Below are 93,134 nucleotides of genomic sequence, written 5' to 3'. Positions count from 1 at the left end.
AACGCTGCGGTGGCATTCTTAACGTTTTGCGGGATACCACTCCCAGACAGTTCAGTTTGTCTTAAAGACGTAGGCTAGACACTGGTTTAGTCCTGAATTTGTGAAGGTGGTGAGCCTTCCTCTTTCAAGCCCCATGCCTTTGGGCTGGGGTCAATGACGAGGTTAACCGTAACACTGACTTTTTTCCAAAAATACTATAGAACCCCCTGTAAAATTCATTTTACACGGTGCAATATTTATAATTAGGTCGTCAGTCCAACTCCCCGCCGGATTATTTTACGATTTTAAGTATGGAACCAGCAGACACTTATAAAGGTTGGATTCTTCAATCCCAGAAAGTATTCTACGTCGAAGTTTGGGATAGCTGCGGCAACCGCCACGTCGCCGTCCAAAATGCCAAAACTGAAGAGGAAGCTTTGGAATTGGCCAAAAAGTGGATTGACAACTATGAGTCTAAACCCGGAAGAATGCCGATCGACGTACCGCATCCTTTCGGGGATGCGATCGATATGCCATTTTAATTCAGTTGACAGTTGACAGTTGACAGTTGACAGTTAGGAAAATGTGTTACGAAATTCCTCGCAATTTTTTAGTATTTTCTACCAAACTCATAGCAAATTCATCGAACCTTTGAGACAGTTTTTCATCCAACAATTTACCATCAGGACTAAAAGCTTTCCAAGCTTGTCCGATCGCAATTTGTTCGGGAATTACCCAAGCGTGTACCCATCTCAGAATCGTTCGCAAATCGTTAAGGGCGTTGTTGTTGACTTGTCCTCCCAACACGCTGATTGCACCCGCAACTTTCCCGTCCAAATGCTCGAAACTCATCAAATCCAGGGCATTCTTGAGAACACCGCTAACGCTACCGTGATACTCCGGCGTTGCCAAAATTAAACCGTCGGCTTGGCGTACCGCATTCCGCAGCTTTTCCACATCCGGGTAATCGTGATAATCATTCTCGCCGTCGCAGAAGGGCAGATCGAGCGATCGCAAATCGAATATTTCAACTTCTGCGCCCAGGGCCTGCGCCCGTCCTGCTGCTACCGTCAGCGCTAACTGGCTGTAGGAGCCAGCCCGCAAACTTCCACCAATGCCGACAATCTTTACCATAGGAGTTGAAAAACAATAACTGCTTGACTAAGACGTACTCATTACGACTATGATTAGTCTAACAAGTGCGATCGGCAAATGTCAATCGATTTTAGATTTGGGATTTGACGTGGCCGAGAAACCGGGTTTTTGCCAAGATTCTTGGTGAAAGCCACAGATTTGGTAAAAAACCCGGTTTCTGAGTCGCAGAGAGTGGGAGGGGCCGAGAAACCGGGTTTTTGCCAAGATTCTTGGTGAGAGCCGACAGATTTGGTAAAAAACCCGGTTTCTGAGTCGCAGTGCGTAAATTCAGTTGACAGTTGACAGTTGACAGTTAAGAGCGACCTCTACCTGGAAGTCCGAGGATTGGAGTAATGAATAGTCGGATTTTAATTTCTCCCGCTCAAGGTTCCGGCTTTAAACGAATTCTTTCTGGTAAGTTCAGTGGAGGGACAGAGAAACCGGGTTTTTGCCAAAATTCTTGGTGAAAGCCCCTGATGCCGCGAAAAAACCCGGTTTCTGAGTCGCAGTGGGTTCAAAATCCTGCATCTTCAGGTACCTATTGAGATGTCATCGACAGATAAACCCATTGAACACCCGGCATCTTGTTAAAATAAACGAACGTAGCAAACCACAAGCGGTCAATCTTGGCAGTATTCCACCTTGGGCAAAAAGTAATATGAAAAATTCTTGGAAACACGCATGGCTGGGACATCTAGCTGAAAACAAAGACAAATCGAGCCAGCAGAATCCTAAAAAATCAATTCCAGGACGAAATCTTTGGCGCATCCTGGGTAGTTTGGTGATTTCTCAAGGAATATTGCTCTCTACCCCGGTGTTTGCCGACAGCGCGCCAAACAACACGATGAGTTACAGCCAACTCATCGACAACATAGAAAAAGGACAAGTCAGTAAAGTCGAAATAGATGAAATCCAAAGAACTGCCAAAGTTAGGCTAAAAGATCAAAAAAGCGATCAGGCGCAAATTGTTACTCTCTTCGACTACAACAACCGAGAACTCTACTCGCAAATCCGCGCCAAAAAGATCGACTTTGAAGTCAAACAAACAGCCGACAACGCGGCCGCAGTTAGTTTAGTAGTAAACTTGCTGGTAATTTTTGCAGTGTTGGCAGTGTTGATGGCTATCCTGCGCCGATCGACCCAATCGCAAGGAAATGCCATGAACTTCGGCAAATCCCGAGCCCGTTTCCAAATGGAAGCCAAAACCGGCGTGATGTTCGACGACGTAGCAGGAATCGAAGAAGCTAAAGAAGAACTGCAAGAAGTAGTCACCTTCCTCAAAAAACCAGAACGCTTCAACGCCATCGGCGCCAAAATTCCCAGAGGAGTTCTATTGATCGGGCCTCCGGGAACAGGTAAAACCATGTTGGCAAAAGCGATCGCAGGTGAAGCAGCCGTCCCATTCTTCAGCATCTCCGGTTCCGAATTTGTGGAAATGTTCGTCGGAGTCGGCGCCTCCCGCGTCCGCGACTTGTTCCGCAAAGCTAAAGAAAATGCGCCCTGCATCGTCTTCATCGATGAAATAGACGCCGTAGGAAGGCAGCGCGGTGCTGGTATTGGCGGCGGAAATGACGAACGCGAACAAACTCTCAATCAGTTGCTGACAGAGATGGACGGCTTTGAGGGTAACAGCGGCGTGATTGTGATTGCAGCTACTAACCGCCCCGACGTGCTCGATACTGCCTTGCTGCGGCCCGGTAGGTTCGATCGCCAAGTAACGGTAGATTTGCCCAGTTACAAAGGGCGTTTGGGGATTTTGGAAGTGCACGCGCGCAACAAAAAACTCGACGAGGAAGTTGCCCTAGACATGATTGCCCGTCGCACTCCAGGCTTTTCCGGCGCTGATTTGGCAAACTTGCTCAATGAAGCAGCTATTCTGACAGCGAGGCGACGCAAAGACACGATTGGTACTTTGGAAGTTAATGATGCGATCGACCGAATTACGATCGGGCTGACTCTGAATCCGCTGCTCGACAGTAAGAAAAAGTGGCTAGTAGCATACCACGAAATCGGACACGCCCTCGTATCAACTATGCTCAAAAATACCGACACCCTAGAAAAAGTAACGATCATTCCCCGTTCCGGTGGCATCGCAGGCTTTGCCAACTACGTACTCGACGAAGAAATGCTTGACAGCGAAGGTTTGAGGAGTCGGGCGTGGCTGTTAAGCCGGATTACGGTAGCTTTGGGTGGACGGGCTGCGGAGGCAGAAGTTTACGGCGATGCGGAAGTAACTCTGGGGGCCAGCAGCGATATCACAGAAGTTAGCAAGCTAGCGAGGCAGATGGTAACGCTTTACGGAATGTCGGATTTGGGGCCTGTGGCTTTGGAAAGTCCGAACAATGAGGTGTTTTTGGGCCGAGACTGGAATTCGCGATCGGATTATTCTGAAGCAATGGCGATGAAGATCGATCGGCAAGTCCGAGAAATCGCTATTCACTGCTACGAAGAAGCCCGCCGGATTATCCGCGAAAACCGCGCTTTGGTAGACAAGCTGGTCGAAGCGCTGTTGGATGAAGAAACCATCGATGGTGAGGAATTTCGCCGAATTGTCGATCGATACACCGAGTTGACAACAAAAAAAGAGTTAGCCCCAACGTGAATTAGTCAGCAGTGATTAAATGTTTGCAGTAAGGTTTGTAGGGGAGCATCTCAGTTTTGCAAGAAGCATTTTTTCTTCACAGTGCGAGCGTCCCCGCTCGCGTGCGTATACAAGCACGCGAGCGGGGACGCTCGCACTATAAATGCAAAACTGAGATGCTCCCGGTTTGTAGTGAGGACTTCAGTCCTTCTTTTTGGAAGAATTAAGACTAAAGTCCTCACTACAGTAAGGTTTGTAGTGAGGACTTCAGTCCTTCTTTTTGGAAGAATTAGGACTAAAGTCCTCACTACAAACTAAGAAGAATTAGGACTAAAGTCCTCACTACAAACCTAAAAATTACAAGTTTGTAGTGAGGACTTCAGTCCTCATTCCCAGACTAATTAAGATTGATTGGAATACATTTCGCGAAGTACCAAAGCCGGATCTACCCAGCGGCCGCCGTACTTCAATCCCCAATGCAGGTGAGGCCCACTCGTGCGCCCTGTCATCCCCACTCTGGCAATTCTCGCACCGGCCGGCACAGTTTGACCCTGCCAAATTTGCAGGCCGCCTTCACGATCGATATAATAACGCCCGCCGTTAGCGGTTTGCACCCTACCTTTGAGGTGACAGTAGATGTGATCCCAATTTCCCGATCGCACTACCATACCAGTACCGCACCTGCCATCTTCCCAAACTTCCACAACTTGACCCCCCCACCAATTGCGGATGTAGCTGCCTTCCGGGGCCGCCATGTCCAAACCGTAATGAAAATCCCCGCCGCGGGGGCCGAAGGGGGAAGTATAGGCTTCAAAACTTTCCACTGGAAAAGAAGCTTCTTGCCACAAATTACCCGTCGCTACTCTGCTTGGTAAACCTGACTGAGCTTTGACCACCTGCTGCTGCAAATAAGGGCTGATCAACACAATGCCGATCGAAAGTGCCAGCAGCAGCATCTGTCTGAAACGAAAAAAGCGTTTTACCGTCAGCGGGCCTCTAGAGTCTTGCAGGATTTTTTTCACGGCGAACAAGTTGAATGTGTGTGCGAGTGTGCGTTGAGGAGTGCCAATTCGCTGCAAGATGGCGTCTGATATCTACCCTTCCTTCGCGAATCAGTTTATCAACAACGTGTATCTTACTCCATCCAAAACCCGTGTCAAGGCTTCCGGGCATTTACGCGGGGGTAAGGCAAAAAAAAATGGCCTCAGAATTTCGGCTGCGGTTGAATTCGATCGAGCTTTTGCTTGACACTATAGTAGTTCGGGGATTTTGGATGTCGTCTGAAATCTCAAATTTATAACACACATCAAGCAATGCTTACTGAAATTTTTCCTTTTAGTTTTGCCATAGACGCAACTGCGATCGCCGGTGCGTCATTATGGTCTTTAGCCCTGTATTGGGGTCTCTCACCCATCACAGAATGGGTAATCCTGCAACTCAACCGCTGGATGAATTTTGCCGAAAGATCCCTCTACACCTCGGAAGCGGAGTTTGAGAGAACCCGCCAAGCCCGAGAAGCTCAAAATGCCTTTTATGCTTCCCTGTTGAGTATTCTGCCCTTTTTGATTGTGGGCGGATTGTGCAATTGGGGCGTCGAATTGTCGTTGGGTGCCAGTTGGGCGGTATCTATGGGGACGATCGCCTGTATTGGCGGTGGCGTGTACGAACTCGGGCGCCGAGACGGCGAGTCTTAGGCAATTTTAGATTTTGGATTTGGGACACTCCTGGACGCGCAGGTAGTCAGAAACCGGGTTTTTGCGACAATATTTCGTTGTCACCCGCAGATTCGCTAAAAAACCCGGTTTCTTTTGTTGAAGCAGGTAATTCCTGTATGATTGTCGCTCAAAAATTACGATGTAAAGCTATGAAACTAAAGTGGTTGATACCTGCAATTATCTCATCTTTTTCGATCGTTGTTATTCCTGCGAAAGCGGCTGAAACCAGGTGCGGATGGTTGATTAATCCCACGCCTGCTAATTGGTATCTCAAAGACAAATATGCTCAGTGGATTATCTCGGCGCAAGGGGGATATCAAGCCGGAGGAATGGATAATATTCCTCCTTTTAACGACGATGAATATGTCAAAACTAATGTCAATTATGGATATGGTTGTGCTTGTTTGGATGTGGTAACAGATAGAAATCGAATCAGAATTACCACGATACAAGGTGGCGAACAATTACCACTCTCGACTTGTCGCCAAGATCCGAATTTACCAAAAATTCGTTAGTTGTGGCAAAACTAGACATTTTTTTAACTCAGTAAAATGAAATACGAACCAACATCATTAAATCAAGCCCGCGCCGCCTTCAAACAAATCTGGGGATACGACGACTTTCGGCCGCCTCAAGGAGAAATCGTCAGCAGTTTGTTAGCCGGGAAAGATACAATGATAATTATGCCGACAGGTGGTGGCAAATCAATCTGCTTTCAACTGCCAGCTTTATTACAAACAGGCTTAACTTTGGTGATTTCGCCGTTAGTCGCACTGATGGAAAATCAAGTGCAAGAATTGCGCGATCGCAATTTACCCGCTGCCCTCCTCCACAGTCAATTGCCAACACAGCAGCGCCAACAAACTATGCAATCGCTGCAACAAAACAAGTTGAGATTGCTGTACCTGTCTCCCGAAACATTACTCAGCAAACCTGTTTGGGCAATTATCAGTCAGCCGCACATCCCAATCAACGGTTTAATATTAGATGAAGCTCACTGTTTAGTCCAGTGGGGCGATACTTTTCGACCAGCTTACCGCCGTTTGGGTACAGTGCGATCGGCTTTGTTAAAATCTAAGCCGGAAGGAACTAAAATTGCGATCGCAGCTTTCACCGCCACCGCCAACCCCCAAGCGCAGCAAACAATCAACAAAGTCTTGCAACTACACAAGCCGGAAGCTTTTTTGCTGAGTCCGTACCGTTCTAACCTGCACCTGCAAGTGCAAACTGTCTGGACACCCAGAGGGCGGAGACAGCAGTTATTAAATTTTATCAAAGCTCGACCAAAAGAAGCAGGTTTAGTCTACGTCCGCACTAGAAAAGATAGCGAAAACTTGGCGGATTTGTTGGAAGATGCGGGTTATAAAACGGCAGCCTATCATGCAGGTTTGAGTCCAGAATCGCGCCGAAAAATAGAAACAGCTTGGCTGAATAACGATCTGAAATTTGTTGTTTGTAGCTGCGCCTTCGGGATGGGAATTAATAAGCCGGATGTGCGCTGGGTTGTTCATTTTCAAGCACCTTTGCTATTATCGGAATACATTCAGGAAATAGGTAGAGGCGGACGCGACGGCAAATCTGCGATCGCCCTGACGTTGATTAGCGAACCGACGGGTTTGCTTTATCCCGATGACAAACAAAGAGCACAATTTTTTCAAGACAAATTGCGATCGCAATTTCGAGAAGCCCAGCAGTTGGCGAAACAACTCCCGGCTAAGGGCGATGCAGATGCTGTGGGGCGGGAATTCCCTGAAAGTGCGATCGCCCTTTCGATCTTGCACAGCAGCGGACAGTTAAGATGGGAAGATCCTTTCAATTATGCGATCGACAAATCCGCACAACAAAAAGGTGGCAAACAAAACTTTACCGCCCCCGAAGAAATGGCAAAATATCTCAAGCATCGGGAGTGCAGGTGGCAATTTTTGCTGCAAGCTTTTGGCTTTACCAAGGAAGCTACATCTATGCGCTGCGGGCACTGTGATAATTGTCGGTGAAATTGACAATTAGACTAAAAAATGTTAGAATATAAAGAGCAGACGGCGGTTGAAACCGCTGCTATACAAACGATGTCCGCCTCCGCGGACTAAGAGAGGATAACTTCAACAGTTGACAGTTGACAGTTGACAGTTTGAGAGCGACCTCTACCTAGAAGGAAGAGGATTGGAGCAATGAATAGTCTGATTTTAATTTCTCCCTCAAAGGGAGAGGCTTTCAACCAATTCTTTCTGGTAATTTTAATTGCCTTTGTCTTCAACCCGCGGAGGCGGGTTTTGTTTTTATAGACGCGGTTTCAACCGCCCTGTCTTCTTTTTACGCAATTCCTGCTTAATAAAGGCAAAAAACAGTAAAAATTAAATGATAGAAACAAACACTACGGCACAGATATATACAGTAGAAAATACAGAGGAATTTAATCAAACTAATGTCACTCAGCGATTAGATATTTGGCTGTCAAACCAGATACCAGACTTATCGAGATCGCGAATCCAAACCCTGATATCACAAGGCAACGTCAAAGTCAACGACGCAACCTGCACCTCGAAAAAAATATCAGTCAAAACGGGCGATCGCATCCACATCACTTTACCCGAAGCCCAGCCCACAAAATTAGAACCCCAAGCAATTCCCCTCGACATCCTCTACGAAGACGACAGCCTAATAATCATCAACAAACCAGCCGGATTAGTCGTCCACCCAGCCGCCGGACATCTAGACGGTACATTAGTCAACGCCCTGTTAGCCCACTGTCCCCTCGCAGAAATCGGCGGCGTTCAACGCCCCGGAATCGTCCACAGATTAGACAAAGATACAACAGGTGCGATCGCGATCGCCAAAACCGACATCGCCCACCAAAACCTGCAAGCCCAACTCAAAAGCAAAACCGCCCGCCGGGAATATTTAGGCGTAGTTTACGGAGTTCCTAACGCCGAAACAGGTACAATAGACCTACCCATCGGTCGGCATCCCACAGACCGCAAAAAAATGGCAGTAGTACCAGAAGAAAAAGGCGGCCGCCCCTCCGTTACTCACTGGACAATCAAAGAAAGAATCGGCAACTATTGCTTAATGCACTATCAATTAGAAACAGGCCGCACCCATCAAATTCGCGTCCACACAGCCGAAATTAAACATCCCATAGTCGGCGACCCGATGTACAGTTGCAACCGTTCCATCGGCGTAAATTTAACCGGACAAGCCCTCCACGCATGGCGGCTACAATTGCAGCATCCGTTAACCGGAGAGTTGATTGAGGCGATCGCGCCTTTACCCGATCAATTCAACACCCTGTTAAAAATATTGCGCCTGCGAGCTCATATTTGATAATTGGTAACTGAGTATGGGGAATTAATAATTGGGAATTGATGACTACTAATTACTGTTCGCGAGCGGGGACAGCACTACTACTGTTTGCGAGCGGGGACAGCACTACTAACCACTAACCACTAACCACTAACCACTAACCACTAACCACTAACTACTAACCACTAACCACTAACTACTAACCACTAACTACTAACTACTAACCACGGACAAAAAATTATGAGTCCTGAGTTTTGGATTCCGAGTTTAATAAAAAACTCAAACCTCAAAACTCAAGACTCAAAACTCTCTCAGCCTAAAAACTGATCGATTAAATCCATAGCCCGACACAAACAATAGTACCAAGCAGTATCAATTAGCGGCGAGGAACCATCGTGGCAATATTGATATTAGCCAGAGATACGCGCTGCGGCGGAGTAGCAGGCATGGACATATTGCGAGCCATATTCAAATAGTTCGACGGATCGCCAGCCTTCGCTTGCTGTTCTTGAGGAACAAAACGGCGAACTGTACTCTGCCAAATGATTTGCGGGAAGCCAAGCTGCGAGCGGTGGTACTCGTTGTAGCGAGGAGTCTTCAAGTTGAAAGGAGTTTCCCCTCCAACACGCTGAGGCAAAATTCGGCGTTTTTGGTAAGGAATTGTATCGTAGCCGAAGTTGTCGAGGTACTCATCGCTATTGACCAATTCGTCAATAAACCCTTGAGGCCCCTTGGTTGCAACTACGATCGACCAAGCAATCTTTTCGCGATCGCTGTAAACATCCCGGCCCAAAACGCGCTGCACGCACATTTCCACAAACCGGTAGTTGCTGTTAGTTTGGTAATTCCGTTCCAAGAAAGGCCCCGAAGTCGCCAAACCGCGAATGAAATCCCGCACAGTAATTTGGCCGAACTTGAGTTGCGACTCCAAAGACTTTTGGCGGTTGCTCTTGAGGATTTGGTGTTCGCTGTAAATCTGACGATATCCAGCCCAAATCAAATTTTCCATGTCCCCGGACGAGAGCACATTTTCAGTTGTGAAAACTCTGGGCTGCTCGTCGCCCCCTACTTCATAACCAGCAACGCGCTGGTTTTGACTCTTGGGGGCGTAGCTTAATAAAGGAAGCGCCACGTTAAAATCTCCGTTATCTCAAATTTCAGAAATAGTTGACACCGCGAGCTGCCAGCATAACGGATACAACTAACCAACATACAGATTAGGGGATTCCCGCAATCTAAATCCGATTTTCCTGAATTTTTGCAACAATCTGTAACATTTGTTGTCAGTGGGCAGTGGGCAGTGGGCAGTGGGCAGTGGGCAGTGGGCAGTGGGCAGCAAAATAAATTACCAGCCCAGAGCCGAGTAAAACTGGCTGGGAGGGGCTTGATCCTCTGCTGCTGGCTTAGCTGCATCGGAGTCTGGTTCCACTCGAACTTCCGTACAAAAAGTCGATGTGCTGAAACCGCCAAAGCGCTTTACCGCACTTGTCCGCATCCGCACGTTCGGAGTCGCAAACCAAAAACGCTCGATCGAACTCATGGTCTCGTATTCGGTAATCAGCAACAGCGCATCTTCATCATCCATCTCAAAACGGCCAGCCACCGGCACAATTTCCGCGTAGCCCCGTTCCCGCAACATCAAACCCTGCCGCGGATTTTCAGGATCGGGGACGATCGCGAATACGGTAGACCCCTTATGATTCTCATCATCCTTATCCCACGCCATAGTGCCGTGCCAAGTCACAAACGCTCCCCCAGCAGCCCGACTCGGATCGACTTCGTGCATCTGGCAAATCTCAGCCACTCGATCGTCATCCGCACCCAGCGCCGTTACTTGAATATTTGAATCTCCAATCTCCGCTTGGCGAAAAGCCAGATGGTGAGTGCTGCGCTGCGATCGCCACTCCCCAGCACTGCTCTGAAAAAACTCCATTGCATCCATACAAAATAGCTCCTTTGGCTTAGGCTTCCCGGTTTTTATCCCTGTTTTATGATAAAGCTCCCCCCACTTAGATGTACTTTTGCGACACAAATTAGTTTCAAAATGTGTACTTTGGACATATTGTCAAGCAGATGTTATGATAGTTTACAATAGAGGGAACACAACAAAGCCTGCGGAACGTCATTCCGATCTATCTCGCATCGATCTCACGTAACAAACTGGAGGAGCGATTTTATGGATATGCCTACAACCAGCCTCAGCATGGAACAGCAGTTTAAATTGCAACTGCTGCGCGAACAAGTCAAAACATTGAGTCAAGACCAAGCTCAGGAATACTTGCTAGAAGTGATGCGACAAAACATGGTCAAAGAAAACCTGTTAAAGTATTGGATGAAGAAGATGTGAGCTTTTCGAGAACTTCTTCAACAAAATCAGCTACTTGTATCTGCAAAAAGTACGATCGAGCTTTTAAACATAAAAACCAAGAATCCCGGCTCCTCCAAGAAACCGGGATTCTTCAGTTATCAAGAAATTGGGTTTAAAACCCTTTCTTCAGTGGCCGGCTTTTTCCATAATTAAGTAATGTAACATAGTATTGACTTTGGGGGCAATCAATTCTAGTCTAAAATTAGATTTTAAGGATTAAGTATCTCGCTGCAAAGCCAGGAAAAATCGTAATTAAAGTCAATCACAAACAACTAAAGATCAAGTTTTAGAAATGGTACGCGGGCCAGGACGTGAAACCAGGGATTTTAAATCCCTAAACGCTTGAGGAGCTTGTTGTAAGACAAGGATAGCAGCCCACCTTTTAAGGCAAAAGGATTGCGCCCAAGAACCCACGCTTGCGCGGGATATTAAGATCGAAATGTCTTAAGAATCCTCGTGCCTGTCTGCCGAGGAGTGTCAAGTCTGAATTGGTTCGTAGTAAGGACTTTAGTCCTGTGACGGATGAGGACTAAAGTCCTCACTACGAACCAATTTGATTGTCGTCGTTCGTGTAGGGCGATTGTTTCAACCTGTTGGAGACTCCGGCAAATCAACCAAAACGGCCGCTAACATAATCCATAGTAGACTCTTCCTTCGGATTTTGGAAAATCACCTCAGTCCTGTCACACTCCACAAGATAGCCAAACCGCTTTCCATCGTCAGAAACTTTAGCATTGAAAAAAGCAGTCAAGTCAGAAACCCGAGTAGCCTGCTGCATATTGTGAGTAACGATCACGATTGTATACTTCTCCTTGAGTTCCCGCATCAAATCCTCAATCTTAATCGTCGAAATCGGGTCAAGAGAAGCGCAAGGTTCATCCATTAATACTACATCAGGATTAATTGCGATCGCCCGAGCAATACACAAACGCTGCTGCTGGCCACCCGAAAGCGAAAAACCGCTTTGCTTCAGCTTATCCTTTACCTCATCCCACAAATAAGCTTGTTTGAGCGACTTTTCCACCAACTCATCCATATCTCCCTTATAGTTATTCACCCTCGCACCGTAAGCAATATTGTCATAAATCGACTTCGGGAAAGGATTCGGCTTTTGAAACACCATCCCAATCTTGCGGCGCACCTCCACAGCATCAATATCAGGATCGTAAAGATTTTGACCGTGATAATCAATTCGGCCTTCTAAACGAAAACCGTTAACCAAATCATTGAGGCGGTTAAAACATCGCAGAATTGTACTTTTACCGCAGCCAGACGGCCCAATTAAAGCAGTAATCTGATTTTTGGGAATCTCCATGCAAACATTTTTTACCGCGTGAAAAGCGCCGTAAAAAATATTGATATTCTCAGTACGTAAAACAGTTTCAGTCTTATTTGCCAGATTCATCATACACTTAATACTCCAATCGAATTTTACAAATGAAAATGTTATTGGTGATTGGTTATTGGTTCTTGGCCACCCCCAACGAATGACAAATAACAAATAACAAATAACAAATAACTAATGACTTCAATAAACCTTTTGGCGAGTAGCCCAACGAGACAGAATACTCGTCAGCAAAACCATCAACACCAAAATCAAAGAAGCAGCCCAAGCCAATTCTTTCTGTGCCTTAAAAGGAACCGTTGCAAAGTTGTAAACCAAAACCGAAAGACTCGGAGTTGGCTTATCAAATCCAGCCGGCCAAAAAGGCGAATTCAGCGCCGTGAAAATCAAAGGAGCAGTTTCACCAGCAGCGCGAGCAACCGCCAAAGTCACACCAGTTAAAATAGCCGGAATTGCCGCAGGTAAAACCACCTGCAACACTGTTTGATAATTAGAAGCACCCACACCAACCGACGCCCATCTGATATCCTGCGGGACAATTTGTAGAGCTTCGTCAGTAGTCCGCACAATCGTCGGTAACATCAGCACAGCCAGCGCCGCGCCTCCTGCAATTGCCGAAAAACCTCCCATATTTACCACGAACAAACCGTAGGCAAATACACCTGCAATAATCGATGGAACTCCGCTGAGGACATTAGTTGCAAAGCGCACCCAGCGAGCGACTTCGCCGCTGCTGAACTCTGACAAATAAACGGCGGCCAATACGCCAAAAGGAACAGCAATTAGAGAGGCAATTCCTACGGTCATTAATGTACCGATAATTGCGTTAGCGATACCGCCTCCCGACAGTCCAGGCGGGGGTGGCAATTTGGTAAATAAGTCTAAATTTAGGCGGTTAAAACCCTGTATGGTTACGTAGGAAAGGACTGCAAACAAAGGCAGCAGAGTGATAGCCATACAAGCTCCAGCTATTCCGGTCATCGCCAGATTTAACAGAGTTCTAGGGCTATTTTTGACCTTCTTTAAACTGCCTACTTTCTGTTCTAAAGAATTCTCGTCAGGGACGGGATTTGACATAAATAAAGCTATTAGGAAATTGTGGCAAACTTCTAGTTGTACTTGGCTCTTACTTGAGAAACAATCCACTCTGCCAAAACATTAACAATCAGCGTCATGATAAACAGAATTAGTCCCGTGTACATCAGAGCAGACACTTGCAAGCCGGAAGCTTCGGCAAATTGATTTGCCATCAAAGAAGCAATAGTATTTGCAGGAGCTAGCACTGAAGCACTTAACTGATTGGAATTGCCAATTAACAGGGTGGCTGCCATTGTTTCTCCCATCGCGCGGCCCAGGCCGAGCATGATTCCGCCGACAATCCCGGAAAAAGCTGCGGGTACTAGCACTCTAAAAATTGTTGTCCAGCGAGTTGCTCCCAAACCTAGAGATGCTTGTCGCAATTCGGGCGGGAGACTGGCTAAAGAGTCGCGGGAGATAGCAGTAATAATGGGCAAAGTCATGATTCCCAAGATTACTCCGGCAGGTAACATTCCCGGGCCAACTGGCGGAGTGCTAAAAATCGGCAGCCATCCAAAGTTACCGTTGAGAAACTTTCCGATGCTGGTAAGTATGGGAATCAATACAGCAATTCCCCACAAACCGTAGACTACGCTGGGAATGGCGGCTAAAAGTTCTACTAAAAAAACTAAAGCTGTGCGTACTGGGAGCGGCAAAAAATCTTCGCTCAGGAAGATTGCAGTCCCTACTCCTAATGGTACCGCAATTAGGAGCGCGATCGCCGAACTGACGATCGTCCCATAAATCATCGGCAGCGCGCCGTACTCTTCTTTAACCGGATTCCAGCTACTGCTAAATAGAAATCCCAAACCGTACTGTTGAATCGCAGGTAACGCTCTATAAGCAACCGTCACGGCGATTACCAGCAAGATTACACCCACTCCGATGCCCAAAATGCGCGTCAGCCAGATAAAGGCTTGGTCTAACGACTTTTCTGCTCTTGAGCGCGATCGACTCTCTAATTGAGGGCTATTATTATCTGAAACCATAAACAAAAAACCCAAATAATAGTAGTGAGAAAGATTAATTTTAAGAAAAAGCTAGCTGGAAGAAAGCAGAAAGAAAAAGAATAAAAAAATCAAAGGGGCGGGTTGATTAATCCCGTGACTTTTCAACAAATATTTCTGGTGAAGCCCGCCGCTTTGATTTTGAAAGACGTAGATTGTGATTTACCTTTGGGTGGGGGCGGGTTTACGAGATTATTGGTTTTAGGCAATTATTGTTGGTGAATCCGCCCCTACAGAAATATTTCTCTTCTTTCTTCCTTCAATCGCTATTTGGAAACTTCAATTTTGTAGTCGGCGCTGATGCCGTCGGCCGCCGCGGCTACTTTTTCTTTAACACTTGCAGGCAAAGGAACGTAGCCCAATTCAGAACTAACTTTTTGACCTTCATTTAAGCCGTATTCAACCATTGCCTCGATGGTTTTAGCTTTGTTGGGGTCAGCAACTTTTTTGGGGACGAGCATCCAAGTGTAGGTGACAATTGGATAGGATTCAGCGCCTTCTGGGTCTTCGATAAATGCTCGCAGGTTTTCCGGCAGGGGCACTGTTGCTAGAGCTTTAGAAGCTGAGTCGTCGGTAGGTGTGACAAAGGTGCCTGCTTTGTTTTGCAAAGATGCAAATTTGACGTTGTTGTTTTTGGCATAGCCGTATTCTATGTAGCCGACGCTGCCTGCGGTTTGCAGGATTTGGGCTGTGATGCCTTCGTTGCCTTTTGCACCAATAAAAGTACCTGTTTTGGGCCACTCTACTGTTTTGCCGTCACCTACTGCGGTTTTCCAGTCAGGGCTGATGGCACTCAGGTGTTTGGTGAAGACGGCTGTTGTACCGCTACCGTCGGAACGGTGGATGACGGTGATGGCTTGGTCTGGCAATTTAGCGCCTGGATTGGCTGCGGCAATTTTGGGGTCGTTCCACTTGGTAATTTTACCTTGGAAGATTTCTGTGTAAACATCCCGTGGCAGTTTGAGTTCGGGTACGTCTGGCAGGTTGTAGCCGATAACGATGCTGCCGGCTGTCATGGGCAACAAAATCACGCCTTTGTCTGCTGGAACTTTGGCGATTTCGTCGTCTTTCATGGCGGTGTCGCTAGCGCCAAAGTCTACTGTGCCTTTGGTGAATTGTTCGATTCCGGCGCCGCTACCTACTGATTGATAGTTAATTTGTACTTTGGGGTTGATTTTGTTGAAGTCTTGAAACCAACGCTGGTATAGAGGTGCGGGGAATGATGCGCCTGCTGCTGTGATTGCTACGTCTGAGGCGAGGGCGAGTTTGGTGTTGGTTGCTGCTGCAACGGGGGCAGCGCCGGGGGTTGCTGCGGTGTCGCTGCCGGGGCTGGGGCTGCTGCTGGTGGTGCTGCCACCGCCGCAAGCTGCTAAGCTGAGGGCGATCGCCATAGCAGAAATTGCTGTGGTAACACGATTCGGATTTATCAAGTTGATACGAAAAATCATAAGTATAGAAATTTGCGATCGTTATACGGGTGTCGCGCACTAGCATATCGCGCGAAAGTAAAGCTTAGGTTAAAAATCTTTACATTTTATCTTAATCTAATGTTAACCAAGATTAAATTCATTCATGAGCTTGACAAGTGTGATTTTTTTAGATATATGCCAAATAAATTAGTAGAGAAACAAGGATGCGATCGCGCGATCGCGAACAATTCCACATTAGGCGATCGGCACATCCAGACTTGAGAACCATAAAACCCTACAATGGTGGTTGTTTTGACAAGGTGCTAGTATTGAGAACTTAAATGCTGCTAGCGTTGAAGCTGGCATCTGAGGAATACCTTCTGACGAACACCGTTTGACGATCATGCCTGCTCCTATCGAATTAATCTGGGCTGTTATTGGTTTGCTCCTAACGATAGGAGGCACTTTTTTGCCTGCATCTGTGACAATGCCGATCGGGTTTTGGGACGATCGCGGACTTCAGGCGTACTCTTTAGGTGTTACCTATCAAATTGGAGCAGTATTGCTAGTAGGCTGCATGGGTGGCAAAAATGCGGCGGCTCTCTCGCAAATTGCCTATTTGGTATTAGGATTGACTTTGTGGCCAGTTTTTGCTCAAGGTGGCGGCATCGGCTACATTAAAGAAGCGAGTTTTGGGTATTTGTTGGGTTTCGTGCCTGGTGCTTGGGTGTGCGGCTGGGTCGCTTTTAAGGTTGCTTCGCGGTTGGAATCGATCGCTTTTAGTTGTTTGTGCGGTTTATTTACAGTTCACGCGATCGGCTTAATTTATCTGATTTTTAATTACTTGCTGATTCCGGGCAAAAAAACACCTTTATTGAATGAGATTCTAAAATATTCTGTTTATCCTCTACCGGGACAATTGGCTGTGGTTTGTGCGATCGCACTTCTGTCATTTACTTTGCGCCGCTTGATGTTTTATTAATTGGGGAATTGGGGCATAGGGCATAGGGCATAGGGCATAGGGCATAGGGCATTGGTAATTGTGCAAAATTGGGTTATAGTATCATTCTGCAACGGGAAAGTCATCTCGCTGCGGGTGGGAAAGATCGGCTAAACTGCTGAAACGCGAGATTTGAGTGAATTATCCCATGCCCGATGCCCTATCTTTTATTCCCTAATCCATGCGTTTTAAAAGAAATCCCTTGTTCTGGGTTGCTGCTATTATCAGTTTAGTTTTAGACCACCTGAGCAAGTTTTGGGTGGTGCAAAATTTTGACTTGACGGTTCCTCCGCAGACTCAGCCGCTGTTACCGGGGATATTTCACTTCACTTATGTTGTTAATACCGGTGCGGCTTTTAGTTTGTTTAGCAATGGTGGGGCGAGTTGGTTGCGCTGGCTGTCTTTGGGTGTGAGTGTGGGATTGATGATTTTGGCTTGGTTCGGGCCGCGAATTAACCGCTGGGAACAAGCTGGCTACGGTTTGATTTTGGGGGGCGCACTGGGTAACGGGATCGATCGATTTATTTTGGGCCACGTTGTAGATTTTATCGATTTTCGGATCATTCGGTTCCCGGTATTTAATCTGGCCGATGTGTTTATTAATGCTGGGATTATCTGTTTGTTGATTGCAACTTTTCACGGTGCACCGCCGCCGAGAAACCGAGATGATAGCGATTCTATTTCAGAGTAATAGGATTTTTCTCAACTCTTTGTACGACATAATTGTTGGCGGAGTCAAACGAATGTTGTTTGCACTCTGCTGGCGATAACACAGGTGCTTCGCTACTCGAAAAGTCGATTTTTTTGAGAGATTGTGAATGGCGACGCACCCTACGGCTTTCTCACTCATTTACCAGAAGAATTGGTTGAAAGCCTCTCCCTTTGAGGGAGAAATTAAAATCAGACTATTCATTATTCCAATCCTCGAACTTAAGGGTAGAGGTCGCTATCAAACTGTCAATTGTCAACTGTCAACTGTCAACTGTTGAAACTAACCCAACGATTCGATTTGATTTATAACCGGGAAAAACTCGATCGACCTTTTCCCCATCCAGCCGTAAATGACTCTGCAACAAAGTAGCAATTACATCTCGAAAATCCGTCGTCACGGCTAAATCGCGCTTTTGATACAACTGACTTTCATCCAATCCCGGCCACTCGCCATAAACTTTGCCGCCCTTAATATTACCACCCAAAAGCCACATCGCATTTCCGTGTCCGTGATCCGTGCCGCCGTTACCGTTTTCGCGCACAGTGCGGCCGAATTCTGAGATAACTACGATCGCACTTTCGGAGTAAACATCACCCAATCCCTGCACCAAATTCGCTAAACCCTGTCCCAGGGGGCGCAATCTTGCGGCTAATTGACCTTGGGAACTTCCTTGATTGATGTGGGTATCCCAGCCTCCGAGGGCGAGGAAAGCTAGCTGAATGCTGGAGTCTCTCGCCATCAGCCGCCCCAATTGCGTTGCGTCGCCGGGGAAACCATCGGCTAAGGGTGCGCCGTTATTGGCGGCTTTCATTTCTGCATCCAAGTTAGCCAGCAGGGTTTGGCGGGCGGCGCGACTTTCTCGATATGCTTGACCTAGTTGGTCGCTATCGCTGTAAAGTCGATCGAATGCGGTACCGATTTGGGGTTTGTCAATGGCGATCGGGCGGCTGGCATTTTTACCTAGTCTAAAGCTGGCAACTGCCATTTTTCCCGACAGGATGCGGGGTGTGGAGGTGCCACCATTCAAGGCTTGGACGGGGGAATTGGCGGATATGACTGACAGCAGGCGGTTCATCCAGCCGTCGGGGGTCTTGTTTTTGCCGGGAGTGCCACTTTCCATGTAGTCTTGCGCCTCGAAGTGCGATCGGGTGGGATCGGGAGAACCGCAAGCGTGGGCAAATGCGAGGGTTCCTTGCTGCCACAGCGGGGCGATCGCGCTGAGTGCGGGGTGGAGTCCAAAACGGCCGTCAAGGTCGATCGCACCGCCTTGCAGCCCCGGTTTTGGGATAGCTATTTTGGGTCGAGATTGATAGTAATTCGCTTCTTGGTAGGGAACAATTACGTTTAAGCCATCGACTGCGCCGCGCAAAAAGATGACAATTAATCGTTTGCTGTTCTTGGGTGCGGCGGCTTTCACGGCTAAACCGTGGAGTCCGACAGACATAATTGTCGAAGTTGAAAGCAATCCGGTTTGGATTAAAAATTGGCGTCTGTTCATGGTAATGGGTAATGGGTAATTGGTAATGGGTAATGGGTAATTGGTAATTGGTAATGGGTAATTGGTAATTGGTAATTGGTAATTGGTAATGGGTAATGGGTAATGGGTAATTGGTAATTGGTAATTGGTAATTGGGAATTGGTAATTGGTAATTGGTAATTGGTAATTGGTAATTGGTAATTGGTAATTGGAAGTTAAAGTGCTAACGCTCTTCCCTCTGGGAGCATCTCAGTTTTACAAGAAGCATTTTTATTGTAGTGCTGTCCCCGCTCGCGTGCTTATACACCCACGCGAGTTCTCGACAGCACTATAAATGCAAAACTGAGATGCTCCCTTCCTTCTTCCTTCTTCCTTCTTCCTTCTTCCTTCTTCCTTCTTCCTTCTTTTATCGGCGCATAAATTCTGGACTGCCCAAAATCAAAGCGGTGCGTAAATTAGCCGGACTGGAGGCGATCGCACTTTTGGTATTCGCCGAGAAATCATTCCCCAAAATATTAGCTAACTGCGACGGATCTATTAACTGGTTGCTATTTCTCGGGCTCATTGGCAAAGAGGAGTTAGAAGGAGTTGCGATCGCAGGTAACATCCATCCCGACTGATTGTTGTCAGCGGGAGGAGAGTTTAAATACAAGGGATTGGTGGCCAAAGCCGTGACAAAACTCAACCGACGGGCGATCGCATCTGGATTCAGCCAAGCATCTTGAGTATTCTTGTAACCGTCGGGAGTTGGGCAGCCGTAAGGTGCCATTCCTAGCTGTAGCAAAGTTGTGTACAGCGGTTGAAAATTTTCTACTGTCTTATTTGTCGATCGCACCGCCGATATAACGTATTGGTAGGGAGTTTTAAACTTAGCGCTGTAATTTTTTTTATCCCAGAATTCTCGGCTGCGGAACAAAGTATTTAAGACTTCGCGGATATCTCCATCAGTTTCGAGAAAGCGCTGGCTGAGGCGATCGACTAACGCATTTGGCGGGCTGTCAGCCACAAAATATTGAGCTAATTTATAACTGACGTGTTTGGCTGTGGCTGGGCTTTTGGCTAAAATATTTAAAGCTTGTTTTCCCTCGGTTTCGCCCGAACCTTTGATAGTTTTCCCGAGAAATACTTTATCGCTAAAATCATGGCGTTTGGCATCAAAATAAAAGCTGTAACCGTCCTTTTCAGATGGTCGCGGCCCAAATCCCCAACCTGTAAAAATGCGAGCTAATGCGATAACATCTTGTTGCGTATAACCCCCATTGACGCCTAAGGTATGCAGCTCCATTAACTCCCGCGCATAATTCTCATTTAATCCCCGAAATCCGCCTTTGGCTCCGATACTTTTTGGATCGGTATTTTGCCAATTATCTAAATAATACAACATGGCAGGATGACGGGAAGTTGCACCTAGCAAGTCCCGGAATTTACCCAGAGCGTAGGGTCTAATTGCTTCTTGTTCGTAGGCTCCTACCCAGAGTTTATTTAATCCTTTATCTGAGTAAACATTAAAGTGATTGTACCAAAAATCCACCATAACTTCTTGCAATTGGCGGGGACTTTCTGCCGATCGCAATAAACGAGCTTTAACTGCTTCTTGGAGAATTATCCGAGCCTTGATGCTGGCGGCTCTGATTGCTTCTGGCGTTGGTTTTTGACCGTTTTGCGATCGGCGGACACCGTATTCGACAAAGAGTTCTGCTGGTGTTTTTTGCAGGGTTTCTAACCTGTTGATGCGAGAGGTAAGGTTCTGAGGTTCGGGGATGGTTTCTGGGGAGAGTTGCTGTTGGATGTAATTTTCTGTGCCGTGCGATCGCACTTTTTCGATATCGCCCAATCGCGGGCCAAAACTAATGCGGTTGAGGAGATGCAGGATTTTGGAATTGTCGGGGGGACTGGCGGCGCTGCTGGAGGCGATCGGGCACAGCCACAAGTAGAGAAATAATGCCCCATGTTTGAGTTTCAGTTTCATAGTAGCTGCTGGGGGAACTATTGGTTAATTCTGTATGCCTTAGACTGGTTGGGCGGCAAAAAGGTTCAATAGTTTAGGATTTCGGCACTGGCGATGGAAAACCGGATTTTTTAACCAATACTTGCTTAAAACTCTCAATAAGAGTTAAAAAAACCCGGTTTCTTTGTGGGCGAGTGCGTAACTCCTACGGTTGTTAGTCATCAACGCCCAACATGGATACGCGGATGACACAAATTTATTATCCGTATCTCCGCAGGCGATCGCTGTCCGGCGGTCAGTCCATAGCATAAAATTAGAAAAGAAACAGATATTATTTTCCTAAAGCTAAACTTGCCAGTGACCCCTAATCCATTTGCCGAAGAACGCCTGCTATTTGCCCCAGCAACCCCCGATGCTGATGCTATTCCGACTATTTTTGCATTTCCCAACGAGTACACGGTTGGGATTACCAGTCTCGGCTATCAGATAGTGTGGGCAACTTTGGCCGTGCGATCGGATATTGAAGTCAGCCGTTTATTTACTGATATCAACGAACCACTTCCCCGACATCCAGAATTGCTGGGATTCTCGCTTTCTTGGGAACTCGATTATGTAAACATTCTCAATTTATTGGAATCTCTAGAAATTCCGATTTGGGCATCAAAAAGAACTGACAATCATCCAATAGTATTTGGTGGTGGCCCGGTTCTTACCGCGAATCCCGAACCTTTTGCAGAATTTTTTGATGTAATTTTGCTGGGAGATGGCGAACATCTCATTGATAATTTTATTGATGCTTGTAAAGAAGTTCGTAGTGCCGACAGACAAACTAAATTGCGGCATTTAGCGCAAGTTCCTGGGGTTTACGTTCCCAGTTTGTACGAAGTAACTTATTTGGATGCCACGGAGGGGATTAAATCGATTCATCCTGTGGATTCTGAAATTCCTAGTATGGTGGAAAAACAGACTTATCGCGGCAATACTTTGTCTGCTTCTACTGTAGTGACAGAAAAAGCGGCTTGGGAAAATATTTATATGGTGGAAGTGGTGCGGAGTTGCCCAGAAATGTGCCGTTTCTGTTTGGCAAGTTATCTCACTTTACCATTTAGAACTGCGAGTTTGGAGGATTCGCTAATTCCGGCGATCGATCGCGGTTTAGCTGTGACTAATCGTTTGGGTTTGTTGGGTGCTTCTGTGACTCAGCACCCAGAATTTGAAGCATTGCTGGAGCATTTAAACCATCCGAAATACGACGGAGTGCGGCTGAGTCTTTCTTCGGTACGCACGAACACGGTGACAGTTAAGTTAGCGGAAATATTGACAAACAGAGATAGCAAGTCTGTGACGATTGCGGTGGAAAGTGGTAGCGAACAAGTTCGCAAGATTGTGAATAAAAAACTCACTAACGATGAAATTATTCAAGCTGCTATTAATGCTAAGGCTGGTGGCTTAAAAGGGATTAAGCTTTACGGTATGGCGGGAATCCCCGGCGAAGAGATGGAGGATTTGGAGGAGACAGTGGCGATGATGAAGGCGATTAGAAAAGCCGCTCCGGGTTTGCGCTTGACTCTGGGATGCAGCACTTTTGTCCCGAAATCTCATACTCCTTTTCAGTGGTTTGGTGTGAATAAAGATGCAGAGAAGAGGCTGAAGTTTTTAGATAAAGAATTGCGGAAGTTGGGATTAGAATTTAGACCTGAAAGCTATAACTGGTCTGTGATTCAGGGTTTGCTATCGAAGGGCGATCGCAGATTGTCTAAGCTGTTGGAATTAGTGCGACACTACGGAGATACTTTGGGAAGTTATCGGCGGGCTTTTAAGGAGTTGCGGGGAGAGTTACCGGAAATGGATTTTTATGTTTTCCAAGAGTGGGATTTAAATCAGGTTTTGCCTTGGAGTCATTTAAAAGGGCCCTTACCAGAAGCGACTTTGAAGAAGCATTTGGCTGAGGCTATGAGTCATTCGATTTGAGATTTTGGATTTTAGATTTGGAATCAATATTTCTGGTTCTCGATATTTCAATCGATTGCATTTGTCATGGAAAAATGTAGATTTTAAGACAATAATGGTACGTAGTTGCGCTTCAGCGCTCTTTCTTATATATAAAGCAATACGGTTCACTTAAGATAATAAAGGTACGTAGTTGCGCTTCAGCGCTCTTTCTTATATATAAAGCAATACGGTTCACTCATGTACTGCTAGTCGTGAAACTCCCATGAAAAATAGATACAGTTTGCTTCGTTCCTCTCGAAAGACAATCTTAAGTAAACCGTATTAGATTTTAAAATGGAGTATTTGCAGTTTAAGAGTTAGGAAATGGCGGAATGCAAAAGAAAGTTTGACAGTTATCCTATTTTCAGGCTCTAGGGGGTTAGTTTGATTTTAGGCGATCGACTTTATTTGCGATCTGGCGAGTGCAGAGGTGCGGATCTTTGAGATTTTCGATATGCAAGTTAGGGATTCTTCGCAGGATCCACACCCTACAATTACTGTTGCTTTGATCGTCAAATTTCCCGCAGGGAAACGGCACTGCCGTGTCCGAATTTCGGGGCAATTGTCGATCGCATTTAAAACTGCTATAATTTCCACCAAAAGGTCGATCGCCCAATCAAAACTCGATCGCCAAACAGCACCTACTTTTCCATGATGACCACAAAATCCTCAATCATCACGTCAAAAGTGCGGGCCAACTTGTACACTGCGGCAAAGTCAACCATCGCCATCCCCTGAGAGCGGGCATAATTGCTAATCGTACTGTACCCCACGCCCGATCGCTGGGCAACCTCCTTCAGCGTCCATCCCTTCTCGGCCGCCAACTCTCGAACCCGCAACCTGACTAAACCTTTACTCATATAAACTATTTACAAAATTTTGGATTTAGTATAATATAGCAAAAAGCGATCGCCCAGGTCATTCGATTTTAGATTTTAGATTTTAGATTTTAGATTGACTCTAAAGATGAATCTAGAAGCTGGAACGTTGGTCTAAAATTTGGGGCCGCTTACGGGAGAAATCGGCGCTTGTATCCGTTTGGCGGCAGAGTCAACGAAACTAAAGGCGATCGCCCGTTATAATTAATGCCGAGAGATAATTACTGTCGATCGCACCTAGCAGATAGACTGAGCTACCACCACCAGATGCAACTACAATGATATTAGAGAATCAGTTAAGATCGTCGTCAGCGATCGGCGCCTCAAAAATTATTCACAAATCGTTGATGGTCAATCCGCGATCGAGATTTGTCACCGAAGAAACCGTAGCACTTTTGTTCAACATCACGCCCGACCAAATTTACCGAATCGAATGCTGTCACAACATGGTGTACGTACACGCCAAAGGCCTCAGCAGATTCGTCAGCTACGCCGATTTCCCCCCAATCTTAGAAGTAAAACCGGCCTGCACCCAAGACTATCTCGGCTGGTACAAACGCTGGAAACGCACCCAAGCACCAGAATTTTGGACTAAATTTTATACGTACAACTTCAAAGCCGCTGTTTCAGTTGACAGCTTGCACGAGTGGGGTAAATTAGTCGCTACAGTTAAATTGGTAATTTCTGCCTCAGCATTGCAACAATTGCGCGATGTTTACGCTCAAGAAAAAACCTTAATGGAAAGTTTCTAAAGGGAGCATCTCATTTTGGTAAAAAGCATTTTTTCTTTGAGTGCGAGCGGGGACAGCACTACAAATGCAAAACTGAGATGCTCCCGAAGCTTTCTTGCCCTATCTTTTTTTAGGCGATTTGTCTAGGATTGCCGGACTGTCTGATTTTCAGGCAACCTGTCACCCCGTCAGATCGATTATTCTCCTGCATCACCAACTAAGCGCGTGAGTCATTGCGCCAGCAGCAGCAACGATCGTTTCGCCTGATTCCGATCGCCCCCCTATACAAAATTAGCCGGATCTTGATCTCGCCGGTGCTTCACGGGAATAGGCTCACCTTGACCGTCACCCACGAGGGCGGCAGTTTCCTCTAAGCTTTCCCTCAGCCGTTTGGCCGCGTAAATGGACATATCGCGGGGCACATTTACCCGATCGCGCAAATACCGCAAAGCCCCATCAGAACCAACCGGCGGCGTACAACTTTCGCCAGTCACCATCAAAGTTAAAGCACAGCGCAAAGCCTCATCGAATAAGTTGTCATCAGCAGGGTTGACTTGAACGATCTTGTGGCGGTGTTTGATGACGCGCTGGAGTGCTTCAGCGCGGGAGGTTTCCGGTTCTGGATACATGACATCCGGGAGTCCGGCCCAAGGCCCATTATCTACGCGGGTTTTGTTGACTAGCATCTGCGGTTCACCGTTTTCATAGCACCCGCCCATTTGAGGTGGCAAATCGTGGACGTGCGTGTGGAAGTCGCTTTGAGTGCCGCGATAGGTGGGGCGACTTTCCATCCCTGCAAACCAGTCAGCAAAGCGCGGGTTTTCTTCCCGCATGGAATATCCCTTGTAGTAATAAAGACTGGCATTCATCCGTTCGACGTAGGGCGTAAAAATTACATCCGCAGTGCCAAACTCATCCAGAAAATATGGCCCGGGCGATCGCGCGAGTGCTGCTTCGACATCGGCGACGACGCTGATAAATTGCTTGCGGTTGTGTTGTTCTATTGCGGTTGAACTCGCCGGGTAGCACAGCCAAGAGCACCACGCTCTAAACAGCAGTCGCTCTAGGCGCCGCAGCGGAAGGACTTCGGGGTTTTTCATGCCCAAACTCAAGGGGCCGAAGACTTGTTCGAGGGCGATTAAGATATCATCGCTTTCGGTAATGATGCGGCCGTCTAGTTCGATCGCGGGTAACATTCCTGACGGCACTTTACGCTTGTACCAACTTTCTTTTGCCCCATAGCAGAACATGGTAACTTTTTCAATGCGGTAGGGAATTTGTTTTTCTTCCAACCACAGCCAGATTTTTTGGCAATAGGGACACCAGCCATGATTGTCGCGGTACAGGGTGACTCTCACATCGGATTCGGTTTTTCCGAAGAGGCGCAAGCGGGATTGAGAGTTGGTGGGGCCGTTGACTGTATCGACTTGAAAGTCGGTAAGGGCTTCTAGTTGTGTCCAGGTTAGGGGAGTGGCGATCATCGTAGTAGATGTCATAGTTCAGTTGACAGTTGACAGTTGACAGTTGACAGTTGAGCTGGGACAGCTATCTCTCCATAAAACGAAGAGGATTGGAGCAATGAATAATTTTGTTTTATTTTCCCCTAAAAGGAGGAGGCTTTAAACTTTAAACCCATTCTTCTTGGTAATACTATTTTAGACTTGGGATTTTAGATTTTAGATTTCAAATTGGAGATTGGATTAACTGATTCTAAGGATCTGCCTTGGAATCCATATCCAAGAGTACATTTTTGCTCAGGAATCATGTAAAAATAAGTTGCGTAACTTTTTAATTGGAGCCTTTAAATTAAATACAGTTTAGCAATGCACCTGATCAAGTTATTTTTACACGGCTCCTCAGCTAAAAAATGCTTTTAGGACTCTCCATCCTCACGACTAACCTAACTAGAATTCTAGTTACAATTGGGGAGATGGTGGGGCGTCTTGAATTTTGGCGAGTGCTGCTTTAATTTGGGGAGTTGCCAGGAAGTTTTGGGTGGCTGCAATCAAGCGATCGCCCCAGAGGTTGTCTTTGAGAAAAGTTACTGTGGCATAGCGTTTGTCCAATTTCAGGGCGGCTTCTCCCAGGGATAAACCTTTTTCTTTGTCGCCTTTGGTGTAAAGTGCTACTGCTAGAGCTAGCATTGGTTCTGCTGCTTTGTCGTCGATCGCGATCGCTTCTTGCCAGCGGCGGATGGCGTTATCGATATCTCCCATTTCGTATTTGACTAATCCAATATTGTTGATAGCGGGCCAGAGTTTTTTTTCTAAAGCAAAGGCTTTTTCATATTGGGCGATCGCGCGATCGAACTGCTTTAGCTTGTAAAAAGCGTTACCTAAATCAAATAATGCGCCCGGAGTGTCGGGCTTTATTTTTAACCCTGCTTGCAAGTATTCGGCTGCTTTCTCGTAGTTCGCTTTCCGAAAGTGAGCTTCTCCCAAGACAAATTTAATTGACGCATTTTCTGGCGACAGAGATTGAGCTTGCCCTAAAGCTTCAATGCCTTTGTCAAACTGCTCGATTTGAAGGTACAAGCTGCCTAACAAAGTCCAAGTTTGAGCATTCTTGGGGGCTAACTGCGTCGCGAGTTCGGCGCTGGGGACGGCGAGTTGGAACTGCTGGAGTCTCGCTAGCTGAACGGCTCGTTCTGCAAGGCTCAAGGCTGTCTGTTCGAGTCCGGCTGAGTCGATTTGCAGGGTGTAAGGCAGGAGTGCCTGACAGGCAACGGGCTTGGGCATTGTCCACAAACCGAGTGCGAGTAACAGAGATATTAGAGGAAGACGATTAGGCACGCTATCAGCCCCAGCAAAAAATATAATGGTTTCTCGATCGCCTATAATAACTCATATTTTTGACTTTTGATATTGTTTCTGGGAGCAGCTCAATTTTGATTTTATAGTGCGAGCGGGGAGGCTCGCTGGTTTATCTAACTAAGCGAGCGGGGACAGCACTCCAATAAAAAAATCCTTTTTACAAAAATCAGATGTTTTCTTGTTTCCTGACTCGCAACGCTGCGCGGTTTTCCCTAAAATAGTTTCCTGAATTTGTTTTTACTCCTAAGCAATACTTTTTATTAACTGCTTTCGAGAGCGCTGAAATTCTCACGGTAAATGGGTAATATCAAATCCGGTTGCATCGAAATTATGTAGTGCGAGCGTCACGAAGAGCGGCCTGAATCGCTCTTCGTGACGCTCGCACGCTCAACGATTCAAATATATAATTCCGATGCAACCGGAAACGATATAATTTATTCATTTTTACCAGAAAGAATTGGTTGAAAGCCCTTGCGCCCGATCGGGAGAAATTAAAATCAGACTATTCATTACTCCAATCCTCTTACTTCCAGGCAAAGGTCAATCGATTTTAGATTTTACATTTTAGATTTTAGGATTTTAGAGGCGACCCCACGGATAAATTCGGGGGAAGAGAGGATTTTCGATTTTCGATTTGGGATTGATTCCACGGATAAATCACGTGGCGGGTACCATATGCAGAAATTCGCTTGTCACTGTCAACTGTCAACTGTTAACTGTCAATTGAATGAATCGACTTTATTTAGTTAATAAAGTCTGTTGAATTTTGTCTAACAATTGTGCTGCTGACAAGGAAGAAGGCAAAATTTTGGCAGATACTTCTTGCAGCAGAAAGTCGATCGCCTCCGATTCCGAATTTACAGCAGATCGATCGTCCCAGACTAAAATTGGCAGTTTGACAGCCATTTGCCGCAGGTTCGATAGCGCTTGCAGCATCGCGGACGATTCTGAGGGAGTATCGCGCAAGCACAGCAACACTAAGTCCACACTTTGATATTGCAATTGCTGCAAAACTTCTGTCCAGCAGGGAGCGATCGCCCCTCGAAAGCCGGCCGTTTGGATGTACTGAATCAAAGCTTGAAAGTTGGGAGTAGAAAACTTGGCATGGGGTACGGGAATCTCGGCTTTGGTCGATCGATCGCCCTTTGCCAATTCTCCCGTCGGATTCACCCGAGTCGTGCAGTGCAAGTCCGGTAATGTCAAAATGTCAGCAAATAAAATGCTGGGCTTCCAACTCATGCCCGCAGCTACTTGAATCACTTGCCACAAGGCAGATGCCCCCAACCCGGTGCCTGAGGTTTCACTGCCTTCAGGACTCCCGCCTGACAAACAGGGAAATACCGACAATCCTTTGACTTGATTTGCTAGTTGCGTCGTTACGGGGTCTAAAGTCACTAAGGGCAGAGCACCCAAATTTCGAGACAGACTTAACTGTTCGATAAAAGCTAAGGGGTTTTGCAGTTGGCTGGTACTGTCCAAGACGATCGCATCGGGCCGCCAAATTCGCGCCACGAGTTCTGCTTGGCCGAGGTCGTCTGCTTCCAAAACTCGGCAGTAGTTGGGGTTGAGGAGTAAAGCAGAACCTTGAGAGGAACTGTTTTGCGGGCTGAGCCACAACACGGTTAAAGAACTCCTGACCTTGCTCGTACTGGCATCGGGGCGACCGATCGAGTCTGCCAACAGCCGCCGTAAAGCGGCTTCTTCCACCGGCAAGCTCAAAAAGCCTTCGGCGCGGTTGACAGAAGCCCGTTCTTTTTCGCCTCTGGTGGCTGTGACGATCGCCGGAATCGATCGAGTATCCGGATCGCTCTTCAGCAGCGTCAGCACGTCCCAGCCGGACAGCAGCGGCAGCAGCGGGTTGAGGAAAATCGCTTCGGGACTGAACCTGCGAGCTTTTTCCAGCGCTTCGGTGCCGGAACGGGCGACTATTACTTGGTAGCCCAAACCAGAGAGGACTTTGCTTAAATCTTCGATATATTTAGGAACTGCTTCGACTATTAACACTAAACGAGAGCGAGAATTGGCGATCGGAATCTGATATTTTGGTTTGAATAATTCTTCCTCGTTCCCTGTATGTGCTGGGAATTCTTCCCCGCTATTTCCCGGAGGATTTGGGGGCAGCAACAATGTAAATTCAGAGCCTTGGTTTTCTGAGGAAATAAACGAAACGTCTCCGCCGTGGAGACGGGCGAGCCGTTGAGTCAGTACCAGTCCCAGTCCGGTTCCTTGAAAGCGCCTGGTGAGCGGGCTTTCAAGCTGTTGAAATTTCTGAAAGATCAGGTGCTGTTTGTCAGCCGGGATGCCGATGCCGGTATCCCAAACTGTGAAGGCGAGCCAACCTTCCCAAACATTTACTTTCAATCCTATTTTGCCGCCAGCTTCGGTGAATTTTAGGGCGTTGGAAAGCAAGTTAACGAGCATTTGCCGCAGCCTTAGTTCGTCGGCAATTAAATAGCTCAGTCCCGGCTCTATTTCGAGTGTAAATTCAATTTTTACAGGTGGTTCTTCTTGAGAAGCTTCGCCCTTGGTTTGGCTGGGCTGGGAAGGTGATTTTTCTTCTTGCTGTTGCAGTTGTTTTGCTTGTTCAAAGGCTCTTTTGCAGGTGGCTGCTATTTCGACTGGTTCGGGAATTAGTTCTAGCTGCCCGGTTTCCATGCGGGTCAAGTCTAAAATGTCGTTCACTATTGTCATCAAATGCCGCCCGCTTTGATGGATTAGTTTGGCGTAGCGTGTTTGGCGATCGTTGAGTTCTCCGATCAATTTATCTTTGAGGAGGCTGGACAAACCGAGGACGGCGGTGAGAGGGGTTTTTAGTTCGTGGCTGATGCAGGACAAAAATTCGTCTTTGAGTCGGTTGAGGTGGATTAAATCTGCGTTTTTTGCTGCTAGTTCTTTGGCGACTAAATGTTCTTCGGTGACATCTTGTCCCATTACTAAAATTAGTTGATTTGAGAGAGGCTGTTTGACAAATTGCCAGATCCGTTCTTGACCTGTTTGTACGGGACAATCACAAATATATGTATCTGGTTTGCCGGCGGTGGGACACCAAGCTGGAGCGGTTAAGGTAGATGGAGAGGCGGCGGCGTACAGGGGTAGCGGACAACTGGTGGCTGCGGTTCCATCACGCGCGGCGAAGCTATCCCGCAGCCCCTCGCCCGATCGACTTGCTCCTACTAGGCTCCTGCACTCAGATGTGACGGCATCTACTTCAACGCTCTTGTATTCTGTTGCTACATGGCTTGGTTTGTGGGGCGAGTGTTTGCCCAAATTTGCTGTTGGTTCGGGAACTGGATCTGGGCCAGATCCCAGCAAAATCCGCCACGCTGCGTTTTGGCTGACTATTTGGCCGGTGGGAGTTTGCAATCTCAGGGGTAGGGGCAGTTTTTCTAGGAGTTGGACTAGGGAGTTGAGGTTTTCCGAGGGTTTCAATCCTGCTTCTAGGAAGCGCACTTGAGATCCTAGGGCTGTGGCGATGGCTGCGGAAACCGTGGTTAATTCAATTTCTTTGACTGCTGTGGCTTCGGGCCTCAGGCTGCTGTTAACTGCGGCGAATTGCAGCAGGCTCTGACACTCTAGCATTCCTAAAAATTTCCCGCTGGCATCTGTCAGGCCGATCGGGCTTTTGGAGCCACCACCGGCGCTAAGGCCAGACTCCGCAGGGGTGTTAAGTTCCTCTATTTGCAAATATTCCCAGAATTCGCTGACGCTCAGAGTCCCAGGGATTACCCGGATCGGCTCGATCGGCAGCGAACTTGCTGACAAAGGTTGCTCCCAGTCGTTTGTGCGATCGATCGCCCAGACCCAAAAGCGGCTCAGGTAAACTAATCCTAGGGGTTGTAGCTGTTCGTTGACTACTGCAATTCGATCGCAGTTGCCCTGGCTGAAAATTGACTGTAGCGATGATAGCGCCGCCGTTTGGAGGCACAGGGGCACTAACTCGATAAAATTTTTGAGACTGGGGCTGGTGGTTGACATAACAAACCTGAGAGTCTGCTATCAATAGCAGTAATATTTTTGATACCAATGTAGCTGCCGATCTTTTGTATCTTATTTAGTTTTATACCAGTTCTCGATCGAGCCCCGGATCTGCACCGAGACCTACGAATTTGATGCCTGCACCTGATTTGAGGCAACTACCAATTATTTTAAGCCTTAAGCTTAATTGCAGAAATCAGGATAGGGGTGCTTGACACATCTGCCAATAAGTACACTCTGACGATCCCGCTGCTAAAAGCCGATCGCCATATTTTGCAGTTAAGATTGGTTACAATAAATGTTTAAATGATTGTTAAAATGTTAAGTATTTTATTATATAAGGAGATATCAACTCTGAGCGATCCAGCACTTTCGGGCAACTTGGGTAGTTCACCTACAGGTTTGCTGCCCCAACTGTCGATCGGTATTTTTATCCGCTCTGAAAAAAATGCCAGCGATGCGATCGAGCTTTTGAGCGGGGAACGCTATACGTTAACGCACATTAAATCGGCGGTGGAGTTTTTGGGATTCCTCAAGCACAATTACCACCTCGATTGTTTGGTTTTTGACGTAGATGACGTAGATAGGGATTTGCAATTGCTTTTGAGCAAGCTGCAAGAACGATCGCTCTTTTTACCTGCTGTGTTTTTTTTGCCCCAGCCGGCAGGGGATGGCAGCCAAGAAGCACCACCCTCAGATGCTTTGGAGGGCGCGGCGAGTACCGCCGAGAAGAGTCAAGATCAAAAAAGTTGTGCTTTTTTTTATCACCCGGCTGAGGTGCAACTACCAATCGCGAGATCGAGCGACCTAGGTACAAGTATCGATCGGGCGATCGCACAATTTCTGAAACTTTCAACTCCGGTTCCTGTCAATGACCAATCCGCAAGGGTCGATGCCACGGCCCAATTGACTGCTCAAAGTTTACTCCAACGACAGCAGCGCCGACTTGCGGAAAAATTACGGGAGCGATTAGGATACTTAGGTGTGTATTATAAAAGAAATTCTCAGATTTTTTTACGAAATCTTTCGGGAGAAGAGAAGCAAAAGTTTTTGGAGCAACTCAAGTCAAGTTATCGCGACATCGTTTTAAATTATTTTGATGAAGATACTGCGGTCAACAATCAAATAGATGAATTTGTAAATTTAGCTTTTTTTGCCGATGTTCCCGTGACTCAAGTTGTAGAAATTCACATGGAATTGATGGACGAATTTGCTAAACAGCTAAAATTAGAAGGCCGCAGCGAGGAAATATTGCTCGATTACCGCTTGACTCTGATTGACGCGATCGCTCATCTATGCGAGATGTACAGGCGATCGATTCCCAAAGAAACATCTCAAGTTCAGTTGACAGTTGACAGTTGACAGTTGTCACGAAGGAAGAAGGAAGAAGGAAGAAGCAAGAAGGAAGAAGGAAGAGTTGACAGTTGACAGTTGACAATTAAAAATCTTCAATCCCCAATCGAAAATCCTAAATCCTAAATCGTTTGACAGTTGACAGTTGACAGCTTGCCCCCCAAGTGCAGTCGAAGGGATGAGGGCGACATCTACCTGGAAGTCCGAGGATTCGAGTAATGAATAGTCTGATTTTAATTTCTCCCTACAAGGGTTCCGGCTTTCAACCAATTCTTTCTGGTAGAAGCAAGAAGCAAAAAGCAAGAAGCAAGGAAAAATTTAACAAACTAGAAAGGAGAAGACAGTCGGCAGCGCGATCGTGACGCTGAAATTATTATAAAATAACAAAGAACAGCGGATTCAAGACCAATAACAACTACAACTAACATCTGACAACTAACACTCAACATTTAAAAAAGTTCATGAGTCCTCTGAAGAAAACCTACATTCTGAAGCTGTACGTTGCCGGGAACACTCCCAACTCAGTGCGAGCTTTGAAAACCCTAAAAGACATCCTAGAACAGGAATTTCAAGGAGTCTACGCCCTGAAAGTCATAGACGTTCTCAAAAATCCTCAGCTAGCAGAAGAGGACAAAATTCTAGCAACCCCCACCCTGGCGAAAATCCTGCCGCCGCCGGTGCGAAAAATTATCGGCGATTTGTCCGATCGCGAGAAAGTTCTGATAGGATTAGATTTGCTCTATGAAGAACTTCGCGAAGAAGACCTGAATTCATAAGATAATCAGAAGACAGTCATTGATCCGCAGTCAGCAGTCATTAGTTATTGAGCAAGAACCCAAATTACAAGCTGGGTATAAAGACTCATGGGCTGGGTTAATGAGTGAGAAATAAAGAATACTGAGAGTTGACAAAAATCGACATGAATGAAATTAGTCAAACGGTGCAACCAGAAGGATTGGTAACGGCAGGCGTTGAAAAGATTCGCACGATGATTGAGGGTTTCGATGACATCAGTCACGGCGGAATGCCGATCGGCAGAACCACCCTAGTCAGCGGCACGTCAGGAACGGGAAAAACTTTATTTGCCGTACAATTTATATATAACGGAATCATCCATTTTGACGAACCTGGAGTCCTCGTAACTTTTGAAGAATCTCCGACAGATATTATTAAAAATGCTTGCAGTTTCGGTTGGGATTTGGCACGGCTAATAGATGAAGGCAAGCTATTTATTTTAGATGCTTCCCCCGATCCAGAAGGTCAGGATATTGTGGGAAACTTTGATTTATCTGCTTTAATCGAGCGAATTCAGTACGCCATTCGCAAGTACAAAGCCAAGCGCGTTTCTATAGATTCAGTAACAGCCGTATTTCAGCAGTACGAAGCTGCATCTGTGGTGCGCCGAGAAATCTTTCGCTTAGTTGCGCGCCTCAAACAAGTAGGCGCAACTACAGTTATGACTACCGAACGGGTTGAAGAATACGGCCCGGTGGCGCGGTTTGGAGTGGAAGAGTTTGTGTCGGATAATGTCGTGATTGTTCGCAACGTCTTGGAAGGCGAACGCCGCCGCCGCACCATCGAAATTTTGAAGTTGCGCGGTACAACTCACATGAAGGGTGAATATCCTTTTACTATGACCAATGATGGTATTAATATTTTCCCCTTGGGGGCCATGCGATTAACTCAAAAGTCTTCTAACGTGCGGGTTTCTTCCGGCGATAAAACTCTCGACGAGATGTGCGGCGGCGGTTTCTTTAAAGACTCGATTATTTTGGCTACCGGTGCGACGGGAACCGGCAAAACGCTGTTGGTAAGCAAGTTCTTGCAGAATGCTTGTATGAACGGCAATCGGGCACTACTTTTTGCCTATGAAGAGTCGCGAGCTCAGTTGTTCCGCAATGCTTATTCTTGGGGCATTGATTTTGAGGAAATGGAACACAAAGGACTGCTGAAGCTGCTGTGTACTTACCCCGAATCTGCGGGCTTGGAAGACCACTTGCAGACGATTAAATCAGAAATTGCTGAGTTCAAACCTTCTCGAATTGCCATAGACTCGCTTTCAGCCCTAGCTAGGGGTGTCAGCAATAATGCTTTCAGACAATTTGTGATTGGGGTGACTGGTTTTGCGAAGCAGGAAGAAATCACCGGCTTTTTTACGAATACCAGCGACCAGTTTATGGGTTCTCATTCGATTACGGACTCCCATATTTCTACAATTACTGACACGATTATCATGCTTCAGTATGTAGAGATTCGAGGCGAAATGTCGCGGGCAATTAATGTGTTTAAGATGCGCGGTTCGTGGCACGACAAAGGAATTCGAGAATACACGATTACTGAAAGAGGCCCACAAATTAAAGATTCGTTCCGTGGCTACGAACGGATAATCAGCGGTTCTCCAACTCGGATTTCGGTTAATGAGAAGAGTGAGTTATCGCGGATTCTCCAGGGCGTGCAAGGTCAAAACGATGACGATATTTGACAATCGGCAGTCTGTTGTAGGGTGTGCGGTGCGCGCTGCTGTGTTCTGAAATCGCCCGCACAGCCAGAACTCCTTTACCAGAAATAATTGATTGAAAGCCCCAAGCCCGGGAGAAATTAAAATCAGACTATTCATTACTCCAATCCTCATCCTTCTGGGTAGAGGTCGCTCTCCAACTGTCAACTGTCAACTGTCAACTGTCAACTGTCAACTGTTGAACATTGGTCATAAAAAAGATCGATCGCGAACGATCGATCTTTTTATTAATTTCAGTGAGCACGGAGGGATTTGAACCCCCGACCCTCAGGACCGGAACCTGATGCTCTATCCACTGAGCTACGTGCCCTCAACGTTTTTTGAGTATAACACGTCTTGTCGAAAATGGCTAGTCGATCGAGCAAATTCGATCGACCCTCTCCAAACCGCTGGGCCGATGCGGGTTCTACTCGCCCGCGCGTATCGTGTATCAGGCACTTCTCGCAGCCTGAGACGGCAAATTTTGACAATTATCCTCAAAATAATAGGACAATGGGTAAAATAATATACTTTAATCTAAGCAAAGATTAGGCTCACATTCGATCGCGGTTCAGCGTCTACCACAGCTAATACAGCCCGCATCAATTTCCTCTAGCTAGTAGGTAGTAGATGGCGCTGCTGTTAAGATAAGCTCTCCAAGAACGGTTCTAGGCTAAGTTCACCAAACCTCTGAATCTTATGATTGATAAAATGTTAGATAAATTATCGCTGAGAACTGTTCTCATAGTTCCATTTGTGCTGCAAATCGTCGCAGCCGTGGGACTCGTAGGATATCTCTCCTTTAGAAACGGACAAAAAGCAGTTAATAATCTTGCCACTCAGTTAATGAGCGAGGTGAGTTTGCGTGTCGAGCAAAACCTGCAAGTTTACCTGACTACTCCCCATCAAATCAATCAAAGCAAGCTCGATACTGTCAAACTGGGCTTGTTAAACATGGAAAATTTATCAGATTGGGAGAAATATCTTTGGCGACAAGTACAATTATATCCTTATATAAATTTTACATCTATTGCTAACAACAAGGGAGACTATAGAACCGGAGAAAAACTCTCAACTGGCCCTCTCATGATTAATATGTCAGGCAAATCTACTGGCTTTGATTTTTATTCATACAATACTAACAATACAGGCGATCGCACTACCGTAGCAGCAATGGTCAAAAAATTTGACATCCGCGAACATCCTTCGTACCAAAATGCAGCTAATGTCGGCAAACCAACTTGGAGCTCAGTTTATATTTCGTTTCTTGAACCAACATTAATACTCAGCGCACTCCAACCTGTATACGATAACAACCAGCTAGAAGGAGTATTAATTGCTGCTTTGCGTCTCGACCATATTGGAATATTTTTAAACAGTCTCAAGATCGGCAAATCCGGTCAAGCATTTATTGTCGAAAGAAATGGTACGTTACTCGCAACTTCAACAGCCGAACAACCATTCCGTACCAAAGATAATAAAAAAGAACTGTTTAAAGCAGAAGAGAGTGTTGACCCCTCGACTCAAGCTACAGCTAAATATGTAGCAGCTCGTTTTCGGGAATTAAAGGAAATTAAAACTTCCTATATCTTAAATTTTGAAATAGACGGCAAGCGACAATTTGTAAAAGTCCTACCTTTCCAAGACGGCAAAGGTTTGGACTGGCTGATTGTGGTAGTTGTTCCTGAAGCAGATTTCACCGAACAAATCGATGCCAATACTCGCATGACAATTTGGCTTTGTTTGGCAGCTTTAGCCATAGCTGTAGTTATCGGCATTCAGACTTCTCGGTGGGTGACAAATCCAATTTTGCGCTTAAATACAGCAGCTAAAAATATTGCTAAAGGCGAATGGGACACCACAGTAGAAAGCGAACGTTCCGACGAATTGGGAGAATTAGCCAAGTCATTTAACAGCATGGCTCAACAACTGCAACAATCTTTTGCAACTTTAGAACACCGAGTGCAAGAGCGGACTGCCGAATTGGCTGTAGCCAAGGACAAGGCGGAAGTAGCCAATCAAGCTAAAAGTGCCTTTCTGGCTAACATGAGTCACGAATTGCGATCGCCCCTCAATGCAATTCTCGGCTTTTCCCAACTGATGACTCGCAGCCAAACCCTATCCCGAGAACACCAAGAAAATCTTAGCATAATTAGCAGCAGCGGAGAACACCTGCTCACCCTGATTAATAACGTGCTCGATTTATCTAAAATTGAATCGGGGCGCACCACCCTCAATCCCAAAAAATTCGACCTCTATCGCCTGCTACACGACTTGGACGATATGTTTCAACTCAAAGCAGACGACAAGCATTTGCAGTTAGTTTTCGATCGCAGTCCCGACTTACCGCAATACGTAGAAACTGACGAGTTAAAATTGCGGCAAATATTAATTAATTTGCTAAATAACGCTCTTAAATTCACAGAATATGGCGGTGTTTGTGTCAGAGCTAGCAAGCATTTAATCAGCCAAGACCGAGAGAAAAAATCAGTAAATAATCTTGTATCAAAAACCTACAAAAATACAGGAATTGAGGTCAGTAATAACATTAAATCTCCACATTTAACTTTGTCAGAAAATGCGAGTTATAAAAGCCACAATGACGGTTCAACTTCTGCCTCATCCTTCTTTATTCATTTTGAAGTCGAAGATACTGGCCCAGGTATTGCTGCCAATGAATTAGACAATCTTTTTGAAGCTTTCGTGCAAACCCAGACAGGCAAAGATTCCCAAGAAGGTACAGGCTTGGGATTGCCAATCAGCCGCAAATTTGTGGAATTAATGGGTGGCGAAATCAGCGTCAATTCTGCTGTTGGGAAGGGCACTAATTTTCAGTTTGATATTCAAGTTATTGCGGTGGAGGCGGCTGATATTTCTATCCCAAAACAAACTCGCAATGTGATTGCCTTGGAACCCAACCAACACCCCTATCGAATTTTGATAGTAGATGATAAACTGCTCAACCGCCAACTGTTGATTAAGCTTCTCAATCCTCTGGGTTTTGAACTGAAAGAAGCTACTAACGGTCAAGAAGCTATTGAGATTTGGGACAATTGGGAGCCGCATTTAATTTGGATGGACATGAGAATGCCCGTGATGGACGGCTACGAAGCAACACAATACATTAAAGGCACTATTAAAGGTCAAGCTACTGCTATTATTGCGCTGACTGCGAGCGTTTTGGAGGAAGAACGGGCTGTAATTTTGTCGGCGGGCTGCGATGCTTTTATGCGGAAACCTTTCCGGGAAGCCGATATTTTCGATGCTATGCACAAACATATCGGAGTACGCTATATTTATGAAGATCCGGGGCAAGCTAACTCATCGGCAGTCAAAGAGCGCGATCGCGAAATGACTGCGGCTGACTTCCTTAAATTGCCTGAGTCGCTGGTAGCTGATTTAAAGCTGGCCATACTAAAAGTGGATATGGATTTCATTGAGAGTTCGATCGACCAAATTAGATTAAAGGATACAGTAACTGCTGCTGCGATCGCCAATTGTATAGAAAATTTCGAGTACGACAAAGTTTTAAAGTTAATCTCTCAAGCAAGCTCACATGAATAATGACATTCCTAGTACCCCTCCCGGTAATATTTTAGTAGTGGACGATACCCCAGCGAATTTGCGACTGCTAGCCGGAATTTTGAATGGCAAGGGCTATAAAGTCCGCCCCGTACCGAGCGGCGAGTTAGCACTTTCGGCCGCACAAGGTATGCCTCCCGATTTGATTTTGCTGGATATTATGATGCCCGAAATGAACGGGTATGAAGTTTGCGAAAAAATCAAAGCTGATGAACGCACTCGCGACATTCCGGTGATTTTTATCAGCGCGATAAATGACGTACTAGATAAGGTTAAAGCTTTTGCTGTAGGCGGAGTAGATTATATTACCAAACCCTTTCAGATGGAAGAGGTGCTAGTTAGAGTAGAAACCCATTTAGCAATGTGCCAGTTGCAAAAAAAACTCAAACAGAAAAACGATGAACTGACAATCACTTTAGAGCAACTGCAAGCAACTCAGGAGCAATTAGTTCAATCGGAAAAAATGGCTGCCTTAGGGCAACTGATTGCAGGCATTGCTCACGAAATTAATACGCCGCTAGGGGCGATTCGATCGTCTATTGGGAATATTACCGGCTTTTTGGATAACAATCTCGACAGTTTGCCAGTTTTTTTTAAAGAACTGTCTGCCGAACGCCAGCATGATTTTTTGAGTTTAATGTACAGTTCCCGCCAACAAACTTACTCTTTATCTACGCGAGAAAAACGGGAATTTAAAAGAGGCGTGAAGCAGCAACTAGATGCGGAAGGGATTGATAATGCTGACAGCCTTGCTAGCATTTTAGTCAATATCGGATTGCAAGGAAATGTGCAAGAATTCGTGCCGTTGCTCAAAGACCCTGACAGCGAAAATATTATCAAAACCGCCTACGATTTTGCTAGTATTCAAAAAAGCGCCAGAACCATCGCTACCGCTACAGAACGCGCTGCAAAAGTCGTTTTTGCTCTCAAAAATTATGCGCGTTACGATGTGCATGGGGATAAACTAGAAGTGAATATCACTGATGGAATTGAAACTGTATTAACTCTTTATCAGAACCAGCTAAAACAAGGTGTAGAAATCGTCAGAAACTATCAAGCTCAATTGCCTCCGGTATTGTGTTATCCAGACGAACTCAATCAAGTTTGGACAAATTTAATTCACAATGCCTTACAAGCGATGGACAATCAAGGAACTTTAACAATTGACGCCTTGCAGCAAGATACCAACTTTGCCGTAAAAATTACCGACAGTGGCGCTGGAATTTCACCGGAGATTTTGCCGAAAATTTTTGAGCCGTTTTTTACGACCAAACCAGCGGGAGAAGGCAGCGGATTAGGATTGGATATTGTCAAAAAAATCATTAAAAAACATCAGGGTACAATTGATGTGGAGTCAGTGCCCGGTCAAACTGCATTTACAGTGTCTTTGCCGATTAATTTAATTGAGTAGGTAAAACACCAGACTGAAATCTGGGGCTAAAAATTTGCAGTCTAGGCGCGCGGAATGTAGAATTTGGAAAACGGCGTGCTGCCCATCCGGGTTCACCCTGCCAGACGAAAGGAGGAAACTAGCGATGTCTAAACCAGCAATTTTGTGTGTTGACGATGAAGTAGCGGTGTTGGAAAGTCTGGAAATTGAACTGCAACAGGCATTTAAGGGTAAATATCTTTGCGAATTTGCTGAAAGTGCTGCCGAAGCACTGGAGATTATTGAAGAGCTGTGTGAAGATGAGGTTAACATTCTAGTTATTGTCTCTGATTGGTTGATGCCTGGAATGAAAGGAGATGAGTTGCTGATTAAAATTCATCAAAAATATCCGCAGATTGTGACAGTTATGCTGACAGGACAAGCGGACAAAGAAGCAATTGAACGCACAAAATCTCAAGCCAATCTTCATGCTTTTATACAAAAACCTTGGCAAAATCAAGAATTAATTGAAGCGATTAAGTCTGGTCTAGCAAAGTTATGAAAAAACCTGTGATTATTTGTGTGGATGATGAGCAGACTATACTCGATAGTCTGGAAATAGACCTGCTAAAAGCCTTTGAAGATAAATATTTAATTGAAACTGCCCAAAGCGGCGAAGAAGCTTTGGAATTGCTGTCTGAACTTTTAGCAGAACAGTATGAAGTTCCTTTGATTATTTCCGATCATATCATGCCGAATATGAAAGGAGACGAGCTATTGAGAAGCGTTCATGCCATCTCGCCGAGAACTCTCAAGATTATGCTGACGGGGCAGGCTAATTTGGAGGCGGTAGCCAATGCTATTAATTATGCTAAATTGTACCGATACATACCTAAGCCTTGGCAAACCGATGATTTAAAATTAACTGTTACTGAGGCAATCTACAGATATTTTCAAGATAAACAATTAGCTGAAAAACAAATAGAACTTCAGGAAATGAATCAGGAGTTGGCAAGATTAAACCGCAAGCAGGCGATGCTGATTGCTAAACTCCACGAAAACGAAAGTCGGTTGACGCAATACCTGGAAGCGATGCCGTTGGGCGTGTGCGTGCTTGATGCGAACGGTCAATCTTTTTATGCTAATCAAAAGGCGCGGGATGTATTTGGGAAAGGCACTGTACCCCATATTAATTCGGAGCAGAAAGCAGCAATTTATCAATTCTATAAAGCCGGAACTAATCAGAGATGTCCTGTGGAAGAATTGCCAATTATGCAGGCGCTGCGGGGCGAAAGTGTGCGGACTGAGGGTGTGGAAATTCGGACTGGTAATAAGGTTATTCCGGTGGAGAGTTGGGCGACTCCTATTTATGATTCTCTCGGGGATATTTGCTACGGGATTATTGCTTTTACTGATATTACGGAACGCAAGCAAGCTGAAGCAGCGCTGGTGCAAGCTGAAGAGAAGTATCGCCGGATATTTGAAAATGCTCTCGAAGGTATTTTTCAGACTGCACCTGACGGAACTTTGATTAGCGCTAATCCTGCTCTCGCTCAAATTTACGGCTATGATTCCCCTGAAGAATTGATGGCAAGTGTTAATGAGATTCAGCGGCAATTGTACGTGCAACCGCACCGCCGTCAAGAGTTTTTTGCGTTGATGGAACAGTACGGTACTGTGTCTGAGTTTGAGTCGGAAGTTTACCGCCGAGATGGCAGTATTATCTGGATTTCTGAGGATGCACGTACTGTTTTTGATGCTAGGGGTGAACTGCTTTACTACCAGGGTTTTGCTGAGGATATTACTTTGCGAAGACTTGTAGATGCGGAACGCCTGAAGTTTACGAATGATTTGGAAAAAGCTTTGATAGCTGAAGAAAAGTTCAATGAAGCACTGTTAGAAAGCGAAAATCGGCTGACTCAATTGCTGGAAGCGGTGCCGGTGGGTATATTTGTGGTTGATGGTATTGGGAAACCTTGTTACATGAATTCTTGGGCTGAGAAAATACTTGGCAAAGGCTTGGTTTCTGATGTTATTCCTAGCACTTTGCCGGAAGTTTATCAAACTTACTGCGCCGGAACTAATGAGCTGTATCCAAGCGAGAGACAACCGATTGTGCGGGCGCTGGGGGGGGAAGTGGTGCACTCTGATGATGCAGAAATTCACCGCCCGGAGAGGATTGTGCCGATCGAGATTTGGGCGACTCCAATCTACGACGAACGGAAAAACATTGTTTACGCGATCGCAGTTTTTCAAGATATCACAGAGCGTCAAGAGGTAGAAACCGAGCGCCGCAACTTCACAGATGAGCTGCAAAAGGCTTTAGCAGCGGAAGAAAAATTAACAGATGCTTACGGGCGGTTTGTGCCGCACCAATTTCTACACTTTCTGGGATATGAAAGTATTCTGGATGTAAAATTAGGCGATCAGGTGCAGAAAGAAATGTCGGTGTTGTTTTCAGATATTCGGAATTTCACGGCTCTTTCAGAACAGATGAGTCCTGAAGAAAATTTTCAATTTATTAATGCTTATTTGTCGCGGATGGAGCCTGCAATTACTGAAAATTTTGGGTTTATTGATAAATACATTGGCGATGCAATTATGGCGCTGTTTAATGGCAGTGCGGACGATGCGGTGAAAGCTGGAATTGCCATGCTACAGCAGCTTAACGAGTATAATATGAGTCGCAGTCGGCCCGATCGCGCGCCGCTACAAATTGGCATTGGCATCAATACGGGTTCTTTGATGTTAGGCACGGTGGGGGGGCAAAATCGGATGGATAGCACGGTGATTAGCGATGCGGTTAATTTAGCTTCTCGCGTGGAAAGTTTGACGAAAGAGTATGGAGTTTCGATGTTAATTACTCACAATACTTTTGTACAGTTAAATGATGTTTATGATTTTAGGTTGATCGATCGCGTTACAGTCAAAGGCAAATCGCGCATGGTAACGGTTTATGAAATATTTACGGCCGATCCGCCCGAGTTGCGGCAGAAAAAGTTAGATACAAAGACAATGTTTGAGCAAGGTTTGGTTTTCTACAATAGTGACAAATTTCTCGAAGCTACAAGATTGTTTTCGGCGTGCTTGCAAGTCAATCCTGGGGATAAGGTAGCTCAAATTTATATGCACCGATGTGTGAAACGGGCGATCGCTCCTGCATAAGCTTTGTTTGCCCGAGAGATTGTCTGTTATGTTCGAGAGGGGGAGAGGGGAAGAATGGGGAGCATATCATTTTTATAAAAAGCATTTTTTCTTTGAGTGCGAGCACGCAAGAGTTCGCGTATTGTACAATACGCGAGCTCTTGCGTGCTCGCACTATAAATACAAAACTGAGATGCTCCCGGGAGAGGGGGAGATGGGTATTCTAGATTTAAATATGCAATTTTAATCTAGAATACCATAATTCTGGTTTACTTTTTCCCAAAATAATGTAACTTTAGGGAAGATCCCAACCCCGATTTAGTAAATCATCCCCAAGTCTAAAATCTAAAATATAAAATCTAAAATCTAAAATTGTTTAGATTGGCAGGGAAACGGAAACTATTGTTTCTTGCTGTGGCAAACTTTCTATTTTAAATTTTCCTCCGTGCAATTCTGCTAGGCGTTGAACAATGGCCAAGCCCAATCCCAAACCTGGTTGTTGGTAAAGTTTGCGATCGAACTGCCTGTAAGCTTCTAGCTGTGCAATCTGATCGGGAGTCATGCCGCGGCCTTGGTCTTTGACAGACAGAATAAAAGTCTCATTTTCCACGAAAGTGCTTAATAAAACTGGCGTTCCTTCTAAAGAAAATTTGAAGGCATTGTCCAGCAGTTCCTCAACAATTTTTGTAAGTCTCATAGAATCAATAGCTACCGACGCATCCTGCAAATTTAATTTTAAATCATCTGTTCTATTCACCTGTTTCGCTTGCTGGAGCGCTTTTTGAGTGAGCAAAGATTGTACGCAGCTAAATTGGCTACAGCGCATTTCTTTTAGCAGTTCGGGATTTGTGCCTGCTATCTCAAGTTCTGCATACAGCAAAAAGTTCTGAATCAGCCGATATAAGCGATGACCTGAAGTGTTAATTTGACCGATCATTTCTAAGATGTCTGAATCCTCGAACACCTGATATTCTGACAAAATTAACTCGGAAAAGCCCAGAATAGCATTCAAAGGAGTCCGCAATTCGTGGGGGAGCGACATACTAATATTAATGCGTAATTCGTCTAGGGTTTTTTGAGATTGCTTGCTAATTGTTTTCTGTTTATCAAGTCGAATAGCAATTGCTTTTAGCAGTTCTTGTGGCGTACAAGGTTTAGTAATGTAATCGTCTGCTCCCATTTCCATGCCAGTGCGAATGTCACTTTTATCGGCTTTGGCTGTGAGGAAAATAAACGGAATTGTGGCAGTTATGGGGTCGGAACGCAAAGCTTTGAGGACGCCGTGACCGTCAATTTCCGGCATCATCATGTCGCACAAAATTAAATCGGGGATTTGTGCGATCGCCAATTTGATACCGACTTTACCGTCGTTCGCTCCAATGCCTTCAAAATTCTCGGCTTCCAGTAACTCTAAAATGTTTTCTCTAATCGATTCTTCGTCTTCTATTACTAAAATCTTTGCCACGGTTATTGCTCCTTTTCGTTAGTAGTTGTTGCAAAAGATCTGTGTGAGGATACTTGACAAATTTGTTTGTTTGTGTTGTTAACTGAGCGTTAAGTGGCGGATGCTTATAGTTGATAATTTAGTCGTGAAGCTGGGGTGCATCTGGCGCAAGGAAGAGGGCGAAGCATGACCGCATATAAGTTATTAGTTATCATCTCATATTGACTGCGGTCATGCTTCGCCCCTACGAATATATTCGCCTTGCGCTAGATGCACCCTGAATCTGTACTGCATTTAAATTGTATAACCTTTCTCCCAAAAATGATGTATGTCTGGTAATGGCTAATGGGTAATTGGTAATCGATAGTTTCTTTCCTATAAGCTTTCGGGAGCATCTCAGTTTTGTATTTGTAGTGGTGTCGGGAGCTCGCGTGCTTTATAAAGCACGCGAGCGGGGACGCTCGCACTGTAAAAAAAATGCTTTTTCCAAAACTGAGATGCTTCCAAGCTTTCTGAGGTTAAACTCCGGTAAAGAGGCTCTGGGCGCGTGTGTGTTATCAATCCGACGATCGTAGCAGAATGTGACATACCTCGTCTTTATGAGAACCGCTATATATTTGAATGAACTATTAACATTAATCAACTCGTCTTCCCCTCTCGCACTCTCTCTCTCTGGCGCAGCAGCTTATTGGCTAGCACAAATTAAAGGTAAGGTAATAGTGAAAGTTGTGCTTTTTCCTTCTTGACTCTCGATCGCCAGTTTGCCGCCGTGAAGTTCCACGGCTCTTTTCACAATTGCTAAACCGAGACCTGTTCCTGAAATAGTGCCGACATTTGTAGCTCGGTAAAAAGTTTCTAAGATCCGCTCTATATCGGTTTGGGGAATCCCGATGCCCTGGTCTTGAACCTGGAAAACAGCTTTGCCGTTTTGACAATTTAGTCTCAAGGAAACTGAACTGCCGGCGGGGGAATATTTGATGGCATTTGAGAGGACGTTTCCCAACATTTGCCGCAGCAGTTTTTCATCCATTTGAGCGTCGCAGTTGCCGCCTTCATGTATAAAGGCGATCGGATGTTGGTTGCTATCGTTGAGCTGCTGTTCTTCTACGAGTTGACGGCAAAATTTTTCGAGGTTTAAGGAAATCGGTTGAAATGGTAAGGTGTTTGCTTCTATTTTGCCAATTACGAGGATATCTTCTAATAACTCTGTCATGCGTTTGATGGCTAGTTGAATCCGCACAAAATGAGTAGATTTTTTTTCTTCTGACCACTTAGCGCTGTAATCTTGGAGCAATCCAGCGGAAAATTGGATGGTTGTCAGGGGGGTGCGGAATTCGTGGGAAACCATGGTGACAAATTTGGCTCGCAGTTCGGAAAGTTCTTTTTCTCGTGCGAGGGCTTTGAGAATTTCAGCTTCTGCGCGTTTGCGATCGCTAATGTCGCGGGCTTCAGCAATCAGCAGCAAAACTTGTCCTGTCTCATTTTTAACAGGTTTGAGTGAGAAATCAACTGTGACAATTTGGCCGTTTTTGCCTACCAAGTCGATTTCGCTGCGGAAAAACTCGCCGCGGCTGGCTTTGGCGATCGCAAATTGCAGTTGTTCGGAAAAATTTCGGGTTTGAGGCCAAATCACCATTTGCCAAATCGGGCGGCCGACTATATCTTGCGATCGCACTCCGGCAAAATCGAGGGCTGTCTCGTTGACTTCCAGCACGACTCCTTCGGGAGTCAGCAGCTTGGTGAGTTGAAAGGAAGAGTCAAAAATCGCCCGAAAACGCCGCTCGCTTTCCCGCAGCATTTGGAATGTTTGCGATCGTTCGATCGCGTAGCGGATAGTCCGCACTAATAATGGAGTAGTAATTTGACCTTTAACAATGTAATCTTGAGCTCCCAAGCGAACTGATTCTAGGGCGATCGCCTCATCGTCCAAGCCTGTCATTACCACCATTGCTGTATCGGGAGCAACTTCTCGCAGGCGAGTTAGGGTTTCCAAACCGCGGCTGTCGGGTAAAGAAAGGTCGAGCAATACTATATCAAAGTGTTGTTTGGACAGTTGGGCGATCGCCTCATGCAGGAACTCAACAGACACGAGTTCCCACTGAACGCCCCCAGATACTTCTAAAAGTTCTGCAAGCAAATCAGCATCAGCGGGATTGTCTTCTATTAACAGAATCTTAATCCACATAGCTTAGAGGTTTTTGGCTGTAACATTTTCACGGCGTATCAATCTCAGCTTAAACTTTTTTTCTTGACCCTGCCATTTGCAACTTGAAAATTATTATTTGGTAACACTTCCAAACCACTTTATTTAGCCAAATTCAAGTCAAGCATAATGCAATCAAGACGGGGTACGCCCACTACAAACTTTCTGGCTGGAAAAAAATCCTTGCTGACCGAAGAGCGAAACGCAAGCCCCGGGCTAACGACACGGATCCAAGTCGGTAGCGGTTTCAACCGCCTTCAATATTTCTTTACATACATCAATCAATACGAAGGACAGTTTTAGATCTGATCGAGTATCTCAAACCCTTGATGGCTATAGGGCTGACTATTTTTTCAATCTTTAAGTCTAGCCCGCTCGTTTCAAAAAATCATTAAAAATGCCAGGGCTTAGTCTGTAACGCTTACAGAGTCGTTAAAAAACTGTCCGAACTATCGATCAATGAAACATATCGAAAATTGATGTTATGATTAAGAAGATTGAGTAGGAATAACCATCTACGTGTTGAAACAACCTAGTACGGTGCAATCCCGGCAACGGACATATCCGACTTGATTCGGAATAGTTAAAGGGCAAACAAAAGGCTGGTTGTTGAGCGTACCGTAACTTTTGGCTAGTGATGGACTCTGAAAGCAAAAAAAACTAAAGTATACGCAATGCTTGAAGAAATTCAAGTTGAGCGAGTAGCGGCGAATTGATAGCGCCTTTGTAGATCCGATTATGGTTTCTTCAAGAATCCCCTCGCCTTTAGGCATGGGGAGTATCAAACTCCATCTTCCACTCTTATGCCACTTGTGAAAAAAATGCTTTTTGCCAGACTTTTTCTAGCCAAGTGATACTATTTGCGATTCTGGCATGAGAAATGGCTCTGGGGTTTGCAGTTAGCCTACATTTGCATTTTTTACCGATATCAGGACTGCTGGGTGAATCCTCCTATACCGAATTTCAAAAAGTTGAAAAAATTTTCTATTGGCCATCAGCAAAGTATCTGTTGTTTAATTTAGAGGAAGTTTGACGACTGCGAGCCAGAATTCCTCAATTAACCTGACTACTTTAGTAAATTGTACGAAGTCTACAGGCTTAGTTATGTAACAGTTGGCGTGGAGCGAGTAGGACTTGGCAATATCCTCCGGAGCTGCTGAAGTGGTGAGAATCACTACAGGAATTAATTTTAAATTAGGGTCAGTTTTAATTTCTTCTAGCACTTCAACGCCACTTTTTTTGGGCAGATTCAAATCCAGCAAAATTAAATCAGGACGGGGTACGCCCAGATAGGGTGCTGTTTTGCGTAAAAACTTGATTGCTTCAACTCCATCCTCCACAAAATGTAAGTTATTCAATATTTTACCCTGACCGAAGGCTTCTATTGCCAAATCGGCGTCGCTGGGCGAATCCTCAATCAGCAGAATCTCAACGGGTCTAACAGTGCTTCGATCGCTCATAACTGGCGTATCCTTTTGATTAGAGGAAAAAAAATTGAACTTTGACCCTTCAGCTATTAATTATAGGAATAGTGAAGTAAAAAGTCGCTCCTTTTCCCTCCTGAGATTCCACCCATATCCGCCCGCCATGGCGTTCCACAATGCGCTTGCACATCGCCAAACCTATGCCAGTACCGGAATATTCGCGGCGTCCGTGCAGGCGTTGAAAAATGATAAAAATGCGATCGGCATACTCAGGAGCGATGCCAATGCCCCGATCGCGGACGCTGAACAGCCATTCGCCCTCTTGCCTTTGGGCAGCGATCTGAATGAACGGGATGTCTTCGCGGCAAAATTTGATGCCGTTGGCGATCAAATTTTGGAATAATTGCACCAGTTGAGATTCATCTGCCATCACCGTTGGCATCGCGTCGCAGGTGATGACAGCTTTTGTTTCGGCGATCGCAATTTGCAAATTGCACAAACTTTGCTTGACAGCAGCATTGCAGTCGGCTGGCTCAAACTCCTGACCCCTCGTTCCCAGTCGCGAATACGCCAACAAATCATTAATCAATTGTTGCATTCTGGTCGCGCCGTCAACAATATAATTAATATACTTATCGGCGCGATCGTCCAAATTTTCTTGATAGCGCTGGGCGAGTAATTGAGTGTAACTGGTAACGGCTCGGAGCGGTTCTTGCAAATCGTGGGAAGCCACATAAGCAAATTGTTCTAGTTCCTCGTTAGAACGCTTCAAATCTTCTGTAAGTTGCAGCATTTGCTCCTCTGCTTCTTTGCGGCCTGTAATGTTGTAAACCAACGCACAACAAGACAGCATATTCCCCAGATTGTCGAATACTGGACTGGTAGAAATATAAGTCCAAACATCTTTACCCTCCTTAGTTTTTAGTTGTACTTCACGTTTTTCACCAATAGCTTGCTGGCGCCAATCCACAGGATAGAGATTTGATGTTCTTTCCGGTTCGTCCGTGAAATCCAAAAGCGGTCTACCTAACATTTCTACTTCACTATAGCCAAGCATTCGTGCCATTGCGTGATTGACATAAGTCGTGAGGGAATTGCTGTCAATTACCCAAATACCTTCTTCTGCTAATTCAACTATTTGTCTGTACTTGAATTCGCTTTCCTGCAAGGCTCTTTCAGTTAGTTTGCGATCGGTGATATCTTTCATGAAACAGTGGTGACCGTTAAATGTCCCTTGGGCGTCGCAAGCTTTTACCAGAGTTATTTGCTTGTAAAAAAACGTTCCATTTTTCCGGACTCCTCTAGCTTCCACGTCTACTTTGCCAGAAATTAGCATCTCCTCATAAGCTGAGATTAGCATCTCAATATCATCAGGATGTACGGTGAGTATCCATTCCATACCGACCATTTCTTCGGGTTCGTAACCGCAGGTATGAGCGTAAGCTCGGTTAGCATTGACGTAGCGTCCCTCAATGTCCAGTCGCGAAATGCCTTCCACGGCATTTTGCAGGGCAATGGTGAGGTCGCGGAAATCTTTTTCAGCTTGTTTGCGATCGCTAATATCCTGACCGATACCCAAAAAACCGTTAATATTTCCGTTGTTGTCAAATAAGGCAGTCACAGACAGCAGTACCGGAAACCGCGAACCATCTTTGCGAATGTAACTCCATTCATTTTCGTCAGCTATTCCCCGACGCGCCCAGGCAACAAAAACCTCAAACTCCGGCTCTATTTTTACTCCCAATTCTTGAGAAAGAATTTCTGCTCTTTTACCGACCTCCACAGGATCGTGAATGATTGCTAGCGTAAATTTTCCCACCACTTCTTCGGAGGAATAGCCTAAAAGTTTCTGGGCTGCCAGATTAAATGTTTTAATCGTACCGTCTGGTTCGGTAGAAATAATTGTGTAGTTAGGGCTATTAAGAATTGCATTTTGCAGTTGCGTCAATTCTAACAAAGTGAACGCAATTTTTTGTCTGTAGGCGATTTCTTTTTGCAATTTGTGGTTGTAAATTTCAATTTGAGCAGTGCGAGCGACTACTCGACGCTCCAGAGTTTCATTGAGCAGTCGATTTTCTTCTTCTACCTGCTTGCGTTCTGTAATATCAGTAATAGTAGCAACATAACTTTTAACCTTCCCATTTTCTCCGACTTGACCGACAGCTTGACCGAATACCCAACTGATTTTAGTGCGATCGATGCCTTGAAAGCGGTACTCAGATTTAAACGGCAATTTCTCGGCAGCGGCGCTGTACCATTGGTCAAAAACCCGCTGGCGGTCGTCTGGATGAATGCCTTGGAACCACCCTTTACCCAAAGCTTCATCGCAGCCCATTCCCGAAATTTGACACCAGCGCTCGTTGACATACAAGCAATCTCCTATAGCGTCTGCATAAAATATTCCCACCGGCGAAGCTTCAGTTAAGGTTTGATAGCGAGCTTCTGTTTCTCGGCGTTCGATGATTTCTTGTTGCAGTATGCGATCGATCATCCCTAATTGAGTTGGACTCAGGAGAGTTAATGCTTGGGGAACTAAAGGAATTAATGCAAAAGCCGTGTAAGCAGAAATCGCGGCGGTAATCATTTTTAGACAGCCAGAAACCCAATAAACAGGATGCCAAAGCGTCCAAACTTCCATTACATGAGTAGTACCGCAGGAGATAATAAAGGCGGCAAACAGCCAAAAAATGTTGCGAAATGGCAAGTCTTTTCGCTGACTGATAAAATAAATTAGGGATAGGGGTATTGAATAGTATGCCAGGGCAATTATCGAGTCTGACACTATATGCAGCGCGACAAGCTCTCGCTGCCAAAGGTAACAGTGGCCGTGAGGAATGTAATTCCCGATGAATAAGAGGTTATTTAAAACAGTCCACATGATAAAGAAATGGGTAATGGGGAATCGGGAATTGGGAATTGGGAATTGGTAATTGGTAATTGGGAATGGGTAATGGGGAATGGAAAATTTAACCCAATAACTTATAAGTTATCTCAAAATTCAAAAATCTACAGAAGACCGGGCGAAGGTCATTCGCGGCTACACAAACAAAACCCGCCTCCGCGGGTTGAAGTTTTATCTTTTTCCGTCTTCCTTCTTCCTTCTTCCGTCTTCCTTCTTCCGTCTTCCTTCTTCCTTCACCCATAAAAAAAGGGGCGAGCCCCAAGCCCGCCCCATCCAAAATTATGCTGCTGCTATTGATTAACCCAACAGCGCTTTAGCCTTAGCTACGACATTATCAACGGTGTAGCCAAACTTTTCTAGAGCAACGGGGCCTGGTGCAGAAGCGCCGAAGGTGTCGATGCTGATGCTGTCGCCTTCGGAACCCAAATAACGTCCCCAGCCGAAGCTAGAAGCTGCTTCAACTGCTAACCGTTTGGTAACAGCTTTTGGTAGTACAGATTCGCGGTAAGCGGCATCTTGCAAGTCGAACAATTCCCAGCAAGGCATCGAAACGACGCGGACTTTATTGCCGGCGGCGCGCAATTTTTCAGCGGCATCAACGCAGAGGTATGTTTCGCCACCGGTGCCGATCAAAATGATGTCGGGAGTACCGCCGTCGTCTGACAAAGTGTAAGCGCCTTTGGCTGTTCCTTCGATCGAGCTTCCGGCCAAATTGGGCAAGTTTTGACGAGACAAAGCCATCAAAGTGGGGCGTTTGGGGCTTTCAACTGCCACCTTGTAAGCACCGGATGTTTCGTTTCCGTCGGCTGGGCGCATTACCAATAAATTGGGGATGGCGCGCAGGGAAGCGATGGTTTCGACTGGTTGGTGGGTGGGGCCGTCTTCGCCCAAGGCTACGGAGTCGTGAGTCATGACGTAGATGACTCCGGCTTCGGAGAGTGCAGAGAGGCGAATTGCGCCGCGCATATAGTCGGCAAATACTAAGAATGTGGCGCAGTAAGGAAGCAAACCACCGTGGAGGAGCATACCATTGGCGATCGCGCCCATAGCGTGTTCCCGCACACCAAACCGCAGATTGCGTCCTTCGTATTGACCTTTTTGGAAATCTTTTTCACCCTTGAGCAAAGTCATGTTAGAAGATGCCAAGTCAGCGGAACCGCCGATCAATTCAGGTAGGACAGCAGCCAAAGCATTCAAACATTTTCCAGAATGATTCCGGCTGGAATCTGCCTTATCTTCCGGCTTGTAAGTCGGGAGAACTTTATCCCAACCTTCGGGAAGTGTGCCAGCAACGGTGCGCTCATATTCCGCTGCTTCTGCGGGATATTTTGCTTTATAATCAGCAAAAGCTTGATTCCATTCTTGCTCAGATTGAGCGCCGCGTTCAACTGCTTTGCGGAAGTGTGACAAAGCATCGCTAGGAATTTCAAACGGTGCGTATTCCCACTTCAAGAAATCGCGAGTTGCTTTCACTTCATCGGTACCCAAAGCAGCACCGTGAGAACTGTAAGAATTGCGCTTGTTGGGAGAACCGTAACCAATGATGGTGCGGACTTTAATCATGGACGGTTTGTCCGTGACTTTTTTCGCTTCTTCAATAGCTTTGTGAACTGCTTCTAGGTTAGTATCGTTGTCTAGAGCAGTATTGTCTACTGTAATAACGTGCCAGTTGTAAGCTTCAAAACGCTTGCCGACATCTTCAGTAAAGGCCAAGCTAGTGTCGCCTTCAATGGAAATGTGATTGTCATCGTACAGGGCAATTAATTTGCCGAGTCCGAGGTGTCCAGCCAAGGAACAAGCTTCGCCGGAAATGCCTTCCATGTGGCAGCCGTCACCCATGATGACATAGGTGTAGTGGTCAACAATGGTGTTACCGGGCTTGTTAAACTTGGCAGCGAGGTGAGCTTCTGCCATTGCCAAACCGACGGCGTTAGCAATGCCTTGTCCCAGAGGGCCTGTAGTAACTTCTACGCCTTCGGTGACAAAGTTTTCTGGGTGTCCGGGGGTTTTGGATTCCCACTGACGGAATTGCTTGATGTCGTCGAGGCTGACGCTATCGTAGCCGGTCAAGTGCATGAGGGCGTACTGTAGCATACAGCCGTGTCCGGCGGAGAGGACGAAGCGATCGCGATTGAACCACTTGGGGTTTTTGGGGTTGAACCGCATAAACCGATCCCACAGCACGAAGGCCATAGGAGCAGCGCCCATCGGCAGTCCCGGGTGTCCTGATTTTGCTTTTTCTACCGCATCGATGGCGAGAAAGCGGATAGAGTTGATGCAGAGTTCTTCGAGTGATTGAGTTGCAACAGCCATAATTCTGGTTTTTATATGTTAAGAGAGAGTGTGTGTGATATCATATCGGGTCAATCGATCGTAATTCTTGTAGGGGCGGGTTCACCAATAATCCCCAATGAAAACCAGAGTTTTAGTAAACCCGCCCCGACCCAAATAGTACGATCGATCGACCGGACATGATATGTGTGGTCGATTGTGGCAGAGGTGCGATGAGTCGAGTTCGATCGCCCGCGTCTCTGCTGTTCAGTTTCTGTGGAACTGCCGTGAGGCTGCACTACATATCATCTCACCACTTGCGATCGACAGACAACTTATATCATTTTAGATTTTAGATTTTAGATTTTAGATTGGGAATGATTTACTGGGTATGGGTTTGAGGCACTGGCCTGCGGTTGCATTTTTTTTTTACGGGTATTAATTGTTTAAAGTTTCGGCCACTTTGTGGTGTCTAGAACAATTTGCGATCGGAGATATTTCTGGGTGGGCTGGCAGTTGTCAGTTGGCAGCTACCCGATTTTAGTCAAAAGTCAAGGCATACCGGACGATCGCAAGTGTATCTTAGTTGTTTGAAAAATTCATCTGTGTGGCGCGGTTATGATAAAGTCTAGTGTTTCTCACATTTTGCAGCTTGGTCAGGAACAGGCAAGATGCTTGTCCCACAAAGAGTGAATTTTCTGGTGGGGTGAGCAGGCGAGCCCGCCCGGAGCGCCAGCACGAGAATAGTGCAAAATGTAAGATATTGGTAATTTTAATCAGGCAATAAGTAATGACTCTGAGTGAAGCCGAAGTCCGCAGTCAAAAAGTAGAAGAACTGCGATCGCAAGGCATAGAACCGTATCCTAGCCAATCCTACGCGCGATCGCACACAGCCCAACAAGTTCGCGAAATATTTAGTCAGCCGGGAAAAGAACTCGCCAACGGAGAAAGCGATCCCGAAGAAATTTCCCTGCGATTAGCAGGCCGGATTATTTCCAAGCGAGACAGCGGCAAAATTGGTTTCATCGATTTAAAAGACGCCACAGACAAAATTCAACTCAAAATCGAGAAAGCAATCGTCACCGGTGAAGTCGGTTTGAGCTTTGAACAAATTAAAAAATTGCTTGATATCGGCGATTTTGTCGGCGTCCAAGGTATTGGCTGCCGCACGCCTCGGGGAGAACTTTCTATTTTAGTGCGGGAATTCACCCTTTTATCAAAAGCTACAATCCAATTTCCCGATGCTTATTACGGCATTAACGACCCCGAAGTTTGCCGCCGCCACCGCGAAATGGATTTGGCTAGCAACCAAGATGCGCTCAACCGTTTCATGGTGCGTAGCCGCATCGTACAAAGTATCCGTTCCTATCTCTGGAAAGCAGATTTTTACGAGATAGAAACGCCAACGCTGCAAGCTATTTACGGCGGTGCTGCTGCTAAGCCGTTCATGACGCACCACAATGCTTTGGAAGTAGATTTATATTTGCGAGTGGCACCGGAATTGTTCTTAAAAAGAGCTATTTGCGGCGGTTTTGAGCGAGTATTTGAACTAGGAAAAGCCTTTAGAAATGAGGGTATTGACAGCACTCACAATCCCGAGTTTACCTCCTTAGAAGTTTACCAAGCCTATGCAGATGTATTCGACATTTTAACAGTTGTCGAAGATGTGATGTGTTTTGCGGCGGCGGCTGTCTTTGGAGATGTCGTGGAAATTGAAAATCAGGGAGAAACCATCAGTTTAGAGCGCAAGTTCGACTACAGCGACAAATATCCCGGTTTTAGCGGCAAACACTGGCAAGTTAAAACGATGGTGGAAGCTGTCAGAGACGAGTTTGGGCTGGATTTTGACAGTTTGGACTTGGAAAGTGCGATCGGCTCTGCAAGCAAGCTAGAACTGCATCTGTCAAAGTTAGAACAACAAAGTTTAGGCTACGTCTTGTACGCAGTTTTTGACAAATTAGTTGTTCCCAAACTAATTCAACCGACATTCATCATCGACTATCCCGTCGAAGTCAGTCCCTTAGCCAAAGGACACCGCAGCAAACCGGGATTTGTCGAACGTTTCGAGCTATTTATTAATGGCACAGAATACTCAAATGGATTCTCAGAATTGAACGATCCGAAAGAGCAAAGAAAGCGCTTTGAAGAACAGCTAGCGCAGAAAAATGCAGGCGACGACGAAGCGCATCCCATGGATGAAGACTTCATCCAAGCGCTATCTTTGGGAATGCCGAATTGTGCGGGAATGGGCATCGGCGTAGACAGATTGGTGATGCTTTTAACTAACACTCAAAGCATCCGAGATGCCGTAATGTTCCCGACAATGCGGCCAGTGAAAGATTAGTCAAATTTTGTAGGTGGTGTCTTGATTTATCAAGATTATAGCCCTTCTCAGATAGGTGAGGTACGTTGTTGGGCTTTAGCCCTCTTAGTGTATTATATAAGCTGTCAGTCATACCTCATCTTTTAGAGAAAAGCTCTAGTTAGACTCGAAAGGCTTTTGGATTTTCAAATCCCAAAATCCAAATTGACTTTTCCCCCTCAAAGCCGTGTCCGATCAATTAACCGCAGTAAGATTCGTTTGTAGTGCGGACTTCAGTCCGCAGCCAAAAAGCGGAATTAATTAAAGTACGTTGTTGGGCTTTAGCCCTCTTTAGACATATATAAAAAGGGCTAAAGCCCAACAACGTACCTATTGATGCAAAAAATCGTTTAAAATGGAATTGCGCCCTAATCTTGCAAAAAAATAACTTCTCATTGTTAACTCAGAAAATATGACACTTATTCAAGAAAAAACTCTAGCCTCAAAAGTTCGCGCCGACTTCCCCATTTTGACGCAAAAAGTCAACGGTAAACCGCTAATTTATTTAGACAACGCAGCGACTTCCCAAAAACCCCTAGCTGTACTCAACGCTTGGCGCGATTACTACGAACAATACAATGCCAACGTCCACCGCGGCGCCCACACTCTCAGCGCCAAAGCAACTGATGCTTACGAAGGTGCGAGAGACAAAGTTGCAGCATTTATCAATGCAGCATCGCGACAAGAAATTGTTTACACTCGCAACGCCACGGAAGCAATTAATTTAGTTGCTTATTCTTGGGGTTTAAGCAATCTGCAAGCGGGAGATGAAATTATCCTGTCGGTGATGGAACACCACAGCAATCTCGTTCCCTGGCAAATGATTGCTCAAAAAACTGGTGCGGTGTTAAAGTTTGTAGAGTTGACTGCAACTTACGAGTTTGATTTGGAACAGTTTAAAACGCTGGTTTCCCACAAAACTAAGTTGGTATCTGTGGTTCACGTTTCCAATACTTTAGGCTGCATCAATCCAGTCAAAGAAATATGCAAAATTGCCCACAGTTTCGGCGCCAAAGTTTTAATTGATGCTTGCCAAAGCGTGCCGCACATGGTAGTAGACGTGCAAGCAATGGATTGCGATTGGCTGGTTGCTTCCGGCCACAAAATGTGCGCTCCGACTGGTATCGGTTTTCTGTACGGTAAACTAAACTTGCTGAGAGAAATGCCTCCGTTTTTCGGCGGCGGCGAGATGATTGCTGATGTGTTTCTCGAATATTCCACCTATGCCGATTTGCCGCACAAGTTTGAGGCGGGGACTCCGGCAATCGGTGAGGCGATCGCCCTTGGTGCTGCGATCGACTATCTTAGTAACATAGGCATGGATCGGATTCACGCTTGCGAAGCCGACTTGACGGCTTATCTCTTCCAACAGTTGCGGCAAATTCCCGAGATCAAAATCTACGGGCCAGAACCAGACAGCAACGGCGAAGGTAGGGCAGCGCTAGCATCATTTAGCGCCGGAGAACTTCACCCTCAAGACTTGTCCACCATGTTGGATGCGGAGGGGGTCGCGATTCGTTCCGGGCATCACTGCACGCAAGCTTTGCACCGCTATTTGAACATTTCATCTACTGCACGGGCGAGTGTGTATTTTTACAATACCCATGAGGAGATTGATGTGTTTGTCAAAGCGTTGAAAGAGACGATCGACTTTTTTGGTGAGATGATGGGGTAATTTGGTGAGGTGGGCTTTTGCCCACCCCCTAGTAATATGATAAATCTCAGATTCGCAATCCCAAATCCCAAAACCAGAACGTAACATGGTAAAATTGGGCTGTCAACCCAAAGGAAAGGCAAAAATATAAAGTGTGTTAGATGAACTAGGTGCATATAGACAAAGCCTAGGTTTACCACCGGCTGGCAGCGAAACCGATAAATCAACCATAGCTAAAGTAGAAATAGCGGGTAAAAGTTTTTTTGGCATCAACTCTGGCAGCAACCCCAATCGTCGGCAAATAACCTTTAATGTCAATCCTATCACCAAAACCCACGCTGAAGCCGATGCTTTTCAACAAGCAGCCGATGCGGGAATTAGAGGAGGTAAAGCACGTTTGATTTGCGATCGTGAACTTTGTGCCGCCTGCGGCTTAAGAGGTGGAGTAAACTCTATGGCTTGGCAGTTAAATATAGAAGAATTAGAAATTATTACTCCCAGTGGAAGTAAGACAATAACCATTAAACCGCCAAATACAAGGAGGCAATAATGTTTGTATTAAACCTGTCAGCAGAAAATTGGGTTGGCAACCAGGATGAAGGTAATTTAATAAAAAGTCCTACTTGGAATCAAATAGAACAAGCCATTCGCGAGTTGAATGGGAAAACTAAAACTTTAGTTACCTTGGGTGCAGATGACGAGTCTTATATGAGCATTGGTGGTGGTGAATTCGGCAAATATATTGTTAACATAACTTTTGATAACGTTAGCTTCTATAATTTAGTAGAGCCATCAAAACCAGATGCAATAGAAAAGCTAGTTGTCGGCGGACAAGAAGGCAATTATTCCGCCAAAATGTGTGTGAATTTAGAGACTGCACTGTTGGCAGCCCAAACATTTACAGCATCAGGAGAACTTCAAAAATCGCTGTCTTGGGAAGAAGAGAAAGAATTAGCGGTGTCATCAAATAAGATTTAATACAACCCGCGTTCATTCGCGTGCATCCGCGGCTCAAAAAAGAACGCTTTTTGGGAACTAACTTTGCCCGTGCTACAATAAAACCAGAGTTTTCTCAGCTCAAGGAGATTTTGAGATGATTGCTACCACTTCAAGTTTAGCCGAACAGAGAACCCTGCTAGAAAATATTAGCTGGTCAACCTTTGAAACCTTGCTCAAAGAAATAGGCGATAAGCGAGGTTATCGCATAGCTTACGATGAAGGGAGACTGGAAATTATGGCGCCATTATTTGAACATGAGAACTACAAGAGCAATTTCGGTAATTTCATCATTGCTTTAGCAGAAGAACTCGACATTGAAATTAAAAGTGCTGGCTCAACTACTCTCAAACTCAAAAATGCTAAAAAAGGCATAGAACCAGATAACTGTTATTATATCCCAAATGAACCAGCAGTTAGAGGTAGGCAAGAACTAGACTTAGAAACTGCCCCACCGCCCGACTTAGCAATTGAAATAGATATTACCAGCAGTTCAATTAATAAGTTTGCCATTTACTCAGCACTTGGAGTCCCGGAACTCTGGCTATATAACGGGCGAGTTTTGAAATTTTATCAGTTGGTAGAAACAGAATATATTGAGCGCGACTTTAGTATTGCTTTTCCCTTTGTATCAGCAGCGGAAATGGCTATTTTTTTCACTCGCACTCAAACTCTAGGAGAAATTGCTTTGCTGAAATCTTTTAGGACTTGGGTTAAAGGGAAAATATAGCATCAGGAATTACGGACAAACTGGCTTTTATTGTGGCGAGTTGGCAAGATCGTGTCCGCAGTCAGTAGCACGATAAAATAGGTTTGTAGTAAGGACTTTAGTCCTCTTTAAACTATGAGGACTAAAGTCCTCACTACGAACTTTATAACGGCGGACACGATCTAAATTTAGATAATTAAAACTCACTAATTTCAGGATGGATAAACTGATAGCCAGCCGCCTTAATTTTTTGATTCGATACCCTCGCATTATAAGGCCGCACGCTGCTCACAGATGTATCCCAAGTAGCTTTCGGTAGATTGTGAGTTTCAAAAATGCGATCGAGTAATTCGCTACTAGATAGCGACACATCCCCGACTAAATTGTAAATCCCCTGCAATCTATTGTCCAATGCAAAGGTCAATCCCCCAACAATATCATCTCGATGTACCCAATTTGTCGCATCTTCCCCGGCGCCCGGACGAGTTGTCCCAGCCCAACGCCCAAAGATTTTAACTAATTCTCGCCCGAGCCCGTAAATGCCACCCAAACGGAGAATGCAAACTTGCAGGTTTGGATTCGATGCTGCTAATAAAACTCGTTCGGTTTCGGCGAGAATTTCACCGTTGGGATTGGCTGGTGCGACGGGCGATTCTTCGTTTACCAGTTTACCTTGACAGTCGCCGTACACAGAATAAGTACCCGTATAAATCACCTGCTTGACTGTCGGTATCTGCTGTAAAACTGATACCAAAGTTGTCACAGTTTCTAAGTAACTTTCTCGATAAGCATCAGCATTTCGAGCACCGACGCACAGCATAACAGCATCTTGGTCTTGCAGTAAACTCGCGATCGCACCTGCATCATTTCCCTTAAGCACAACTACCCGCTGGGCGACACCCTCCAATTCACTAACTCGGCTCGCCGTCGTAGTTGTCGCCGTCACGGTACAATCAGATTTACCGCGTAAATGTCGGGCTGTCGCAGTACCCACATAGCCGCACCCGACGATCGCAACTTTCATCAAAAATTCTCCATTTTGTCCTAGCTTTTAAGATTATTGCCGGTTTTTGCGAAGATTCGAGGTCAGGTTTGTGGTACGATCGAGATCGTCGCGAGCGATCCCAGTTGCATCATGTCCGAACAAGATATTTTTGCTACATCTTCAGAAACCGAACTTTTAGCTTTTTACGGTTCTTTATTTGCGATCGCAGCCGCCGACGGTTCTGTTGATATTGACGAACTAAATTTGTTCTTTAAAACCATAAATTTAGACAAGTTTTCGGATTCAGCCAAGGCTCAAATCCAATCCTACACAGCGACTCCACCATCTCTGGGCGACTGTTTGCAAACTCTCAGTCAGTCAAAAGAACCGCTGCGCTTGGGAGTCATGTATTTTTTGATCGGCATTGCTTTGGCAAATAATACCCTGCATCCCACAGAAAGCGAGGCGATTCAATCCGCGAAAAAAATGCTCGCAGTTTCCGATTTGCAAATTCAAGCCATGCAAGAATTCATCGCAGACATGAAACAAATACAGGAGGCTGCGCCCAAAAAAAATCAAGCATCAGCATCATTTAATACTGCCGTTTCCCAGCTCAAAAATAAGGGCATTCCTCTCGATTTAATCGACCCCAAAAGAACCACCATAAACCTCAGCAATCCGCAACCAGATTATTCCGATGAAAGTTTTTGGGCAAAACTTAAAAAATTTGCTTTAAGCGCTGGCCGAGAAGTAGTTGAAAAAGCTTTGACGCTTTATTACACTGCTCAAAATCCCAACGTACCGGCTTGGGCTAAAACCGTTGTTGTGGGAGCTTTGACCTATTTTATATCTCCGGTTGATGCGATTCCAGATATATTAGTCGGTGTCGGATTTACAGATGATTTGGGGGTGTTGCTGGCGGCGATAGCGACTGTTTCAGTATACATTAATGCTGAAACTAAAGCACAAGCACAGCAGAAAATGAGTGATTGGTTTGGTAAATAATCTTATCAGGTTTGTAGTAAGGACTTTAGTCCTGCTAAACTTAAAAATTAAGAAGGACTGAAGTCCTCACTACGAACTTTTAAGAAGGACTGAAGTCCTCACTACGAACTTTTAAGAAGGACTGAAGTCCTCACTACGAACTTTTAAGAAGGACTGAAGTCCTCACTACGAACTTAGTGATTGTGGATTCTCAGTCTTTCAGCGGCTTACCTTCTCGATTGATAATACGGCTTTCACCATCTTTAGCCGTGACATTTTCATAAACCCCTTCATCTCGCTTCACATACTTGCTGAAACCCTGATTTTTGTAATCAGTGTCGGATGTCGGCTTCATCAACCTCGGAGCGCTCAGCATTCGGCGTACCGGAGTATCTCCAGGAGTATCCCCGGGTTCGCACTTAGCCAACTCGCATAGTTGGGCCCAAGTCGAAACTTCCAGGTTCATGCTGTGCGAAACTTCTAACTGCTGGTTGTTTGTGGGACAAAAATAATCGTATACAGGCATACTAAGAATCTCGCTTGCAACTACTAAAATTACTAATTGCACGGTAACAGTGAGTATTATAACTCAAAATTACTAACAATTCAAGCCAAAAAAGCAAAGTTTACTATTTTTAATGGTTGTTGAAACAGCAAATCAGCTATATTATTAACCCTGTGCAGTTGCTCCCGAATGCGATCGAGACCAAGCCCAATACTACGCTACCCTGAAATCCTCTGACTCGATCGACGGCTAGCAAATGCCCCCAAGACTTCTCTGAATGCCGTCAAAGGATTTATCGTCATTTCAGACTGCGCCCAAACTACTGATTTTAAGTTTCAAGTGTATTCATCTATTCACCAGTGAGGATTTACCGATGAGCGATTTCAAAGTTACGCCAGAAGTGGAGCTGAATACAGCTCAAATGTTGGAGCGATACCAACTACAAGATGAGACTATTCTGCGGCGTTGGGCAAAACTGCACGGCATCAACAGCACTCGCGGTTTCTTCTATCCTAGTGAAGTAGATTTGATGGATCACGCTCACCATCACCTCTACAATTTGGGAATGAGTGTTGCTGAGTATCAAAGTCTTTTAGACCGGCGCCGCAGCCATTCTCAGACATCAGGGGATCAAAATAAAACAGTAGCAAGTCAAGTTGCTGATGAAGCATACGATGCCATAGAAATGCTGACAGATCAGTATTCAGAAGCTATTGATTTAATGGGAGAACGTATAGCAGATCATTTCATCGATGAACTCGATTTATCTGTGATGCGACACCTTTCTCAAAAAGTTAAAGATCGTCGCACACTCAACGGCCAAACTAAAAAACCCAACCGTTTTCTCCAAGTAATTAAAGCTGTGTTGCAACCGAGCAGTGAAAATACGCTTCTGGTTCCCAGAAAAGATGATGACTCTAGTTTAGAATTAGAACACCATCACCGGCTCGGCTAGCGGATTGATTTGCAAGGCTAAGCGCTACTTGTCGCGGTAAGGTGCGCGTCGCGCACCCTACATAATTAGGTTATGTTTCCGGGATTGTGAAGGCAATAAACTTGCTGTTTTTAACCAAGAAGAATGGGTTTAGAGCCTCCTCCTTCGAGGGAGAAATAAAACAAAATTATTCACTGTTTCATTCCTAGGACTTATAGGTAGAGGTCGCTCTCCAACTGTCAACTGTCAACTGTCAACTGTCAACTGTTGAACAGCCTAATTTACCTTGCAATTATCAATTTAAGACTGGAGAGAGATGTGCTTTGCCTCGGAATTACCTAAAATATAGGTTTAATTGAAACAGTTAATCTAGCTAAAGGTAGAGAAATGATTAAATCATGGATGGTAATTGGAGCAGTCGTCTTGATAGTAGCTTTGGCGATTAACAGAATTTCGACCAGTGACATCCAATGGTTCAACCGATTAGTGCGTCCGAGATGGCTAAAAATTGAAGCAGCAATTCCTATAATTTGGACAGTAATTTTTATTTGTGGAGCTTGGTCAGCAGTGATTGTTTGGGAGCAAGCACCGGGAACTCAGGAGACTTGGTTGAGAATGGGTTTGTACCTGCTTTTAGAAATAGTAACTATGTCTTATACGTCGGTTATGTGCAAAGTTAGGAGCCTCAAAGTCGGTACGATAATCGGCGGAACTGGCGCAATTTTAAGCGTGCTGCTAGCTTTGAGCGTGTTGGCTGCTTCTGAATCAGCGACCTTGTTATTGCTGCCTTACATACTCTGGAGTCCGATCGGCACTTACACGACTTGGGCGATGATGCACCTCAATCCGGCGGATGTTTAATTGATAGAAGTCCGAGGGAAGTCGGAAGAAGGAAAAGGGAAAAGGGAAAAGGGAAAGATTTTTAGGGTGTGTCGCCATCAACAATTTTTATATTCAATCGACAATCTCACACTGAGGGTTGTCTTATAACTGTTGAAGCTCCCTGGTGCGTCGCTATTAGATTGTCGGTCTTTTTTGAAGATTGGCTATGGCGACACACCTTACGGAAAACTTAAAAATCCCAAATCCAAAATGGTATTATAAAACTTCATTAAGTTTGCAAGCAATAGTAAGCAATGGTAGTATCATATAGTCAGAAGGTCAACAAGCGAGAATTATAGCGATCGTTAAAAAATGGAGAGTCTAAATGCAACTAGCAGAGAGACACATCATTAAATCCACCGAACACCGTTTTATTGAAATTGATGTACTAGCCTTTAAATCCAAAAATTTGTATAACGCCGCTAACTACATTATCCGTCAAAGTTTTGTTTACGGATGGGGTTATATCAATTACAACGAAATGAATCGTTTGATGAAATCTCATCAAGCATACAAAGAATTGCCAGCCAAGGTAAGTCAACAAATATTAATGATATTAGACAAAAATTGGAAGTCTTTTTTTGAAGCAGTCAAAGCTTACAAAAATAACCCCACAAAATTTAGCGGTCGCCCGAAATTACCGAAGTACAAAGATAAAGTCAAGGGTCGGAATATTCTAGTCTATACGATTCAAGCCATTAGTAGCAAGGAACTCAAGAAAGGAATTATCAAGCTTTCCGGTACTAATATTTTAATTAAAACCCAGGTCAAACCAGAGAAAATTTGTCAAATTAGATTAGTGCCAAAATGTGATTCCTATGTAATTGAGGTAATTTACAATGCCTGTACTCAGCCGGAGCCCACCATCGAAAACAAAAAAGAATTAGTAGGTAGTATCGATTTAGGATTGAATAATTTAGTAGCGCTAACTTCAAATCAGCCGGGGTTTGTCCCTTTACTGATAAACGGGCGACCACTCAAATCAATTAATCAATTCTACAACAAACGTAAAGCACAACTGCAATCTCAATTAAAAGGAAACCGCTGCTCGTCATCACGTCTTGGGCGCCTAACTCGTTGCCGCCATCAAAAAGTTGATAATTACTTGCATCATACCAGTCGCCAGATAATCAATCTGCTCGCATCACAAAAGATAGGGATGCTAGTAATTGGCAAAAACTTACAATGGAAAAATGAGATTAATTTAGGCAAGAGAACCAATCAAAACTTTGTCAATATTCCTCATGCTCGGCTAATTGAAATGTTGAAATACAAAGCTGAATTGGTTGGAATAAAGGTAATAGAGCAAGAGGAATCCTATACTTCCAAATCGAATTTTCTGAATTTAGATCCAATTCCTGTCTACGGAAATATTGGATCTCAGGATGTCACATTTAGCGGTTCGCGAATTAAGAGAGGATTGTACAAAACGTCGTTGGGTCGATTGATTAATGCCGATGTTAATGGGTCTTATAATATCTTAAGAAAAGCAATCCCAAATGCTTTTAGCACTCTTGATAGGGAGCTGTGTAGCTCAGCCGAGGCGGGTTAATCCGCTCAAAGTGAAAGCGAAAGGGGAGGGACTCAATGCCTCCCATGTCATGTAATAGATGACTATACTTTTACCAGCTATAGCCTAACGGCTCGGAGACCGGCTTGGTGGCTCGGTTTCCGGGGGTTCGGGAGCCACAGTCGGTGACTCAGCAGCCGGAGGATTCAGCGATTCCTCCCAAATTTTGATTTGCGATCGCGCTTGCTCAAAAGCCCGAGAACCCGAGGGAATTTTCTTCAAAGTCGCGATCGCCCCAGCCAGATCCGACGACGATTGTTCCACACCCATCGCCAAAATTCGCTGGCTCCACTCCTCGATCGCCTCACTAGCCTGCCAGCGGAGCGAACTCGTATCGGGTACCTGAAGGGCTAGCGTAATTGCTGCTTGCAAGGAGTCAGCAGTTCCCGCTTGGGCGGCCTGACGGGCGCTCTGCAAGCCTTGCTCGCCCTGCAATTGAGCTTCCCAAGTCCGAATGTTCGATCGAGCTTCCTCATATAGCACCCGTCCCGATCGAATCCGGCGTGCCATCTCAATGGCCTCGGCCAAATTACCCCTAGCCGCTAGTTGCTGAGCTCTCTCCAAAAACGGCTGGTCTTGAAGGCGCTGTCTTCTCTCGATCCAAGCTTGAATTTTGGTTTGAGCTTCCCCGTAAAGCGCTCTTCCTTGGCCGATCCGAGAAGCTTGAGCTACGGCTGCTTCCAGAGAATTTGGATCGCCGGTAGTCGCTAAATCGTTAGCTCTTTGCAGGTACGGACTGTCTTCTAGCAGTTCGATTTGACGGCTCAAGCGATCGATTTGAGTCCGAGCTTCCTTAGAGCGGGGATTTGATTCCGGGACTGTTTGCAATTGGGCGATCGCAGCCCTCAAGTCCTTGACCCCTCCCGGCGCTGCCAGCCTACTTGCCAAATCCAAAATTTTCACATCAGCCATTTCTTGCTGCCAGCGGCCGACTAAATCTTGAGCTTGTTTGTACAAAGGGCGGCCGTCTTTCAACTTTTGAGCGAGATCGATCGCCTTAGACAAACCATCAACAGAGCCGGTCAAAGCCTGAGCCGTAGCCTGAGCCAACTCGTTAAAATCCTGTACTTGTTCCTTTAAATTTGCAGCCTCTGGAATCTTGTTAGCGATCGAGATCGCCTGCTGCCAATCGCCTGCTTGCAAGCGTTTTTGGGCGATCGCCATCACTTTCTTGCTAAATTCCGCGATCAGCTTATTGGCAGCTTGATACAAATAACTCTTTTGATCGATGCCCTGAGCCAGCTTAATCCCCGTCACCAGATTGTCCAGCCCTCCCTCCGAGGCTGTATTCCTGGCTTTTACCAACTTATTACCCTCAGCCTTTGTCGTCTGAATTACCTTAGTGAGTTCCTCATACTTCGTCGATTCCCAAAAAGTATTTCCCGTATCCAACAGCAGAGTAGCTTGGCGGAAAGCCAGCCCCCACTCTTCCTGACGCAAGTGGTCTTCTGCCGTGCGGTAAAGTTTCTCTGCATCGCTCCATGTTGACTGCCACTTTTCAATCTGCTGTCGCACCGTCGCGTAAGCGGGAACGTCTTGAGGAACCTTGCGGGCGATCGCGATCGCCTCATCCAGCTTTCCTTCTTGGAAACTAGAATTTCCCAACCTGAGAATATCCTGCGACCAGCGATCGATCTGACCGTTAATTCTCGATCGTAGCGGGTGATCTTGGGGCAAAGCATTCACTAATTCGATCGCGCGCAGCAAATCATCCGCCGTCCGCTTGCTGGCTGCTTCTTGAGCGCAAAAAAAGCGATCGTTAGCAGAAGCCGTCGGCCAAAAAATCTTCGAGCAATTCGACTGCGAGGTTAGGTTTAGCAAAGACGAAATTGCCACAAACCCCATACCCACCGACATCAGCAAACTCACCGCCAGCCAAAACTGCCATTTTTTCGACCAGAAGCGCCACAGCCGATAGGGGTCACGTGGCGGTTGCGAGTTTTCTCCAGACTCTTTCGGCTGCTGTTCCAGATGCCCTCCCGGCAGTTTTCCTGAAGTAACCAAATCTCGGATTTCTTTAAGTCGCTCAGCGCGATTTTTCCTGGCTGGAATTGGCACTAGCGAGGAAGTATCCTTTTTTGACTCCAAGGATTCTGATGCAGACCAACGGCCTGGTGTTTTGCGATCTTGACTCATAAATCTCCGCTCACCACAAACAGCAACCAGCCAGTGTTAGTTATTTTAAAACTGCGATCGCTGATATCCACTGCTCTATAGAATGTATCCATCACTTTTACCAGAAAGAATTGGTTTCAAGCCTATCCCTTATGGGGATAATTTAAAAGAAGATTATTCATTACTCCAATCCACTTCCTTCTAGGTAGAGGTCAACTGTCAACTGTCAACTGTCAACTGTCAACTGAATGAAATACTCCTGCAGGCGGAACACTGCAAGAGCCGTAGCTTGCGGGGCCCGACGCCATCGCCCACAACGCCCCAAACAAAATTTCGTGATTAGTTGACATACTCACCGCCCTAAAAGTGCGGTGATTCTTGACGCTTCACAGGGGTCTGCTACCGAAGTAGTCTTACGTCCCCTCTGCGCCCGTTTAGAGTCGTGGCAATGCCCTATCCCGACTTTTTCTATATTTCTCGCAGCATTCAAATCCCTGTCTTGCTGAGTGCCACAATTAAGGCACAACAGCGAACGAATAGAGAGGTCTAATTTGCCCCACTTAAACCCGCAATCTGCACACACCTGACTGGTAGGTTCCCAGCGACTAATTACCCTAAATTCCCTGCCTAGCTGTTCAGATTTAGCCTCACACAGTACCCTAAACTCATACCATCCTTGCTGACTAATGCTAAGCGCAAGTTTGCGATTCTTGACCATGCCAGACACGTTCAAATCTTCTAAAACAATTACTTGGTTTTCGTTAACTATTTTGCTTGACAGTTTGTGCAGGAAGTCTTTGCGCGTGTCTGCAATTTGGTTATGCAGTTTGGCAATTTGAAGCCGGGTTTTATTTCGGCGTTTTGAGTCTTTGAGTTGCCTTGCTAGCTTGCGTTGAAGAGAGCGAATTCTTCGGTCTAGCTGCTTGTAGATTGGGCTTTGAGCTGATGTTCCATCACTCATTACTGCAAAGGTTTTAATGCCCAGATCGATGCCGATGCTGTGGTTTTTGGCTTCGACTAGATCGGGATTAATCTCTACAACAAAGCTTAAGAAATAGCGATTGGCACAGTCTTTGATAACGGTTACAGAACTAGGAACTGACGGCAATTTCCTAGACCAGACTGGATTAACAACTCCAATCTTGGCTAAATAAACCCCATCTCCCTTGATTGAAAACCCCCCGCGAGTTAATCTTGCAGACTGACTGTTTGCGCGCTTTTTGAAATTGGGATAGCCGCTTGAGCGCCCTTTTCTTTGTCCCTTGCAAGACTCAAAGAAGTTTTTAAACGCTGTCTCTAAGTCTGCTATTGACTGTTGTAAGGGGATTGCCGATACTTCACTCAGCCATGCCCTCTTTTCTGTTTGCTTACCCTGAGTGATTATTAGTTTCTGAAGTTCTGCTGATTTGGGTTTCTTTTCAGATTGCTTGCAAAGTGCAAGTGCATCATTCCAGACCACTCGAACACAACCAAATAATTGAGCCAAGCTCTGTTTTTGTTGGTCGGTTGGATAAAATCTGTATTGATACCTTGCTTTCATTTTTTTACTTTTGTTCTTGCTCTATTATACTAGGTTTTGCCAAAAAAGTCAGGAATAATTAAAGCCGTCCTATAAGGACGGGGCTTTAGACCCATTGTCCCGATAGCAATGCTTGAGGAACTTCAACATCACATTGCAAAGTGAGCATGGCATAGTAACCAGATGCTCGCTTCACAATACGAATTTGCTTAACTTCAAACCCCTCTAAAATCGGGCGCGATAGATGTATCTTGACGGGGCCAATCTTAGGCAAATTAACCCAGTCTGCACCCTCAAAACGTTGAACGGATTCTAGGTTTAATTGCGGAAACACAAATGAGCGCATCGGCTTTTTAAACCTAGGAAACCCGTGCCCCCGATCGCACATCGCCACAAACGCTGCCTCTAAGAAAGCGCAACACCTGTTGCAAGACATGGGTATGAGGTAGCTTCAGTTCAGGAATCAACTGCTTTGCCTGGGAAAGCGTTTTGCACGCTCCGCGCAAAGGTTGGACGGGGTGCATCAGCGGGGATAATGTATTCCTGCCGGATGCTGCATGAGTTGACATCACACTTACGGGAGTTCACCCAATCCTTCCGTTCTCGCAATGCAAAGTTGTAGACCTTGCGGCAGATAGTCAGCCACTGGTCGATAGTTTCGCGTTGTGCGTCGGTGGGAATGAGTTTGTATTCGTAGGTGAGATTCAACATTGCACCATTTTACAACCAGCCTGAATAAATAATATTCCGTTTATTCAAATTCCTCGACGTAGAGTTCTAGGCGACTGAAGTCGCCTCCGGCTTATCCCCAAGTCGGTCGCCAGGGGCTTGCTCCTGGTTTTTCGGTCATCCCCAACTCGCACTCAATAGAGCCAATTACACATTATGGTCTCAAGAACCGGAATTCGATCGCAAATCGCCAATTAGTTCGGCAAGTTCGTCGCTGTTAGCCTTGTAAACCTCATTGCAGAAATGGCAAGTAGCCTCAGCCCCGCCATCTTTTTCGATCATGTCTTGAAGTTCGGCTTCACCCAACATTTTCAGAGCTCCCAAAACTCGATCGAACGAACAGCCACAGTGAAAGCGCACCATCTGAGTTTCCGGGAAAATTTCCAGGCCCATATCACCCAGCAACTCTTCCAGAATCTGGTGCAGCGTTTTGCCCGATTGTAGCAACGGCGTAAAGCCCGACAGTGCAGTCACCCTAGATTCTAGAGTTTGCACAAGTTCTTCATCCGTCGCCGCCTTCGGCATAACCTGCAACAGCACGCCCCCAGAAGCTTGCACCCCCGCCGCCCCCACAAACACCCCCAAAACCAGAGCCGAAGGAGTCTGTTCCGAGGTTGCCAAATAGTGAGTCAGATCGTCCCCAATTTCGCCGGAAACCAATTCTACCGTACTTGAGTAAGGGAAGCCGTATCCAGCGTCGCGCACCACATACAAATAGCCGTCACCGATGGCGCCGCCGACATCAAGTTTGCCTTTAGCATTGGGCGGCAATTCCACTGAGGGATTGCTGACATAACCTCGAACCGTGCCATCAAGTCCCGCATCAACCAGCAGTCCGCCTAGGGGCCCATCTCCTTTGATGCGAATGTTGACTCTCGATTCGGGCCGCTTCATGCTGGAAGCGAGTAACAGCCCTGCTGACATTGTGCGTCCGAGGGCTGCTGTAGCGACGTAGGAGAGCTTGTGCCGCCCTCTTGCTTCTTCGGTGAGGCGGGTGGTAATGACGGCTACAGCGCGAATTCCACCATCTGCGGCTGTAGCGCGAATTAATTGATCGGCCATGAAAAACCTGACTTGTCTTTTGATACTGCTGGAACTATTTTAGAAGTTCTTGAAGGTTGTCGCAGCAAATGGTCAGTTCGGAAGGGCGATCGAGCTTCACGACTCCTCAGGGTGCGGGGGCTGCGACGCAATGCCGTTTTATTCTCATCATATAAAAATTGCGTTGCTTAATCAGGGTATGAAAAAAAATAAGTTGAAAATCCCCAAGCTTTGTCGATACTGGTTTCTATGACTGGCATATTTAGCCTTTCATACCGTAAATCAGCAACGCCTGGTTTTTGGCGAATATTCGATCGCGCGGGACATTCCTGCACGCTGTCACGCATTTACCGCTGTTGTTCGCTGGCTCAGATTTGAAGAAGCAGTCACCGAACTTGATGATGTGCAAGTAATTCCCGAAGTCGAAAGCAGATGGCTTTAGATTTTTAGACTGAATAAATTGCTCAATTAATCACCTTGAAAGTTTAAGAGTATGTGATATCAAATTTGCATTTAACTCAATACGCTTGGTTAGTATTTTTTGGTCGTTGCAAGGAACAATCTTATGAACTTGAGCCGTAGGAAAGCAATCGCAAAGTCTATTTTATAGATCGTTATTTTATCTATATTGAAAGTCTTAACTGAACCGTATTGGGATTCAAATAATGTTTAAAATTTAAGCTATTGAGCATTTAAATTACATATTCCGACGATACTCTGAGCAATGTCACACTCATAGCTTGAGTAATTGTTGATACAGAATTTGAATGTAGATAAAGCTTATACTCCCGCTAACCTAACGATCACCTAACCTTTACCTGGGTCGGTTAGAGTGAGATCGCTAGGTCTCACACTAATGTTTTTTAGCTGGAAATAACGGATATGCCACCAACATCGAAAGCACTTTTAGCGGAAGTCCAGCATAACACAGGAGCAACTCGAAACTTGCATTTTTATGCAAAGGGCGAAACCATTCCTTTAATGTCCCAAGGCCTTTGGCGCGTCTGTCAAGGTTTAGCACAACTGAGTACCCTTTATCCCACCGGAGAAGAAGGACTTTTGGGTTGGGTGGGGCCTTCGATGTGTTTCGGTTTGTGGTTGACTTCCTTGCAGACTTACCGAGCTACGGCAACATCAGACGTTTATTTGATGTGGTATTCTATGGTGGAAATTGAAGCTTCTCCTCAATTGGCTCACGAGTTGTTGCCTCAAATGGTGCGGCGGCTGCGACAAATGGAATCAATTTTGGCGATCGCCGGACAGCGCCGAGTAGAAGACCGTTTGTATCAACTTCTGCTATTATTGCAACAGGACTTCGGTCAGCCTGTGGTTGAGGGAACTCGTTTGAGCATCCGCTTGACACATCAAGATATTGCTAATACTATTTGCACGACTCGCGTAACGGTAACGCGAATGTTGGGAAAATTGCAGCAGCAAGGGTTAATCAGTCGAGATGGCGATCGGCATTTAATACTTAATAAAGGTGTTTTTGCGTCCACCTCCGATTTGTTTGGCTGCAACCCTCAAGCAGTCTAGAACCGACATCTATCTATTCGCATCTACACTCTACATAAAGTCTTCGAGTATTGGCTATCAAACCCCACTGCATGAGAATTGTTGGTCTCGATATTGCTCCCGCTATCTACAGCAATACCTTTGCAGTCAAAAAAGATATAATTAAACGGTGCATCTACTTAAACAATAAACCAATGGCTAACTCAACTCCAGAAACACCAAAACCAGACAAAAAAGAATTAACTGATATCACAGCTAAACCTCAAGAAAAACAAGAAGAACCGCCAAATAAGGGTGACGGGCGGCAATAGATAAAACGGCGGTTGAAACCGCGTCTATACCGTCTTATTCATGGGCTTGTTTTAGCGGAAATAACTTGACAAATTACTCAGCTTGTGTATTGCCGTTGGTCGATCGCAACTTCGGCTTGGACGGCTGTCCCCGCCGTCCATCCAGAGAAACCACCTCAGCCTCAGAACTCTCCCTAGCCACCCGAATCAGCAACCCCGACAACAACAAACTCGCCACCATCGAAGAACCGCCATAACTAAAAAACGGCAGCGGCAAACCCGTAGTCGGCAAAACCCCCGTCGCCACCCCAATATTCAGCAGCGACTGTCCCACCATCACCACCATCACCCCAATCGCCACCAACTGAGACTCAGCATTCCGCGCCCGCATCGCCACCCTCAAAGCCACAGTAGCGTAAGCCGCCAACATCAGTAACAGCGAGAAACCTCCCACCAAACCAAACTCCTCAGCAAACACAGCAAAAATAAAATCGCTGTACTGAATCGGCAAATAAAATAACTTTTGCTGAGACATCCCCAAACCAACGCCCCAAATCCCGCCAGAACCCACAGCCAGCAGACTTTGAACCAACTGATAACCATCCTGCATCGCATCAGCCCAAGGATTGAGAAAAGACATAATCCGGCGGCGCTGATATTCCTTAAAACTAATACTTAAAACCGCCAACAGCATTCCCCCTATAGCCGTTGCACCCAACTGCAAGTAAGGTAAGCCCGCCGCCAAAGCCACCAACCACAAAGTCATCCCGCACAAAGCCGTGGTGCTTAAATTCGGCTGCAACAAAATGCCCAACAGCATCGCACCGAAAATTAACAGCCAAGTAAACCGAACTTTGTTTGTTAATCGAGGCCAGTTGCCGAAAATGCGGGCGCTTTGGAGAACGAAAAACGGTTTAATTAACTCAGAAGGTTGAATAATCGGCACCGGGCCCAAAGATATCCAGCGAGTTGCGCCGTTGACTGTGGTTCCCACTCCCGGAATTAAGGTCAACCACAGCACTCCCAGCAGCACCAGAATTCCCAACTGAGCTGTTTTCATCAGGTAACGCAGGGGGGAGTAAACCATTAAGTTAAAGCCCGCCAGCCCGATCGCCACTGCGATTAGTTGCCGCTTAAAATAGTAAAGGCCGTCTCCCAATTCGGAATTGGCAATGGGATAGGAAGCTGAAAACAATGCTGTCAGCCCTACAAACAGCCACAAAAAAGTCAGCCACCGCAGCCATCGGGCCTCCGCAGCCCATTGCGACGCGCTGGGGTCAAAAAATGGAATGAAGCGTCGAATATCATTAGTCATTAGTCATTAGTCAGTTGTCAGTTGTCATTAGTCATTAGTCATTAGTCATTAGTTTAAGAATTACAGACATCCGTGACATCCGTAGAGCGAATCCGTTGCCGAACTTGCCTTAATCCGTGACATCCGTTAAATCCGTTAGCTGTAGGGTGCGTCGCCTGAAAATCCGTTACATTAAATCGACTGTTCGAGCAGCGACGCACCTTACCTTATATCATTTCTCTTAAATCTTGCTGCAAAATAAGTGTTGGGTTTGTTTCCACGGCCGAGAGTTTGTCCGGTATGCCACTGAGTAGATTGTCTGTCAAATTCAGGGATTGTCAAGGGCGACCCACCCTACTACTACTATTTATCAGGTGCGTCGCTTTCAGATTGTCGATATTTATTTGAGGATTTATCGCAGGCGATGCACCCTACAACTACATTCTTCCTTCTTCCTTCTTCCTTCTTCCTTCTTCCTTCTTCTATAAAATCATAACAAACAAAAAAGAGGTCGCGATCGACCTCTTGCCCTCTATCAATCCATTCTCGGATTTTAAAGTAGGCCAGTATTAGCTCCGGGCTTACCGGTAGCCAGTTGCACTTTAATAATTCTGCCGCCCATTTTCATAATTCTTTGCTGTTCCCGGAACCAGTTGTCATAGGGAACCAGCTTAGTAAAATAGGTATTTTGCAATTCGCGCTGAGTGCGGATGCGAGTTTGGCTGGGGACGCAAGCAGTCACTTTAAACATTCTCATGGGAAACAAACTCCTGAGTAGGTTTACAGATTTTTAGATGGATTTTAAAAAGATTGAAGTCAGGGAGTTAGGAGTCAAAACTAGCTCGTTAAAACTCGTCGGGCTTTCTCGACTGGCCTTTGACGGTCTAGCAATCACTCTCAACTTCCCTGACCTCTTTCAAAGCTAAAGGTAACAAGTCCAAAGTTAAAAGTTAAAAGTTAAAAGAGGCAAGAAATAAATCTTTTTCCTTCTTCCTTCTTCCATCTTCCTTCTTCCTTCTTCCGACTTCCATCGGACTGAAATCCGTTACATCCGTTACATCCGTTACAGAATTCCTTGCCGAACTTCCTTCTTCCGACTTCCATCGGACTGAAATCCGTTACATCCGTTACATCCGTTACATCCGTTACAGAATCCGTTGCCGAACTTCCTTCTGCCTTAGATTTAGCTCAAGCCAGAGCAGATGTAGTCGAAATAGACGCCCATTTCTTTACCAGCGTCAGAACCGACCAAACCGGCGGTGACTTCTTTCATTGCTTGGATTGCTTGTACGGTAGAACCGATGGGCACGCCCAAGGAGTTGTAGGTTTCTTTCAAACCGTTGAGCACGCGCTCGTCGAGGATGGAAGGGTCGCCAGCTAGCATAGCGTAGGTGGCGTAGCGGAGGTAGTAGTCCAAGTCGCGAATGCAAGCTGCATAGCGACGAGTGGTGTACATATTGCCGCCGGGACGAGTTACGTCAGAGTACAACAGAGACTTAGCAACTGCTTCTTTGACGATTGTGGCTGCATTGGCGCTGATGGATGTAGCGGCGCGGACGCGCAGTTCACCTGAAGCGAAGTAGTTCTTGAGCTTGTCTAATGCGCTGATGTCCAGGTACTTACCTTGAACGTCAGAGGAATTGATTACGGCGGTAATTGCGTCTTGCATGGTTGTCTTGTTTCCTAGAAAGTGGCTGAGTCAGTCCAATTTTGGAGCTAGAATTTTAGATTTGGGATTGGGGATTTGAGATTTACAAGTAGTTGATTATCTGCAAAAGCTTTTGGCTTGTTATCAGTAACCCTCGATTGTTCAATCAAAAATCTATAATCAAAAACCTAAATTCCTTACTGCATCGCACCGATAACGTAGTCGAAGTAAGAGGAAGCTTCGGAAGCATCTTCTCCAGAGAGCAGCGAAGAAGCTGCATTTTTCATAGCGCGGACGCCTTCGGCAACTGCTGCAATCGGAGTTCCGAGAGAGTTGTACATTTCGCGGACGCCGACAATACCGATTTCTTCGATCGGAGTAATGTCGCCAGCTACGATTCCGTAGGTGATCAAACGCAGGTAGTAATCCAAGTCGCGCAAGCAAGTTGCGGTCATTTCTTCGCCGTAAGCGTTGCCGCCGGGAGAAACAACATCAGGGCGCTTTTGGAAAAGTTGGTCGCCGGCTGTCTTGACGATGCGTTCGCGGGATTCGCTCAAAATTTGGGCGATGCGGACGCGGCGTTCACCAGAGGTGACGAAGCTCTTGATCCGGTCTAATTCGCCTGGGCTCAGGTAACGAGCTTCAGCGTCTGCGTTGACGATTGATTTGGTGACGATACTCATCTTGTGTGTACCCGCTGGATATTTTGCAATTGCGAACTGCTCCGCGTTGAACTAGCGACGGCGGGCGCTTTCATCCCGTACCTTTCGCTTCGCTGGTGGCAGGAGCTTTGACGGGGAAGGGTGGACTTTCCACGGCCTGCAACTGTTGAAGTTGTTAGCGGGTGTCTGCCTTCGCTGTTTAACGGCGCTCGTTCTTCACGCCGGTGCGTTTTTTTGTGGCCGCACTGAGCCTGTCGCTTAGAATACCACAAATGATTGATGCGATCTTTAATCTACGATCGAGATTGCAGCAGATCCTTAAGTGGCGATCGAGTGACTGTCCGGCAGTTAGTCAGAATATTGCTTCTGTGATGCAACTACCTCTCGCAAGTATTTTGAGGCATTATGTTCACATTCTGAGTGTTACCGTAATAGTTTGTAACATTCCTTTTCATTTTTGGGCCCTCGGTGGCGTCTAATCCGTTAAAAATTCCCAGTCAAAAAATCGCTAAAATCATGTATCAACAAAGGTTACAGCCATCGAACCTTCAGAGGCTTGTCCCGAAGGCGACGGCGGGAGGCTAAAAAACTTCTGTGTCAAACAGAGGTGCGGGAGACAGAGGGGCGACAGGTGCGGATCGGAAATGGCGACTTTTAAGCTTGTAGCTAAATTTGACTCTCGTCCAAAAACGGATACAAGTTTCCCACACTCGGACGCGGAGCGACCAAAATTTTAGATTAAGGTACAAATTCCCAGACTCATCTGTGGAATAAATCTAAAATCTAAAATCCCAAATCTAAAATAGCTCGACTCTCACTTTGTAACCAGGTGCGCCGTGAAAAGAAATCTATCAGCCCTTAAAAAAGCTTTGCAGTTTGGGATTAGCGGTGCTGTCGGCGGTTTCGCCGGCAATCTCATCACTGAACCTTTCATGCACGATCTCAACAATTCAAAATCTGTTTTTGACAGTGTATTGTCCACATCTCGCTGGTTTGGATTGGTAGGCGGCGGCATTGCTACTGCAATTATGTTCGGCTACTATTACTATATCAAAGGCAAGCCACAAATCAAACAATCTTTAAAAAATGGCGGATTGTTTGGTGTCATCGCCGGGGCAATTTCTGGAGCGATCGCCGAAGGTATTTTTAGCGGGATTGGCGACGGCGAAAATGAACTGTTGCGAGTGATTTGCTGGGGAATAGCTGGCGGTTTGTTAGGACTGGGACTTTCTAAACGAATTCCCAATTTAGGAATGCTGCGCGGCGCGGGTGGCGGCGGTGTGGGAGGCGTTTTGGGCGGCTGCTTGTTTATTCTGTTTGCTTATACTTTATCGGGTACGGCGGGCCGTTTAGCTGGCTGTGCTGCGATCGGCTTTTGGATTGGAATTATGCTAGTTGTGGCCGAAACTTTGTTTAACAAAGCTTGGCTGGTAATTAGTTACGATAGCGGAACCAATCGCACTCTGACTATTGGTGCGGAACCGGTGACTTTTGGTAGCGATGAAAATTTGTCTATTATCTACATTCCTCATGTTTCGCCTTTAGCGATGCGGTTTCAATTGGAAGGGGGTCAAATTGTTTGCGAGAATTTTGATAGCGGGGCGGTGAGTTATTTGCGATCGGGCGACCAAAAGAGAATCGGTAACTGTACAATTACAGTTGGAAACTCTGACTTGCCTACTGCAACTTCCGCTCGGGTTACGCCGACTATTTTATCACAAGCATCGCCAGCCAATGCTTTTGCCAACGGTCAATTTTTGCTGACATTGGGAAGTCGAGTTATCCCTCTGACTGCGGGTACTCAGCTATTCACCTCTGACATCCCGAGTTTAACGGCTACGGCGTCTAGCGGCGTGGTAGCGCTGGTGAATTCTCGATCGCCAAACGAGCTATCCTTAGGATTGATCAATTTGAGCGATCGCTCTTGGTGGGCCACAGACAGTCAAGGCGACATGAAAATGATTGAACCTGAAAGTACCGTGACTTTGGCCTTGGGAACTAAAATCGAATTTGGTGAACTTGAGGGCGAGATTGTCGGAAGCTAAATAATCTTAAATCCGTATCCCCATAGGTTCGTAGTGAGGACTTTAGTCCTCTAAGGATCGCGAATTAAATAATTTACACTCTTAAAAGTGGTATGGGCGTCCCGCCCGTCCTTTATAGACGGGCGGGACGCCCATACCACAATAATTAAAATTGTAAGTTATTTAATTCTCATTCCTAAGAAATGATGCGGACTAAAGTCCTAACTACGAACCTTTTTGTCCTCTAAGAAATGATGCGGACTAAAGTCCTCACTACGAACCTTTTTGTTTTATAATAAATGATGCGGACTAAAGTCCTCACTACGAACCTTTTTTATGGCGGTAAATTAAATTGCCGATAATAAATTCAAGCAGAACTACCGCTAACGCCAGTAATCACAGCCGCCCCAATCAAATGAGCCAAACGCAAAGCTTCAGGAACCTTACCAGTATCAGTCAAACGCTGGAGTACCAGTGCAATTACTTCCGGTTGTTCGCCGCACACTTGAAAAAAGAAAGGTTCAAAAGCGTAAATTTTGCCAGCGCGGCGCAACAATTCTAAACGGTATTCCGAATCTGAGAAATGACCGAGGGCTTTTTCAACAGCAGCTAAATCTGGTTGGCGGCGCATGACAGCAACGCAAGGAATTTGCAGCCGCGATGCTAACTTGGGAAGGTCAATAATATTGAAGCCGCCGAAAGCAATTCCATCAAGCAAAACGAGATGCAATTGCGGTAAAAATTTCCCTCCTAGCAGTAGCTGACAAATTACGTCGGTGGCATCTAATCCGTCTGGGAGGACTTGTCCCCAGACCATTCCTTCAAATCTAGTCCCCCCGCAGACCACGCCTGCGATCGACACCAAACTACTGCTGGTACGAGAAAACGGAGCGTCGTCAAAGCCAATAACCTTAATTGTGCGATCGAGTCTGAGCAATTCTGCTAGTTTCAAAGCAGGGACTTCCCTAAACTAAAAATTTTGACATTAATTTGACTTTTACATATTATCATAGACTTTAAAGACTCGAACGCTAATATCAATTTTATATGAAGCTGCTCCTGAATTCGCTCCCACTTTAATTAAGTAGGGTGGTTTTATTATTAGATAGGATATATAGCGGTTCTCAGAAAGATGAGGTACGTTGTTGGGCTTCAGCCCTCTTAGTCTAAGCGGTTATACTGATGCCAGTCATACCTCATCTTTTTGAGAAAGGCTATATAAAATATAAAACCACCAAAAGTAGCGCTCAAAGGTCGGCTCGCGTTTGGGGCAAGGCACGTAATTTCAATATTAGCACTCTTGCCTAATATTATAAAGAGCGCCCAAGCACAACTACGTACCTAAACTGTCAACTGTCAACCCTCTCTTCTACTTAAAAAGGTTTTAAACTCTTGTCTCAAAAATACGTAGCAGCAATAGATCAAGGAACCACCAGCACCAGATTTATCATATTCGATCGCCTGGGACAGATAATTTGCAGCAACCAACAAGAACACCAGCAAATCTATCCACAACCGGGATGGGTGGAACACAATCCCGAGGAAATTTGGCGGCGAACCCAAAGCGTAATTAAAAATACCCTGGAAATCGGTAATATCGATGCGAAAGATATTGCAGCCCTCGGCATTACCAACCAGCGCGAGACTGCTATTGTTTGGGATAAGAATACGGGAAAATCCTACGGAAATGCGATTGTTTGGCAAGATACCCGCACTCACCAAATTTGTACTAGCTTAGCAGAAGTTGACGGCAAAGATCGATTTAGATCGCGCTGCGGTTTACCGCTAGCAACTTATTTCAGCGGCCCCAAAATTAAGTGGATGCTGGACAATATCGCTGGATTGCGGGAAGCGGCGAATCGAGGTGATGCGATTTTTGGCAATGTCGATTCTTTTATAATTTGGCATATGACAGGAGGCACGCACATTACCGATGTTACCAACGCCAGCCGCACAATGCTGATGGATTTGCAAACCCTCGATTGGGATGCGGAAACTTTGGAAATCATGGGAATTCCCCGCCGGATGTTGCCAGAAATTCGCCCTTCCAGTCAAGTTTTTGGACTTGCAAAAGGATTGCTCGAAAATGTTCCGATTGCTGCTGCTTTGGGAGATCAGCAGGCAGCTTTGGTTGGGCAAACTTGTTTCAGTGTTGGGGAGGCGAAAAATACCTACGGTACGGGCTGTTTTATGCTGCTGAATACTGGTGAGGCGATCGTCCCTTCAAACCACGGATTGCTGACAACAGTCGCCTACAAGATGGGAGAATCGCCCGCTGTGTATGCTTTAGAAGGCAGTATTGCGATCGCCGGAGCATTAGTCCAGTGGCTGCGCGACAACTTGGGCATCATCAACACATCTGCGGAAGTAGAAACATTAGCAAATACCGTCGAAGATAGTGGCGGAGTTTACATTGTACCAGCATTTTCTGGACTCTACGCGCCCTATTGGCAAGACAGCGCCCGGGGAGTAATTGCAGGTTTAACTCGCTATGCGACTAAGGCACATATTGCTCGCGCAGTATTGGAAGCGACAGCTTGGCAAACGCGGGAAGTATTGGATGCGATGAATCAGGATTCTGGGGTGCAGCTTTTATCTTTAAAAGTAGACGGTGGAATGGTGGGAAATCACACGCTAATGCAGTTTCAGAGCGACGTTTTGGGAGTGCCTGTGGTGCGGCCTGTGGTAGCGGAAACTACTGCACTGGGTGCTGCTTATGCGGCTGGTTTGGCGGTGGGTTTTTGGAGCAAACTAGCCCAATTGCGGGATAATTGGGCGGTGGATTGTATTTGGGAACCCCAAATGTCGATCGCACTTCGGGAGCAAAAATATCGGTTTTGGAAAAAAGCAGTTACCCGCACCTTCGACTGGGAAGAATGAATATATAGCCTTTCGGGCGGGCTAGAAGCCCTACCCACAAATAGAATAAAAATTAACTCTTTGTGGAACAGGCATCTTGCCTGTTCCGGTTATGGATTTAGTGCTATCATCAAATCTAGCAGTAATTAGAAAATTGCAAATAAATGATTTCGCCAAATAACTTAAAAAAAATTCTCACCCTCATCCTATTAATACTGACACTGGCATTTGCAGAAATTGCCACTAATTCCCAAAGTGCGATCGCAGATACAGCGACAACTCCGCCAACCGCAACCGCCCCCGAAGTCTTCAGCACCAACTGTGCAGGCTGTCACATCAACGGTAGCAACATTATCAGGCGCGGCAAAAACTTGAAACAAAAAGCCTTAAAAAAATACGGCATGGATTCAATCGCCAATATTTCAAATTTAGTAACCAACGGTAAAGGCATTATGCCCGCTTACAAAGATCGTTTGTCGGAACAACAAATTATTGATGTTTCCGCCTACGTGTTATCTCAAGCCGAAACTGATTGGAAATAAGAAGGACTAAAGTCCTCACTACGAACCGAACCTTCGTTGGAAGTATTAAATATGAAAAAAAATGATTTTTGGCGCCAGATTATAACTATTATTAGCTTGTGCTTGTATCTAATCCTAGCTATTAGCCCGCCCGCCTTCGCCTCAATTCACAAATATCCAGAAAGAGCAGACAGAGTAATGTTCCGCTCCGTACAAAGCCTGCGCGACACTCATGATAGAGCATGGCAAGTGGTTTTGTATAAGCGAGTACAGTCGGGATTGGTAAACTCCTTTAACCTGAGATTAGTAGGATTTCCCGGAACAGAATTGCAGCATCCTGTAGCGCTAACTGTTGCTGCGGGCGATCGCGAAATTGGTAAAGCCAAGGATATTTGGAGCGAGTCGGATTTGCCGATCAATGTCGGAGAATATGATTTTAAATCAATAATTATACAACTGGAAAGCAATCAACCTTTAAGGTTGAGTTTGCCTGTGAAAGGTGAAAAAGAAACTGGGTTGCTGGTTCCTCCTTTTGGTGTCAGAGAATGGCGACTGTTGTTAAATACCAAGTAAATATACTTGTTTTATCCGGTCTAAAGTTAAAATTCCTAGAGTTGTGTGTATCAAAAGCTACTACCCTCAAGTACGCCTTAAGGTAGATTTAACCGTATTTCAAGGTAATTTTGAAACAAACTCAATGTAGAGTTGGTCAAGTGATAAAACTCCATTGTTTATAACGTGCGTGTCTTCAGGGTGAAATTACTATGAGTTTAATCAGTACAATTGTCCGAAAAGCTTTGGAAACGGGTTATTTAACGGTTGAGGCCGAGGAACTGTTGCGCCAGCAGTTGCAGATGACTAAGTACGGTTTAGAAGATTTTGAGGCTTTTATTACCTTGCAAACTGAGGTGATGGAAGGTAGGGTAAGACAGCAGGCTTTGGAATTATTGCGATCGAATAACTGTTCTGCTGCTGTGGCTTGAGTTAAGTGCGATCGCGCTTTTGGGTAGATCGCGCTTTTGGATAGAATTAAGTGCGATCGATTTTTGTATGTTGATAAGTCTTTCACGGGCGGGCAAGATGCCCACCCTACAAGAAAATCCACTCTTTGTGGAACAGGCATCTTGCCTGTTCATAAAAATGATCCGCCAAGCCTTGAACAATCTTTCTACTGCATTCCTAGCTGTTGCCTTAACGCTTCTGGAACATTAACGGCTGTATCCAAACATCGAACATTTTCCCACTTTGTATTTTCATCCCATTTGACATCGCCAAAAGTGCAATTGGTGAGGTTTGCGTGGCAGAGGTTTACCTCGCTAAGATTTGCGCGACTAAAGTTTACCTCGCTAAGATTTGCCTCGATAAGGTCTACGCCACTTAGGTTTGCATCACTGAAGTTTACCCCACTGAGTTCTGCACCACGGAAATTTGCGTCGCTGAGGTTTGCGCGGCTGAAGTTTGCGTCGCTGAGGTTTGCGCGGCTGAAGTTTGCGTCGCTGAGGTCTGCGTCGCTGAAGTTTACCCCACTGAGGTTTGCACCGATGAGGTTTGCGCCGATGAGGTTTGCACCACTGAAGTTTACCCCACTGAGGTTTGCGTGCCAGAGGTCTGCGCCGACGAGGGTTGCGCCGCTGAGGTTTGCGCCGATGAAAAATATCTCAACAATTTGGAGAAAGCCAGAATCCCCAATACAATAGCTATAATTGATGATACGCAACAAGCGATTTGCATCGTCAAGCTTACCTTTAGCATTAGGCTTTCCGCAAGGATAAAACACCATTTTGTCTTTCAATTCATCTCTCCTCTGACCGTAACGGTGCAACTCAAAGAGCAAAATCATCACATTCAAACCAGCATAAACATCTATTTGTCGCTGTCCCAATTCTTGGGTTTTCAATTGCTCTCGCAACAGGCGCATCTTCTTCTGAGGCAAACTTTCCGGCAACATATCAATAAATTCCCCCTCGCACCACCGCAGATAAAAATCTTCCAAACGCTGGAATAACTCCACAGGGCGAAACCGACTTTCCTCCCCCGCAACAGCCGGAGTTGTTAACAACCCCATCAAATATTCCACAATTTCTGCCGTCAGCGCCCCATAACCCAACAAATCATAAATTTCCCAGTCCATATCCGAGTCTTTCGTATTAAATCCTCTACCTCTTCTTGCCGGTTCCGTCCACTCTTCCAGACTTTCCTTCAATCGTTCCGCACACAAAAACTCACTAAAACTTTTATGTACAAACTCCACAGAACCTTCTTTACTGCCTTGCTGAAGATAAAAAACCGCCAAAGCATTTCTCAGAGGATTATCGCCAATCCGTTTTTGTGCTTCCTCAAGTAATGCTTTAACCGAGTTATCTGCTTTCAATCGTTCCTCAATCATCGCTACAGGAGCGCATTCCACTCCCGACTGCACCACGCACAACCCTGCTTCTGTCAGGATGCGCCGCAAATCCTCTGTTTCCAGTTCTGTCAAATTCCGATTGAGTAAGTCAGAACGCTGTTTTGTGAGTAACCAATTCACCGCTTGATTGTAAATCAAAATTTTTGCTTGAGTGCTGTTAGTCCCTTGAAAATCCTCAACTTTCAACTTTCCATCCCGGTGCATCGCCGCTAACAAATAAAGCAATAGCGGTTCTCGTGACAGTTCAGATCTTATTTCGGGACAGTTGTGATGTTTTAAAATATTCTGAAAATCAGAGGTTTTTTCCGCTCCAAACAGGGTTTCCCACTGACTAAACCACTGCTGCTGCAATTCGTCATCCATCACCTGAATTTCGACTCGCTCCAGGTTATCTGGCATTTGCCTTTCAATTCCTTGCAAAGCTAAAGTTCTGCCAGTAATCAAAACTCGGTGTCCCATTTCCGAACTCTGCTGACAATCACGCTGAAATTGCCCTACTTGCTTGAGAAATTGCTCTAAGCCTCCGCTGTTTCTCCCTTCCATCAGCAACTCGTCAAAGCCATCTAAGAAAAACAAATATCGCGTATTTCTATCCGTCAACCAGCCATTATCGCTAGTAAAACCCGCATTAACCGCATCTTTAAGCGTTTGCAGAAAACTATTTTGCAATTTGGGAATATCTCGCAATCGAATTAACACCGGAGTCCAAATTGGAAATAAATGTTGTCGTACCCAGTCAGCAAACATCCGACAAAAAACGCTTTTCCCGCGTCCTGGTCCAGCTTCGACGAACATCACCATATCTTGTTTCTGTTCATCCTCAAGCAATTGCTTTGCCCAAGTTTCTAAATCGAAAGCTGCTGCATCATTTATGGGCTTGCCATTTTTATCGATCGGCTTTGCCTTCAGCGGTACGTAGATATCCTTAAATGTAAACTCTTCAGCAAATACTTTTTCTTTTGGCTTATCGGCAATCTGCTCTTCCAGGTATTCGTCAATACTTTGATATTTCTGCTGTTCCTCCCGCCATTCGCTGAAAGAAGGCTGTCCGAGATGTTTCATAGCATCGCCGGAAACTGCCCAAGCTTCGATTAAATAACGGTGAGTATTAGCAGCAACTCTCTTTGTCAAAATCTTAGCTTGACTGCCTTCTAGTCCGGCTTGTTCCAGCCGCTGTGACAGCACTGCGTTAAATTCCTGAGCTAACATCGAATCGCGGAAGCAAATCACAGTTTCTTTAGCTGCTTTATCGCTCAATTCCAAATCCGCCAGTTTCTTAAGCAACTGTTTGACTTTATCAGAAACTGGAGTTTGCCCGATGCGATTTAACAAGCTTGCGTCTTGTTCAATAAATCCCTTAAAACTTTCGAGATAAGCCGCCTGACTGACGAGGAAAATGCACTCAGCTAAAGTCGGCTGCTCTTGAGTTTTTTCCATGAAAAATACTAGCAGTTTCGCCGCCATCCCGACAAATGGCAATCCAGTTCCCACAACTTGAGCTAAGGGAGAGTTCAAAACTTCTAGCAGCAAATTGCTATTATCTAGCCCTTGTTCTTTGAACATTTTCGCCAATTCTGCGGCTGCTTTTCCTGCTTCTCCGATTCCCTCGGCTGCTTCGGCGGAACACAGTTCTTTAATATCAGTAGTTAAGAGTTTAAATATGCGATTTGCCATTTTTACCCGCCGCGCTTTAGAATAGAGAGTCTGAGAAATTCTACATTCAACTCTCTAAACATTCCGTAAATAAATAAAATAGGACTTATGCACAGGTGGTCAGAAACCGGGTTTTTGCCCTTGATGTCGGCTGTAACGAAGGATCTCCGAAAAAACCCGGTTTCTTTGGTTTTGATGCGTAAGTCCCAAATCAGAAAATATCAAGTGCGTTTTAACTTGACAAAAATACCCGAATCAGCAATAATTGTAGATTGTCTGTCTAAATCCGGCTCGGATCAGGTTAAGACATTCCAAAAGCTGGAGAGCAGTCCACAGCCAAAAGTTATTAACAATTGACAACTGTCAACTGTCAACTGTCAACTGTCAACTGACTACTCAGCTACCTGTACGGCAATCTCAACAACCATCCCATGACTTACGCAATCATTGAAACCGGCGGCAAACAATTTCGGGTAGAACCAGGCCGCTTCTACGACATCGAACTGCTTCACGTCGAAGCTGAATCCAAAGTCACGATCGACAAAGTATTTCTGATCCAGCACGAAGACGACGTTCACATCGGCCAGCCTCTAGTAGAAAATGCCACTGTAGAAGGAACTGTGCTGCGGCATTTCCGGGGCCGCAAAGTCCTCGTCTACAAGATGAAGCCGAAAAAGAAAACTCGGAAGAAAAAAGGCCACCGTCAAGAAACAACTCGTTTTATGATTGACTCTATTACAGTCAATGGTGTTGTTTTGGCAGCGAGAGATTTGACTCAAGCAGTTGTTGAAACTCCCCAAACCGGCGAAATTGAATCAGAATAAACAATAGTAAATAAAGTTGAGGACATTATGGCCCACAAGAAAGGTACAGGCAGTACACGTAACGGACGCGATTCTAATTCCCAGCGTCTGGGTGTCAAAAAGTACGGCGGTCAAGTTGTCAAAGCTGGCAACATTTTGATTCGTCAACGCGGCACTAAGGTTCACCCTGGTAATAATGTTGGTATCGGCAGAGATGATACTTTGTTTGCTTTGGTTGATGGTGTGGTGACTTTTGAAAGAAAGGGTAAGACTCGCAAGAAAGTGAGCATTTATCCTGTGGTTGCACCTGAAGCTGTCGCGGTTTAATTCTATGCCTTCCTGGGTTTTGCCTGGGAATTCATATAAAGTACGTTGTTGGGCTTTAGCCCTCCAAATTAAGTACGTTGTTGGGCTTTAGCCCTCCAAATTAAGTACGTTGTTGGGCTTTAGCCCTCCAAATTAAGGTACGTAGCCAGAAATGGGGTTGTTAGGCTAGTAATTTGCTTTTTTTTACAAGTCGAAAGAGGGCTGAAGCCCAACAACGTACCTGGAAGAGGGCTGAAGCCCAACTACGTACCTGGAAGAGGGCTGAAGCCCAACTACGTACCTGGAAGAGGGCTGAAGCCCAACTACGTACCTGGAAGAGGGCTGAAGCCCAACTACGTACCGGTTAGCCTCCTCCGACGATTGTCACAACTTCTAGGATGTCGCCCTGTTGTATTTTTGTGGTTTCCCAAAATTGTTTGTGCAGGATTTCGCCGTTGTACTCCACAGCTACTAAGCGCGGGTTTAATCCTAATTGTTCTAGTAATTTTGGTAACGGTGTGTCGATCGCACAATTGCGATTTTCTCCGTTAACTTGCAGCGCAATTTGATTTGTCATCACTCAAATATTATCAGTTTCAGGGCGGGTTTTGTACAAAAATTATATTTTATCCACAGAATTCGTGCACGAAACCCGCCCGATAAATCGCCAATCAACCTAGGTTGTCGCCTGCAAAGCTTTCTGAGCTTTCAAATTCTGCATCCGAATCAACTGCGAGATGAAAAATTGCGTGACTAAAGTAGGCTGTTCTGCATCCATAATCGATCGCACTGTGGCAACTCTTTGAGCTCCGGCATTCAATACTTCATCGAGGTTGTTGATGTCTATTCCGCCGATCGCAAACCAAGGAACAGGCGACTTACTAGCAGCATACCGCACGTAGTCCAAACCCGTCGCCGGCTTGTTTGCCTTCGTTGGAGTTTCGTACACTGGCCCAACTCCAATATAATCTGCTCCCGCATCAATCGCTCGCTGCATTTCTTCGCCATTCGTCGTGGAACTACCGATGATCCGTCCCGGGCCGAGCAACTTGCGCGCTTCCGCTACAGACAAATCTTGCTGTCCTAAGTGTACGCCGTCAGCATCCGCGGCGATCGCCAAATCCACGCGATCGTTCACAATCAACAAAGCATCGTAGCGGTGACAAAGTTCGCAAAGCTGCCGCACATTCGCCAGCTTTACCCCGTCGTCTGAGGCTTTGTCGCGGTACTGCACCAACGTCACTCCGCCTTGCAAAGCAGCTTCCACGATTGTTAAAAAGTTGTATTTGGGGGAGGTTACAAGGTATAACTGCGATCGAAGTAACTGTTGGTAGCGCCGGTAAGCCAGCAAATCACTTTCGAGAGTATACACTCGATAGCGCATCTGCTTAAAAGCCTTGCCCATATTCGGATCGTAAACTTTACCGTACTCTTCCAGTACCCGCAAAGCTTCCTCCACCCGACAAAAATTCGCCGCCAGTAGCTGCTGAATGCTGCCACGCTGTTCTTCCTGCGGGTGAGTCAACTCCGTACCCGGATCTGCCGGCGTATCCCTAGCGCTGCGTAATTCTGGGGTGTGCCAAAAAGCCAATTCCTGGCGCAATTGCTTGCACACGAGGGCTAAATCGGCGCTGTTGAGACCAAACCTGCACCATTCTTCAATAATTCTCAACCCTTCGCGCGATCGATCTAGATTTGCATCTAAAATCCGGCAGAGGGCTGGCTGTGCCGGTAAAGTTCTGTTTTGTTTCTCGGTCATTCAGAAAAATTGGTAGAAACCCCGTCGTTCTACGACGGCTTTACAAAGATTTTACATTGAGTCTAGCGTAATATCACAATCGAAATGCTAGACTGTAAATATGACACTAAAAGCCTTCAGCTATCGATTCTACCCAACGCCGGAACAAGAAAGTTTGTTGCGACGGACAATGGGTTGCGCTCGTTTAGTATATAACCGTGCCTTGGCTGTAAGAACCGAGGCATGGTACAAAGACCAAAAACGAGTAGGGTATGCTGAGACTTCTAGTATGCTAACAGAATGGAAGAAAACTGAAGAACTAGATTTTCTCAACGAAGTTAGTTGCGTACCGTTACAGCAGTGTTTGCGTCACTTACAAACTGCTTACACTAACTTTTTTGATGGGCGGGCAAAGTATCCTAACTTAAAAAAAAACGAAACGGTGGTAGTGCAGAGTTCACCAAGTCGGCATTTAAGTTCAAGAATGGACAAGTCTATTTAGCAAAATGCGCGCAAGCATTGCCTATTCGCTGGAGCCGAACATTGCCGACGAGTGCGACACCATCAACTATCACCGTAAAGCTTTCCCCGTCTGGCAGGTGGTCGGTTTCTCTATTGGTGGATGTTGAGATTGAGGCGTTACCTCCTTCAGGCAATCAAGTTGGTATTGACTTGGGCATTACAAGTTTACTTGCTCTTAGTACGGGCGAAAAGATTGCCAATCCCAAAGGATTCAAGGTAAAATATCGCAAGTTGAGAAGAGCGCATAAAGCTTTAAACCGAAAGCTCAAAGGGTCAAACAACCGAGACAAAGCACGGATTAAAGTAGCGAGAGTGCATCAAGAAATCGCCGATGCAAGAAAAGATAACCTTCACAAGTTAACAACGCGGTTGGTGCGCGAGAACCAAACCATCGCCGTCGAGAATTTAGCTGTGAAGAATATGGTCAAGAACCGGAAACTAGCCCTAGCTATAAGCGATGCAAGTTGGGGTGAATTGGTCAGGCAACTTGAATACAAGTGCGATTGGTACGGTCGTACTTTAATCAAGATTGACAGATGGTTTCCGAGTTCAAAACGGTGTGGCAATTGCGGTCACATCGTTGAAAATCTGCCGTTGAATATCAGGGAGTGGGATTGCCCTCAGTGTAAAACGCACCACGATCGAGATATCAATGCGGCAAAAAACATTTTGGCGGCAGGACTTGCCGTATCAGTCTGTGGAGCGACCGTCAGACCCGAACAGAGTAAATCTGTTAAGGCTGGTGCGAAACCCCTCAAAGGGAAGAAGCAGAAACCTAAGTAGTGATGCTTAGGAATCCTCGCCGTTAAGAAGGCGGGGAGGATGTCAATCAGAACCACCTTGATTAAACTAAGTGCTAGCGGTCAAACTGCTACATTCTCCCATGCCCTCAAGATTGTGGTGAAGGCGATCGACCTAATTCTGCCATCAACCGATCTAAATTTGACAAATTTTTAAGTTTTATGGCATTTCAAGAAAACAAAGCATAATAGAGCAAACTTGATCAGAGTGGAATCGTGAAGCTGCATACCACACTTCGGAGGAAAGCCGTTAGGTTAGCAGGACAAAACAAAAGATTAACAGCAGAAAACCCCAGCAGGTGGGTGACATTAAACTGCGATCGCGCAAACCCGACACGAAACACGGGATGCGAAATTTGGCTCAAAGATAAATTGTGTTTTTTTATGATCCTAAATTCCAAACAGAGCAAGTGCAAAAAAAGTCGATTGCCAAGCAAGAGTTTAAGTTCTTGCCTGCTCCTCGTCTTTGCCAGCACGGCTTTTTGCCACCCTCAATCCTCGGCGATCGCTGTCGAGACTGGCTCCGTGCAGCTACTTTCCCAAGCGCCAGACAGCGACATTAACATACTCTACGTGAGTTCCAGCGGTGGCAGCGACACAGCAGGTAATGGCAGCGATGGAGCGCCGTTCAAAACCCTCACCTACGCCCTCAGCGTCGCCCCGCCGAAAACCGCGATTTTACTAGCGCCCGGTACTTACAGCGCTCAAAGCGGCGAAAAATTTCCATTAATGCTCAGGCCCAGCGTGACTGTTCAAGGAAATCCCAACACTCGCGGCCAAAATATTGTCATCAAAGGCGGAGGAGAGTTTATCAGTCCGACTTCGGCTGGTCAAAATATCGCGATTTTAGGCGCAGACGGGGCAGGACTCAGCGGGGTGACGGTAACAAATACCAACTATCGCGGTTACGCTTTGTGGATCGAATCGAGTTCTCCGACGGTTGTTAACAATACTTTTTCAGGTAGCACTCACGACGGCATTTCGGTAGTTGGTACTGGAAGGCCGACGATTGGCGGGAATTTTTTCTCGAAAAATGGAGCTAACGGGATTACGATTTTTGGGGAGTCTCGCCCGGAAGTTCGAGATAATGTGTTTGAAGACACCGGATTTGGGGTGAATGTCGCCCAGAACGCTTCGCCTTTGTTAATCGGCAACAAAATTACTCGGAATAAAGACGGCGTGGTGGTGCAAGCTGATGCCAGACCGATACTTCGCAACAATTATATCGAAAGCAATCGCCGAGATGGAATTGTGGCGATATCCAGAGCTCTGCCAGATTTGGGAACTTCGGCGGAACCGGGGGGGAATGTGATTCGCAATAACGGCCAGTACGATATAAACAATGCGGCGAAAGGTCAAGTAATCCCCGCTTACGGCAATCAATTGTTGAGCAATCGGACAACGGGATCGGTTGATGTGGCGGGAACTTTTAGCCCGCCTCCACCCATTGCGGGAACTGCTTTGCAGCTAAGGGTCGATCGACCTTCGAGTATCGGCGGCCCAGAAACTTCTCTCCCTGCTTACACTCCCGGGCGGCTAACTCCCAGAGTTGAAAGAGCGCCAATTGCGCCACCAGCGCCAGTTTCCAGGCGACCGGCACCGGCCAGCACTCAGTTGCGGCCTCTGCTTCCTCCGAGAAACGCCGATTCTGCTGCTGAAGGAACAGGGGCGATCGCAATTCCTGTACCCGATCCAGATGCTAGATCGGTTCGAGAAAGTTCGGTACAGCAACCAATGATTCCGCCTAATTTTGATAGTTCGAGTGCGGTTACTTCCGAGGGTAAATTGCCGGTTCCGGGCCGCAACATTCCTCTAGGAAGGGGTGGCTACGTACCCGCTGGTTTAGGGGGGAATTCTCTGCCCGATTCCGAAAATTCGCCGTCAGTCGATCGAGCTTCTGCTTTAGGTTTCCGGTATCGAGTTGTGGTGGATGCCGAGAGTTCGGGCGATCGACAAAAAATGCTATCTTTGGTTCCCGATGCTTTTCGGACTTTTACCAACGGGCGATCGGTGATTCAAGCTGGTGTTTTTCAAGAACGCGAAAAAGCTGAAGAATTGCTACAAATTCTCACCGCTAATGGCTTGAATGCTCGGATCGAAGATATCAAATGACAGTTGACAGTTGACAGTTGTCAGTTGTCAGTTGATATCTTCCAAAAATAACTAGGACGGGCAAGATGCCCGTTCCAAAAAAAATGTTTTTTCTTGTGAAACGGGCATCTTGCCCGTTCCAAAATTTTATTAAAAGAACTTTTGCAAGAGGTCTATTAGTTTGTCAACTGTCCACTACCAACTGTCAACTGTCAACTGTCAACTGTCAACTGTCAACTATTTTAGGGCCTAGCATATCGGATGCCAGACCCTAAAACATTTGTGAGTTAAATTGATTCAAGTGGGTTTTTAGCTCTGCTGAAATTCAGCAAACAACTACTACTAAGGTGGACTTTTTGGCAACTGCTCTGCGATCGAGCTAGCTATTAGCGGAGCCTATTCAGACTTCTGTGTTTGATTGTGCGATCGCAATTTTAACTTGATAACTGTCGATTTCTCAAATCGCCTCAAGCTATTTCACAAATTCCGAGCGCAATATCAACCTTTCTTTTATCTGCTAATAAACTACACGATTCAGGCGTTGCCTGCGAACTAGAGCCGAGCGGGACAAACACTCTAATTCAAATTTTTTTATCCAAGTTTTTTGTGCTGCTTGGTTTCTGCCCCTCATGTATTTAAACTAACACCAATTCTGCACTAACTCTACTTTGTTTACGAAACTTGACACTTTTTGACGCACCGAAATACTTCAGAAATCGATTATTAACAATTTGTACGATCGCGCGTTAGCACAATGTGCATATCCGGCAATATTTGTTGACTTTCACCGCAGCAGGGCTTCCCAAGTAGCGCGGCCGACAATGCCGTCTGCTGGTAGCTGATATCGTCGTTGAGCAGCCTTGACAGCAGCTTCAGTTTCCCGCCCGAACACGCCGTCAGCACTCGCGCGCAAAAATCCCTTGGCCCTCAGTCGCTCTTGCAACTCTCTGACTGCCGGCCCCCGCATTCGTCTTCTCAAAACAGGAAAATTGGTGGGCTGCGGTTGAGGGCTAATCTCCGAGTTTTCGGGGGTTGCAGGAGCGTTGGCGATCGGCTTTTCAACACTAGCCTCTGGAGTCGCTGGAAACAGCCGGTTCCAAGTATTTTGACCGACTATGCCGTCTGGGGCGATGCCTGCTGCTTCCTGAAACTGAGACACAGCTCTAGCGGTGCTTTGCGAGAAAATCCCGTCTACCTCGCCGTTATAAAATCCCAATAATTTAAGAGCAGCTTGGAGTTCGGTAACATCTGAGCCGCGACTGCCGATTTTGAGCGCGGGGCGGACGATCGCACCTGTTTGGGCGATCGGGCTGTTATTATTGCCTGGTTCAGATGTTGGTAGCTGTGCATTAGCAGGAGTAGAGGCGATCGCGCCCAGTGCCAATA

General features: G+C 45.8%; 79 protein-coding genes, 1 tRNA gene and 2 pseudogenes (1 of these 82 running past the window's edge). 45 read left to right on the top strand and 37 right to left on the bottom strand.

Translation table 11 applies throughout. From position 1 onward, the window contains the following. Positions 1 to 290: 290 nt before the first annotated feature. The gene (locus tag JGK11_RS07890) at positions 291 to 521 is read left to right on the top strand and encodes a hypothetical protein (protein WP_293175599.1); all 231 of its coding nucleotides are present in this window, start codon (positions 291 to 293) and stop codon (positions 519 to 521) included. A 46-nt stretch (positions 522 to 567) separates the two neighbouring features. On the opposite strand, the gene JGK11_RS07885 is transcribed toward JGK11_RS07890, so the two are convergent. Further along, on the bottom strand, positions 568 to 1,113 hold the full coding sequence (locus JGK11_RS07885) for an NADPH-dependent FMN reductase (protein WP_293175601.1): 546 nt from the start codon (positions 1,111 to 1,113) through the stop codon (positions 568 to 570). Positions 1,114 to 1,771: 658 nt separating this feature from the next. On the opposite strand from JGK11_RS07885, the gene ftsH reads away from it, so the two are divergent. Next, positions 1,772 to 3,715, top strand: coding sequence for an ATP-dependent zinc metalloprotease FtsH (gene ftsH / locus JGK11_RS07880; RefSeq protein ID WP_293197547.1), 1,944 nt, complete (start codon positions 1,772 to 1,774; stop codon positions 3,713 to 3,715). Positions 3,716 to 4,095: 380 nt separating this feature from the next. On the opposite strand, the gene JGK11_RS07875 is transcribed toward ftsH, so the two are convergent. Continuing rightward, a complete protein-coding gene (locus JGK11_RS07875; protein WP_293175605.1) occupies positions 4,096 to 4,716 on the bottom strand; it encodes a M23 family metallopeptidase in 621 nt (206 codons plus the stop codon). Positions 4,717 to 5,007: 291 nt separating this feature from the next. On the opposite strand from JGK11_RS07875, the gene JGK11_RS07870 reads away from it, so the two are divergent. The 4 genes from JGK11_RS07870 (at position 5,008) to JGK11_RS07855 (ending at position 8,730) form a co-directional block, all read left to right on the top strand. After that, positions 5,008 to 5,388 carry a hypothetical protein gene (locus JGK11_RS07870; RefSeq protein ID WP_293175607.1) on the top strand — a complete coding sequence of 127 codons (381 nt, stop codon included), beginning with the start codon at positions 5,008 to 5,010 and terminating at the stop codon, positions 5,386 to 5,388. Positions 5,389 to 5,558: 170 nt separating this feature from the next. Continuing rightward, positions 5,559 to 5,924, top strand: a complete 366-nt coding sequence (locus JGK11_RS07865) for a DUF4087 domain-containing protein (protein WP_293175609.1) — start codon at positions 5,559 to 5,561, stop codon at positions 5,922 to 5,924. A 36-nt stretch (positions 5,925 to 5,960) separates the two neighbouring features. Continuing rightward, positions 5,961 to 7,403, top strand: coding sequence for a RecQ family ATP-dependent DNA helicase (locus JGK11_RS07860; RefSeq protein ID WP_293189797.1), 1,443 nt, complete (start codon positions 5,961 to 5,963; stop codon positions 7,401 to 7,403). A gap of 361 nt (positions 7,404 to 7,764) precedes the next feature. Further along, positions 7,765 to 8,730 carry an RluA family pseudouridine synthase gene (locus tag JGK11_RS07855; RefSeq protein WP_293189796.1) on the top strand — a complete coding sequence of 322 codons (966 nt, stop codon included), beginning with the start codon at positions 7,765 to 7,767 and terminating at the stop codon, positions 8,728 to 8,730. A gap of 355 nt (positions 8,731 to 9,085) precedes the next feature. Here JGK11_RS07855 and JGK11_RS07850 read toward each other — a convergent pair whose 3' ends face one another. After that, complete coding sequence (locus tag JGK11_RS07850; RefSeq protein WP_293175615.1) at positions 9,086 to 9,841, bottom strand: phycobilisome rod-core linker polypeptide; 756 nt, start codon at positions 9,839 to 9,841, stop codon at positions 9,086 to 9,088. A gap of 213 nt (positions 9,842 to 10,054) precedes the next feature. Then, positions 10,055 to 10,651: a phycobiliprotein lyase gene (locus JGK11_RS07845; RefSeq protein WP_293175617.1), complete on the bottom strand. Its 597-nt coding sequence runs from the start codon at positions 10,649 to 10,651 to the stop codon at positions 10,055 to 10,057. Positions 10,652 to 10,885: 234 nt separating this feature from the next. Here JGK11_RS07845 and JGK11_RS07840 point away from each other — a divergent pair, with 234 nt between their 5' ends. After that, positions 10,886 to 11,056, top strand: a complete 171-nt coding sequence (locus JGK11_RS07840) for an NblA/ycf18 family protein (RefSeq protein WP_293175619.1) — start codon at positions 10,886 to 10,888, stop codon at positions 11,054 to 11,056. 631 nt (positions 11,057 to 11,687) lie between these two features. Here the strand turns inward: JGK11_RS07840 and pstB are convergent. From pstB to pstS, 4 genes are all read right to left on the bottom strand, one after another. Further along, entirely contained in the window at positions 11,688 to 12,482 is a 795-nt protein-coding gene (gene pstB, locus JGK11_RS07835; RefSeq protein WP_293211188.1) for a phosphate ABC transporter ATP-binding protein PstB, read from the bottom strand. Between the two features lie 123 nt (positions 12,483 to 12,605). After that, positions 12,606 to 13,499 (bottom strand): phosphate ABC transporter permease PstA, encoded by an 894-nt coding sequence (gene pstA / locus JGK11_RS07830; protein WP_293189794.1) that lies wholly within the window; start codon positions 13,497 to 13,499, stop codon positions 12,606 to 12,608. Between the two features lie 32 nt (positions 13,500 to 13,531). Continuing rightward, entirely contained in the window at positions 13,532 to 14,488 is a 957-nt protein-coding gene (pstC, locus tag JGK11_RS07825) for a phosphate ABC transporter permease subunit PstC (RefSeq protein WP_293175623.1), read from the bottom strand. Positions 14,489 to 14,772: 284 nt separating this feature from the next. Continuing rightward, entirely contained in the window at positions 14,773 to 15,954 is a 1,182-nt protein-coding gene (pstS, locus tag JGK11_RS07820; RefSeq protein WP_293211180.1) for a phosphate ABC transporter substrate-binding protein PstS, read from the bottom strand. Between the two features lie 364 nt (positions 15,955 to 16,318). On the opposite strand from pstS, the gene JGK11_RS07815 reads away from it, so the two are divergent. Next, positions 16,319 to 16,897 (top strand): biotin transporter BioY, encoded by a 579-nt coding sequence (locus JGK11_RS07815; RefSeq protein WP_293175627.1) that lies wholly within the window; start codon positions 16,319 to 16,321, stop codon positions 16,895 to 16,897. 199 nt (positions 16,898 to 17,096) lie between these two features. Continuing rightward, positions 17,097 to 17,606 carry a signal peptidase II gene (gene lspA, locus JGK11_RS07810; RefSeq protein ID WP_293175629.1) on the top strand — a complete coding sequence of 170 codons (510 nt, stop codon included), beginning with the start codon at positions 17,097 to 17,099 and terminating at the stop codon, positions 17,604 to 17,606. Positions 17,607 to 17,886: 280 nt separating this feature from the next. Here the strand turns inward: lspA and JGK11_RS07805 are convergent, their stop codons facing one another. Together JGK11_RS07805 and JGK11_RS07800 are read right to left on the bottom strand one after the other, a co-directional pair. Then, positions 17,887 to 19,125, bottom strand: a complete 1,239-nt coding sequence (locus tag JGK11_RS07805; protein WP_293189792.1) for a DUF1501 domain-containing protein — start codon at positions 19,123 to 19,125, stop codon at positions 17,887 to 17,889. 385 nt (positions 19,126 to 19,510) lie between these two features. Beyond that, entirely contained in the window at positions 19,511 to 21,073 is a 1,563-nt protein-coding gene (locus tag JGK11_RS07800) for a DUF1800 domain-containing protein (protein ID WP_293211177.1), read from the bottom strand. Between the two features lie 336 nt (positions 21,074 to 21,409). Here JGK11_RS07800 and JGK11_RS07795 point away from each other — a divergent pair, with 336 nt between their 5' ends. Continuing rightward, entirely contained in the window at positions 21,410 to 23,023 is a 1,614-nt protein-coding gene (locus tag JGK11_RS07795; RefSeq protein WP_293175635.1) for a radical SAM protein, read from the top strand. 475 nt (positions 23,024 to 23,498) lie between these two features. Beyond that, positions 23,499 to 23,699 carry a hypothetical protein gene (locus tag JGK11_RS07790; RefSeq protein ID WP_293175637.1) on the top strand — a complete coding sequence of 67 codons (201 nt, stop codon included), beginning with the start codon at positions 23,499 to 23,501 and terminating at the stop codon, positions 23,697 to 23,699. Here the strand turns inward: JGK11_RS07790 and JGK11_RS07785 are convergent. Continuing rightward, positions 23,686 to 23,904: a helix-turn-helix transcriptional regulator gene (locus JGK11_RS07785; RefSeq protein WP_293175639.1), complete on the bottom strand. Its 219-nt coding sequence runs from the start codon at positions 23,902 to 23,904 to the stop codon at positions 23,686 to 23,688. The genes JGK11_RS07790 and JGK11_RS07785 overlap by 14 nt on opposite strands. Positions 23,905 to 24,200: 296 nt before the next feature. On the opposite strand from JGK11_RS07785, the gene JGK11_RS07780 reads away from it, so the two are divergent. After that, complete coding sequence (locus JGK11_RS07780) at positions 24,201 to 24,674, top strand: hypothetical protein (protein ID WP_293189789.1); 474 nt, start codon at positions 24,201 to 24,203, stop codon at positions 24,672 to 24,674. A gap of 260 nt (positions 24,675 to 24,934) precedes the next feature. On the opposite strand, the gene JGK11_RS07775 is transcribed toward JGK11_RS07780, so the two are convergent. The 3 genes from JGK11_RS07775 to JGK11_RS07765 form a co-directional block, all read right to left on the bottom strand. Next, entirely contained in the window at positions 24,935 to 26,149 is a 1,215-nt protein-coding gene (locus tag JGK11_RS07775; RefSeq protein WP_293189787.1) for a glutathione S-transferase family protein, read from the bottom strand. Positions 26,150 to 26,569: 420 nt separating this feature from the next. After that, positions 26,570 to 27,445 (bottom strand): tetratricopeptide repeat protein, encoded by an 876-nt coding sequence (locus tag JGK11_RS07770; RefSeq protein WP_293175643.1) that lies wholly within the window; start codon positions 27,443 to 27,445, stop codon positions 26,570 to 26,572. Between the two features lie 759 nt (positions 27,446 to 28,204). After that, entirely contained in the window at positions 28,205 to 31,441 is a 3,237-nt protein-coding gene (locus JGK11_RS07765) for a hybrid sensor histidine kinase/response regulator (protein WP_293211175.1), read from the bottom strand. Positions 31,442 to 31,747: 306 nt separating this feature from the next. Here JGK11_RS07765 and JGK11_RS07760 point away from each other — a divergent pair, with 306 nt between their 5' ends. The 4 genes from JGK11_RS07760 to kaiC all read left to right on the top strand — a co-directional run bounded on the left by JGK11_RS07760 (position 31,748) and on the right by kaiC (position 35,276). Continuing rightward, positions 31,748 to 32,803: a circadian clock protein KaiA gene (locus tag JGK11_RS07760; RefSeq protein ID WP_325314823.1), complete on the top strand. Its 1,056-nt coding sequence runs from the start codon at positions 31,748 to 31,750 to the stop codon at positions 32,801 to 32,803. A gap of 209 nt (positions 32,804 to 33,012) precedes the next feature. Next, entirely contained in the window at positions 33,013 to 33,156 is a 144-nt protein-coding gene (locus tag JGK11_RS07755; RefSeq protein ID WP_293175647.1) for a hypothetical protein, read from the top strand. Between the two features lie 99 nt (positions 33,157 to 33,255). Continuing rightward, entirely contained in the window at positions 33,256 to 33,570 is a 315-nt protein-coding gene (gene kaiB, locus JGK11_RS07750; RefSeq protein ID WP_265233654.1) for a circadian clock protein KaiB, read from the top strand. A gap of 143 nt (positions 33,571 to 33,713) precedes the next feature. After that, entirely contained in the window at positions 33,714 to 35,276 is a 1,563-nt protein-coding gene (kaiC, locus tag JGK11_RS07745) for a circadian clock protein KaiC (RefSeq protein WP_293175649.1), read from the top strand. A 273-nt stretch (positions 35,277 to 35,549) separates the two neighbouring features. Here the strand turns inward: kaiC and JGK11_RS07740 are convergent. Continuing rightward, positions 35,550 to 35,622 (bottom strand) — tRNA-Arg (locus JGK11_RS07740). On the opposite strand from JGK11_RS07740, the gene JGK11_RS07735 reads away from it, so the two are divergent. The 5 genes from JGK11_RS07735 to JGK11_RS07715 all read left to right on the top strand — a co-directional run bounded on the left by JGK11_RS07735 (position 35,596) and on the right by JGK11_RS07715 (position 43,407). Next, positions 35,596 to 35,817, top strand: coding sequence for a hypothetical protein (locus tag JGK11_RS07735; RefSeq protein ID WP_293197530.1), 222 nt, complete (start codon positions 35,596 to 35,598; stop codon positions 35,815 to 35,817). The two genes, JGK11_RS07740 and JGK11_RS07735, sit on opposite strands and share 27 nt — an antisense overlap. 173 nt (positions 35,818 to 35,990) lie before the next feature. Beyond that, positions 35,991 to 38,855: a hybrid sensor histidine kinase/response regulator gene (locus JGK11_RS07730; protein WP_293204496.1), complete on the top strand. Its 2,865-nt coding sequence runs from the start codon at positions 35,991 to 35,993 to the stop codon at positions 38,853 to 38,855. Continuing rightward, positions 38,848 to 40,284 carry a response regulator gene (locus JGK11_RS07725; RefSeq protein WP_293175653.1) on the top strand — a complete coding sequence of 479 codons (1,437 nt, stop codon included), beginning with the start codon at positions 38,848 to 38,850 and terminating at the stop codon, positions 40,282 to 40,284. The genes JGK11_RS07730 and JGK11_RS07725 overlap by 8 nt, the downstream gene beginning before the upstream one ends. Before the next feature lie 124 nt (positions 40,285 to 40,408). Beyond that, positions 40,409 to 40,804 (top strand): response regulator, encoded by a 396-nt coding sequence (locus JGK11_RS07720; RefSeq protein ID WP_293175655.1) that lies wholly within the window; start codon positions 40,409 to 40,411, stop codon positions 40,802 to 40,804. Continuing rightward, positions 40,801 to 43,407 (top strand): PAS domain S-box protein, encoded by a 2,607-nt coding sequence (locus JGK11_RS07715; protein ID WP_293189780.1) that lies wholly within the window; start codon positions 40,801 to 40,803, stop codon positions 43,405 to 43,407. Before JGK11_RS07720 ends, JGK11_RS07715 begins: the two co-directional genes overlap by 4 nt. A 355-nt stretch (positions 43,408 to 43,762) precedes the next feature. On the opposite strand, the gene JGK11_RS07710 is transcribed toward JGK11_RS07715, so the two are convergent. From JGK11_RS07710 to tkt, 5 genes are all read right to left on the bottom strand, one after another. Continuing rightward, positions 43,763 to 44,851, bottom strand: a complete 1,089-nt coding sequence (locus JGK11_RS07710) for a response regulator (protein ID WP_293175659.1) — start codon at positions 44,849 to 44,851, stop codon at positions 43,763 to 43,765. A gap of 664 nt (positions 44,852 to 45,515) precedes the next feature. Then, positions 45,516 to 47,015 (bottom strand): ATP-binding protein, encoded by a 1,500-nt coding sequence (locus tag JGK11_RS07705; protein ID WP_293175663.1) that lies wholly within the window; start codon positions 47,013 to 47,015, stop codon positions 45,516 to 45,518. Positions 47,016 to 48,046: 1,031 nt separating this feature from the next. Continuing rightward, complete coding sequence (locus JGK11_RS07700; protein ID WP_293175665.1) at positions 48,047 to 48,493, bottom strand: response regulator; 447 nt, start codon at positions 48,491 to 48,493, stop codon at positions 48,047 to 48,049. A gap of 49 nt (positions 48,494 to 48,542) precedes the next feature. Beyond that, positions 48,543 to 51,239 carry a PAS domain S-box protein gene (locus tag JGK11_RS07695; RefSeq protein ID WP_293175667.1) on the bottom strand — a complete coding sequence of 899 codons (2,697 nt, stop codon included), beginning with the start codon at positions 51,237 to 51,239 and terminating at the stop codon, positions 48,543 to 48,545. A 417-nt stretch (positions 51,240 to 51,656) separates the two neighbouring features. Continuing rightward, complete coding sequence (gene tkt / locus JGK11_RS07690; RefSeq protein ID WP_293189777.1) at positions 51,657 to 53,672, bottom strand: transketolase; 2,016 nt, start codon at positions 53,670 to 53,672, stop codon at positions 51,657 to 51,659. A 163-nt stretch (positions 53,673 to 53,835) separates the two neighbouring features. On the opposite strand from tkt, the gene JGK11_RS07685 reads away from it, so the two are divergent. From JGK11_RS07685 to JGK11_RS07655, 7 genes are all read left to right on the top strand, one after another. Beyond that, complete coding sequence (locus tag JGK11_RS07685; protein ID WP_293211172.1) at positions 53,836 to 53,979, top strand: hypothetical protein; 144 nt, start codon at positions 53,836 to 53,838, stop codon at positions 53,977 to 53,979. A 119-nt stretch (positions 53,980 to 54,098) separates the two neighbouring features. Next, entirely contained in the window at positions 54,099 to 54,224 is a 126-nt protein-coding gene (locus tag JGK11_RS07680) for a hypothetical protein (RefSeq protein ID WP_293211169.1), read from the top strand. A gap of 196 nt (positions 54,225 to 54,420) precedes the next feature. Next, complete coding sequence (gene lysS / locus JGK11_RS07675) at positions 54,421 to 55,974, top strand: lysine--tRNA ligase (protein ID WP_293197525.1); 1,554 nt, start codon at positions 54,421 to 54,423, stop codon at positions 55,972 to 55,974. 430 nt (positions 55,975 to 56,404) lie between these two features. Next, on the top strand, positions 56,405 to 57,667 hold the full coding sequence (locus tag JGK11_RS07670) for a SufS family cysteine desulfurase (RefSeq protein WP_293211167.1): 1,263 nt from the start codon (positions 56,405 to 56,407) through the stop codon (positions 57,665 to 57,667). Between the two features lie 133 nt (positions 57,668 to 57,800). Continuing rightward, positions 57,801 to 58,196: a deaminase gene (locus JGK11_RS07665; protein WP_293204510.1), complete on the top strand. Its 396-nt coding sequence runs from the start codon at positions 57,801 to 57,803 to the stop codon at positions 58,194 to 58,196. Further along, positions 58,196 to 58,624: an Imm1 family immunity protein gene (locus JGK11_RS07660; protein ID WP_293204513.1), complete on the top strand. Its 429-nt coding sequence runs from the start codon at positions 58,196 to 58,198 to the stop codon at positions 58,622 to 58,624. Before JGK11_RS07665 ends, JGK11_RS07660 begins: the two co-directional genes overlap by 1 nt. 115 nt (positions 58,625 to 58,739) lie before the next feature. Then, positions 58,740 to 59,372 (top strand): Uma2 family endonuclease, encoded by a 633-nt coding sequence (locus tag JGK11_RS07655; RefSeq protein WP_293211165.1) that lies wholly within the window; start codon positions 58,740 to 58,742, stop codon positions 59,370 to 59,372. A 175-nt stretch (positions 59,373 to 59,547) separates the two neighbouring features. On the opposite strand, the gene JGK11_RS07650 is transcribed toward JGK11_RS07655, so the two are convergent. Then, a complete protein-coding gene (locus JGK11_RS07650) occupies positions 59,548 to 60,375 on the bottom strand; it encodes an NAD-dependent epimerase/dehydratase family protein (RefSeq protein WP_293211163.1) in 828 nt (275 codons plus the stop codon). 111 nt (positions 60,376 to 60,486) lie between these two features. On the opposite strand from JGK11_RS07650, the gene JGK11_RS07645 reads away from it, so the two are divergent. Continuing rightward, positions 60,487 to 61,341 (top strand): DUF1232 domain-containing protein, encoded by an 855-nt coding sequence (locus JGK11_RS07645; protein ID WP_293211161.1) that lies wholly within the window; start codon positions 60,487 to 60,489, stop codon positions 61,339 to 61,341. A gap of 190 nt (positions 61,342 to 61,531) precedes the next feature. Here the strand turns inward: JGK11_RS07645 and JGK11_RS07640 are convergent, their stop codons facing one another. After that, positions 61,532 to 61,846: a zinc ribbon domain-containing protein gene (locus tag JGK11_RS07640; RefSeq protein ID WP_293189773.1), complete on the bottom strand. Its 315-nt coding sequence runs from the start codon at positions 61,844 to 61,846 to the stop codon at positions 61,532 to 61,534. 352 nt (positions 61,847 to 62,198) lie between these two features. Between JGK11_RS07640 and JGK11_RS07635 the strand changes: the two genes are divergently transcribed. The 3 genes and pseudogenes from JGK11_RS07635 to JGK11_RS07625 all read left to right on the top strand — a co-directional run bounded on the left by JGK11_RS07635 (position 62,199) and on the right by JGK11_RS07625 (position 65,248). Then, complete coding sequence (locus tag JGK11_RS07635; RefSeq protein WP_293175687.1) at positions 62,199 to 62,780, top strand: hypothetical protein; 582 nt, start codon at positions 62,199 to 62,201, stop codon at positions 62,778 to 62,780. 366 nt (positions 62,781 to 63,146) lie between these two features. Then, entirely contained in the window at positions 63,147 to 63,620 is a 474-nt protein-coding gene (locus JGK11_RS07630; RefSeq protein WP_293175689.1) for a TspO/MBR family protein, read from the top strand. Positions 63,621 to 63,966: 346 nt separating this feature from the next. Next, positions 63,967 to 65,248: pseudogene (locus JGK11_RS07625) on the top strand (transposase). A 29-nt stretch (positions 65,249 to 65,277) separates the two neighbouring features. On the opposite strand, the gene JGK11_RS07620 reads toward JGK11_RS07625, so the two are convergent. The 6 genes from JGK11_RS07620 to JGK11_RS07600 all read right to left on the bottom strand — a co-directional run bounded on the left by JGK11_RS07620 (position 65,278) and on the right by JGK11_RS07600 (position 70,962). Next, positions 65,278 to 67,347: a hypothetical protein gene (locus JGK11_RS07620; RefSeq protein WP_293189772.1), complete on the bottom strand. Its 2,070-nt coding sequence runs from the start codon at positions 67,345 to 67,347 to the stop codon at positions 65,278 to 65,280. A 331-nt stretch (positions 67,348 to 67,678) separates the two neighbouring features. Further along, positions 67,679 to 68,866, bottom strand: coding sequence for a transposase (locus JGK11_RS07615; protein ID WP_293175695.1), 1,188 nt, complete (start codon positions 68,864 to 68,866; stop codon positions 67,679 to 67,681). A gap of 85 nt (positions 68,867 to 68,951) precedes the next feature. Then, entirely contained in the window at positions 68,952 to 69,281 is a 330-nt protein-coding gene (locus JGK11_RS32835; protein WP_325314819.1) for a hypothetical protein, read from the bottom strand. Between the two features lie 20 nt (positions 69,282 to 69,301). Next, complete coding sequence (locus JGK11_RS32830) at positions 69,302 to 69,556, bottom strand: helix-turn-helix domain-containing protein (protein ID WP_293175697.1); 255 nt, start codon at positions 69,554 to 69,556, stop codon at positions 69,302 to 69,304. A gap of 180 nt (positions 69,557 to 69,736) precedes the next feature. After that, a complete protein-coding gene (hslO, locus tag JGK11_RS07605) occupies positions 69,737 to 70,636 on the bottom strand; it encodes an Hsp33 family molecular chaperone HslO (protein ID WP_293175699.1) in 900 nt (299 codons plus the stop codon). Between the two features lie 167 nt (positions 70,637 to 70,803). Next, positions 70,804 to 70,962 (bottom strand): hypothetical protein, encoded by a 159-nt coding sequence (locus JGK11_RS07600; protein WP_293175701.1) that lies wholly within the window; start codon positions 70,960 to 70,962, stop codon positions 70,804 to 70,806. 535 nt (positions 70,963 to 71,497) lie between these two features. Here JGK11_RS07600 and JGK11_RS07595 point away from each other — a divergent pair. Both JGK11_RS07595 and JGK11_RS07590 read left to right on the top strand, forming a co-directional pair. Continuing rightward, positions 71,498 to 72,151: a Crp/Fnr family transcriptional regulator gene (locus JGK11_RS07595; RefSeq protein ID WP_293175703.1), complete on the top strand. Its 654-nt coding sequence runs from the start codon at positions 71,498 to 71,500 to the stop codon at positions 72,149 to 72,151. Between the two features lie 71 nt (positions 72,152 to 72,222). Further along, positions 72,223 to 72,441 (top strand): hypothetical protein, encoded by a 219-nt coding sequence (locus tag JGK11_RS07590; protein ID WP_293175705.1) that lies wholly within the window; start codon positions 72,223 to 72,225, stop codon positions 72,439 to 72,441. Between the two features lie 73 nt (positions 72,442 to 72,514). Here JGK11_RS07590 and JGK11_RS07585 read toward each other — a convergent pair whose 3' ends face one another. From JGK11_RS07585 to apcA, 4 genes are all read right to left on the bottom strand, one after another. Beyond that, a complete protein-coding gene (locus JGK11_RS07585; RefSeq protein WP_293211158.1) occupies positions 72,515 to 73,735 on the bottom strand; it encodes an FtsW/RodA/SpoVE family cell cycle protein in 1,221 nt (406 codons plus the stop codon). A 532-nt stretch (positions 73,736 to 74,267) separates the two neighbouring features. Then, positions 74,268 to 74,471: a phycobilisome linker polypeptide gene (locus JGK11_RS07580; RefSeq protein ID WP_006634929.1), complete on the bottom strand. Its 204-nt coding sequence runs from the start codon at positions 74,469 to 74,471 to the stop codon at positions 74,268 to 74,270. Positions 74,472 to 74,897: 426 nt separating this feature from the next. Beyond that, on the bottom strand, positions 74,898 to 75,383 hold the full coding sequence (apcB, locus tag JGK11_RS07575) for an allophycocyanin subunit beta (RefSeq protein ID WP_015176902.1): 486 nt from the start codon (positions 75,381 to 75,383) through the stop codon (positions 74,898 to 74,900). A gap of 176 nt (positions 75,384 to 75,559) precedes the next feature. Beyond that, complete coding sequence (apcA, locus tag JGK11_RS07570; RefSeq protein WP_265234273.1) at positions 75,560 to 76,045, bottom strand: allophycocyanin subunit alpha; 486 nt, start codon at positions 76,043 to 76,045, stop codon at positions 75,560 to 75,562. 251 nt (positions 76,046 to 76,296) lie between these two features. On the opposite strand from apcA, the gene JGK11_RS07565 reads away from it, so the two are divergent. Both JGK11_RS07565 and JGK11_RS07560 read left to right on the top strand, forming a co-directional pair. Beyond that, complete coding sequence (locus tag JGK11_RS07565; RefSeq protein ID WP_293211152.1) at positions 76,297 to 76,503, top strand: hypothetical protein; 207 nt, start codon at positions 76,297 to 76,299, stop codon at positions 76,501 to 76,503. 357 nt (positions 76,504 to 76,860) lie between these two features. After that, positions 76,861 to 78,069: a hypothetical protein gene (locus JGK11_RS07560; protein WP_293211150.1), complete on the top strand. Its 1,209-nt coding sequence runs from the start codon at positions 76,861 to 76,863 to the stop codon at positions 78,067 to 78,069. Between the two features lie 346 nt (positions 78,070 to 78,415). Here the strand turns inward: JGK11_RS07560 and JGK11_RS07555 are convergent, their stop codons facing one another. Then, complete coding sequence (locus JGK11_RS07555) at positions 78,416 to 79,000, bottom strand: DUF99 family protein (RefSeq protein WP_293175713.1); 585 nt, start codon at positions 78,998 to 79,000, stop codon at positions 78,416 to 78,418. 440 nt (positions 79,001 to 79,440) lie between these two features. Here JGK11_RS07555 and glpK point away from each other — a divergent pair, with 440 nt between their 5' ends. The 4 genes from glpK (at position 79,441) to JGK11_RS07535 (ending at position 82,411) form a co-directional block, all read left to right on the top strand. Continuing rightward, positions 79,441 to 80,928 (top strand): glycerol kinase GlpK, encoded by a 1,488-nt coding sequence (glpK, locus tag JGK11_RS07550; RefSeq protein WP_293175715.1) that lies wholly within the window; start codon positions 79,441 to 79,443, stop codon positions 80,926 to 80,928. A 143-nt stretch (positions 80,929 to 81,071) separates the two neighbouring features. Further along, positions 81,072 to 81,449 carry a c-type cytochrome gene (locus JGK11_RS07545; RefSeq protein WP_293175717.1) on the top strand — a complete coding sequence of 126 codons (378 nt, stop codon included), beginning with the start codon at positions 81,072 to 81,074 and terminating at the stop codon, positions 81,447 to 81,449. Positions 81,450 to 81,500: 51 nt separating this feature from the next. Next, positions 81,501 to 82,001 carry a DUF3122 domain-containing protein gene (locus JGK11_RS07540; protein WP_293211147.1) on the top strand — a complete coding sequence of 167 codons (501 nt, stop codon included), beginning with the start codon at positions 81,501 to 81,503 and terminating at the stop codon, positions 81,999 to 82,001. Between the two features lie 191 nt (positions 82,002 to 82,192). Then, a complete protein-coding gene (locus tag JGK11_RS07535) occupies positions 82,193 to 82,411 on the top strand; it encodes a hypothetical protein (protein WP_293175722.1) in 219 nt (72 codons plus the stop codon). A gap of 185 nt (positions 82,412 to 82,596) precedes the next feature. Here JGK11_RS07535 and JGK11_RS07530 read toward each other — a convergent pair whose 3' ends face one another. Next, entirely contained in the window at positions 82,597 to 85,509 is a 2,913-nt protein-coding gene (locus tag JGK11_RS07530; protein ID WP_293211144.1) for a pentapeptide repeat-containing protein, read from the bottom strand. Positions 85,510 to 85,919: 410 nt separating this feature from the next. On the opposite strand from JGK11_RS07530, the gene rplU reads away from it, so the two are divergent. Together rplU and rpmA are read left to right on the top strand one after the other, a co-directional pair. Continuing rightward, on the top strand, positions 85,920 to 86,312 hold the full coding sequence (gene rplU, locus JGK11_RS07525) for a 50S ribosomal protein L21 (RefSeq protein WP_293189767.1): 393 nt from the start codon (positions 85,920 to 85,922) through the stop codon (positions 86,310 to 86,312). Between the two features lie 27 nt (positions 86,313 to 86,339). Beyond that, positions 86,340 to 86,618, top strand: a complete 279-nt coding sequence (gene rpmA, locus JGK11_RS07520) for a 50S ribosomal protein L27 (protein ID WP_293144521.1) — start codon at positions 86,340 to 86,342, stop codon at positions 86,616 to 86,618. A 343-nt stretch (positions 86,619 to 86,961) separates the two neighbouring features. Here rpmA and thiS read toward each other — a convergent pair whose 3' ends face one another. After that, positions 86,962 to 87,174: a sulfur carrier protein ThiS gene (thiS, locus tag JGK11_RS07515; protein WP_293144517.1), complete on the bottom strand. Its 213-nt coding sequence runs from the start codon at positions 87,172 to 87,174 to the stop codon at positions 86,962 to 86,964. Between the two features lie 99 nt (positions 87,175 to 87,273). Then, positions 87,274 to 88,356 (bottom strand): thiamine phosphate synthase, encoded by a 1,083-nt coding sequence (locus JGK11_RS07510; RefSeq protein WP_293175730.1) that lies wholly within the window; start codon positions 88,354 to 88,356, stop codon positions 87,274 to 87,276. A gap of 100 nt (positions 88,357 to 88,456) precedes the next feature. On the opposite strand from JGK11_RS07510, the pseudogene JGK11_RS07505 reads away from it, so the two are divergent. The 3 genes and pseudogenes from JGK11_RS07505 (at position 88,457) to JGK11_RS07495 (ending at position 91,769) form a co-directional block, all read left to right on the top strand. Further along, positions 88,457 to 89,640, top strand: a pseudogene (locus JGK11_RS07505) (RNA-guided endonuclease TnpB family protein). A 39-nt stretch (positions 89,641 to 89,679) separates the two neighbouring features. Continuing rightward, positions 89,680 to 89,814 carry a hypothetical protein gene (locus JGK11_RS07500; RefSeq protein WP_293197830.1) on the top strand — a complete coding sequence of 45 codons (135 nt, stop codon included), beginning with the start codon at positions 89,680 to 89,682 and terminating at the stop codon, positions 89,812 to 89,814. 269 nt (positions 89,815 to 90,083) lie between these two features. Then, on the top strand, positions 90,084 to 91,769 hold the full coding sequence (locus JGK11_RS07495) for a DUF1565 domain-containing protein (RefSeq protein WP_293211140.1): 1,686 nt from the start codon (positions 90,084 to 90,086) through the stop codon (positions 91,767 to 91,769). A gap of 763 nt (positions 91,770 to 92,532) precedes the next feature. On the opposite strand, the gene JGK11_RS07490 is transcribed toward JGK11_RS07495, so the two are convergent. Further along, positions 92,533 to 93,134: the 3' portion of a peptidoglycan-binding protein gene (locus tag JGK11_RS07490; protein ID WP_293175736.1), read on the bottom strand. 247 nt of this gene lie beyond the right edge of the window; only the last 602 of its 849 coding nucleotides appear in the window; the start codon falls outside the window, past its right edge; it ends in the stop codon at positions 92,533 to 92,535.

It is taken from the genome of Microcoleus sp. PH2017_34_RAT_O_A (assembly GCF_020737885.1).
Classification (GTDB): Bacteria; Cyanobacteriota; Cyanobacteriia; order Cyanobacteriales; family Microcoleaceae; genus Microcoleus.
Note: the sequence above shows the minus strand (reverse complement) of the source record. Positions and strands in the feature narration are given on the sequence as shown.

Coding starts and splice junctions, on each gene's coding strand:
- JGK11_RS07720 (WP_293175655.1), top strand. CDS start 40,409: ATGTCTAAACCAGCAATTTTGTGTGTTGACGATGAAGTAGCGGTGTTG.
- JGK11_RS07685 (WP_293211172.1), top strand. CDS start 53,836: ATGTGTGGTCGATTGTGGCAGAGGTGCGATGAGTCGAGTTCGATCGCC.
- JGK11_RS07645 (WP_293211161.1), top strand. CDS start 60,487: ATGTCCGAACAAGATATTTTTGCTACATCTTCAGAAACCGAACTTTTA.
- JGK11_RS07765 (WP_293211175.1), bottom strand. CDS start 31,441: ATGTCAACCACCAGCCCCAGTCTCAAAAATTTTATCGAGTTAGTGCCC.
- JGK11_RS07760 (WP_325314823.1), top strand. CDS start 31,748: ATGATTGTTAAAATGTTAAGTATTTTATTATATAAGGAGATATCAACT.
- JGK11_RS07590 (WP_293175705.1), top strand. CDS start 72,223: ATGAGAATTGTTGGTCTCGATATTGCTCCCGCTATCTACAGCAATACC.
- pstB (WP_293211188.1), bottom strand. CDS start 12,482: ATGAATCTGGCAAATAAGACTGAAACTGTTTTACGTACTGAGAATATC.
- JGK11_RS07845 (WP_293175617.1), bottom strand. CDS start 10,651: ATGGATGCAATGGAGTTTTTTCAGAGCAGTGCTGGGGAGTGGCGATCG.
- JGK11_RS07790 (WP_293175637.1), top strand. CDS start 23,499: ATGCAAGTTAGGGATTCTTCGCAGGATCCACACCCTACAATTACTGTT.
- apcA (WP_265234273.1), bottom strand. CDS start 76,045: ATGAGTATCGTCACCAAATCAATCGTCAACGCAGACGCTGAAGCTCGT.
- JGK11_RS07630 (WP_293175689.1), top strand. CDS start 63,147: ATGATTAAATCATGGATGGTAATTGGAGCAGTCGTCTTGATAGTAGCT.
- JGK11_RS07500 (WP_293197830.1), top strand. CDS start 89,680: ATGTCAATCAGAACCACCTTGATTAAACTAAGTGCTAGCGGTCAAACT.
- JGK11_RS07565 (WP_293211152.1), top strand. CDS start 76,297: ATGATTGATGCGATCTTTAATCTACGATCGAGATTGCAGCAGATCCTT.
- JGK11_RS07805 (WP_293189792.1), bottom strand. CDS start 19,125: ATGAACAGACGCCAATTTTTAATCCAAACCGGATTGCTTTCAACTTCG.
- pstA (WP_293189794.1), bottom strand. CDS start 13,499: ATGTCAAATCCCGTCCCTGACGAGAATTCTTTAGAACAGAAAGTAGGC.
- JGK11_RS07785 (WP_293175639.1), bottom strand. CDS start 23,904: ATGAGTAAAGGTTTAGTCAGGTTGCGGGTTCGAGAGTTGGCGGCCGAG.
- JGK11_RS07705 (WP_293175663.1), bottom strand. CDS start 47,015: ATGTGGATTAAGATTCTGTTAATAGAAGACAATCCCGCTGATGCTGAT.
- JGK11_RS07815 (WP_293175627.1), top strand. CDS start 16,319: ATGCCTGCTCCTATCGAATTAATCTGGGCTGTTATTGGTTTGCTCCTA.
- JGK11_RS07855 (WP_293189796.1), top strand. CDS start 7,765: ATGATAGAAACAAACACTACGGCACAGATATATACAGTAGAAAATACA.
- JGK11_RS07860 (WP_293189797.1), top strand. CDS start 5,961: ATGAAATACGAACCAACATCATTAAATCAAGCCCGCGCCGCCTTCAAA.
- JGK11_RS32830 (WP_293175697.1), bottom strand. CDS start 69,556: ATGTTGAATCTCACCTACGAATACAAACTCATTCCCACCGACGCACAA.
- JGK11_RS07800 (WP_293211177.1), bottom strand. CDS start 21,073: ATGAAACTGAAACTCAAACATGGGGCATTATTTCTCTACTTGTGGCTG.
- kaiC (WP_293175649.1), top strand. CDS start 33,714: ATGAATGAAATTAGTCAAACGGTGCAACCAGAAGGATTGGTAACGGCA.
- JGK11_RS32835 (WP_325314819.1), bottom strand. CDS start 69,281: ATGTCTTGCAACAGGTGTTGCGCTTTCTTAGAGGCAGCGTTTGTGGCG.
- pstC (WP_293175623.1), bottom strand. CDS start 14,488: ATGGTTTCAGATAATAATAGCCCTCAATTAGAGAGTCGATCGCGCTCA.
- JGK11_RS07635 (WP_293175687.1), top strand. CDS start 62,199: ATGAGCGATTTCAAAGTTACGCCAGAAGTGGAGCTGAATACAGCTCAA.
- rplU (WP_293189767.1), top strand. CDS start 85,920: ATGACTTACGCAATCATTGAAACCGGCGGCAAACAATTTCGGGTAGAA.
- hslO (WP_293175699.1), bottom strand. CDS start 70,636: ATGGCCGATCAATTAATTCGCGCTACAGCCGCAGATGGTGGAATTCGC.
- JGK11_RS07580 (WP_006634929.1), bottom strand. CDS start 74,471: ATGAGAATGTTTAAAGTGACTGCTTGCGTCCCCAGCCAAACTCGCATC.
- JGK11_RS07530 (WP_293211144.1), bottom strand. CDS start 85,509: ATGGCAAATCGCATATTTAAACTCTTAACTACTGATATTAAAGAACTG.
- JGK11_RS07700 (WP_293175665.1), bottom strand. CDS start 48,493: ATGAGCGATCGAAGCACTGTTAGACCCGTTGAGATTCTGCTGATTGAG.
- thiS (WP_293144517.1), bottom strand. CDS start 87,174: ATGACAAATCAAATTGCGCTGCAAGTTAACGGAGAAAATCGCAATTGT.
- JGK11_RS07620 (WP_293189772.1), bottom strand. CDS start 67,347: ATGAGTCAAGATCGCAAAACACCAGGCCGTTGGTCTGCATCAGAATCC.
- JGK11_RS07755 (WP_293175647.1), top strand. CDS start 33,013: ATGAATAGTCTGATTTTAATTTCTCCCTACAAGGGTTCCGGCTTTCAA.
- JGK11_RS07890 (WP_293175599.1), top strand. CDS start 291: ATGGAACCAGCAGACACTTATAAAGGTTGGATTCTTCAATCCCAGAAA.
- JGK11_RS07840 (WP_293175619.1), top strand. CDS start 10,886: ATGGATATGCCTACAACCAGCCTCAGCATGGAACAGCAGTTTAAATTG.
- apcB (WP_015176902.1), bottom strand. CDS start 75,383: ATGCAAGACGCAATTACCGCCGTAATCAATTCCTCTGACGTTCAAGGT.
- JGK11_RS07545 (WP_293175717.1), top strand. CDS start 81,072: ATGATTTCGCCAAATAACTTAAAAAAAATTCTCACCCTCATCCTATTA.
- JGK11_RS07540 (WP_293211147.1), top strand. CDS start 81,501: ATGAAAAAAAATGATTTTTGGCGCCAGATTATAACTATTATTAGCTTG.
- tkt (WP_293189777.1), bottom strand. CDS start 53,672: ATGGCTGTTGCAACTCAATCACTCGAAGAACTCTGCATCAACTCTATC.
- JGK11_RS07535 (WP_293175722.1), top strand. CDS start 82,193: ATGAGTTTAATCAGTACAATTGTCCGAAAAGCTTTGGAAACGGGTTAT.
- JGK11_RS07660 (WP_293204513.1), top strand. CDS start 58,196: ATGTTTGTATTAAACCTGTCAGCAGAAAATTGGGTTGGCAACCAGGAT.
- JGK11_RS07600 (WP_293175701.1), bottom strand. CDS start 70,962: ATGCGTGACAGCGTGCAGGAATGTCCCGCGCGATCGAATATTCGCCAA.
- JGK11_RS07650 (WP_293211163.1), bottom strand. CDS start 60,375: ATGAAAGTTGCGATCGTCGGGTGCGGCTATGTGGGTACTGCGACAGCC.
- kaiB (WP_265233654.1), top strand. CDS start 33,256: ATGAGTCCTCTGAAGAAAACCTACATTCTGAAGCTGTACGTTGCCGGG.
- JGK11_RS07865 (WP_293175609.1), top strand. CDS start 5,559: ATGAAACTAAAGTGGTTGATACCTGCAATTATCTCATCTTTTTCGATC.
- JGK11_RS07615 (WP_293175695.1), bottom strand. CDS start 68,866: ATGAAAGCAAGGTATCAATACAGATTTTATCCAACCGACCAACAAAAA.
- JGK11_RS07640 (WP_293189773.1), bottom strand. CDS start 61,846: ATGCCTGTATACGATTATTTTTGTCCCACAAACAACCAGCAGTTAGAA.
- JGK11_RS07585 (WP_293211158.1), bottom strand. CDS start 73,735: ATGACTAATGATATTCGACGCTTCATTCCATTTTTTGACCCCAGCGCG.
- JGK11_RS07730 (WP_293204496.1), top strand. CDS start 35,991: ATGATTGATAAAATGTTAGATAAATTATCGCTGAGAACTGTTCTCATA.
- JGK11_RS07715 (WP_293189780.1), top strand. CDS start 40,801: ATGAAAAAACCTGTGATTATTTGTGTGGATGATGAGCAGACTATACTC.
- JGK11_RS07510 (WP_293175730.1), bottom strand. CDS start 88,356: ATGACCGAGAAACAAAACAGAACTTTACCGGCACAGCCAGCCCTCTGC.
- JGK11_RS07780 (WP_293189789.1), top strand. CDS start 24,201: ATGATATTAGAGAATCAGTTAAGATCGTCGTCAGCGATCGGCGCCTCA.
- JGK11_RS07735 (WP_293197530.1), top strand. CDS start 35,596: ATGCTCTATCCACTGAGCTACGTGCCCTCAACGTTTTTTGAGTATAAC.
- rpmA (WP_293144521.1), top strand. CDS start 86,340: ATGGCCCACAAGAAAGGTACAGGCAGTACACGTAACGGACGCGATTCT.
- lysS (WP_293197525.1), top strand. CDS start 54,421: ATGACTCTGAGTGAAGCCGAAGTCCGCAGTCAAAAAGTAGAAGAACTG.
- JGK11_RS07885 (WP_293175601.1), bottom strand. CDS start 1,113: ATGGTAAAGATTGTCGGCATTGGTGGAAGTTTGCGGGCTGGCTCCTAC.
- JGK11_RS07775 (WP_293189787.1), bottom strand. CDS start 26,149: ATGACATCTACTACGATGATCGCCACTCCCCTAACCTGGACACAACTA.
- JGK11_RS07670 (WP_293211167.1), top strand. CDS start 56,405: ATGACACTTATTCAAGAAAAAACTCTAGCCTCAAAAGTTCGCGCCGAC.
- JGK11_RS07595 (WP_293175703.1), top strand. CDS start 71,498: ATGCCACCAACATCGAAAGCACTTTTAGCGGAAGTCCAGCATAACACA.
- JGK11_RS07725 (WP_293175653.1), top strand. CDS start 38,848: ATGAATAATGACATTCCTAGTACCCCTCCCGGTAATATTTTAGTAGTG.
- JGK11_RS07870 (WP_293175607.1), top strand. CDS start 5,008: ATGCTTACTGAAATTTTTCCTTTTAGTTTTGCCATAGACGCAACTGCG.
- ftsH (WP_293197547.1), top strand. CDS start 1,772: ATGAAAAATTCTTGGAAACACGCATGGCTGGGACATCTAGCTGAAAAC.
- JGK11_RS07655 (WP_293211165.1), top strand. CDS start 58,740: ATGATTGCTACCACTTCAAGTTTAGCCGAACAGAGAACCCTGCTAGAA.
- lspA (WP_293175629.1), top strand. CDS start 17,097: ATGCGTTTTAAAAGAAATCCCTTGTTCTGGGTTGCTGCTATTATCAGT.
- pstS (WP_293211180.1), bottom strand. CDS start 15,954: ATGATTTTTCGTATCAACTTGATAAATCCGAATCGTGTTACCACAGCA.